Consider the following 109,539-nt stretch of genomic DNA (forward strand, 5'->3'; position numbering starts at 1 on the left):
ACCGGGCCGGTTCGACAATCTGACCATCGGTCCGGCGGCGGCGCCCGCCCTCTGGGCGGTGCTCAGTCTATCGTAAAGGAGATGCTTCCCCCGTAGTGTGTGCTCGATGGCCCGCCGGGGAATGCCCCGTTAAACCGGAACCAGAACAGGAGATCCTCATCGTTGCCTTCCACGACCCTGTAGATCTTCCCTTCTTCACGGTCCCAGGCATAGGGACCGGCTCCCGATGTCGGCACGCCCAGAGCGTTGAGAAACGGAAAATCCTCGCGCACGGCGCGCCCCATGGGTATCATCTCCCGGACGCGCCGCGCCAGAGGGAGGGATCCGATGGTCTCCTGCGGTCGGGGAAAGGCGGGCGGGAGGGGAAGCCGGGCCCTCTGCAGGCCGCTGTAGATCCGCCGCGCCGCCTGGGGGCCCCGTCGCAGGACCAGGGAGGCCGCCGTGCTGTCCCCGGCGAGTCCCTGGAGCAGGGAGAGGGCCAGTTGGTCGGAGGCGGTCCCCGGCAGGGCGAGGAGCTCCTCCGCAGCCACGATCACCCCATCCAGCGCCGCCAGGGAACGGGGGATGGCCTCAGGGCGCCAGAACCCGCCGACCTCCTTCCACCGCTCCGGATTCCCTTCCGGAAGAAGCTGCTCGATCAGCGCCAGGGCGGTCCCGGCCCTGGCCCGTCCTTCCCGTTTCCAGAGTTGCTCCCACAGCTGGAGCACCGGTTCCTCTCCGTAGGGAGCGGCCAGCTCTCTGTGCAGTGCTTCCATCTGCCCCTGATGCTCCCACTTCCACCTGTACTCCTCGAGGAGTGACTCGTAGTCGGCAAGCCGGCCGTCGCTCCCGGCGCAGGCGCAGAGCGCCGTACCCAGGAGAATGGACAGCCCCAGAACGGCCGGGATCCACCGCTGTTTGCGCATAGTGCCACCTCCTTCGTGAAGGATCCTGTCTTTTTGGTATAACGCAGGATCCTGACTCTGTTCCGTATGTTCAGCGTGATGCAGTGTCAAGGAGACGCTGGACCAGGGAGACGGCCTGGATGGCGTCCCCGGCGTAGCCGTCGGCATCGGCCCGATCCGCGAAGGCCTCGTTGACAGAGGCGCCCCCGATGACCACGGGGAGTCCGGGGAACAGCTCGTGGAGCTGTCGGATCGTCTGCTCCATGGCTTTGGTGGTGGTTGTCATGAGCGCCGAGAGGCCGACCAGTGCGGCGCCGGTCTCCCTGACGGCTTCTACAATCGTCGAGGCCGGCACATTGCGTCCGAGATCCGCCACATCAAAGCCGTGGCTGCGCAGGACCGTGGCGACGACATTCTTCCCGAGGTCGTGCAGGTCTCCTTCGACGGTAGCCAGGACGATGGTGGCCTTCCGCTGCCTCTCTCCCCGCTGTTCCAGCGAGGCCGAGCAGCATTCGCAGATGCGCTGGGCCACCTCGGCCGAGGCGACGAGCTGGGGAAGGAAGAAGTCGCCCCTTTCGTAGTATTCCCCCACCTCCTTCAGCGCAGGGAGCACACCCTCGTTGATGACCCTGAGGGGGTTGGTCCCCTGCCGGATGTGTCGGTCGGCGTCCTCCACGGCACCGTCGAGGACACCCTCCACAATGTGGGTGTGGATCGTCGCGAAGCGTGCCTCTGCCTCCTCCCCTTCCGTAGCGCCGCTCTCCGTGGCCCCTTCCCGGGGTGCTTCAAGAGCGGCCTCTGCGACCGGTGTCGTCTGCGTTCCGGACATGGAGGCAAGAAAGGTCCTTCCCCGGGGATCCCGCCCGGTCAGGAGATCTGCGGCGGCGGTGGTCTCCCCGATACCGGCGGCGACAGGGTCGGCGATCACCATATCGAGCCCGCCCGCTGCAGCCATGGCGAGAAAGACCCTGTTCAGCAACGCCCGGCCGGGCATGCCGTGGGAGATGTTGCTGAGGCCGATGATGCTGGTGAGCCCCATTCCGCTGATTCCCCGAAGGGTGGCGAGTGTCGTGCGGGGGGCCGCGAAGTCGGCACCGGCGGCGAGGACCATGGGGTCCACCACCAGCTGCCAGGCGGGAAAACCTTGCTCGCGGGCCCTCTGCAGGACAGATCGAACCACCGCGAGGCGCTCTTCCGCATGCTCCGGTATGCCTTCGCTGGTGAAGGGAAGCACCGCCAACAGGGCGCCGTAGCGGCGTGCCAGGGAGAAGCCGGTTTCCAGAGCGTGGATGTCGGCGTTGACGGAGTTGATCAGGGGAACACCCGTACAGGCCTGCAGGCCTGCTTCCAGGACCTCGGTATCATCGCTGTCCAGGGAGAGCGGCAAGGGCGCTGTCTGTTCCGTTGTCCGCACCGCTTCTTCCATGGCGCCTTGCTGATCGATGTCGGGGAGACCGAGGTTCAGATTGAGCACCGTTGCCCCCTGCTGGTGCTGCAGTTTGGCCTCCCGTCTGAGGCCGCTGTAATCGCCCGCACGGACCTCGTCAGGGAGGGTGGACTTGCGGGAGAGGTTGATCCGTTCGCCGATCAGCACAAGCGGCGCCCCATTCCCGCAGGGGACTACGGTCTCCCGGCCGGCGAGGCGGGCGCCCGGTGGTGCCGAAGGATTCCGGAGGGGGAGGCTCCCCACAGCTCGTTTCAGGGTCTCGATATAGGCCGGGGTGGTGCCGCAGCAGCCGCCGATGACGGCGGCCCCGGCTTTGACAAGCTCCACGCCGGTTCGGGCGTAGTCCTCGGGACTCCAGAAGTCCTCGTCCTCCGGGAGACCGGCGTTGGCATAGACAAGGACAGGGAGAACGGTGCCGGATGCCAGCTCTTCCACAACCGGGATATAGGCCGCGGGGCCGACACCGCAGTTGGCGCCCACTGCGGAAGCACCGACCGCCTCGGCCCACGCGGCGGCTGCCGCCGGGGTGAAGCCGGTAACGGTGCGTCCGTGGTTCTCAAAGGTGAAGCTCACCATGAAGGGCACCGCTGTGGTGATGTCCTTGAGTGCCGCCACAGCGGCCTTCGCCTCCCGCTGGTCGAGCACGGTTTCGATCTGGATCAGATCGACGCCGCCTTCCAGCAGCCCTCTGATCTGTCTTCTGAAGGCATCCCGCGCTTCCGGAAAGGAGAGGGGGCCCAGCGGTTCAAGGAGGGTGCCCAGGGGGCCTACGGCACCGGCCACAAGGGCACCCCGGCATCCACGCCGTGCCAACCTTGCGGCCTCCCTGTTGATCTCCTCGGTACGGCTGTCGAGATGACGATGCATCAGCTTGAGAGGGCTCCCGCCGAAGGTGTTTGTCTCGACAATCTCCGCTCCGGCCTCTGCATAGGCCCGGTGGATCTCCGCCACCGTCTCCGGGGCACGGAGATTCATCTCCTCGGGGAGCTCCGGCGGAGCCCACCCCCGTTCGGCGAGCAGCGAGCCCATCCCTCCATCCAGCAGGACAGGGGTGTTCCGTTGCTCCAGCAGCGTATCAAAGGATATGGTCATGGAGGAACCTCCCCGGCATTCAGGTATCGATACGCCCGGGACGGACCTCCCTGGCCTGTCCCGGGCGAGCAAAGTGTACTCCCCCTCTTCAGGGAGCGCAACAGGGGCTCGCTGCGCATCTGTGGGCGCTGCGGCTATGGGTGGCTCCGCACCTCCTGCGGTGTGCCGGCGCCCTGGAGCTCACAGTGCTTCAGCGCGCACTGCTCCCGGAATGCTGCGATCTCGGCGTAGAGGTTGCTGTTTGGGGTGTCGCCGAAGAAGGCATGTACCACAGGGACAAGCATCGTCGGATGGTTCCTCCGTGCCTGCTGCAGCAGCCCCTCTATCCTCGCCGTGGCGGCTCCCTCCTGCATGCAGGTGAAGGGCCCCACGTGGAAGACGCCGCAGACCGGTGGCGTCTTCTTCCCGCCGATGTTGCCTTCCATGAACTCCAGGAAGTGCCCTATGGAAAGCGGTGACTCGCCGGTGATGGCGGTGTGGTACCGGTCCTCCCGTTCGAGCAGTTCCGTAACGTCCTTGGGGTGGGGAAGAGAGGGGCGCTGCAGTCCCAGGGAGTCGTAGAGCCGTTGGTATCGGGCGGCAAGGTGCCGCACGTACCGGTCGGCGATGGTGAGCAGGAGCCGCCGGCTGTCCCGGGTGGCGAGCCAGGTGATATAGCGGATCCACTCCGTCACGGGCCCCCTGATCATCTCCAGCCCCTGACGTTCCAGCTCCTCGATCACCGAGGCGGTGTAGGGGTCGTGCTGGCGCATGTAGATCTCTCCGATATAGAGCACCAGGGGGAATCGTCTGTCGGGCTCGGTGCACCGATCTCTGAATATCTGTGCCGTTTCCCTGGCCCACTCCTTGATGGCTCCGAAGCGTGCGCCCTTCTGCTCGATGAGATTGATCAGGGCACCCCGCCGTTTCTCGGCCGAAGCCGCAAAGGCCTCCCTGTCCGCGGCGTAGGGCCGGTAGCGGAGGAGGAGCTCGTCGTAGAGGTCCGCGGCATGCAGGGCCTGTGCCTCCTGGAACGCGATGCCGGCGCGGGCCGAAAAGCTGACGGGCACATCGACAATCTGGGATTCCAGATAGCCGTTCTGGGTCGACGGGGAGGCGATGGGGATCTCCCCGTACCCCAGCTGATCCATGAGGAAACCCAGGATCTCCACGTACTTCCCGAATCGGCAGGGACCGTTGGTGGTGGGGAGGAAGACGGTATATTCCTTGTTCACCCTCTCCTTGCCTTTCCGCTCCGATTCCCCTTCCAGATAGGCAAGGATGTCGCCGATTACCCCCTTCAGCGGGAAACAGGTCTCCATGGGGATCAGCCGGGAAGCGATCTCCCGGGCCGCCGTGGTGTTGGTAGGGAGTACGGAGGCGTCGATCCCGTGGTGTCTGAGTACGGCGGTACCGAAGGTGCTCCCGTGGCCCATATAGGGGATGAGCCAGGTTCTGCCCTTTTTCTTGTCGGTCAGCGCCCGGCGTTTGAAGTTGAAGGCCTCCAGGGGCTGTTCGCCGTAGCTGTGGGCCTGCTGGGCCACCACCCGCTGGTGGGCCTCGGCCCGCGTGACGAAGGGCGCGTTGTTGGACTGGGCGTCTGTCATCAGATGGAGGAAGGGTTTGCCTGCCCGGTTGAAGATCTCGCTTTCCATGGAGAACTTGATCGAGTCGGGACCGCAGGCAAAGTTCATCAGTCGGATCGGGAAGAGCCGCGGATGCGATGCGGTATAGATCGCCGCCTGGGTGATCCGGGCGCTCTGGATCCAGTATTCGTTTTCCACCAGGTCGTCCACAGGGACCTCCCTGTATCGATGTTCGAGAAAGATCTGGGGGATATACTCCATGCCCCGGGTCCTGGCGAACATGCGCCCCGTATTGGAGCTGGCTTCGGGGTCGGTCAATACGTAGTCCCGTCCCAGCCCCACATAACCGTAGCTGTCGCTCTCTTCGAGTTTGTGCAGGAAGGAGTCGCCAACCTTGGCGAGGGTGTCGTGGAACCCTCTCATGCGCTCGTCGGCATAGTCCATGGCTTCCCTGACGGCACGGAGCGAAGGGGTGTGCCCGTGGCGTTTCAGCTCGTCCTGCAGCTCCCGGGCGACCTGCTCCGGTTCCCCCAGGTGCCAGACCGGCCGGATCAGGCGGTTTCGGTCGATATCCGCCATGTCTTCTACGATAAAGCTCTCCGCCTTGGTGAAGATGCAGTAGGTCCGTTCCGGCTCGCCTCTGGCTTCGTCTTTCACGTCGATCAGACTGGGGGTGAAGATGTAGTCGATCTCCTCCCGCCCGGCGAGGTAGGCGGCGTGGCCGGCGGCGATCTTCATGGCGATGCAGAAATCCGTCGAGGCCTTGCTGCTCCCCAGCGAGGATATTCTGCCGTCCGTAATCGGCGAAAGCACTGGGAGAAAGCCCAGTTTCCGGAAGAGGGCGGAGCTCCAGACCGCCAGCTCGCCGACGGTGACGCTGCTGCGCCGGATGCCGATTGTCGGGCCTTCGGGAGCGGCTCCCTCCAGCTCCCCGCAGGTGATCCCGTCGAAATGCCGTTCCAGCAGCCGATGGTAGATCTCTACGTAGTCTGTCTTCTCGTCCTGCCGTCCGCTTTCGCTGTTGCCGAGCGGACAGAACCCCCCGGAGACCACCTGTTCGTCCCCGATGGTGAAAACGGTGAGTTCGCAGTTCCGCTGTCCACAGGAGCGTTCCCCGAAGAACTCCCGGCAGGTGATGCTCTCCTGGTGGAACTCCATGTCTTTTGTTGCCCAGCCCCGGAAGGCGGAGCGCACCTCCCGGCCCTGACGTTCCGCTTCCTCGATGGCCTGCCGCAGCCAGAGTGCGGCGCCGTAGGCGCCGAAGAGCTCGCGGTGGGGATAGGCATGGATGTCCGTGCCGGTGACCTGGGCCAGGGCGGCCAGGAAGGCCTTCCCCAGTGTGGGTCCTCCCTGGGCGGAGCAGCGCTGCTGCACGTGCTGCGGCCCGCCCACAAACTTGTCGAAATAGCTTGCCGCCGTGGCCCGGACGATGGCGGCGGCGATCTCGTCGCGGGAGAAATTCTCGGCGATGAGCCGCTGTTCCTCCATCTCCATGAAGACACCGCAGGTGGCGTCGATCAGGGGCACCCTTTCGGCACGCAGCGCGGCCTCCTGGAGGGAATCCTCCACATCGAAGCCCAGGAAGCCGGCCATATTCTCCAGCGTCTGGCCGGCGCCGGCCTGGCAGGAGTAGTTCATTCGTGCCTCGGCCACCTCGTCGGAGGCGTTTCCCGCGACACGTCGGAAGGAGGTGAATTTCATGTCCTGGCCGCCGATCTCGAAGATGGTGTCGATATCGTTGTCCCAGTGCTTGATCCCCCTGGCGTGGCAGGTGATCTCGTCGACGGCGCAATCCAGGCTCGACATGCCTTTCTGCTCGATCTCCTGCCGCCTCCGGTTGCTGAGGAGAACCCGTTCGTAGAGCTTGCGGGCCGAACCGGTGGTGCAGATCCCTTTGACACTCCACATATCGGCGGAGGAAGAAAAGGTTTCGAGGATGCGTTGCAGCGCACCCAGAGGGTCGCCGGATGTCTTGTAGTAGCAGCTGTCGAGGAGACGGCCGGTCCGGTAGTCGATGACCGCCGCCTTGGTGGTGGTGGAACCACCGTCCACGCCGATGACCACCTCCGGGTCGCCGGAGCAGGTGGGGACGGGTTGTTCTGCCCGTTCCGTATCGTAGGTGTGCACCTTGGGAAGAGCGGTGCGCAGAGACGGTGCGTACCGCCGCTCTCTCTTGGCGGCCTCGGTGACCCTCCAGAGTTCGTCGAGAGGGAGCAGCGCGGCATGGTTCCGGTCTCGTGCCATCAGGGCGATCCCCAGAGCCGCCAGACTGTGGAAGTACTGGGGACACCGTGCCTCCCTCCCGGTTTTGTCCGCCAGGCCCCGCCGGATCGCCGGAAAGGCGAAGAGCCCACCGGAGGCGAAGAGGGGGACATCCTGTTTGAGGGTTCGGTTGCCGATCACGTCGTTGCACATGTTGGCCGCTACGGTGTCGAAGAGCTTGGCCATGATCGAGCCCTTGGTAGCGCCTTCGTTCTGGTCGTGGATCACGTCCGACTGGATCACCACGCCGCAGCGGGCGTTGTAGCCCGATTCCCCTTCATGGTTCTGCGCGGCTTCGGTGGCCTGCCCAAAGAGCTGCTCGTCGGCGCGTCCCTGCAGAAACCATTGCCGGGACTCGCTCTGTGCCCGTCCAGCCAACGCGGGGGTTTCAAAGAGCCGCCGTATCTGTTTCTCCAGGAGCGTCCCGGAGCCTCCGCCGCATTTGCTGTTTGTGCCCCAGTCGACCAGCAGCGGCCGGCCCTCCCGGTCGGCCACGTGGAGGAAAAAGGTATCCTTGGCCCCGCTGTGCAGAAGATAGCACTCCCCACCGGCCAGAGCGAGGATACCCCGGGGAAGGGAGAGGGGCTCCGGGGCATGCAGGATCTCGGGAAACACCTGCGGCAACAGTGCGCTGCCCGAGCCTGTGAAGGAGGTGTCGATGATTGTGCAATCGGGGTGCTGACGGGGAAGAACCTCCAGGAGTGCGGTCAGGCACCCCAGGGGATCTCCGTGATGGAGCACAGGGGCGGGAGCGATCACAATGTTTCGATCCGGTGAAACCCCGATGCAGTGGATCGCGGCGGTACCGATATCGATGCCCAGATGTATCTGAATGCCCACAGTGGCTATGCTCCTTTTTGTTTGGTATTTGGTGCCCTCTTTGTCCCTATTATATCCCTGGAGGCTCGGTATGTGTAGCTCCCTGGATCGGAACAGCACCGAGAATAAGACATTGTCGTCACGACTATATGTGCAGGATAGGGGGCAGTCGATTGGTGTGACCATAGGCTGGATGGGAGTGAAGCATGGATGTCTGTATGTGGGCCGGTTTGCTGCAGCGGTATGGCTGGGGTGCCGGTATCGAGGAGTGGGTTCGACCTTTCGGCGGGGAATACCCGGGGCATCGGTCGCGGCTCTGCGTTCACCCCGATGGCATTCTCGGGGTTCTGTCGTCTCCAGCATGTCGGGCGTTCCCCCGGTGAGGAGGAACGAGCAGGTACTCCACAAAGCAAAATGAGGAGCCTCGGAGGGTGAGGGGGCGGGCGAAGGATGTCCGCCCCCCTTTTGCTGTTCTCTACCAGGCGTTCCTGTAGATCCCTTCGATCTCCCCGATATCCAGCTGTTTGGGATTCCTGGAGAGCAGCCGGGTTTCGTTGACCGCAGACTGGGCCATGGAAGAGGGGGCCTCTTCCGGGACCTCCACCTCACGGAGTCTGGTGGGAAGGCCGATGTCCGTCGCCAGAGCCAGCACGGCATCTACCGAGGTCGCCGCCGCCTCGCGGAGGGAGAGGTGTTCTGTCGCTTCACCCAGGGCTTCGGCGATGTCGGCGTACTTCTCGAGTTCGCTCATCAGGTTGGCCTCCATCACATAGGGCAGCATGAGGCTGTTGACAAGGCCGTGGGGCAGATGGTACTGGCCTCCCAGAGTGAGGCTCAGCCCGTGGACGGCCCCGAGCCCGGCGTTGGCGAAGGCCAGGCCTGCCTTGAGACTGGCCAGGGACATGTAGTACCGGCTTTCCTCATCCTCCCCGTCGGCGACAGCCTTCCGGAGATAACGGCCCACCAGCTCGATGGCCGAGAGCGACAGCTCCTCGGTGAAGTCGTTGGAACCCCGCGAAACGTAGGATTCGATGGCGTGGACCAGGGCGTCCATGCCGGTATGGCCCGTCACCTTCGGCGGCATGGAATAGGTGAAGGAGGGGTCGATCATGGCGAGGGATGCCAGCATATGGGGACTGACGATGCCCTTTTTGATTCCTCCCTCATCCTGAAGGCCGAAGACGCCGATTCTGGTGACCTCCGAGCCTGTTCCGGCCGTGGTGGGCAGCATCACCGTCGGCAACCCCGGTTCGGGAACCTGATTGACGCCGACAAACCGTCTGGCCGGCGGGCCGTTGGTCGCCAGCAGCGCCGCCACCTTGGTGACGTCGATGGAGCTGCCGCCGCCCAGTCCGACCAGCACATCCCAGGGGCCGTCGGCGATCCGGGAGGCCACCTGCTCGGTCAGTTCCAGCGCCGGCTCCGGTTCGACACCGTCGAAGGAGCCGGGTTCCATACCTGCTTCCCGGAGTACATCGAGCACCTGTTGCAGAATCCCCGCCCTGGCGATCCCGGGATCGGTGATGACAAAAGGGCGGGAACAGCCGAGACCGGAAAGCTGTTCGGGGAGCTCCCTGTGGATGTCCCGGCCCAGAAGCAGGGCCGGAGGGGAGTAGTAGGCGATTCGTTTCATCTGCTGTGACCTCCTGACATTATTCCTCGGGTTTGCCCTGCAGCACATCGGGATTGTAGCGGTCCGCCAGCGAACAGCAGGCGACAATGGCCTCTTCCATGCTTACCGGATTGGCGACGCCCTTCCATGCGATATCGAAGGCTGTGCCGTGGTCCACGGATGTGCGGATAAAGGGGAGACCGAAGGTGACGCTCACCGTCTTGTAGAATTCGTAGGTCTTGGCGGCGATATGTCCCTGATCGTGGTAGAGGGAGATCACCGCGTCGAACTTCCCGTTCAGGGCCATGTGGAAGACGCTGTCCGCCGGGACGGGGCCGGAGACGTGGATCCCCATTTTGCGGGCCTGCTCCACAGCGGGGGCGAGGAACCGCGCCTCCTCGTCGCCGAAGAGCCCGCCGTCCGAGGCGTGCGGGTTGAGCGCCGCCAGGGCGAGCCTGCGTTCTTCGATACTGAGTGACGCCAGGCAGCGGTCGGCGAGCTGGATGGAGTGGAGGACCCCCTCTACGGAGAGCCCTTCGATCATCGCCTTGAGCGACATGTGCCGGCTGTGGAAGAAGATCTTCATGCTGTCCACCAGGAACATGGTGACGCTGTCGCTGCTCTCCGAGAGTTCGGCGAGCATCTCCGTATGGCCGATGTAGTGGTACCCTGCCTTCTTGAGGGCTTCCTTGTTGATCGGCGTGGTGGCGATCCCCTTGACGAGGCCCCGCCGCGCCAGGTCAACGCCTGTGCTGATGCATTCCACGGCTGTCCGGCCCGCAAGGGCCGATACCTGGCCTACCTTGAGTTCCCCCACATCGGTGACGATCCCGAGATCCATCACCGGGATGCGGGAAGGATCCCCGTCGATGTTCTCCCGATAGGGGTCGACCGGCTGGAGGCCAACATCGAGTCCCAGCCGGTCCCTGACCGCCTTCAGAACCTTCAGGTCGCCCACCAGAAGGTACCGGCCGCATTCCCAGACCCGTTCCTCCCGGAGGCTCTGCAGGGCGATCTCCGGGCCGACACCGGCCGGGTCCCCCATGGTGACCGCTATAGGTTGCCTGTTGTTCATTCCGAATCCTCCTGTCGTATCCATTGTAAGGCCCTGTAGAGACCGTCCTCACCGCCCACCAGACCGCCCTTGGTGACCACCTTCAGGGTGTTGTATTCCGTGCCCTTGATCCGTCCTCCCATCATCAGCGGCGCCAGCTCCGTCACAGGTGCGATGAAGTCGGCGCCGAGCTGGGAGAAGACGCCCATGGCGGTATCCCCGCCGGAGAGGATCACTCCGGCCAGATCCCGGCGCAGGGTTTCCATCGCCGACACCCCTGCTTGAGAGAGCCGGCGCACCGTGGCTTCTTCGCGGCCCCGGACCACAGGGCCCTCCGGCTGGATGACGAGAAGGTCCGCGGCGTTTCTGTCGAGGTCCTCTACAAACCGCCGGCACTCTTCCCGGGACGTTTCCACCGGCAGGTCGGTGGAGAACCGGTAGAACAGGACATTGAGCCTGCCGGCGAGATAATCCAGCTGATTGCGGGTCACCGCGGAGGTGCTGCCGACCACGGCCAGAGCTGTCTTCGCCCGTCGGGGTGAAGACATGCGGGAGATATACGCCGCGGTGAACGGTCCGGGATCCACGGGGATGAATGCAGTCCGGAGGGAAGCGGCCGCCCCGGCGATCGCCTCGATGTCCGCGTCGTTCTGGGCGTCGGCGATGATGATCCTGTGTGTACCAGCCATGCCGGAGAGCGCTTTGGCGATCCCCCCCGTGCCGGTTCTGACAACCTCCATGGGCAGCATGGAAAGGGGGTAGCGTCCCTGAAAGTAGTGCGGCACATAGCTGGTGGAGATGGGCCAGAGTGGGTCGGCGGCCACCTCCGTGCGTTCGAGGAGTGAACCGTTGAGCAGCTGGTAGCCGCCGATGGTGGTCCGTCCGGACGCCGGGTAGGCGGGGACCACCAGGGCCACCGAGCGGGGGTAGGCTTCCAGAAGGGCGGCGGTCTCCCTGTAGAGGTGTCCCCGCAGGGTGGTGTCAATGCGTTTGGCGCATCGGCGATGTGGCGGCAGGGCCCGCAGGAGGGCCTGGAAACGGTTCTCCACAGTGGCCTGGTCGCTGCCCCGGGTGTGCGCGTTCACCACCAGAAGCGACGGGGTACGCTGCGCTCCGGCGCCCTGCAGGCACTCCGGGTGTACCTGGAGTGTCGGCGAGAGCCCCTTCGCTTTCAGCAGGATCGACTGGACCGAGGTTCCGGTGAGGTCATCGCAGAATACGGTGAATTCCGAACTGTGCCTGTCCATTGCACCACCTGATGTCCCTGTCAGTTAAAGAAGCGCAGGATTCCCACGGAGAGCGCCGGGATATTGCTGATCAGAAGGATGTCCACGATCTCGGCCAGGAGAAAGATGATGACATGCCGGGAGATCTTTTCGATGGTCACCCCGTACTCTTCAACCAGCGAGGAGGCCACAAAGAGGTTGACGGCCATGGGCGGCGTGATCATCCCGATGGATGTGTTCACCACCATGATGACGCCGAGCATGATCGGATCCATCCCGAAGACCGCCACGATGGGAATGAGGATCGGCGCGACCAGCAGGATGATCGCCTGGGTTTCCAGAAAGATCCCCAGGAAAAGCAGGATCCCGTTGATCATGGTGATAATGGCGACGGGGTTCTCCGAGATCGCCAGCATGGCGTCGGTGATCTGCTGGGAGACCTGGCCGACGGTGATGAGCCAGGAGAAAGACTGTGAGGTGGCGATGACGAAAAAGACCACGGAGCTCGCGATTCCCGCCTTGACGATGATGGTGTGCATCTGCTGCAGTCCCAGCTCCCGATAGATGAAGATGCTGACCAGCAGGCTGTAGACCACGGCCACGGCGCCCGCCTCGGTGGGGGTGAAGATCCCGCCGTAGATCCCGCCGAGAATGATGATGGGCATGAAGAGCGCCAGAATGGAATCCCTGAAGGCCGAGAAGAATTCTCCAAGGCCGAGGTTCTCCTCTTTGGGGATATTGAGTTTCTTGGACATCACCACAATGACGATGCTCAGGGTCAGTGCGAGCAAAACGCCCGGTCCGAAACCCGCCAGAAAGAGGTCGCCGATGGAGACACCCGCCACAACCCCATAGGTGATCATGGGGATTGAAGGCGGGATGACCACACCCAGCGTTCCGCCCGCTGCGGCGACGGCCGCCGCAAAGGCCGGCGGGTATCCCTTCTTGATCATGGACGGCACCATGATCCCCCCGATGGCGGCGACCGTGGCGGGGTTGGAGCCGCTGATAGCGCCGAAGAAGGCCGAAGCGAGGACGGTGATGAGCCCCAGACCGCCGGGAAGACTGCCCACCATGGAGGAGGCGAGGCGGACCAGACGTTTGGAGATCCCCCCATGCTCCATGATGCCCCCGGCGAGCATAAAGAAGGGAATGGCCATGAAGGGGAAGGAATCCACGGCGGTGAACATCCGCTGGGCGATCACCACGGGGTTGAGAGGGAGATTGCTGAACAGCATCCCCGCCATGGAGGCGAGGCCGATACTGACGGCGACGGGGATGTTGAAGAAGATGAGTCCGATGAGCAAACCAAACATGATAAGTGCCATTGCCTTCGCCCCCTAGCTTTCCCGTGTCTCTTCCAGCGCCGACATCTCTCTGCTGGTGATGAAAAAGGCCTGGATCGCCCTGATCCCGATCAATACCATACCGAAGGGAACAGCTGCGTAGGGGATCCACATGGGAATGAAGAGAGCCGGGGTGGTCTGTCCCATGTTGACCTGGCTGCCGATGATCCGTTTCATGAAGAGGATGATCACCGAGCAGAAAAAGAGGATGACCAGAAGCCGAATAAAGTGGAAACACTTTCTGACGGCCGGACTCTTGAACCGGGTGACGATAAAACTGACCCCGATGTGGGCCCCCCGTTTCATGCCCAGGCCGGCTCCGATATAGGCCATATAGACCATGATGTACCGGGCCAGCTCCTCGCCCCAGAACATCTGGAAGAGGTTGAGATAGCGCGCCAGGGTGGCCGTAAAGACAACGGCAACCATGGCGGGAAAGAGAACCAGCAGTGCGTATTCCTCGAAATGGTCGAAAAAGGCTTTCATCGGTACATGCCCCCAGTGTGTATCATGAAGTGGTCCCGCACGGATGCGGGACCCTTCACTATACTCGGTTCACAGTTATGTTGACATCAGCAAAGCGGAGTGGTGCTTTTATTTCTGGGCGTCCACAAAGCTCTGGATCAGCTCTTTCCCGATCTGGTCCTGGAACTGCTGGTACACGGGCTGGACAGCCTCGACGAAGGGAGCCTTGTCGGGGGTATTGATCTTCATGCCCTCTTCCTTCAGCTTCGCAGCGAGCTCCTTCTCGGTCTTCATGCTGTACTGGCGTTCCCAGTCGCGGGCCTTCTTCTCGCATTCCAGAAAGACTTCGCGCTGCTCTTCTGTGAAGGTGTTGTCCCAGAAGTTCTTGTTGATCAGGAGGACGGCGGGGGCGTAGAAGTGCCCTGTCATGCTGACGTAATCCTGCACCTCGTAGAACTTGGAGGTGTAGATGATGATGAGCGGGTTTTCCTGGCCGTCGACGGTCTTCTGCTGGAGCGCCGTAAAGAGCTCGCCGAAGGGCATGGGGACGGGGTAGGCCCCGAGGGTCTTGAAGGTGGCCACATGGATGGGATTCTCCATGAGACGGATCTTCAGGCCGTCGAGATCCTCCGGCTTCTGGATGGGGCGCGCGGAGTTCGTGATATTACGGAACCCGTTTTCCCAGATTCCCAGAGCCTTGATGCCGCTTCCCTGCATGGAATCGAGGATCTTCTGCCCGTCGGGACCGTCCATCCACTCGTAGGCCTTCTGCCGGTCACGGACGATGAAGGGAAGGTTGAAGATCATGAATTTGTCTGTGAAGTTGGCGAGCGGGGCGGAGGAGACCAGCGTCATCTCCAGGGTGCCCATGGCGACACCCTCGATGGCGTCACGCTCGGAGCCGAGCTGGGCGGAGTGGAAGATCTGCAGCTGAATCTGGCCGTCTGTCTTTTCTTTGAGGAGTTTGTCGAGGTGTTCGAGACCTTTCTGATAGTGGGAATCCGGGGCGATGGTGTGGGCCACCCGGAGCACTGTCGGTTCGTCGGCGGCAAAGGCGATTCCGGCGAAACTGAAGGAAAGGACCGCGGCCAAAAGAATCAAAAGCGTCTTTCTCATTTCAGACATACCTCCTTGTGTCATAGGGCTGCGTCGTGTGCTGCCTCCTGTTGGTGCTCATTCTCTCTACCCACTGCTGTCTGTCGGCATACACCACCTCCCCCTCCTGGTTGTTGTACAATCATTTGAGTTATTTTAGCACGCACCCCCTGACGGGGGCAACTGTGTTTCAAAACAAAAGCAGGAACAATACCTTAATGGGTAAATCTGCTCGGCAATCAGAGGAATTCGATTTGCTTCTCAGTGATACAATATCTGCGGTGAAGCTGTTGCGCCACCGGGAGTCTTCATTGCAGCCCACGCCGAGGGGGGTGGTGAGCCGTGCAAACTGGTTACGACACCCTGTACCGAAAGGTCTTCGAGAGGATGGCCGAACCCTTTGCACTCTATGGTGTGCAACGTGAAGAGCCGACGAAGGACTGGAACAGGGTCTTCCTGGATATCAACAACGCCTACGAGGAGATCATGAATGTCTCCCGGCAGCAGGTGATGGGGAGAACCTTTGCGGAGATCTGGCCGGAGACCGAATCCCTCTGGACGGAGGTGATCGACCTGGCGGCGGAGACGGGGGACCCGGCCCGGCGGGAGGGCTGGAACCGCGAGACGGGACGCTATCTCCGCGCCCTCTCCTTTGTTCCGGCGCCGGGAAAGGTGGCTGTGATTTTTCTCGATTCCACAGCAAGACAAAGGGCCGAAGAGGCGCTCCGCGAAGGGGAGCAACGACTCCGCTCCTACCGGGAGACCCTGCGCCAGCTGGCCACGGAGCTCTCCCTCACCGAAGAAAAGACCCGACGGGGGATAGCCGTGGAACTCCACGACCGAATCGGCTATTCCCTGGCCAGGGTGCTGGAAGGGGTACGGGGTCTCCAGGCCCTTTCGGCAGACCCGGTGTTGCAACGCCGCGGCAACGAACTTGGAGGGGATATCCAGAGGATCATCCGGGATACCAGGACGATGACCTTCGAGATCAGTTCCCCGCTGCTCTACGAAGTGGGTCTCGGAGCGGCGGTGGAATCGCTGGCGGAGCACCTTCTTGAAGGCAATGGCCTTGATTTCTCCTTCAGCGAAGAGGGGATGGACGTAGCGGAAACCATGGATGTCCGGGTTCTGCTCTACCAGATGGTGCGTGAGGTCTTTGTCAATGTCGTGAAGCATGCCGGAGCGACCAAGGTCCGCATAGTGATCCAGAAGGGCCGGGACAGGATTCAAATTCTTGTGGAGGACAATGGGCGCGGCTTTTCGCCGGAAAAGCATATGGAGCAGGCGGCGAAACGGAAATCCTTTGGGCTCTTCAGTATCAGGGAGCGCCTGCGCGCGTTAGGAGGGGCCCTTCAGATCGATGCCGGGCAGGGGAAAGGCACATCGGTGCTTCTCCAGGCACCGTTTACCGCTCAGGGAAGAGAGGATACCTGATATTGGCTATCCGGATTATACTCGTGGACGATCATGCCATTGTGCTTGACGGTTTGCAGAACAACCTTGAAGGAGCGGGGGATTTCGAGGTGGTGGCGACGGCCCGCAGCGGTGCGGAAGCCCTGACAGCGGTAAAGCGCCATACCCCGGACGTGGTCATCGCCGATCTCTCGCTGGGCGACATGAATGGGATCGAACTGACCATGGAGCTGCAGCAGCTGGAGGAAGCCCCCTACGTCATCGCCTTCAGCATGCACCTCAACAAACGGATGGTCGCGGAGATGCTCGGGGCCGGGGCCGTTGGGTATGTATTGAAGGAGGCCCCTTCGGAGGAGATCCTCACGGCCATTCATTCGGTGATGGATGGCGGCATGTTCCTCAGTCCGCCTGTGACCAGGCTGGTGGTCAAGCAGTACCTCAAAATCCTGGGTTCCGCCGGTGGACGTCGGGAATCCGCACTGACGGTCAGGGAGGAGGAGGTGCTCCGGTTGCTCGCCGCGGGATACCAGCCCAAGGGGATCGCCGACACCCTCCACATCAGCCGAAACACCGTGGACAGCCACCGGAAGAACATCATGGAAAAACTGCACTGCCGCAACTTCGCAGAGCTTGTCTGCCAGGCCATGCGGCTCGGTTTTGTGGAGCCGCCCGAAAGGGAGGGATAGGCCGCCGGTCCCTCCCGCGGGTGGCTCCGGAGTTTCCGCGGTGTGTGCGGACGGTCAGATGGAGACCACCGTGCCGACACCCTTTTCGGCCGCTCTCTGCAGAACGATGTTCCCTGTGAGGATATCCTGGAGCGCCATCCCGGTAGCGTCAAAGATGGTGATGTCCTCATCGTCGGTGCGCCCCGCCCGTGTCCCGGCGATGACCTCGCCGATCTCGGCAACGCTTTCTTCGGTGATCCACCCGTTGTTGCAGGCATACTGGCTTTCACCGTGGTCCAGGGCGTTGAGTCGGGAATCGACGACCACCGACGCCTTCCGGAAGAGCTCCGGGTCCAGTTCCTGTTTGCCCTTCATGTCGGTGCCGATGGCCGTGATGTGGGTTCCCGGGCGTATCCAGTCGCTCTGGAGTAAGGCGGAGCGTGCGGAGGTGCCTGTGACGATGACATCGGCGGTGCCCGCTATGTCGGGAAGGTCCGCCGGCGGAGCGGTCTTCATGTGATAGGCGGGGTGATCGGGGGCGACGGCCTCAACAAAGCGTTTGGCCCGATCGTAGGTCCTGTTGACCACCGTGACGTCGGTGAGGGCAGGAAGCACCCTGGACACCCCTTCCAGCTGGGCATGTCCCTGGGCGCCGGCTCCAATGAGCAGAAGATGCCGGGAGTCCTTCCTCGCCAGATTCCGGGCCCCCACCGCACCGGCAGCGCCGGTACGGGTGTTGGTGATCCCCGTCCCGTCGAGGAGGCCCAGGGGTGTCCCCGTTTCGATGGAAAAGACCGCCACCAGGCCTGACAGCTCAGGCATATCCCTCCTGGCGGGATTGTCCGCAACGGTGCTCATCACCTTGAGGCCGTAGAGCCCCGCTCCATCCATGTACCCGGCTTTGAGGTCCATATCGTTCCGTCCGGGGTCGAATTCGTGGATAATGGAGGGGAAGATACCCGCCTGACCGGTCGAAAAAAGCCGGTAGGCCTCCGAAACGGCCTCGATGGCGTCCTCCATGGTGAGGAGCTCCTGCAATTCATCGCGGTTGATGATACGAAGCGAATACATTGTGAGATCCCTCCTTTGTCGTCTCTGTTCCTGTTGTTACGGGGTCGCGGCATCAAGGGAGCGGGAGATGGACTCCAGTCCCCGGCCAAGCTCCTCCGGAGTGGGCCAGGCGTATCCGACACGCATGAAGCGGCGGGGCATGGAGAACCAGTGTCCGGGCCCCACATAGGTCCCGTGGGTGGTGTTGAGTTCCCTGTAGAACCGGTCGACGGAGATGCCCAGGCCTTCCCTGATTCCCGGGAAGCAGACCACACCTCCTTCCGGTTCCACCCACTCCATCCTGGGTTCCTTCTGCATCCAGTCGCGCACCCTGTCGAGGGCCTGCCGGTTATAGTCCCGGATGGCCGGGAGCAGTGATCCCCTCCTTGCAAACGCCTGGTAGGCGATCTCCTCGTCGAGCACGCTGGAGGCGATGCCGATCTGTTCCTTGGCGGCAAGAAAGGTATTGAAGAGTTCGGGATTCGCCGTCATGAGCCACCCTATCCGTATACCTGGAATGCCGAAGCTTTTGGACATGGAGGAGACACTGATGACCCTGTCGCTGAGGCTCGCCGCGACGGGAAGGGGGGTGCCGCAGGTGAGCTCCCGGTAGGTTTCGTCGAACAGGAGATAGCATCCCTGCGATTCGGCGATGCCAACGATCGCCTCCAGCTTTTCCCTGCTCAGCATGGTCCCCGTGGGATTGTGGGGATAGGTGAGGCTGATGTACTGTGTCTCCGGTCGGACCATGCTGTTGAGACGTTCGATATCGAGTGCGAAGCCTTCCTCGAAATCGAGGTCCAGGTAGCTGATATCCGCCCCGATGGTTTCGGGAGTGGAGATGTTCGTGGCGTAATTGGGTCTGGCCACCACCATATGTTCGCCCTTTTCCAGGAGACTGGTGGCAACGATGAACAGAGCGGTGGCGGCCCCGGCGGTGATGAGTACCTGTCCGGCCGAGAGCGGGGGGCCCACATCGGCGGCAATCGCCTCGCGGAGCTCGGGTTTGCCCAGATGGTCCCCGTAGGGGAGGAGCATATCATCGATGGTGACCCCCAGTTCGCCGAGACTGCGGTCGCGGACGGAGCTTTCGGTGAGGTTGTTGCGGATTGTGTTATACCCAAGCTGTTCCGGCGATTCCTCTTCCATGGCCATACGCTGATATTTCATGGTTCGTGACACCTCCCTGAGGTGTGCAGGATATGTTGAGACAAGTATACAATACAGGCGTTGGGAATGCCGCACAACCGCAGGGCCCGCATAATACCTGGGATTGCTGCATCCGACGATGAAAAGAGGTGACGTGATGCGCATTGTGTCCCTGCTCCCCTCTGCCACGGAACTGGTCTACGCACTGGGAATTGAGGGAGACCTGGCTGCGGTCTCCCGGTTTTGCGACTGGCCGCTGCAGTGCCGGAGTCTTCCTGCCGTCGGAGACATGCTCCATGTAGATACCGAAGCGATCCGGAGGATCCGCCCGGATATCGTGCTCTATTCCCCCTTCTTTCATGACCGCTGGTTGCCGCCGAAGGATTGGGGCGGCACGGTGCGAATCCCCTGCGACTGCCACTCTGTCGCCGATATCCTGCAGCTTGTCGCTGCCCTGGGCGAGTCCGCCCACTGTGCGGATCGTGCCGCCCGCTTGCAACATTGGATAAAGGAACAGCGCAGAACAATCCAGACAAAAGCAGAGGGAATCCAGAGGCGCCCCCGTGTGCTCCGCGTCCTCGACTGCGTCGATGACCCGGAAGAACCCTCGCTGATTGTGGCGGGACCCCGGAGTCTCCAGGGCCGATGTATCCAGGAAGCTGGAGGCGAGGTGCCCTTCGGCGAACGGGAGGAGCATTATTTCCGCACCCCCTTTTCCGAGGTGTCGCGTCGGGTCGTGGACGCGCTGCTTCTCTGCACCTACCGTTCAGAGGGGGGTACAATGGAGACTGCGGCGGAACGGTGCCTTGAAAACCATGGATTCGGAAGGTCCGGTAGGTTACTGCGGCTTCCCTGTGCATTGGTGTGCCGGAACTCCCACAGGGTGGTCTACCTGCTCGCCGCGCTGTGCGGGCTCTTTGGAGGAGCACCTGTCGCCGTGGTTCCCTGGGACCGGGACAGGGGCCGCAGCGAGGGGTCGGGAATGGAATGGAGGTGTTCGAGATGATCGAATCGACGCGTTTCGGTTCCATCACCATCGACGGAAGGAGCTACGAGAAGGATGTTCTGATCCGGCTGTCGGGGGCTGTGAAAAAACGCAAGAAGAAGCTTTCCAAAGCGCACTACGGGACATCCCACATCATCTCCCGCGATGAGGCGGAGCATGTCTATGAAGAGGGCTGCGAACAGCTGGTGGTGGGCACGGGACAGAACGATCTGGTGCGGCTCTCCGGAGAGGCGGAGACCTTCTTCCGGGAGCACCATGTGGACGTTGTGCTGCTGCCGACGCCCCGGGCCATCCAGTTTTTCAACGAGTCGGAGGGAAAGAAGGTCGGTCTCTTCCACATCACCTGTTGACGAGCCAGACCAGAACCCTCTCTGTCTTCAACCGCCGGATGCAGCTTTGTTACCCAACCTCCATCCGGCGGTAACCCTCCCGTTACGTCCTGTTGCTACAGTAGATCCGCGTTGTGCGGGATTCTTTGCACAGCAGCACACTATCGGGAAGGGTGAAGCAGTATGCAGTGGAACAGGAATTGGACCAAGCGCGTTGGTTGGATTGTGGCGGTGGCCTCGCTTGCCGTTTTTCTCCTGGCCGGTTTCGGCCAGACCCAGGCGTCGGCCCAGGCGAAGTATGTCTTTCTGATGCTCGGTGACGGAATGGGGCTCCCCCAGAGGAACGCCGCCGAGATCTACATGGCGGCCCAGCAGGGCAAGGAACTGCGCCCGGGGATCGTGAAGCTCGAGATGGACACCATGCCGGCCCAGGGGATGTGCACCACCTACTCCACAAACTCCATCATCACCGACTCGGCGGCTGCCGGCACGGCGATCGCCACCGGCAGAAAGACCAAGTCCGGCGTTGTCTGCATGGATCCCTCCGGCAAGGAGAGCTACAAGACCATCGCCGAGATGGCCCACGAGCAGGGGATGAAGGTCGGCATCGTCTCCACGGTCTCCATCGAGCACGCCACCCCGGCCACCTTCTACGGCCACACACCCGACAGGGGCACCTACTACGACCTGGCCAGGCAGCTCGGCAAAAGCGGCTTCGAGTACTTCGGCGGCGGCGGGTTCCGCTATCCCAGGGGCCGCGACGGCGACAGGCCCGATGCCATCGAGTTCGTCAAGGAGCAGGGATACACCGTCACCGATACCACCGAGGACTTCAACAAGCTCAACGCCAAAGACAACCCCAAGGTGCTCGCCTTCAACCCCACCATCGTTGGCGGCGCCTCCATGCCCTACGTGATCGACAATGTGCAGGACACGATTTCCATCGCCGACTACACGAAGAAGGGCGTCGAACTGCTGGACAACCCCAGGGGCTTTTTCATGATGGTCGAGGGCGGCAAGATCGACTGGGCCTGCCACGCCAACGACGCCGTCTCGGCCATCCAGAACACCATCGCCTTCGACGAGGCGGTCAAGGTGGCCATGGATTTCTACAACGACCACAAGGACGAGACCCTGGTCATCGTCACCGGTGACCACGAGTGCGGCGGGCTGACCATCGGTTTCGCCGGCACCAAGTACGACACCTTCTTCGGTGTCCTGGGCCAACAGAAATCCTCCTACGAGGGCTTCAACGCCGACTTCGCCGCCTACCGCAACGAGCATGAGCTCAGCGGGGCCGGCTTCGAGGATATTCTGCCTCTGATCAAGGAGCACTTCGGCCTCCATGTCGCCGGGGACAGCCCGAGCTCCGACAGTGAGGAGCCTGCCCTGGCTCTCGACGAGTTCGAGTACCAGAAGCTTGAGGACGCCTTCGTCCGCAGCATGAAGGGCGAAGAGGTCAAAGCCGGCAACGAGGAGACCTACCTCCTCTACGGCGGGTACGAACCCCTTACGGTGACCATCACCCACATCCTGGACAACAAGGCCGGCATGGCCTGGACCTCCTACTCCCACACCGGAGTGCCCGTGCCGGTTTCCGCCCTCGGCGTGAACCAGGAGAGCTTCAACGGCTTCTACGACAACACGGACATCTTCACCAAGATGGTCCAGGCCATGGAGCTGTAGGCAAGCGCGGCGCCTCTGATACCTACAGCCCGCAGCATCCCCCAGAGCCACGATACAGAGCGGTAGGGCAGGGTAACCTGCCCTGCCGCTTCCTGAAGGAGGTCACCCATGCTCGACAGAATACGGGAATGGTTTTTCTACGATACCGGCCGGAAGGATCTCATTTTCACCGCTTTGGTACTCCTCGCCTGTGTCGCGCTGTTTTCCATGGAAACCGGTTTCGAAAGCCAGGTAGACCAGGAAGCCGAACATGTCCGCGGGGAGGTGCTGGCTACCGACGACAGCGACGTCCAGCAATTCGGAATCGTGAAGTCGGGGACCCAGATCCTCCAGGTTGAGGTCCTCGAAGGGGCCCACAGCGGCGAGACACACCGGGCGCTGAACAATCTGGTGGGGAAGATGGAGCTGGATACGGTGTTCTCCAAGGGGGACACGGTACTGCTGGATCTGACCATCGACGACGGTGATGTTCGGAATGTCCACGCATCCTCGCACTACAGGCTGGGGACCGAGGCCTTTCTGCTGGTACTCTTCGCCGGCGCGCTGGTGCTCTTCGCCGGGTTTACGGGATGCAAGGCGCTGCTCTCCTTCCTCTTTGCGGCGCTGGCGATCTGGAAGGTGGTGCTCCCTTCCTTCCTCAAGGGCTACGACCCCATTCTTGTCTCACTCGGACTGGTGGCGGCGCTCACCTTTATCGTGATCTTTCTCGTGGCCGGGTTCGACAAGAAGGGACTGGCCGCATTCCTCGGTTCCTTCCTGGGCCTTGGCCTGACCTGTGTCCTTGCCCTGATCTTCGCCGATCCCTTCCACCTGCAGGGCGTGGTGCGGCCCTTCTCCGAAACCTTGCTCTATTCCGGATACGCCCATCTCGATCTCACCCGCATCTTTCTGGCGGGGGTCTTCTTCGCCTCCTCCGGGGCGGTGATGGACCTGGGGATGGACATCGCCGCTTCCTGCCGGGAGATCGTCCACCATCATCCCAGGATTTCCCCGGGGCAGCTGCTGAAATCGGGGCTCATGGTGGGCCGTGCGGTGATCGGAACCATGACCACCACGCTGCTTCTGGCCTATTCCGGCAGCTATATCACCATGCTGATGGTCTTCATGGCCCGGGGAATCCCCATGGAGAATATCCTGAACATCAACTACGTAGCCGCCGAGCTCCTGCACACCCTGGTGGGCAGCTTCGGGCTCGTCACGGTCGCGCCCTTCACCGCGCTGGTGGCGGCGTTTGTCTATACGCGCCATTGAAGCTCCGCATTTGCTTCACATCGGGAGGCTGGTCCAGAGCAACCGGAAGCCCAGATACCCCAGGTACCCGGCCGCCAGGAATTCCGCCGTGGTCCCGAGCTGTTCCCGGCTCTTGCGCCCCAGGTACACCCCTGCGTAGGAGAGCAAGGCCGTGAAGATCCCCGTCAGGGGCGCAAGAAGCGCTACATTGGTATCCAGCGCGGTTGCCCCTATCCCGACGGCGAAGGCATCCAGCGATGTGGCCAGGGCTCCCAGCAGGAGCGGGAGCCCTGAGGTCAGGTCCTTTCCGACACATCGGTGGGGATGGGTCGCCTCCCAGAGCATGTGGAGGGCAACGGCGATAATGAACAGCGAGAGGACGGCTTCCCCACCCTGCCAGATTCTGGTATGCAGAAGGAAACCGGCGCGCACACCGAGAAGGGGCATGAGGAACTGGAAGAGTCCGCAGGCGGCGGCCATGCGGAAGGCGTTGGTCCAGTGGATCGCCGGGAGGCAGGCCCCGGCGCTCAGTGAAAGCGCAAAGGCGTCGCCGGCGAGGGCCAGTGCCGTACAGAGAAGTGTGATCATCGTTGTGAGGGCTCCTTCCGCCGTCTCCCCGGGCTGTCGGGGGAGACCCGGCCCTTCCGCGAACGCAACCACCGCAGCGCGTCCTCCCTTGTGGAGATCGCCCCCTCCAGCGCGAGCCGCTCCAGGGTCCGGAGGACCCGTCCCACCGCCGGCCCCCCGGAAATCTGCAGCTCCCCTTTGACATCCTCGCCGGTGACCCCCAGGGGAAGCACCTGTTTCGCCCGCAGAAGAAGACGGACAAGATGTCGGCGGTTTGCCATCCATTGCCTCCTGCTCGTGTCCGCAGCGGAACGGACACACCAGGAGAGCAGAAAGAGTTCCTCCAGCCAGTCCGCTCCCTTTGCCGAGAGCAGAATCTGCAGACGTCGGGGCGACACCGTTCCGCCTGGCAGACGGTGCCAGGCGATCAGCTCCCTTGTTCCCTCAAGAAGATCCCTGCCGATGCAGAGAGCGGCCAGGGAGGCCCCTGCTCTCTCTGCGACGCTGCGGACACACTGCTGCGTCGCCCAGGGTTCTCCTCTGTCCAGGAACAAAGCGGCGAGCCGCAGTTTCCGGGAGTCATGGCAAGCACAGATTGATTCCAGCACGGAGAAGGACGTCGACTGACCGGAAGGTTTGATTCCCGGGGAGGTCCCCCCTGCCGTGAAAAGAGGAGTCAGGAGACCAGCGGTCTGCAGATCGCGGCACCAGGAAGCGAAGTGGCCGTCCACCGCACGGAGGAGCTCCAGGCCCAGGCGTTCTCCGGCGATGGTACCCAGCCTGTTCCGCAGGGAAGAACAGTGTTGCCTTGAACAGGCGTCGGCGCCGAATCCGGGGAGGGTGTGGAGAAAACGGAAAAACCGGACCGCCCGCAGTGGATCCTCCCCGAGACGTTGCGCGGGGTTCCCGTGAAACCGGAGGGTGCGTTGTGCCATATCCTCCCAGCACTGAGGGTCCGCGAGAAAGGTCCCATCGCTGAACATGGCGATGGCGTTCACCGTGAGATCACGGCGCTGCCGTTCCCGTTCCAGGGTGGTTCCGTTGGAAGAGGTGATCTGCGCCGAGCGGTCGGTGCCAGGCAGGAGCCAGGATCGGGCGCACCGCTGTCCCACCGGTTTTGCCTGCGGCAGCAGTTGGGGAAGCGTTTCGTCGTGGGCTTCGGTGACGATGTCGATATCGTGGGGTTCGATCCCGAGAAGGAGATCCCGGACGGTGCCGCCGACGAGAGCCGACCGCGCCCCCCGGGCTTCGAGATGTTCCAGCAGCGGGATCGCCTGTTCGAGGATGGATGACCGCATGGATTGTCCTCCTGACTGGGTCGGTATGCCGGCTCTGTTGCGGAGTTGTGATCTCGTTGAGGTATGCCTGTTACGACCGGACTGTACGATAGTACGCTGGAAGGGGTAATGCAAGGCCGGACAGGCTCTCAAAAGCGGCATAGCGTGATTGCGCTCTCTACCACGGTACCCCCTGCTGTGCCCGGCCATCCGTTCCCGCGGATGGCCGGGCTGTTTCCGTTGACGCCCCTTGCCAACCGCTGTCCTCCTCCGCTACAGTTAGGTGCGGTAGGTTTTGCAACGTGACGCCTGTAAGGGAATGGGGAGAAAGAGGAGCCTGGCACAGTGCCGACAACGGCGTCCTCGTCCCCCGGAACGGCTGGAAGCGCGGTTGGGTCCGCCCCGAAACCAAGGCGATTGCGTAACATTGCAGTGGAAGGGGTTGTGGTGCATGGCTGAGTTTAGCATCGCCTTCATTGGCGGAGGCCAGGCGGCGGTGACACTGATGCGGGGATTCGAAAAACTCGGGTTTCCCGTTGCCGGAGTGATGGATATCGATCCGAACGCACCGGCAATCAAGGCGGCGGAGCGTGACGGTGTGCCGACAACACAGGATCTGGATCAGCTCCTCGCCGTTGATGCCGATCTTTTCATCGAGGTAACGGGGAAACCAGAGGTGGTCAGCGAGGTCCAGGAGAAGAAGAAGGAGTCCGCCGGTTTCCTCAGTGCCGAACAGGCCCGCTTTATTTATGAGATTATGGAACGGGAGCAGGAATCACAGCGGGTCATCCATGAGCAGATCCACAACCTCTCCAGGCTCCAGCAGGAGGTGCGTGCGGTGATCGATCCCTTCCGCAACAGTGTGAAGGGGCTCACGGAGGGGAACAGCAAGGTGGAGCAGCTTCTCCTGCCGCTGCCGGACAAGATGCAGGAGATGGCCAGTCGTACGGAGCAGATGGACGATATCGTCAATTCGATCCAGGGGTTCGCGAAGCACACGAAGGTGCTGGGGTTGAACGCATCCATCGAGGCCTCCCGAGCCGGTGAGGCGGGGAAGGGGTTCTCTGTCGTGGCGGAGCAGGTGCGGCAGCTCGCCGATGATATCGCACGATCGACGCTGCATATCAGCGAAACACTCACCGGATTCGGCGTGATGCTCCCCGAGCTGAAAGAACCTGTTCAGGAGATCACGACACTGGCCAAGGGCCGCGTGGACCAGATCGCCGGCCTGGATGACTTCATCGATTCGCTTGTTCACTCGCTCGAAGAGATGCTGCAGGTGGAGCGGAACCTCTCCGCCCTGGCTGACGGGGAGGAGTGAGAGGACAGTGCGCAGAAGCGGTAGGGAACATTCCCTACCGCTTGTAGTAGTTGGTTTGTTTCGGAACAGGCCGCCTCCGGATAGTGGAAGACCCGTCTTCCGAAACCTCCACGGGCCGTTGATCGCTCTGTTCGTCGTCTTTCTGCCGTTTGCGGCGGACAGGCCCCTGGGGGGAGGAGGATTGCGGCTGCCCCCGCGATCCCAGGATGCTTTCGATCTTTCGGCCCTCGGGGTGCGCATCGCCTGCCGGAAAGCCGGTGGCGATGACCGTGATCTCCACGGCGTCCTCGAGCTGCTCGTTCATATTGTGTCCCCAGATGATGGTTGCCTCTTCATCTGCCGCTTCCGTGATCAGGGAGGCGGCTTCGTTGACCTCGTTGAGTTTCATGTCCTGGGAACCGGATATGGTGAACAGGACCCCCTTGGCCCCACGGAGGCTTGTTTCCAGAAGCGGACAGGAGATGGCACGGCGGGAGGCGATACTGACCCGTTCCTCCCCCCGGGCTTTGCCCGTACCGAAAAAGGCCGTTCCCGCGTCGGAGAGCACGGTTCTGACATCGGCAAAATCCACATTGATCAGCCCCGGGCTGACGATCAGATCGATCACGCCCGCCACAGCCTTGCTGAGGATGTCGTCGACCATGGAAAAGGCGTCCAGCAGGGATGTGTTGGAGTGGACGATGTCGAGAAGCCTGTCGTTGGGGATCACGACCAGTGCGTCCACGGCATCGCGGAGCTCCTGGAGCCCCTCCTGTGCCTGTTTCATTCTCCGTTGGCCCTCGAAGGTAAAGGGGCGCGTAACGATCCCGACGGTCAATGCGCCTACGTCACGTGCGGCCTTGGCGACCACGGGGGCAGCCCCGGTTCCCGTCCCGCCGCCCAGCCCGGCGGTGAGAAAGACCATATCGGCTCCCTCCAGGGAGCCCTTGATCTCCTTGGCGGACTCCATCGCTGCCTTGCAGCCGATTTCCGGATTGGCCCCAGCTCCAAGCCCCTTTGTCAGCTCCAGTCCCACCGGAATCTTCGTGTCTGCCGATGACTGCTCGAGATGGGCCATATCGGTGTTGATCGCCAAATAATTGACGTCGCGCCGCTGGGTGGTGATCATGTGGTTCAGCGCATTCCCTCCACCGCCCCCTATGCCGACAACCCGCAGATCTTCCTTTCCGGGCTCCTTGGGCGCGGCGGCAAAGCTTCCAAACTGATTGCGGCCTCTCATGGGGTCGGAATCCTCCCCTTCACTTGTCTTGGGTTCTGTTGTTCGGCGTCCTGCCTACGCCATGCATTCTAGCACTTCTTTCTCTTTGACGAGAACCGCCCATGCTATAATACGCAACATCTGCATCGCTGGTACCGCCAGACCTCGCCGATAGGTGGCGTTTGCTTCGTGGACTACTGGAACATTCTCTCCCGCCTGCAGGGAAAGCGTATCCTCGGCATCAATCCCCCGGTACGGGATTTTGCCTTTTTCGATCTCTGGGCGAAACCGGTTGGATTGCTGTCACTCCTGTTCCAGTTGCGGAACCAGGGAAACGCTGTGGAACTTGTTGACGCTGTCCATGAAGCGAGGACAAAGCCCATCAGCTATGGGCGGTGGAAGACAGGGCGGGAAGAGATCGCCAAACCCGCTCCATACAGGGGGACGACGCGCCGGTACTTTCATTTCGGTCTTACCGAGGATGCCCTCACCAAACGGCTGCAGGGGGTGGAACCCCCGGACCTGATACTGCTCACCTCCATGATGACCTACTGGTATCCCGGTGTCTTCTGGTGTGTCCGCGTACTTCGGAGGGTCTTCCCCGAAATTCCCATTCTCCTCGGAGGTGTCTATGCGCGGCTCTGCCCCGAGCATGCGGCCGCCTCGGGCGCCGACATGATACAGAGCGCCCCTCTGCCGGTTCAGGAAGATCCGGAGGCCTTCACGCTCTACGAGCGACCGGGATATGTGGCGGTCCGGAGTTCGAGCGGCTGTCCCTATCGTTGCTCCTACTGCGCCTCCCGGGTGCTCGACGGTTCCTACCGCCACTATCCTGTCGAGGAACTGGTTGCCGGCGTGCGTCGCGTCATCGACCGGTTCGGGTGCGCCGATCTCGCCTTTCTGGACGATGCGCTCCTGGTCGGTAAAGAGGAGCACTTCTACCCTCTCTGCGACGCGCTCCGCGCCGGCCACAGCAACCTGCGGCTGCACACACCCAACGGGCTGCACCTGCGGGAGATCGACAGCACCTGCGCAGACGTCCTCTACGGAACGGGATTCCGGACGATCCGCCTGAGCCTGGAGGGAACCGATGCATGGACCATGTCGCAGAGCTCTGCGAAAATGGAGAAGGCCCACTACTGTCGTGCGGTGGACGCCCTCCGCAGGGCGGGTTACAGGAATAGAGACCTGGAAACCTATATTCTTGTCGGGATGCCGGGGCAGAGTGTCCGGGCTATCGAGGACAGTATCGCCTTCGCGAAGGACTGCGGAGGAAGGGTGAAGCTCGCCCAGTATTCACCGATTCCGGGAACGTCGTTTTTCAGGGAAATCGCAAAGCAGGTTCCCGCCATCCGGGAGGAGCCGCTTTTGCAGAACAACACCGTCTTCGCGACCCAAGTGGGGAAGATCTTTTCGGCGGAGACCTTGCAGCGACTCAAGGATATTGCCCATGCCTGAGGAGGGTCTGCAGATGGAAAAGGAACAGGAACAGGGGCACCAGCGGTACACAGGTGACCAGAAGGGGCCTGTGCAGATGCACATCGCCACGGAGGTGCTCCATGATCTGATCGAGCTGCCCCGGAAACGCAGACTGCGCACCAAGGTGTTGTATTCCGTCAGCGTGTTCACCGGAACGGTGCTGATATGGTCGGGGCTATGGTCCATTGTCTCCACGATCCCGGTCCTGCGGATTCCTGTTGTATCGCTCCTGGTGACAGGGTACTTCTTCCACCGATAAGAGAAGGGTTGTTGACGGTGGTGCTACGGCACCGCGAGTACAGATATTGGGGTGATGGAATTGGCCCGGAAATACGCGAAGCGACTGCTCGTATTGCGCGAGGAAGTGCTGCAGTTCAAAGAGGCGGCAGAAAAGATCCAACAGCGGGAGTCCTCGTTAAGCAAGGAAGAGAACCGCTTCCTGTCGGCCCTGTCGGCGCTGGTGTCCATCAGCGGCGCAAAGGTGACCTTTCCCTATGGCTGCATGCGTTTTGTCGTCCAGATGGGTACCAAGGGGAAGTATATGACCAGCTATACACTTGAGACTCCGGACGCCGAAATGGAGGAGTATATCAACGAATTTGGGCTCTCCCAGACGACAGCGAAGAGTCTCTATATTCTGGAACATTCCGATGCCATCGTGGATGCGTGTATCGAAGCCCTGAAAGAGAGGAATGAGGATCTCAACCAGTCGATCTCCCGCCTGGACCAGACCCTCGCTTAGGAGTCTGCCGGACACCCTGGTTCCGTGATGTGTGATATGAACACAACACTGTCGGGGCGGCCACAGTGGCCGCCCCGACAGTGTTGTGTCTGTCTCCCTTTGGTTGGTGCTTATTCTTCCTTTTCGGGGAAACGTGGTGTGCTGCCCCCGGATGATGACGCGGCAGAGGGGGGCGTGTCCAGATGGACATCCATCTGGGGGTACGCGATGGTGATGTGGTGCCGGCGGAAGAGACGTGTAATGGCAAAACGCATCTCGCTCTGCACCTTGAACCCGAAGGCGGTATTCATGTCCACCCAGAAGTAGAGGTCGAAGATCAGCGCGCTGTCGCCGAAGTCCCTGAAGATGACAAAGGGCGCCGGATCCTTGAGCACCTTGATATTGCTGTTCGCCACCTGCAGGAGGAGTTCGCGTACCAGCTCGACGTCGTCATCGTAGGAGACGCCCACGGTGAGGGTGTTGCGCATGCGTTTGTCGGAGTGGGTCCAGTTGATGATCTTGTGGTCCAGCATGTAGCTGTTGGGGATCAGGACATCGATATTGTTGAAATCCCTGATCCGGGTATATCGGGAGTCCACGTCCTGCACCGAGGCCAGTGTGCCGTCGATCTCCACAATGTCGTTGATGCGGAACGGACGCTGCAGCATGATCAGCACACCGCTGATGAGATTGCTCAGCAGCTTCTGGGCGCCGAAACCAAGACCGAGGGCGAAGGCACCGCCGAGGAAGGCGAAGGCTGTGAGCGGAATGTTGACGGTCCTCAGTGCGGCGAGGGTGAAGGAGAGAACCAGGACGAAAAAGAGCCCCCGCTGGATCGCCTGCGCCGCGTCCAGCTCCACGTCGAACTTGACGAGCAATCTCCGTTGCACAAGTCTGGAAAACATCCTGCTGAACATGAATCCCAGGATGATCAGAACGAGCGCAATGAACAGCTTCCCCACGGTCACGGCGTGGTCGCCGGCGGTCCACAGCTCGTAGTACCAGATACCCAGAAGCTTTTCCTTGGAGAAGGCGGAGACCTTCTGTGCGATCTGTACGGAACCGAGTCTTGATTCTACTTCTTTGAGCAGGCGCTGATTCAGGCTCTTGACAGACCGCATCATGGCGATCAGGTTGAGGTTGTGCTGGATCGTCTCCTTCAACGCCGCCACTTCGCTCTGGATATGCGGAACAAAGGGTTTGGGCAGATTCTCCTCCTGGAGAGTGTTCTGCGCGGTGGCCATCTGTGATTGCACGGAGGACTGGAACTTCTCCTGGGAAAGGAGGCTTTCGTCGAGGCGTTTGTCGCGTTCCGCCGCATTGTCACGCAAGCTCCGCAGCTCGCCGGCGGAGTGCTTTTTCTGCAACAATGCGTAACGCTGGGTCCAGATATGCTTCCTGGTGTTGAGAAGATCCAGCATCATGTGCTTCTGCTCGAGAGCGCGCTGGTAGTAGTCCCTCCAGGCCCTCCGTTCACCAAGCTCCACCTCGGCGGCACGTTTCTCCTGTTCCTGGACCGCCTGGTCAACCTTTGTCTGTGCCCGCAGATAGGCCTTCTCCACCTTTTGCAGGTTCTCCTTGAGCCCTTCTATGCCCTTCTGGACATCCTGTATCTCCTCGTCGATGTGCTGGGTCTGCTTGTTCAGGTCCTCTTCGCTGTAGTGGAGATGCTCCTTGATCCAGGCGCTTGCCTGTTTGGTGATCTCCATTTTGTTGTCGAGAATGCTCTGTTCCGTTTCGAGGTTTGCGACGTGCCGGGTCTGGAAGGCGATCATCGCCTCTTCCACTTCTTCATTCAAAAGGGCGGAGTTGAGGTCCCAGGTGAGTTTCGGCGCAGCCTGGTCGGCGGCGACGGCGGCGACCTGTTCTTTCAGTCGCCTGATGCTCTGCTGTGTCTGGCCGAGCTGCTCCTTTGCCTTCTGGAGGCTTGTCTCGGCAAGCGTCAGGGCTGAGCTGGTGGAATCCTTCTGCTGCTGCAGGGTCTGGATGGTATCGAGATAGCTGTCGTAGAAGGAGAGCGCAAAGGGCGGCTCCTTTTCGATCCCGTAGGCCTGCTCGGCTTTTGCATCCTGAAGCCGCTGCAGCTCCTTGGCGAGGGTCTCGCTCTTATCCAGCGCGGTGAGAAGGCGTTTGTAGAGGGTCTGCAGCGTACTGAGCGTGGTCGCCCGCTGTTGCAGCTCTTCCGCAGGCACCTCCGGCGGAGGCGGCGATTCGCCGGCGGCCTGGAGATTGGCGCGTTCAATGCGTGTGTCGAGGTTCTCTATCAACGTTTCCAGCGTCTCTGGATCGGTAAGTTCCTGTTCCTTTTGTTCCGACAGCTTCACTGCCTCGGTTTTCGTTTCCTCTCCCGGCGACGGCGTTGCCTGCTGCGCGGGGATGGAGGACGCGGTACCGAACAAGAGGCACAGCATGATGGAGAGCATGCAGATTCCTGTATTGATTTGCCGGAGATTCACTGTATTTGGTGCACGCTTCATGGGTCCACTCCCTCTTCAGTTTGCAGATACGCCATCAAGGTGGCCTCAGCCCATATCGGAGGCGACAGCGATGTGTGGCTTTCCTAAAATGGCTATCGACTTTCCCGTGCTGATGAACTCCCCTTGCTTTTCCCCGGGAGAAGAAACCGGATCCCGGGGAACCAGTGTACAGCTGGTGCACCCGCAATAGAGCCGGGGTGCGCTGTTGCGGAACTGCCGGAGGGTACTCCCTGCTCTGCGGCGTTGACAGTGTCGATGCGCTCCGGGACATCATTGCTCCGCACCGCTGGGGCTGGGTGGAGATACAGGGGTTCTCGCGGGGTCCAAAGAAACCCGACTCCGGGTGCTGCGGAGCGCGGTATCACTATATTGTACTACAGAGCACGACAGGGGAAGAAGGCCCGCCGGGCCCTCTTCCCCTGTCGTTGAGTTTGCGGGGCGGGAACGGGTTTAGCCGTTCAGGAGACTGTCGGCCTTCTCCCTGATCGCTTTTTCGGTAACCTCTCCGCCGGTGATCCTCTCCTGGAGTTCGCCGTTTTTGTAGAAGAGGAAGGTGGGCACACCCATAACGCGAAGGGAGATAACCAGACGACGGTTTTCGGCCACATTGAGCTTGCAGAACTTGACCTTGCCTTCGTACTCCTTGGCCATCTCTTCGACCTTCGGCATGATCTCCAGGCAGGGGCCGCACTTCGGGCCCCAGAGGTCCACGACAACAGGGATGTCGCTTTGCTGTACCTCTTCTTCGAAATTGTCCTTCGTTACTTCAATCAAAATGGTCACCTCCATAGTGATTCCGGCCTTCAGCCGGTTCCGGCGGGGGGCGATCCCCCGAAAAAAACAAATCCACAAAACAACCAAACGATACCAATCTTTCCGTGCCGGTGCCTTGTGCGTAACCACAAAAGAAGGCTCGCAAGGACAAATAAATTGTGCAGCAGCACAAGCTGTTGCCCTCCGGCAGACGAAAGGATAGCACTGCCGTCAGGATCTCTCAAGTTCTTGAGAGAGGGAGATCACCTCTCGAAGAGCAAATCCAGGATCTCCGCTCTGCTGTCCTTGAATTCCCGCAGCTGACTGGCGCAAACCCGCGTTGTCGCCCTGTCGCCCACCCGGAAGCTCAGCAGCCCCAGCTGGTAGAGGGCGTTCCGATTGTCAGGGGCCTGCTCCAGAACGCGGCGGAATGCCGCGATGGCCTTGTCGGTTTCCTTGAGGGTGCCGTAGGCGAGCCCAAGCTTGTAAGAGATATCCGGGCTGGTCGGCGCGATGACCTGGGCCTTGCGGTAGTGCTCGATAGCCAGCTCGTACTCGAAGAGCCGATAGTAGAGGTCGCCCACCGTGACCTGGACAGGGGCGCTTCCGGGACAGCGCGCGGCCTCCTGGAGCGCTTGGTCGAGCTGTGCCTCCTCCTTGATCGTAGCCTGGGCCTCCCGGGCCGGTGGCGCGCCCGCTGCCAGGAGTGCCGCGAGGATGACCAGGATGCACCCCCAGGTGGGAATGTCTGAACATCCGTTCATGTGAATCCTCCTTTCGGTGCAGGAAACCTTGTACCGGGCACTATCGCAGCGCCGGCATCTCACCGGCCACGGCGTCGACTTCAAGGATGTCCAGCCTCTTCCTTCTGCGCGGTGCTGCCTCAAGGCCGAACCGTTATTTTGCCCAGATAGAGGACATCACTATACAACACCTGAGCGTCGTAGGCCGATCCCCGGTTTCCGTACCGGTCTCGAGACTCCTGTTTCCGGGAATTCCCTGTGCTTTGCAACGAATGTAGCATGAAGCGATGCCGCGGACAACAGGGGAGTTGGGCGAAGGGAGGCGGTGGCGTACAATGGACCACGCTTTGCAAGAAACGAAAACGGCCGGGGAGGAACCGCCATGTTTGTCTGTGTAACGCTTGCGCTCTTTGTGCTATTGGTCTGCGCTCCCTTTTTGCTGATCACCTTCTGGATAACCCGCCGGAGAGGCGTCAAATGAGCCCCGTGGCCCTGGTTGCTCCGATACTGGCCTTCGGATGCTATACCCTGGCGATCATTGTCTTGACGGGGCGGGGGTACAGGTGGAACGAGGATCGGTATCATTTCTACCTTGCCCGGCGCAATGTCGGGCTGTTTGCTTCCATCTGCACCTTCGGCGCCACCTGGATGAGCGCCGCCTCGTTACTGGGTTTCACCATGGGATTCTATAGAGAGGGCTGGATCACCTTTTTCAGCTCGGTCAACGGTTGGCTACTCGGGCTCGTTCCCATGTGCTTTGTCGTCTTCCGACTGCGGGCCACGCAGGCGCTCTCTCTACCGGAATGGGTGGAGCGCCGTTACGGTGACAGGCGGCTCCGCCCTCTCACCGGCGCGGCGCTGGTGGTGGCCTATATCTTCTATATCGTGATCCAGTTCAAGGTCTTCGGCAACATCGTCTCCCGCATGCTGGAGATAGAGCATGTCTTCGTGGCTTCCTCTCTGGTCTACCTCTTTGTTCTCTATACCACCTTTGGTGGGCTTCCTTCGGTGGTACGGAGCGATATCCTCAACTTTGCCCTGATCATAGGCGGTGTCACCGTGGCGGCCGTGGCGTTGATGGCACAGGTCGGGACCAGCGCGAATCTGCCGGCGCTGGTCCAGCCGGAGCAGGCGGTGGTGAGCCACAGCCCTCCCACCTCGCTGGTGACGGCTGTGCTGATCATCTTCGGGTGGGGGCTCGGTGTGGCGGCGAACCCCCAGTATGCGATCCGGATCGTCTCCGCCAGGAACACCGGCACGGCCCTCAACATGCTGAAAAGCGTCCCCTTTCTGGTGGGATGGATCTATCTCTGCCTCACAGCTATCGCTCTGGGCGGGAAACGTCTGCTTCCGGCTCTGGCGGGGACGCCGGAAGAGACCTTTACCGCCCTTTCCCAGACCGCCCTCCCGCTGTACGCATGGATTCTGCTTTTCCTGGCGGTGATCGCTGCGGCGGTAAGTACCGCCAATTCGCAGCTTCTTCTCGCTGCGTCGTCGTGGTGCCACGACATCTTTGCCGGTTGGGCAACCAGGGGGGGAGAAGAGCTTTTTCTCCTCCGGAACAGGGTGGTGATTGCCGTGATCGCCTCGGTGGCACTGGTCCTCAGTTTTTTCCCGTTACCGGGGATCATGATTCTCGGACGGTACAGCTGGGCCGTTGTGGCCCTCTGCTTCCTCATCCCCCTCTACAGTCCGAAGCCGCACGCGCCGAAAGCGCTCTTCCCTGTGGTCTGTCTGGGATTGGCCGTACACGCGGCCACCATTGCCGTGTTCCGCGTGATGCCTGAGGTGGCCCTGGTCCCCGCCCTGGTAGCCGAAGTGGTGCTGTATGTGGTTCTCGCAAGGAGGTCTGCCTGACTCGATGCTTGGAAACAACGTAGAGACCCAGCTCAAACGGATTGTCATCGGGATTGTGCTGACCCTGGTGACCGTGCTGCTGGGAACAGGCCTGTACCAGGGGTACAGGCAGCGTAACCAGGAGGCGGCGGCGGTGCTGCAGCGCATCAGACCCGTGGTGCAGGCGCTTTCGGGAGAAGCAGCGGCACCGCTGCTTTCGACGCTTGAGCCGTGGTGGAACATCGACCGTATCCAGAGTGTCTCTCCCGAGCTCTACGGTGGGGAACTGCTCTTTACGGCCGACGGCAAGGGGTGGCTGTTGACGCTGGACCGGAAGAAGATATGGATGCATCTTCTGGAGCGGAACCGTCCACTGCTTGTCGTGGCGGTGATCGCCGTTCTCTTTTCTCTGGAGATTGTCATATTCTGGGCCTATGGCATCACCAGACCGCTCAAGCGCCTCGCCTGGGGGCTTGACGAGGTAAGCCGGGGAAACTGGGTGGCGATCAACACGGGAAAGCGGACACCCGCGGAGATCCGTCAGCTGTCGCGGGGCTTCAATACAATGGTCGAAGAGCTCCGCGAATGGCAGCAGGTGCAGCGGAATATCGCCAGAATGGAGCGCCTGGCAGCCCTGGGAAAGCTTGTGGCGGGCGTTTCCCACGAGATCAAGAACCCTCTGGCATCGCTGCGCATCCATATCGAGCTGCTCCGGGAGTATGTCCATGACGAGGGGCGGGAGCACTTTTCCATCGTAGAAAAGGAGCTGGATCGCCTCAACAAGATCGTACTGCAGCTGCTTCGATTCTCTACAAACCGATCTCCAGCCATGCAGGAGCTTCCCCTGGCTCCCCTGTTCGAGTGGTGTCGTGAGATACTGTTGGTCCGGCTGGAAGAGAAGCGTGTCAGCTGGAATGTGGATGTCCCTGGATCCCTGACGGTCTGCGGCGAGGAGGCCCAATTGCAGCAGGCCTTTCTCAATCTCTCGATCAATGCGATTGAGGCGATGGATGAAGGGGGAACGCTTTCGATCAGGGCCGGACGCGGGGAGGGTGGGGTGGCGGTTTCCTTTGTCGATACAGGGCCTGGTGTCCCGCTGTCGGTGCGCGAACGCATCTTTGATCCCTTCTTTTCCACCAAGCAGTACGGGACTGGCCTGGGGTTGAGTGTCACCCACCAGATCGTGGTGGACAGCCACGGCGGCACGATCGAATTGGTTCCCCGGGAGCGGGGAGCGGAGTTCCGCCTTACATTGCCGAGAGGAGGTGCCCCCTGCGGTGCAGGTATGGATCGTGGATGACGAGGAACACTTGGTACGGGGATTGCGTGTGGCCCTTGAACGGGAAGGCCACGATGTCACCGCATTCCATTCTCTCAGCGCCCTTCGGGCTGGGCTGTCCGAGCAGATGCCCCCCCATGTGACACTGCTGGATGTGCGACTGCCCGACGGTGACGGTCTGGACGCACTGCCCCATATCCTGCAGGCGGCACCCTGGGTCCGGGTGATTGTGATGACCGCCTTCGGGGATTCCTCCACGGTGGTCCGTTCGATCCGGGAGGGAGCCTGGAATTTTCTGGACAAGCCCTTCCCTCTGGAAGCAGTCAAGAATATGGTGCGCCGGGCCGGAGAAGCGCTGCATCTCTCCAGAAGGGTCGAGAGTCTCTCCAGGGAACAGACGCAGCAGTTGATCGGATCCTCTGCGGCGCTGGAACGGGTGTGGTCTTTCCTCCACAAGGTGGCGCCGCATCAGGATGTCAATGTGCTGCTCCAGGGTGAGAGCGGCGCAGGCAAGGAGGTCGTCGCCCGCCTGCTGCACGATATGGCGGGCTGTTCCGGCGAGTTTGTGGCTATCAATTGCACGGCCATCCCGGAATCTCTGCTTGAGGCGGAGCTCTTCGGGCACAAACGGGGCGCCTATACGGGTGCCGAACAGGATAAGGAAGGGCTGATCTCCCTTGCCGGAAAGGGGACCCTCTTCCTCGACGAGATTGCCGATATCCCCATGGAACTGCAGGGGAAACTGCTCCGTTTTCTTGATTCCCGGACCTACCGTCCGCTGGGTGGCATGAAGGAAAGCCGTGTGGCCCTCCGTGTCGTGTGCGCCACCGCCGGTTCGCTGGAACAGCGGGTACAGAAGGGGGCTTTCAGAGAGGATCTCTACTACCGGATCTCCCTGTTGCCGCTCACGATCCCGCCCTTGCGGGAACGTGGACGGGATGTCCTCGAGCTGGCGCGCTACTTCCGGGATTTCTTCTGTGATAAAAGGGGCCGCAAGCCCTTCGCCTTCACGCCCGAAGTGGAGGATGTGCTTCTGTCGCACCCCTGGCCGGGGAACGTCAGAGAGATGCGCAATCTCATCGAACGCATCGCCATACTAAAGGATGTGGAGGACCAGTTTGTCCGTCTCTCCGACCTGCCCCCCGATATGCTTGAAGGGCTTCCCGATACCCGGAATCCGGGGAAGGAGGACAGGGACGTCTCGCTGGTAGATCGTGTGGACAGGTACGAACGGGATTTGATCGAGGGAGCCCTCAACGGAAGCGGGGGGAATCGAACCCAGGCCGCGAAGAAACTCGGCATATCGAGGTACGCGCTGTTACGGAGGTTGCAGAAGTATGGCTTCGCCTGATTGGAGGCCCCACCTTCGTGCGGAGCTGCAGGTCCGGCCGGTTCCTCTCCCCCTACTTCTGAGCCGGCTGCGCATCCTCTACGTCCGCGGAGCCGCGTTGACGGAAACCCTCTCCGAGGCGCTCGGGGATGACCCCTTTATCGAACTCGTCCCTCCGCCGGGACTGCAGAGGGGTTCCCAGGATCAATCCCTGGAGCGTGTCGCCGGTGCCGTTTCCATGGAAGAGGAGCTCTACAGGCAGCTCAGCACGTGCCCGGCTTTGCGGCGGCTGCCTTCATCGGCAATCGCCACACTGCTGTCTGCCCTCGATCGCAGGGGATACCTCAGGACCCCCCTTGCGGCCCTGTCGCGGGAACTGCATCTCTCTGCAGATCAGACAGAAGAGCTGCTCCACGCCGTGCAGAGCTGGGTCGACCCACCGGGTCTCTTCGGCCGTGGGTTGGCCGAGGTGCTCCTGCTGCAGCTCCAGCGTGCCGGTTCGGCGGAGAGCGATGCCGCATTCCTGCTCAGGGAGTACGTGCCTCAGATCGAGCAACAGGACGTAGACGCTGTCCAGGAGGCCACGGGGTGGCCCAAGGAGCGCATACATCACGCCCTCGAGGAATTGGCGCGGCTCACGCCCTTTCCCGCGCAGGATATGGAAGGTCCCCGGGATTCTCCACCCATGCCGGAGATCGCGATCTCCTTTGCCCAAAAACAAGTGCGGGTTCGACTGGTCCGGGAAAACCTGCCGACGCTGCGTTTTGAGGGCACCATAGCCTCGAGGAGGGGAGCATGGCCTTTTCTGGAACGGGAATCCAGGGCCCTGTTGCTCGCGCTGGCCGGGAGGTACCGAATGATGGTGCGGATCGCCTGTTATGCAGGCCAGCGCCAGCAACGCTACCTGGAGGAACAGAGCCATGCTCCGGGACCGTGCACCATGCGCCAAACCGCTGCAGCGCTGGGGGTGCATCCCTCCACAGTGCACCGGGCCGTAGCCGGGACCTGGGCGACGTCTCCCCGGGGGATCGTCCCGCTGGAACACCTCTTTTCGCGCCCGCTGCGCGCGCGTCCGGATCTCTCCGTAGATGAGGTCAGGCAATATATCGCCCAGGGACGAAGGATGGGGAAGCGGGACAGGAGGATCGCCCGCGAGCTTTCCCTTCCTGTACGGACGGTGAGCTACCATCGCCGCTGTTGCCGATAGTGGAGCCTGTCGCTGGAGAGCAGACCGTGCGCCTGCAGTGGTGTCCGTGCGGAATCCGCACAGCAGGTTGGCCCCCTGGGTTCGGTGGGTGGCTGCAGTTGCAGGGTTTTCGGGATTTTTCATTTTGGCAACTTTGTTGCTTGTAAAGGGGTGGAGGTGCTGCATGCGTCAAGTGCGATCATCGTTTGCGGGAAGGGGGTGACGATGGCGTCTCGCGGCAGCTGGTTGTACAGTGGAATAGGTGGATGAAACAAAAAGGAGGAATATGCGAATGAAACGGTTTTTTGCACTCTGCGCGGTTTCCCTTCTGGTAGTCGGTCTTCTTGCCGGTTCCGCATTTGCGGCGACCCGGTGGAACGTCAACTCGGTATGGCCGACCAATAACCATCACACCCAGGGACTGGAGCAGTACGCTTCTATGGTGGAAGAGGCGACGGACGGTGAACTGGAACTGGTTGTCCAGGCCGGCGGCGCCCTTGGATTCAAAGGCCCCGAGCTGCTCAAGGTGGTCCGCGACGGCATCGTTCCCATGTCGGATATGCTGGTCAGCGGTGTGCAGGGCGACGAGCGGATCTTCGGCATCGTCACCCTCCCCTTCCTGGTCCACAGCTTCGAGGAAGGCCGGCTGCTCAACGAGATCGCCCGTCCCTACTTCGACAAAGCCTGTGAGGAGAAATGGAACCAGAAGATCCTCTACATCGCTCCCTGGCCGGCTGCGGGGCTCTGGACAAAGGAGAAGGTCACCTCCCTGGAAGATATGGAGGGGCTCAAAACCAGGACCTACGACAAAAACGGCGCCCTTGTCATGGAAGCCGTCGGGGCGACCCCCCATCCGCTGCCCTTCAGCGAGGTCTACTCCTCCCTGGCAACGGGGCTGATCGACTCGGTTCTGACCTCCACACCCACCGCAGTGGACGCCAAGTTCTGGGAAGTGCTCAAATACTTCGACCGTATCAATGTGACCATGGCTACCGATATGGTGACCGTCAATCTCCGGGCGTTCAACAACCTTGACCCGGAACTGCAGGAGGTTCTTGTCGAGAAGGGCAAGGAGATGGAAGAGATTATGTGGAGCAAGGTCGCCGAACTGGACAAAGAAAAGGAAGCGATCTGCAACGAGCACGGTATCGTCAGTGTGCCCATCTCCGAGGAATTCATGAACAACCTTACCGATGTGACCGCGGATATCCGCGACGAGTGGCTCGCCAAGTCCCCCGAAGAGGCGAAGGAGATCTACAACGCCTTCCTCGAGGAGGTTGGCAGGAAGTAACGGCACAGGGCATACCGGTCGACCTCTGTGCCGACCGGTATGCTTTTTTGTTTCCGGTAAGGAGGAGAGATTGTGAACGCGATCATTCGCTGTATCGACAGGATTTCCAGGCTTGGCGGCGTGCTGTCAGGCATTTTGATTGTGTTGGGGACATTGCTGGTGTCTTCCGAGATTGTGGCGCGGACCTTTCTGGGGACCACGCTCTATATCTCGGCCGAGTACGCAGGCTACTGTATGGCTGCGCTCACCGCACTGGCCCTCGCCTATACGCTGCAGGAGAAAGGCCATATCCGTATGACCTTTCTTCATACAGCCCTTCACGGGAGGAAGCGGCTCATTCTTGATCTGATCTGTTATGGAGTGGGGTTTGTCTTCTGCATCCTTCTGACATACGCAACCTGGAATTTCTTCTGGGATTCCGTGGTGAGCGGGACCAAATCCATGGGTATCACCGAGACCTATCTGGCGATTCCCCAGTCCTTCCTTTTCATCGGCGCGGTGATGCTGATGCTGCAGTTTGTGGCCGAGTTTTTCCGTGATCTTCAGAAGCTCCGCAGAGGCGAGACGGAGAACGTGGGTGAGGCTGTCCAGCTGGGGCGGTAGGGAGCGCAGTCCCCGTTGTCTATGCAACGCATGGAGCGGTACGCACACTGATCTTGAAAGGACGTCGGTACCATGGATCTCTTTACGGTTTCAATGACCCTCCTGGGGCTGCTGGTGCTTTTCCTGGGCAGTTCCGTATGGATCGGAATCTCTCTTTTTTTTGTAGGTCTGGGCGGTCTTTTTCTCTTTATGAGCATCCCCGACCACGTGATCATCAATATCATGGGGAACGTGATGTGGAACAATACCAGCGGTTCCACAATGCTGGCTCTGCCCCTCTTCATCTTTATGGGAGAAATCCTCTTCCGGAGCGAGATATCGGGCAATCTGTTCAAGGGGCTCTCGCCATGGATGGACGCAATCCCCGGGCGTCTGATCCACGTGAATATCTTCGCCAGCGCCCTCTTTGCCGCGGTGAGCGGTTCTTCGGCGGCCACCACCGCCACGGTGGGTAAGATCACGCTGCCGGAACTGTCGAAACGCAACTACAGCAGAGGATTGTGTCTCGGCTCCCTTGCCGGTTCCGGAACCCTCGGTTTCCTGATCCCACCCAGCATGATGATGCTGGTCTATGGGATCATGGCCGATGTCAGTATTGGGAAACTCTTTGTCGGCGGCCTTATCCCGGGACTTATGATAGCCTTTCTGTTCAGCGGGTATGTGATGGCCCGAAGCCTTATGCATCCGGAGTTCGCACCGGCAGGCACGACTGCTCCCACCTGGGGACAGCGGATCCGCTCTCTGCCGCTGCTTGCGCCTGTTGTGATACTGGTGGGCTTTGTGCTGGGGAGTATCTACGCCGGCTGGGCCACCCCCACTGAAGCCGCAGCGGTGGGGGTGCTGGGATCGCTCTTCTTTGCGGCCCTGAGCAGAAGCCTGACCTTCGATGTCTTCAGGCAGGCGTTGATGGGCGCCGTCAAGACGAGCTGCATGATCATGTGGATTGTCTGCGGGGCTGCCTTTCTCTCCGTTTCGGTGGGGTACCTCGGGCTCCCCAGGGCGCTCACGGAGTATATCGGTTCGCTGAACCTCTCGCCCTATCTGTTGATTGTGATCCTCTCTGTCATGTACCTCTTTATGGGATGTCTGCTTGACGGCTTCTCCATGATCGTCATGAGTCTCCCCATCGCCCTTCCTCTGGTGAATCTGGCGGGGTTCGACCCCCTCTGGTTCGGGATCTACCTCGTCATCATGATCCAGCTCGCCCAGATCACACCGCCGGTGGGGTTCAATCTCTTTGTCATCAATGGGCTCGTGGACGAGAGCATCGGGAAGATCGCCATCTCGGCCCTGCCCTTTTTCATCATGCTGCTGGTCATCACTGTTGTCCTGACGCTCTTCCCGGGTATCGTACTCTACCTGCCCAGCCTTATGGTGGGGGGAGGCTAGGGGATGTCCTTCCGGATCACCCAGGCTGGAGACAGCTGTCTCCTCGTCGAATTCGAAGAGCGTATCGCGCCGGAGACCAACGCCAGGGTCCATGCCCTCCGCGAAGCCGTGACCCGTCGGGGCCTCACCGCCGTTGAAGAACTCGTCCCGGCCTACCGTTCCCTGGCGGTCTACGTGGATCCCCTGCAGATGCGTTCCTGGGAGTCTCTGCGAAACGTCCTGGAAGAGATTGCTTCCACTGTTTCCGACTCCACCCCTGGAAAGCGGGAGGGGCTTGTCCTGCCGGTCCTCTATGGCGGGGAGGCCGGGCCCGATCTTGACAGCGTAGCCGAAAACGCCGCGCTCTCCCCTGACGAGGTCGTAGAGCGGCACAGCGCTGCAACCTACTACTGCTACATGCTGGGGTTCACCCCGGGGTTCCCCTATCTCGGCGGGATGGATGCCTCCATCGCCACCCCCCGACTGGACTCGCCCCGCACAAGGATACCGGCGGGCAGTGTGGGGATCGCCGGAGCCCAGACGGGCGTGTATCCTGTGGAGAGCCCCGGCGGGTGGCGGCTGATCGGGCGGACTCCGCTGGCGCTCTTCGACCCCGACCAGTCCCCGCCCACACTGGTACAGGCGGGGATGTGGATCCGTTTTCGTCCGGTGACCCGGGAGGAGTGGGAACACATCGATGCCTCTGTGAGGCAGGGTGTCTATCAGCCCGATCGGTTTACGGGTACCGAGGAGGAAGAGCGATGAGGTTCCATGTTGTTTCCCCGGGCTTGCTCACCACTGTTCAGGACCTGGGGCGGAAGGGCTACCAGGCCATCGGCATGCCTGTCGCCGGTGCCATGGACGCCTGGAGCTTCCGGGCGGGGAACATCCTGGCGGGCAATCCCGAGAACAGTCCGGCGCTGGAGGTGACGGTACTGGGGCCGACCCTGGAGGTGGAGGGGGACGGCCTGGCCGTTCTGGCAGGCGCCGACCTGGGACTCTGCCGGAACGGGACCCCCATTCCACCCTGGACCGCCTTCGCACTGCAGGAGGGGGACCGGCTCTCCTTCCGCGGTCCCCAGGGACAGGGCGCCCGTGCCTACCTCTGTCCGGCCGGCGGTATCGCGGTGGAATCGGTCATGGGGAGTGCCGCAACCTACCTGCGAGCCTCCTTCGGCGGCTACAACGGACGCACCCTTGCCAGGGGCGACGCCGTGGAGTGCGGATGCCCCTTTCCTCTCTGGCAGCGTTCGCTGGGGTTCTGCTGCCCCGAGGGGCTACGGCCCCGCTTTGGGGAAAGCGCCGAGCTGCGGGTCCTGCAGGGCCCCCAGTACGAGGCCTTTACGGAAGCGGGAAAAGTGACCTTCTTCGACAGTGTGTTTACCGTGGCCGAAGAGTCTGACAGAATGGGCTACAGACTGACAGGGCCCGAGATCGAACACAGGGAAGGGGCCGATGTCATCTCCGACCCCATTCCCCTCGGTGCCGTGCAGGTGCCCGGCCACGGCAACCCTATCGTCATGCTTTCGGACCGTCAGACCACAGGGGGGTACACCAAGATCGCCGTGGTCTGTACCGCCGATATCCCTGTGGTGACCCAGCAGCTTCCCGGGGGAGAGGTGCGGTTTCGGGAAACCACGCTGGAGGAGGCGATCGAGGCTCTGCAGGAGCAGGAAGAGGCGCTTGAAGACCTCCGCCGGGCCAGGGCGGCCTTCCGTTCGGCTCCGCAGCCCGTCGGAACGGGCCGGACTGCCGCCACCTGGAAGCTTACCGTCGACGGCAGAAGCTATCATGTGCAATGGGAGGAGACAGAAGATGCCCAGGATTGATTTCAACAGTGACCTTGGAGAGGATTTCGGCGTCTATTCCATCGGGATGGACAGCCAGATCATGGAGCAGATCACCTCGGCCAACGTCGCCTGCGGATTCCACGCCGGCGACCCGTCGGTGATGCGGAAAACGGTGGCGACGGCGAAGGAGAAGGGGGTCGCCGTAGGCGCCCACCCGGGGTATCCCGATCTGCTTGGCTTCGGCCGCCGCTCCATGAAATGCAAACCTGAAGAGGTCTATGACTACTGCCTCTATCAGATAGGGGCGCTGATGGCCTTTGCGGCCCTGGAGGGCGTGGCCGTACAGCATGTGAAGGCCCACGGCGCGCTCTACAACGACTCGGCGAAATCGCCGGAACACGCCGAGGCCATCGCCCAAGCCACCAGGGATGCGGGCAGGGGAGAGATCATCCTGATGGGGCTTGCGAATACCGCCTTCGGACCCGCAGCCGAGAAGGTGAAGGTGCCCTTTGCGGCGGAAGCCTTCGCTGACCGCGCCTATCAGTCCAACGGCCATCTCGTGCCGAGGGGAACCCCCGGAGCGGTGCTGCACGATCCAGCTGTGGCTGCACAGCGGGTGCTCGGCATGATCACCGATGGGACTGTAGAAAGTATCGACGGAGAGCAGATCGCACTCCGGCCAACCTCCATCTGCCTGCATGGCGATACCGGGGAGGCCGTGGAGATGTCGGCCTCGATCCGGCGTCATCTGGAGGAGGCCGGTGTCTCGGTGGTCCCGATGAAGGAGCTGGTTGGCAGATGACCGATCGAACGCAGTACGCCACGCCGGAGAAGGCCCGCAGAGCAATACGGGACGGAGAGTGGACAGGCCCCACCTCGGGCCTGGTGCCGGGAGCAGCGCAGGCGAATCTCGTGATGCTGCCCAGAGAGTGGGCCTACGATTTCCTGCTGTTCGCCCAGCGGAATCCAAAACCCTGCCCCGTGCTCGACGTGACGGAGATGGGCGACCCCGAACCCCGGGGGGTCGCTCCCGGTGCGGATATACGGACCGACCTGCCCCGGTACCGGGTTTGGCGGAAGGGCGAACTGGCGGAGGAGCGGGAGGAGGTGGCTTCCCTGTGGGACGACAGTATGGTCGGCTTCCTCCTTGGATGCTCCTTCACCTTTGAATGGGCCATGCTGCAGGCCCACATCCCGGTGCGTCATATCGAACTGGGGCGGAACGTGCCGATGTACAGAACGACGGTTCCCTGCAGAGAGGCCGGGCGACTGAGCGGTACCATGGTGGTCAGCATGCGCCCCATTCCGGAACAGCTGGTCACGAAAACAGTCATCATCACCAGTCACTATCCTTCGGTGCACGGAGCACCGGTGCAGATCGGACATCCCGAAGGAATCGGCATCACCGATCTGGATGCTCCCGACTTTGGGGATCCCGTTCCGGTGAGGGAGGGGGAGGTGCCCGTTTTCTGGGCCTGCGGGGTGACACCACAGAGTATCCTTATGTCCTCCCGCCCACCCTTTGCCATCACCCATGCGCCGGGACATATGTTCATCTGCTCGGTCAGGGATTCCGAATACGCCATCTGTTAGGTATCCCCAGGCGGGGTCGGTGCGGATCTCCGGTGCCGGCGCACGCCGCAACCCCAACGAGCTTGACAAGACACCCCGCGGGTGGTATACAGTTTACCAAGTCAGAATTATGACAGCGAGGTTTTGGTCCATGACCCCTTTAGATTGTAAACAGTTTGCAACCACAGCGGCATATTACTATTATTACGCCTACCGTAACGCGGGAGCCAGTGGAAGGCAGTCCGGCGTCTAGGCGTCTTTGGACTGAGTCTACCGGCCCCCGCCACGCGCGGGGGCTTTTTTTTTTATCCCCACCGGGGCCCGGCGGGGATACCATGAGGCAGCCTACAGAAGGGATGATCGTGATGGTTGGAAAAGCAGAGACAGGCGACAGAAGGCCGATGGATAGACTGAGGGGAACGCTCCAGCGCATCTGGGAGGAGCGGACACCCTACAGCGAAACAATGAAGCAGGCAGGTGTACAGCCGGCGGACATCAGAAACCGCGAGGATGTCGCGCTGCTCCCCTTTATGAAAAAGAGCGACCTCAGGGACCACTATCCCCTTGGCCTGATCGCCTGCCCGAAAGAGGATCTTGTCCGGGTGCATGCATCCTCCGGGACCACCGGGAAACCGACGGTGGTCGCCTATACGGAGCGGGATATCGCGACCTGGACGGAGATCATGGCGCACCGGCTCCGGGTGGCGGGTGTGACACCGGGGGATGTCTTCCAGGTTGCCCTGGGGTACGGGCTCTTTACCGGGGCTCTCGGGTTCCACTGGGGCGCCGAGGCATTGGGGGCCATGGTGGTTCCCTCCGGCGGGGGGTTTACGGAACGGCAGATCATGCTCATGGAGGATCTCGGTACGACGGTCTTTACCAGCACCCCCTCCTACGCTCTCCATCTGGCCGAGCGGATCCGCGATATGGAGGGCGTAGGGGAGCTCTCGCTTCGGATCGGCATCTTCGGCGCCGAGGCATGGTCTGAAGGAATGCGTTCCCGTATAGAGAAGGATCTGGGGATCACCGCGCTGGACTCCTACGGTCTCTCCGAGGTGATCGGCCCCGGGGTGGGGATGGAGTGCCCGGAAAAGCAGGGCTGCCACATCTCCGACGAGCATTTCCTTATCGAGGTGATCAACCCGGAGACAGAAGAGGTGCTTCCGAAGGGAGAGATGGGCGAATTGGTCATCACCACCCTTACCAAGGAAGCGCTGCCCGTGGTCCGCTACCGCACCGGGGATATCACCCGCATCCTTCCGGGCTCCTGTCCCTGCGGTTCCACCGAACCGCGTATCGACAGGATTCAGGGGAGGAGCGACGATATGCTGATCATCCGAGGGGTCAACGTCTTCCCCTCCCAGGTCGAGGTCGCCCTGAGCCGCGTCGAGGAGCTCGCACTCCAGTACTGCCTCGAGGTAACGGAGAAGGACTACATGAAGGAACTCGCCGTCCACTGCGAGACCATCGAACCCCTTTCGGAGGAGCGGACCGGCCAGATCGCCAGGAGGGCCCTGAAGGCCATCCACGAGGTAACGGGCATCCGCACCTCCGTGAACCTGCTTCCCCCCGGAAGTCTGGAACGTTCCGCCGGGAAGGCGAAGCGTATTGTGCAGCCCGTATAGACAGGGGCCTGCATCATTGCTGGAAAAAGATATGCTATACTCAATCCATTGGCACATTTTATATGGAAGGGGTGTCTGTAGTGGGTAGAGAACTGCGGTGTGTCCTGGCATTGGTAATCGCTGTTTTCGTGGTCACAGGGGTAGCCGGAGGCGCGGCGGCCTGTACCGCGGTCTACGCCGGATCGGATGTCACGGCTGACGGGTCTGTGTTGATCGCCCGTAACGAGGACTACGGTTCGGCAAACTGGCCCAAGCACATGGTGGTCCGTCCGCGGGAGGAGCACAAAGCGGGTGCAATGCAGGAGTTCGTGACGGGGCTCGCTGTTCCCTGGCCGTCTGTTGGCTACAGGTACACAGCCGTCCCGGACTGGGATCCCTCCTGGGGGCCCTTTGAGGAAGCGGGCGTCAACGAAAAGGGGGTCGCGGTGAGCGCCACCCTGAGTGCGGAGTCCAATGAAGCCGTTCAGGCTGCCGATCCCTTTATCGAGAACGCGGGAATCGAGGAAGCGGTCATTCCCTCACTCATCCTTCCCAGAGCCGATACGGCACGGGAAGGTGTGGAACTGCTGGGGACCTTCGTTGAGAAATACGGGGCCATGGCCGGCAATGGGCTTGCCATCGCCGACAAACAGGAAATCTGGCAGATGGAGATCGGTTCCGGCCATCAGTGGGTGGCGGTGCGAGTGCCCGACGACCGGTGTGTGGTGGCTGCCAACGCCTTCCGTCTCAAGCATGTGGACCTCACCGACAGCGACAACGTGATGGCCTCCGGGAAGGTCTTCTCGCTGGCAAAGGAAGAGGGGTTTCTGGCAGAGGGCTCCACTCGGGATGACTTCGACTTCGCCGGAACCTATGGAGTGATGGGTGATCCCTACAATACCTACCGCATCTGGCTTGGCCAGAAGCTGCTGACCCCCTCTGTCCAACAGAATCCGGAATCCGAGCGGTTCCCCCTCTACATGACCCCGGACGAACCGATCAAACCGCGTGATGTCATGGATGTGCTGCGCGCCGACTATTCCGGCACCGTGCTGGAGGGCAAGGCGGAGCGCCCCATCGGCTACCACGGGACGCTGGAAAGCCATATCATCCAGCTGCGGCCGGATCTCCCCGAACTGATTTCCCCTCTGATCTGGCAGTGTTTCGGCACGGCCCCGTACAGTGTCTATCTTCCTTTCTACGGGAGCATCACCGAAACCCCGGAACTCTTCCGGCGCGGCAACGACCAGTACAGCCCCAACTCGGCATGGTGGATCTTCAGAAGCGTAGCGGCGCTGGCGAAGACCGATGAACAGCGGCTGGGAAGCCAGTTGCAGGAGCTGTGGCGGAGCTACGAAGAGGGGCTGCTCTCCCGCCAGCCCTACGTGGACGAGATGATCGCTTCCATGCTCGCCGACGGGAAGGGCCGGCAGGCCCAGCAATTGGTGGACGACTATTCCAGCAACACCGCCATCGCTGCCGTCGAACAGGCAAGGGCGTACGGAAGGCAACTGGTCACGCTGTTGACCAAAGCCGGCGAGAAGGACTACGACCCGAAACTCTGCCGGTAGCCTGCCTGTCAGGGAATTCTCCGGCAACTGTGACGCCCCGGCCTCCTGTACGAAGGGCCGGGGCGTCTGGCGTTTCCCTGTGAGGACAGTACGGCGGGTTGTGTGCGGTTAGAGCAGCCCCTGCTCCTGCAGTGCTTTATCGATAGCCGGCTTATCGAAACCGACAATGAAGTTCTCTCCGATTTCGACGACAGGCACCCCCATTTGCTGGGTTTTGCGAACCATTTCCATAGCGGCTGCCCTGTCCGCACCGACGTCGATGGCTTCGAAATCCACACCCTGCTGCTGGAGATATCCCTTTGCCTTGTCACACCAGGGGCAGCTACTCGTGGAGTAAACTTTTACCGACATGCGTCATCATCCTTTCTTATACCTATGAGGGGTATCTGCGGAGATTATGACACAGATGCACCTGGAGCGCAAGTGTACTTGTTAATGAAAAGACAGGCGATACCGAAACTCTGAATGGAGGTGGGCTGCCTTGGAGGATAAGAACCTTGTCTATCAACAGTTCGAGAAGATCAGAGAGGCCCTGAACGAGAGCGGATATACCGTCCTGTTGTGCATCCAGCCGGGGAATTCCGAAAAGGGAGACCCCCCAACCATCGCCGGAACGGTGACCTTCCGTGGCCCCCCGGAGGATCCACAGGATGTGGAATTCCGTACTGTCGAGCAGATGGCCCACGATGCAGGGGTGACGGCAGCCGGGGGCAGGGCGTAGGGAGCATTGCAAAGGAAAGAGAATTGCAAGGTGCAGAGGAAGGCGGGGAGACAAGGGTTGTCTCTTCGCCTTCCTCTTGTTGTGTCAGACCTTTGGAGAGGTCCTGGGGAAGAATCCAATGGCCCTCCTGAACAGAACACTCCGGATATCCCTGAGGCGGGTCGCCGCAGGGAACGGCACCCTGGCGATCATGACCCCCAGGAGGATCAGTGCGCCTCCCTGGATCAGGTAGAGGCTCACCGCCTCGCCGAGGAGGAGTATGCCCCCCAGGGCTCCAAAAAGCGATTCCGTGCTCAGTATCAGTGACGCATGTGTGGAAGGGGTGTACCGTTGGGCCAGATTCTGGACCAGCACGGTGAACGCTGTTGCGAAGACAGTCAGATAGGCGAGGTTCCACAGTGCATTCATAGAGATATGATCCGGCAGCGGTGCGGAAAACGGTGTCATCATGAGGCTCAAGCCGCCGGTGATGCCGATCTGAAAGACCGCAAGCCGGACAGCATCGTGCCGTTTGCTGAAGACCCCCACCAGCAGCATATGGAGCGCAAACAGCAGGGCGGCGGCAATGCTCAGCGCATCCCCCGATCCCAGAGCAAACTGCCCCTGGAGCGAAAGCAGCGCCACCCCGGTCAGACAGAATGCCGATGCGGTCACAATGCGGATTCCGGGGAAGACCCGGGTGACGAGCCATTGCAGCATGGGGACAAAGACCACATAGGAGGCGATGATGAACGCCTGCTTGCCGGCAGCGGTGGACTCCAAGCCAAAAACCTGTGTGGTGAACGCTCCGAACAGAACGAGGCCCACCGCCATAGCAGCGGCGATCTCCGATTTAGTGGTCCCACGCAGCCGTTTTCGAAAGCAAACGGCAAGAATCAGGAATGCGGCACTGAATTTCAGCGCATTCAGCCAGAGCGCCGGGAAGACAGCCAGGGCATCCTTGCTTGCCACATAGCCGAAGCCCCAGCAGAAGGAAGCCACAAAGAGCCACATGTCAGCAGCGAGAACCTTGTGTCCGGACATGGGACACCCTCCTTTCCAGTGGTAGTGGTACCTGAACCCCTGGAAAAGAGTGCCCGGCATGCTCAGTGGAGCATTAGCAAACCACCCGAGGGGTCCAGGGTGCACCTATGGATGTGGAACAAAGCAGCTGTAGAGCAGGTTGTTGCGGTACATCGGTGGTACCCATGGACTCCCTCCTTCTGAGACAGTTCGAGCTGAGGTGCAATTGGCAGAGTTTATCTGGCCTCAGCGATTCTAGGCCCCCTATTATCCCCTGTCAAGTCCGAAATACTATAGATTGGCCCGATTTTCTTTCTATCCGAAAAAACGTAAAAGTCGTTACTGGTATAACATATAATGGGAGGCTCCGTTACAAACGTAACGGAGCCTCCCGCAGAGCGCCTGCACAGAGGGTTGTTTGCAGTAAGTTCTTTCCTCTAAAGCTCGAGCTCCTTGAGATTCTTCTGTGCGGAGACAATGGCGGTGATGGTTGCGGTGAGTGCATCAAACTGCTGCGATGTGGACTGCAGGACGGAACTGGCGTCGGCGATCCGGTTGTTGCCCTGCTGGACCTCCTTGCCTGCATCACCCATCATCTCATCCATTTCCTGCAAATATGTCCTGTTCTCAGCTAAAAAGTCCATAAACTGAGAGAGGGAAGAACGGATCATCTCAAACATCTCACCGATTTGCCGGATGTCGTTCATCGACTGGTGGACCGCCCTGGAGAGCTCTTCCACCTTCTGGGTTACCGAAGCGGTGGCGGTACCTGCTTCCTCGGAGAGCTTCTGGACATCCGAGGCGACAACGGCGAACCCCTTTCCCGCTTCTCCGGCATGGGCCGCCTCGATCGCAGCGTTGATGGCCAGCATGTTGGTCTGGCGGGCGATCTTCTGGATCCCCCGCGACATTTCTTCGACCTCGGAGAAAGACTCCAGCGTCGAATAGGTGTTCTCGATGGTCTGATTGACGGTATCGCTGATGCCGTCGAGATCGGTGCCCGAACGCTCCAGCTCCGATGAAAGGTTGGCGTTCATCTCGCTGATCCGGGCGATGTTGTTCTGGCTCTGCTGTCTGTTTTCTTCGAAATTCTGAAGCAGCTTGGAAAAGGCTTCGCTGAGTTCCGAGAAGTTTTCGGCAACCTCGCGGATCTGGGATTGGCTCCCCTGCACCCGTCGCACGAGGATCGTGTCCAGCTGAGCCATAAAGGAGTTCAGCAGATTGTTGGCATAGTAGGACGCTGAGAGCTTGTGGAGTATGTCGTCGGAAATATAGGTCATAGCATCACCTCCACGGTGGGTAGTGCTGCATGTGCATATCGGTTATCTACATCAGATCAATGCCGCATTTGAGATTATCGAACCAGTTGAGAAAGGCGGCGACATGCTCTCCCTGCATGACCGCCCCGTGCTGGGGTGCGATCATCTCGACATCAAGCTGACGGACATGACGTACCCAGGCCTGGCAGGCCTTCGATGAAGCCATGTAGCGTTTGTGGAATCCCTCCATGAACTGGAGATGCCTGGAGAAATCCCGAACTATCTGATAGCGTTGCCCTTCCGGGAAGACCGCTGCACCGATGTCCCCGGAAAAGAGGATCCTGGAAACAGGGTCGTAGAGCGAGAACTGTCCTGTGGAGTGGAGGTAGTGAGCCGGGATGCACTGGAGCCGGGCACCTCCCATGTCGATGGTTCCGCCCTTGTCGGGGATCGGTTTGATTCGTTTCTGGTCGTAGACACCGAAATGCGGGAGAAAGCGTGTCCAGAGACCGGAGATATGGACTGTGGCCGACTCGGCCATGGAAAGCCAGAGGGTGATGCCCGAGGAGACATCCGGATCCTGGTGGGAATAGAAGATATGTTGTACGCTCTTGATGGGGAAGAGTTCGGCCACGTTGGCCAGCACCCGGGGGAAGACATGGGCGCCGCCCGGATCAAGAAGCATCGTGGTATTATTCTGGGCGATGATGTATTGGTTTGTCTGAACGGCCGCGGTCTCTTCCTGTTCTTCCCATCCGAGCAGGAAGAATTGGTGTTTGCCATCGGAATAGAGTTTCTGCGCCTCCGAGATAGACATGGTACCAGCCCCTCTCTGGTTCTGCTTGGTCTGTTCCGTATGGCCCATTATGTACATACTTCAATGAAATTGCAATGCTCCAACAGGGAGTCTACAGGAAGGAATGGTCCTGATGCCCTATCGAATTCATCCGTGCAGAGCGGTCGAACAGGAGACACGACGTATCCTGCGTTCAGAGACGGACAAGGCTGTCTCTGATCTTGATCAGCAGAACGAGGCGCTGCTGGAGGGTATCCACGAAGCCCGAAAGCGTTTCAAGAAGTGCAGGGCGGTGCTGCGCCTGGTCCGTCAGGAGATCCCCGCCTGGTACGGATATCTGAACACCCTGTTCCGGGACATCGGACGGGAACTGGCTGGATTCCGGCAGACAGGGGCCCTGCTGGAGTGCGCCGACACACTTCGGAAGGTCTTCCCGGAAGAGGAGACCCTGCTCCGTGAACTCCGCGGATTCCTGGAGGAACGGAAAAACCGGTATGCCCTGGACACGGGGGAGATGGAGCGTGCCGCCGGGCGCGCCCGGCACTGTCTGACCTCCGAAAAGGGAAACCTGGACAGTCTGGAGATCCGGCGCAGTGGGTTCGAGGCCCTCGCTCCGGGACTGATCCGGATCTACCGGCAGGGGCAGTCGCGCAGGAAAACGGCGGAGACCGAGGGGACCGCCACGGCGTACCACGAGTGGCGGAAGAGCGTGAAATACCACTGGTACCATCTGCAGCTGCTCGAACCGCTGTGGCCGGAGATGATGAAAGGCCATGCCAAAGGGACCAAGGTGCTCTCCGACCTTCTCGGCGAAGAACACGATCTCGCCGATCTCCACAGACTCCTGGCTGCCCAGCCGGCGGATTCTTCCAGCTTCACCTTCACAGAGATGCTGGAGAATCTCATCAGGAAGCGCCAGACAGATCTCCGGTCGCGGGCACACCTTAGCGGGGCACGGGTCTATGCCGAGAAAAAGAGCAGTCTCAGCACGCGCTTCCATGCCTACTGGAGGATCGCCGAGAAGACGTGAGGGCACTCCGGAAGGGGATTGCCGTTCCCATTGCCTTACCCGCGCATGACGGTCCGGCAAGAAGCACAAGACCATGAAGTATGGCCTGCCCCCATCCTTGCCCTGACTGAGTTCTGCAACCCCCTGGCGGCAAGCGGTGACCACAATGAGGTATCTCTATAGATCCCGGCTTCTTCCCTTTCTGTAGGCTCCCTTGAAATACATGTCAAGGATAACGGCTCCCACAAAGACCGTCCCCTTGACCATCTGCTGGAGATAGCTGGAGATCTCCAGCAGACGGAGCCCGTTGTCGAGAAAACCCATGATCAGAACACCGGTCAGCGTTCCCTGCACCGTTCCGAGGCCCCCGAAGAGGCTTGTCCCGCCGAGGACAACCGCAGCGATGACATCCAGTTCGAGGCCCATTCCGATACTGGGCTGGGCGCTCCACAGCCTGCCCACCATCAGCAGACCCGCCAGGCCCGCCGTGGCCCCGCTGATCGCGTAGACAGCCACGGTGATACGGCCGGTTGGTATCCCGGCGAGGTGCGCCGTTTCCCTGTTGTCACCCACCGCATAGACCCCTGTGCCGAAGGGGGTCAGCCGGAGGAGCATCCATCCTCCCAGAACAAGGATCAGCATGATGGCCCCCGCAACAGGGAACCCGAAGAGACTCTCCCACCCCGGGGCGTTGAAAGCCTCCGAAGTGCCTGAAATCGGATACCCCTCAGTCAGCAGAAGCGTCAGGCCGCGGGCTGCCGCCATCATGGCCAGTGTCGCCATAAAGGGGGGGACATTGCCCCACTGAACCAGCAGTCCCGAAACGGCCCCGCAGGAGGCGCCGGCGAGGATGGCGATCCCCCAGGCAACGGGCCACGGGAGGCCCGCATGGACGTTCAGCCATGCGCCCACCGCCCCGGCAAGGGCAACGACACTGCCCACGGAAAGGTCGATACCGGCGGTGAGGATGACGAATGTCATCCCCACCGCGCAGACCCCGATCACAGCGGACTGGCCGATGACATTGGTGATGTTCGACGGTTCCAGCACCCTGGGATAGCTTGCCCCGAGGAGGGCCAGCAACGCACCGAGGACGAAGAAGCTGCCGTAGCGTTGCCACTTAGTCCCCCGCATTGGTTTCACCCCCTGCCGCCACCCACATGACAGACTCGCCTGCGGTTTCCTCGCCGGCGAACTCGCCGGCGACAGTGCCCTGCCGCATGACAACGATCCTGTCGCTCATCCCCAGGATTTCGGGAAGCTCCGAGGAGATCATGATGATCGCCATGCCCCGATGGGTCAATCGGTTCATCAACTCGTGGATCTCCGCTTTCGCCCCGATATCGATGCCTCTGGTCGGTTCGTCGAGAATCAGTATGGTCGGCGTCACACTCAGTCCCTTGGCGATCACCACCTTTTGCTGATTGCCTCCGGAGAGACTGGAGATCTCCTGGGATAGGTCGGCATACCGCACATTGAGCCTGTCCGCCAATTGCTCCGCTTCTTGTCGTTGCGCGGATCGATTGATGAAAAAACCGCCGAAACGGCGTTCGATGAGCTGGAGGAGCGTGATGTTGGTGTCCACGGCCCGGTTCAGGAAGAGCCCCTGACGTTTTCGGTCTTCGGGGATGAGGACCAGACCGTGATGGAGGGCGTCGGCGGGTTTGCGGATGGCTACCTGCCGGCCCTGTACGGAGATACGGCCCTCCTGAAAGGGATCCAGACCGAAGAGACAGCGGGCCGTTTCGCTCCTCCCGCTGCCGACCAGGCCCGACAGGCCGAGGATCTCGCCCGTCCTGACCTGGAAGGAGACGTCGTGGAGCGCCCCCTCCCGGCTGAGACCGCTGACCTTGAGAGCCACCGGACCCGGAGGCGGGGCTTCCCGGGGAAAGATGGTGTCCACGTTCCGGCCAACCATGAGACGTACAATACGTTTCCGATCGAATTCCCGAAGGGGTCCGCCGCCGACAAAGGCGCCATCCCGCAGGATGCTCACCGTATCGGCCACCCGGAACACCTCCTCAAGCCGATGGGAGATATAGATGACGCCCACCCCGTGATCACGCAGATCTTCGATCAGCCGAAAGAGGACCTCCGTTTCCCCTGTGGAGAGACTCGAGGTCGGTTCATCCATGGCCAGCACCCTGACGTCGCGGGCAAGGGACTTCGCTATTTCCACCAACTGCTGTTCGCCGGTGGTCAGCGTCGCTACCTGTCGCTCCACGTCAATCGATGTGTGCAGACTCTCAAGGATGCGCTTCGCTTCGGCACGCATTGCTTTCCGCTGGAGGAAGGGCCCCCGTGTGGGTTCGTGGCCGAGGAATATGTTTTCCGCCACCGAGAGATGGGGGGCGAGGCTGAGCTCCTGATGGATGACGGCGATCCCCGCATTCTGGGCTTCCCGGGGTGCGTGCCAGCTGATATGTTCTCCCATAAAGCGGAGCTCGCCCTCGTCCGGTGCGTGGACCCCCGACAGGATCTTGATGAGCGTTGATTTCCCGGCACCGTTTTCTCCCACAAGAGCGTGGACCTCCCCTTCCTGCACAGAGAAGCCTACCCCCTTGAGGGCGTGAACACCTGGGAATGATTTGTGTATCCCCCGGACATCCAGAAGTGTGTCCAAATCCTTCACCACCTATTTGAACTTGGGGCGAAACGTGGCATACTTTAACGTACCTGTGTAGTATACCCTGCCTTTCAGGTGGAAACAAAGCCTGTGCGGCCCGTCTCAGCCCGGGGAAGCGATGGGTTCCCTATCTTGCTGTCTGGAGGCGACCCCTGTGGTACGAACAGCTGTAGTAGGTTCGGTGAATATGGATTTGATAATCGAAGCGGAACGTCTGCCTCAGCCTGGTGAAACACTCACAGGAGGCGTGTTCCGGACAGCCGGCGGCGGCAAGGGAGCCAATCAAGCCGTGGGAACAGCCCGGATGGGTGCACAGACCTCGCTGATAGGTGCGGTTGGCGACGACCGATTTGGTCATGCCATGCAGGCTGCTCTAACAGCCGAAGGCATCGACTGCAGCGCCTTACTGCAGCGGGAAGACACCGCCACCGGGGTGGCCTGCATCAGCCTCCTTCCCGGGGGGGAGAATGCTATCCTTGTTGCTCCCGGCGCCAACGGAACGGTGACCGAGGCGGATGCCAGAAGGTGCAGGGCATCCATCAGCAGGACGGATGTCATGCTGACCCAGCTTGAGCTCCCTGTTCCCACCGTGGTTGAGGCCTTGCGTGTTGCCAGGGAAACGGGTGTGCCCACCCTTTTCGACCCGGCTCCAGCCGAAAGACTGCCGGACGAGATCTGGCGTTTCGTCTCCATAGCTGTTCCCAACAGGCTTGAACTTGCAACGTATACCGGTTTCGACGACCCCGAGAGGGGTGCGCGCACGCTGCGGCAAAAGGGGGCGGGAACCGTTATCGTAACCCTCGGGGCTGATGGAGCGCTCTATTGCAGTGGGGAAACCCTTCGTCATTTCCAGGCATTCCATATCGATCCTGTCGATTCCACCGCTGCAGGCGATGCCTTTTCCGCTGCCCTCGCCGTGTCGATTGCAGAAGGAGCGGCCCATGACGATGCTATCCGGTATGCCCAGGCTGCGGGGGCCCTGACCTGCCGGCGCTTCGGGGCGCAGCCCAGCCTCCCCGGCCGTGCACAAATTGAGGCATTCCTCGGAAAACAAAAAGGGAGAACCACAAAAAGGGGATAGAGAATGGCTTGTCGTTACACTGTTTCTGCGCTAGACTTTTATCCGGGAGGGTTTGGATGAAACGAGACGGGGTACTCCATCCGGCGTTGAGCTATCAGATCGCTTCCCTTGGCCACGGAGACGGATTCGCGATTGTCGATGCGGGGATGCCTGTTCCTTTAGGCGTTTATAGGGTCGATCTGGGGTACGCACATGGGCGCCCTCCCTTCTTTGATGTGCTGGATGTGCTGCTTTCCAGCACGGTTGTCGAAAAGGCCTTCTGGGCGGAGGAAGCCCCCTTCGGAACGGATGAGATGATACGTGGAAAGCTCGCCGCCTCATGTGCGGTGTCGGTGGTTCCCCATGAAGAACTGAAAGGGATGCTCGGTTCCCTTCGTTTTGTGGTGCGGACCGGCGAATGCACCCCCTATTCCAACATCGTCTTGCAGTCAGGGGTCTCTTTCTGAGATGGCTGGAGCAAAAGACAGAAGGCACGCTGGCCTGCCGCGTGCCTATGTGATCCTGGTAACCGTCATCATGGGGCTCTGTGGACTGCTCACGGTTCTTGAGCCCCGTTTCCTCACCGGGGAGAACCTGATCAACATCCTGCGGCAATCCTCGATCATCGGAGTGGTCGCGCTGGGGATGACCTGCGTGATCCTCGTGCGTGGAATCGATCTCTCCGTTGGGAGTACGCTTGCTCTCTCTTCGCTCATCGCCGCTTCGGCCGTTCAGGCCGGTGTCCCCTGGATAGGGGGGTGGTTCCTTGCGCTGGCTGTCGGTGCGATCTGCGGGGGAATCAGCGGAGGCGTCGTCGCCTGGCTTGGCGTCCCCCCTTTTATCGTAACGCTTGGAATGATGGGGACCGCCCGGGGCGCCGCTTTATTGTATACGGGAGGAGCGCCGATCAGCGGTTTCCCCGCTTCCTTCCGGGTTCTCGGTACCGGATGGATCGCGGCGATTCCGGTCCCTATCGTGGTTTTCCTGTGTGTGTACGCCGTGCTGCATATCCTGCTCGAGCACTCTCTGTGGGGTGAACAGATCCGGTCGATAGGTTCCAATCCCGTTGCCGCATGGGGAACGGGGATGAACGTCCCCCTGTACACAACCTCGGTGTTTGCGCTTAGCGGCATGCTCTCGGCTCTGGCCGGTCTTGTCCTGCTGGGACGTCTTGACGCGGCACAGCCGACAGCAGGAGCAGGCTACGAATTCGGAGCCATTGCCGCGGTTGTCCTGGGAGGAACCCAGTTTTCCGGGGGGAAGGGTACGCTTCTCGGTACGGTGATGGGAGTCCTGATCATGGGTATTGTCTCGAACGGAATCAATATTTTGAATATCAACCCCTTTTATGAGCAGGTGGTCAGGGGGATGGTGATCGCACTGGCCCTGATCGCCTACGGACGCCTCGGAGGAAGCCCGGCGGGGAACTCCCCCTACTGAATACAGTAGGGGAAACCATACATGGAGGTGTTATGCCGTGAAATGGAAAGGGTTGTTACTTGCGGTTGTGACAGCTGTGGCGCTTGTTGCGGCACCGATTCTGGTCGAAGCGTCACAGACATTGGGGTTGGTGGTTTCCACGCTGAACAATCCCTTTTTCGTTACGCTCAAGGAAGGAGCGGTACAGGCGTCCGAGGGGCATGATGCAGAGCTTGTGGTATACGATGCTCAGGACGACTCGGCCAAGATGGCCTCGGCCATGGAGGATCTGATCCAGAAGGACGTCGATGCAATCCTGGTGAATCCCACCGATGCAAACGCTGTGGTGCCCTCTATCCTCAAGGCCAACAGAGCCGGCATCCCTGTCTTTACGATTGACCGGGGCGCCGAAGGCGGCAAGGTGGTCTGCCACATCGCCAGCGACAACGGTGCCGGCGGAAAGATGGCCGGAAAGTACCTGGCCGAGCAGATCGGCGGAAGCGGCAAGGTGGTGGAGCTGGTCGGCATTCCGGGCACCTCGGCGGCACGGGACCGCGGTAAAGGGTTTCACGACGCCATGGACCAGTATCCCGACATCGAGCTCGTGGCCTCCCAGGCGGGTGACTTCAACCGCGACAAGGGAATGACGGTCTTCGAAAATATCCTTCAGGCCCAGCCGGAGATCGATGGTGTTTTCGCCCACAACGACGAAATGGTGCTTGGCGCCATCGCCGCCGCCGAAGCGGCGGGAAGAGAGGGGATCGTCTTTGTCGGCTTCGATGCCGTCGATGATGCGGTTGAGGCGGTCGAGGCGGGGAAGCTGGCCGCCACTGTGGCACAGCAACCTGCGAAGATGGGCTCCATGGGTGTCGACAATGCCGTGAAGTATCTCAAAGGACAGGATATCCCAGGGAATATACCCGTTCCTCTGAAGTTGATCACCCAGTAACGGTGGGCACACAGCGGTCCGAGGGAGGGACCTTCCTGAGGTCCCTCCCTCGGCCGTCGTCATTCTGAGTTCCACGCCCGTCGTGGTACACTGTACGAAAGTGTTTGGACCCGGGTGTGATCACGTCTTCCTTCTTGGTCACGCTGCGGCATGCAATGTGCCGCCCAGGGTACGGCACATGCAGTATAATGTCCGTGGCTTCCCGTAGAATTCCGGAGAGAAAATCGAGGTGGGACAATGCAGGTGCTCATTGCCGAAGACGAGGCGATCTCCCGACTGATGCTGGAACGCCTTCTCCGCAAGGAGGGGTACGAGATTGCCTCCGCCGTTGATGGAGAGGAAGCGTGGGAGGTGATGTCCTCCCCGTCTGCTCCGCCCATTGCGATACTCGATTGGGTGATGCCCGGGATAGACGGCCTTGAGGTATGCAGGCGGGTCAGGGCTTCCGAGAGGGCGGATCAGGTCCATCCCTATATCATCATCGTAACCGGCCAGGGGACGAGGGAGGACGTGGTGACCGGTATAGGAGCCGGGGCCGACGACTACATTCTGAAGCCCTACGAGCCCGGTGAGCTCAAGATACGACTGCAGGTGGGCACCCGAACGGTGAAGCTCCAGAGGGAACTTCTCGACTCGCGGGAAAAACTCAAATATCTTGCGGCCAGGGACGCCTTGACGGGGTTGTTGAACCGACGGGCCATCATGGAGCGTTTGAACGAGGAGCGTGACCGGGCCATTCGTCAACAGAGCCCTCTTGGCTTGGCGTGGATAGACCTGGATAATTTCAAGGCGGTAAACGACAGGTATGGTCATCAGAGAGGGGATGACTTCCTCTGTGAGATCTCGCAGCTCTTCCGCCAATCCATACGCAGCTACGACATACTCGGTCGCTTTGGAGGCGACGAGTTTTTGGCCATCTTCCCCACGGCCACTGAAAAGGAAACACGGAAAATCTGTTCCCGTCTTCGTGATAACGTGTCGAAACATGCATTTCTGGCCGATTGCATCAGTCTTTCGATGTCGGTGAGTGTGGGTTATATCAGCACTGTGTGCACAGAGGATGTGGACGCCGATACGCTGCTCGGTTCGGCTGATCGCTATCTCTACAGGGCGAAACGGGGAGGCCGTAACCGCATCGAGGGCTCCTCGGAGCTGATCGATCCCGAAGAAAACGGTGCCGACAGCTCGTGACGGAACAGACATCCCTGCCTGGATAGACCCCTTTCGGTGGGGATGCTATCCCGGCAATGTGCCTTCCTCCTGGATTCCAACCCTTTTTTCCCCTTTGAGTGAAACAATCAAAATAGAGCCGATGATCAGCGCCGCCCCCGCACACTCGCTGGGAACCGGGGCAGTGCCCTGCAGCACTGCCGCAAGGACGACAGCGACAACCACCTCCACTGTCCCCACGACACCGGCCGATGAGGCCGAGATACGGTGGAGCCCAAGAAAGAAGAGCGCATAGCCGAGCAGCGACCCCACAAGGCACGTAAACAGGAGCCACCCCCACTGGGGTGCCGAAAAACCCGTCATGACATCCTGCCATCCCATGCTCAGGGTCTTCCCGATTCCGAGAGAGATGGTGCCGAACAGCAGGCCGTAGAGAAAGAGAGAGGGCATTGTCAGGCTCGTCGAGTGGGCCGACCGGCGTCCGAAAAGAACGTAGAGCGCCGAACCCACTGCCGCAGAGAACGCCCAGGCAATCCCCCTCCAGGAACCGCCGACCCCGCCGCTTCCGTTCAAATGCGGCGAAACCGCCAGCGCCACACCGCTCAGGGTGAGGAACGCAGCCAGAAGATGATACCGGTTGGGGCGTTCAAGCGTAACGAGGATCGATCCAAAGATCACCATGAGCGGGTAGGTGTAGAAGACAATCTCCGTCAACGCCACGGAGATGGTGTTTAATGCCATGAAGAAACCGCCGTAGGTGATCGCCATTGCGATGCCGCCGTAGAAGGCGAGAAAGGGGATATCCTTCAAGGATATGCGAAAGACCCGGGGGTTGGTGTACAGAAAGAAGGCCGCCGTACCGACAAATCCGATGAAAGCACGGAAGAAGACCACCGTTTCCATAGCAACACCGAGCTCGCCGAGGGCTTTCCCGCTCGGGCCGAGGGTTCCCCACAGCGACCCCCCCGCGAGTGCGAGAATAAGACCGATTATGGTATGTTTGTCCAAAGAGTGTTGCCTCCCTTACCATGCGTGACGGCACGCACTGTGGCCATTGCATGCAGTGCCTTTGCCGGAGACATTGTACAGGAAAAGCAACTGCCCTGCGATGCTAGAAATGGTTTGAACCAAAAAATCTCCTCATTTGTAATTTGCTCTGCCTTCCGGGGACACCCAGCCTGTCCTGTGCGTCAGTCTCGTTTTCCAGAAGGCTGGCCGACAGACTGCAGTATACCGGTGTCCCGCACCACTCCCGGGGTGAAGGCATTGGCGTGACGGGATCTTGGCAACGGGGGCGTCTTTTGCTATATTCTAAAACGAATTTAAGATAGGTCGGTTCCTCGGTCTCCTGTGTTCAGGACAGCGAAAAAGACGGGAGTTTCGTAGGCCATCAGGAGGGAGCGCCATGTGTCAGAGACAGGCTGGAGCGATCCCGGGCGTTGACGATACGGAGCGCCAGGGGGACATGGTCATGGAAAGTATTGATAATGCGATCATAGAAGAAGCACCTGTCGGATACTTCCAATCCACGGTTGACGGGAAACTCTTGAAGGCCAACTGTGCACTGGCCCGCATGTTCGGTTTCGATTCTCCGGAAGAAATGGTGGCGGTGACACAGAAACGGCCCGTGCAGGAGCTTCTGTACCAGGCTCCCGATTCGAGACAGGAGCTTGTCGGCGAGGCCCTGGACAGCTCTGGCGAGTGGCTGAAAGTCGAGAACGACTATGTGACCAAGCAGGGGGAACCCTTTGCCGCGAGGTTGAGTCTGCGTGCGCTCGCGAAACCGCAGAAGGGGGGGTTCCGGCTCGAGGGTTTTATCGAGGACATCTCCCGGCAGAAGGATGTAGAAACGGTGCTGGAGCGGACACGTTATCTGCAGAGCGCCGTATTCGAAAGCCTCGCCACAGCCCTCTGTGTGGTGCGGGCGGACGGCGTGATCGAGAATGTCAACCCTGAATTTGCCCGGCTGACTGGATATCGGCGCAGCGATATAGAGCAGAACCTCCGGGTCGAGCAGATCCTCCCCACCTGGACCGAGGGACAGGCCCAGGGGGAGCAAAGCGGGGAAGAGTCCTTTTCGAGCGTTTCGGAGCATTCACTGATGACACGGCGGGGGGACCAGCGGACCGTCACCATCAAGACGGCTCCTGTCCGGCAGAGCACAAGCACCGTCCTCTCTCTCAGCGACGTGACACCCCTTCGGGAGCGGGAGCAGCGGATTCTGCAGCTCAACCGAATGCTTCAGGCGGTGCGGGGCGTGAACGAACTGATCGTCCGGGAGCGGGACCAAAAACGGCTTCTGGAGCAGGTATGCGCCATTCTTGTGGAAAGCAGGGGATTCACCAGCGCCTGGGCGGTGCATGTGGACGACAGCGGTAAGGTGCTCCATTTTGGACACGCCGGTTTCAGCCACTCCTTTGAAGCGATGCGTCAGAGGCTGGAAACCGGTTTGTTCCCCAACTGTTTTCACGAAACGCTGAAAAGCAGGGGAATCCTGGTGATTGACAGCCTGGACGATCATTGCCGGGAGTGTCCCGTCCGGCACCTCCACGGCAACGTGAAATTGATGACAATGGCAATCAGGCACAAGGAAAGGCTTTTTGGGGTGATCAACGTAGCTCTGCCGGGTGACTTTGTGATCACCCCCGAGGAGCGGTCGCTCTTTGAAGAGATGGTAGGGGATCTGGCCTTCGCATTCTACAACCGGGAGATTGAAGAGCAGCACGGAAGGGCGGAAAAACGGATCGCCGACCTGAGCTGGAGTGCGATCACCACACTATCACAGGTGGTGGAGTCCAGAGACCCCTATATCTCCGGGCATCAGCAACGGGTCGCCGACCTGGCCGTTACCGTGGCGGAGGAAATGGCGCTGTCGCCCGAGACCTTGGAGACCCTTCGAGTGGCAGGGCTTCTGCACGATATCGGCAAGATGCGGGTTCCCGCCGAGATCCTGAGCCGCCCGGGGAAACTGAGCGAAAGTGAATTCGCGTTGATCCGGGAACACCCGGAAACCGGGTACGCAATCCTGCAGGGAATCCGCTTTTCCTGGCCCGTGGCGGATATTGTGCTCCAGCACCATGAGCGTATCGACGGCAGCGGGTACCCCCACGGCTTGAAGGGCCGGGAGATACGACTGGAGGCAAAGATCCTCGCCGTGGCGGATGTGGTGGAAGCGATGACCTCCCATCGCCCCTACCGGCCGGGACTCGGCCTGGGGGCAGCCATCGAAGAGATACTACACAAAAAGAGCACCCACTTCGATGAAGATGTGGTTCAGGCATGCGTGACGGTCCTGGAGCAGAATCCCGATTTTATCCAAACCAAGAGCTGGTAAACACCAAGGTCCGCATCCAGGGATTCCCTGGTGTGCTTCCCTTGCAAAACATGTGTAACAGCTCTTTCTGTCGCTGTTCACCGGGACGCAAAGACGCTAAGATGGCTGCAGCTGACAGGACCGCCACCGTTTGCGACTGATGGGGGAGAAATGGAAATGACTGACGGACAGACAGCAGAGAGCCGGCAACAGGAGGAAGAACAGACCCGGGATACCGATCTGGATGCCTACGAGCTGTATTTCAATCGAGAGTTAAACTGGATCGATTTCGACGTCAAGGTGCTTGAGGAAGCCCTGGATGAAACGAACCCGCTCCTGGAGCGCGTGCGTTTCCTCTCCATATTCTTCAATAACCTTGATGAATTCTTTATGATCCGCGTAGGGGGATTGAAGGCACAGCTTGTCGGCGGTGTCCTCGATACCCCGCCCGACGGCCGGACTCCCCTTGAACAGCTTTCCGAAATCCGGGAGAAGCTGCAGCCCTATCTCCACCAGGCCTCCGACTGCTGGCACAACCGGTTGATGCCGGCTCTGGACCGGAACGGCATCAAATTGAAGGACCTCAACACCATGACAGCGGAAGAGAGGGACTGCCTGGCCCGCTATTTCGAACGTGAGGTCTATCCGGTGCTGACGCCCCAGGCGATCGATCCCGGCCGACCCTTCCCGCACATATCCAACCTGAGCCTCAATCTGCTTGTCCTTCTGGAGGATGAAGAGGGTATCCGGCACTACGCGAGGGTCAAGGTGCCCAAAAATATCCTCAGGCTCGTCACCGTCCCCTGTGATACCAGGAACGGGAATGAGGGAACCGATGATCTGCGTCAGCAACCGGAGAAGGAATTCATCTGGCTTGAGCATCTGCTCCGGCACAACCTCCAGACCCTCTTCCCGGGGCTGCAGGTCCTTCGTGCCGTCTCCTTCCGGGTGACACGAAACGCCGATGTCGAGATTGTCGAGGACGAGGCCGATGATCTGCTCAGTGCGGTGGAAGAGGGGATAGGCCAGCGTTTCTTCGGCTGTGCCGTACGCCTGGAGGTGGAGCAGAGCATCCAGAAGCAGGATCTCGATTTCCTCGTCGGGCGTCTGCAGGTCACACCCTATCAGGTGTACATGGAACCCGAACCCCTGGGGCTTTCGACAATCGATGAATTCTGCGAGATCGACAAACCGGATCTCAAGTTCCCACCCTTCCGTTCGGAGGTCCCTCCAGCCTTCGCCGAGGAATCCTCGGATATCTTCTCAGTCATCAAGAAGCGTGACCGTCTGCTGTTTGTGCCCTACGACAGCTTTTCACCGGTGGTGGATTTTGTCCGGCAGGCCGCTGAAGACCCCAATGTGCTCGCTATCAAACAGACGCTCTACCGGGTGGGGAAGGATTCCCCCATTGTCAAGGCCCTTATCGAAGCCCGGAGGAACGGCAAACAGGTAACGGCCCTTGTGGAATTGAAAGCACGATTCGATGAAGAGAACAATATCGTCTGGGCCAGGGAGATGGAACAGGCCGGTGTGCATGTGGTGTATGGCCTGGTAGGTCTGAAAACCCACGCCAAGCTCTGCCTTGTCGTCCGACGCGAGGAAGAGGGGATCCAGCAGTATGTCCATATCGGCACAGGAAACTACAATCATATTACAGCAAAGATATACACAGATCTGGGCGTCTTCACGGCAGACCGCCGGATCTGCGACGATGTCACCGATCTGTTCAATGCGATCACCGGATACGCCAAGAAGACCGAATATCGCGAGCTCCTCGTCGCACCCGCATCCATGCGTGAAGAGCTGATCAGGCGGATCGACCGCGAGATAGAGGCGCATAGGAATACCGGCGAGGGGTATATCGCTTTCAAGATGAACCAGCTGGTGGACAAGGCGTGCATCAAGGCGCTCTACAGGGCAGCCACCGCGGGAGTACGGATTGATCTCCAGGTGCGGGGAATCTGCTGCCTCAGGCCCGGTGTTCCCGGAGTCAACGACAGAATCAGGGTAACCTCCATTGTCGGCCGTTTCCTCGAGCATCCGCGTATCTACTACTTCCACAACGGCGGCGAGAGCGAGGTCATTATCGGAAGCGCCGACATGATGCCGCGGAATCTCGACCGCAGGATCGAGGTATTGACGCCGATCAAGGATCCCGACATCGCACAGATGGTCTACCGGAAGATCCTGCTGGTCCACCTGCAGGATACGGAGAAAACGCGCGAACTGACCCCGGAGGGCCGATATCGGAGGATTGCTTCTGCCGAAGGCGAGGAGCCGCTGAATGCCCAGGAGGAGATGCTCCGGAACTGGAAGCAGTGGAGGAGCAGCGACAAGGAGCAGAATGGCGGCTCCAAGGGTGGCAAGTTCCGTTTCTCTCCGTTCACCTTAAGCAACTATCTGTGAAAGGGTGTGCAGAGGATCGGCGTATTCTTGAGGGATGTCTTTGGAACGGCGCCGGGAACAACAGCGTCGGGAAAGGCCTCCCGTGAGGAGACAGAACCATGAAAATCGCATTTGTTTCGGATATCCACAGGGGAAGACAGCGGGGGCACTTTCGGGAACAGGGGCTTCCGTGGTATCTGGAAGCGGTGCTGTCCCGGGCCCGGAACCTCAAGAGGATCATCCAAAGTGGCGAGGAACCCGCCAGGTCAGAAGATGCGTTTCCTTCTCCGCTTTTGAAAGAGAGGGATCCGGAAAAGCTTGTCCAGGCGCTGATCCCCGAACACCTTGGACATTCGCGGCAGGTCGCCCGCCTGGCGTTGCTTCTCTACGATCAGCTGCAGGCCCAGGGCTGCCTTGCCCTTGGTCGGGAAGGGAGAGAGTGGCTCCGGTGCGGTGCGCTGTTGCACGATATCGGGTGGACCGGTGGTCAGAAGGCGCACCACAAACGCTCGCTCGGGATGATCCGGGAAATGCCCCTTGGCGCCCTCTTTGCGAACCATCGCGATCGGATGATCGTTGCCTCCATTGCCCGGTACCACCGAAAGGCCCTGCCGAGCAGCAGACACAGCCACTACGCCTCTCTCTCCAAAGCTGACCGGAAGAGCGTGGAGCAGCTGGGTGGTATCCTGCGGGTGGCCGACGGGCTCGACGTCAGCCACCGATCGGTGGTCCGCGATCTCGAGGTGCGCATGTCGGCAGAGACTGTCGTTCTTCATGTCGCGGCAGATCGGGATCCCATCCTGGAGCGGTCGAGAGCCGTTGAAAAGGGGACCCTCTTTGAAAAAGCCTTCGGACGGAATCTGGTGGTTCCATGAGCGTACGGGACAGGAGTATCCCGGCCATGGGCCGGGTTGTGGGGTTTCTCGATGTGGGGACAAACTCGGCACGGATGCTGGTGGTGCGGATCAACCCCAATCTTACCTTCCGGGTGCTGAGCCAGCAGCGTGAGGTGATCCGTCTCGGAGAAGGGGAGTTCCAGAAGGATCGCTTGCAGCCGGAGGCGATGGAACGGACGGTACTGATCTGCAAGCGGCTGGTGGAGATGGCGCGTTCCCTGCGGGCCGACGAGATCATCGCCGTGGCCACCTCGGCCACCAGGGATGCGTCGAACCGCGAGGACTTTCTCCGGAAGATACATCGGGGAACCGGTATGGACCTGCGCGTCATCTCCGGGAGAGAGGAAGCACGCCTGATCTTTCTGGGGGTCTCCAGGGCCCACCACTTCCCGCAGCAGGAAGCCCTTTTTATCGATATCGGGGGCGGGAGCACCGAGATCATCCTCGGCGACCAGCACGATTTCCACTACCTTGATTCGCTGAAGCTGGGCGCGATCCGTCTTTCCAACCTCTTTTCCCTCTCCGGATACAGCGGGCCGCTTTCGAATCAGGTCTACCAGAACATGAAACGCCACGTCCGGAACGCCGTCCTGCGTTCGGTGCAGCGGCTGCGCAACAGGGACTTCTCCCTTGCCTTCGGCAGCTCCGGTACCATCCAGAATCTCGCGGAGGTCGCCGGCAGGCATTTCGGCGAGAAAAAGAACAATGAAGGCCTGCTTACCCCTGAGATGCTGCGCAGAACCATTGAGCTCCTTCGGACGAAGACGCTGGAGGAACGGCGCAAGGTCGCCGGGTTGAATCCGGAAAAGGCCGACATCATCGTACCCGGCGCGAGCATTCTGGAGACACTGATGGAGGACCTCCAGATCCCTTCCGTCTCCGTGACCGACCGGGGATTGCGGAATGGCTTGCTGGTGGATTACCTGTTGCGGACGGAATTCGGCTATCTTGATTCCACAATGTCTGTTCGAGAGCGGAGCGTTCTGCAGCTCGCGCGTTCCTGCGGCTTTCAGGAGGCCCACGCACGACAGGTTGCCAGACTGGCGCTGACACTCTTCGACAGCGGGCGGGAGGCGGGGCTCTTTGCCTTCGGCGAGTGGGAGCGGGAGCTGCTCTATTACAGCGCGCTCCTGCACGATGTGGGGATGTTCCTCTCCTTCAGCGGCCACCAGGATCATACCTACTACATTATCCGGAATGCCGAACTCCTCGGTTTCGACCAGAAGGAAATCGGTATCATGGCAGCGTTGGGATACTATCACAGGAAGAAGTTCCCCAAGGCCAAACACACCCAGATGCAGGCGCTGGATAAATCGGGGCAACGGATTGTCAGGAAACTGGCGCTTCTGCTCCGTATCGCCGAGACACTGGACCGTAGCCACGGAAAACTCGTCGATCGGGCGGCCTTTCTCCGCACCGACGACGGCAGACTTACCCTGGAACTCTATGCCCCTGAGGGATGCGACCTGGAGCTCTGGGGGCTCGAAAACCACAGGAAACATTTTTTCAAGGCCTTCGAGGAGTCCTTCCGGACGCGGATCGTGCACAGGACGGAGGCAGTATCCTGAGAAGAAACCATTGCTGGTACAATACAGGCAACATACGCAATCGGGGAGGGGAACATCGTGCTTTCATGTGACCGTGTGCTACAGATTGTGGATACCCATACCGGAGGAGAGCCCACCAGGATCGTCGTGGGGGGGCTGCCCAGACTTCCCGGCAAGACGATGATCGAAAAGTGGGAATACGCCCAGGAGCATTGGCAGCATCTGCGGACCTTCCTTATGCACGAGCCGAGAGGCCATAACGATATGTTCGGGGCCTTTTTGGTTCCACCCACCGATCCGGATGCGGACTATGGGGTACTCTTCTGCGACGGCGGAGGCTTCCTCACCATGTGCGGCCACGGGTCCATGGGTGTGGGGACGGCCCTCGTCGCCCTCGGCACCGTAACGCCCACCCCTCCGGTAACCTCTGTGAAGGTGGAAGCCCCTGCCGGGATGATCGAGCTGGAGGTCGCCACCGATGAAAGCGGCCGGGCCGGCGAGGTCACCGTGAAAAATGTGCCCTCCTTTGTCTACCGGGGTCATCTGCAGCTTCAGGTCCCGGGTTTTGACAGCCCTGTGGACTACAGCATCGCCTTCGGCGGGAATTTCTTCGCCATCATGGACATCCGCCAGTTCGGACTCACGATCCGTCCCGAGCATGCCCACCGGATTCAGGAGCTGGGGATAGCGGTTCGGGACCAGATCAACGCCGAGGTCACGTCGGTTCATCCCGAACATCCCTCTATCAAGGATGTCAAGCTTGTCGAGTTCTACGAGCCCGGGGAGGGAGAGGCGCCCACGAGGAACGCCGTGGTCTTCGGAGAGGGGCAGGTGGACCGCAGTCCCTGCGGAACAGGCACCTCGGCGAAGATGGCGCTGCTCGTCCGGGAAGGGAAACTACAGCCTGGAGAGGAATTCGTCTACGAGGCGATCACCGGCTCCCGGTTTTACGGCAGGCTTGAAACCGGACCGACCGTTGGTGACTACAAGGCATACACGCCCTATATACGTGGCAGGGCCTTTGTGACGGCCTTTTCGCAGTTCTTCGTCGATCCCGAAGACCCGCTGAAAGACGGCTTCCGTCTGGGGTAGGTCTCGAAACACGCTGTCCGTGGTGGAATAAGCCGGGGGGAGGCCTGAAGGCCTCCCCCCGGCTTGCTGTATCCGCTGCGTTCCGTGATTCCTAGAAGGTCTCCTGCGCGGTCCGGGCGATGACCTCCTCCTGCAGATCCCTGCCGAGATCGCAGAAATAGTCGCTGTACCCCGCGACGCGAACAAGAAGATCCTTGTACTGATCTGGATGAGCCTGGGCGTCTCTGAGCATTTCCGTTCCCACTACGTTGAACTGGATGTGGTGGGAACCGAGACGGAAATGCGTACGGATCAGATCCGCCAGCTTGTCGAGCCCTTCTTCGCCTTCCAGGGTCTTGGGAAGGAAGCGCTGGTTCAGCAGGGTCCCCCCGGATTTGGCGTGGTCCATCTTACCCAGAGACTTGCAAACGGCGGTGGGCCCGCAACGGTCCGCGCCGTGGGCCGGAGAGGTGCCGTCGGATTCCGGGAAATGCGCCGGCCGTCCGTCAGGCGTGGCCCCCAGGACGGAACCGAAGTAGACGTGGCAGGTGGTGGAGAGCATGTTGAGATGGTATTTCCCGCCCTTGGTGTTCCGCCGCCCGTCAATGGTGTCGAAGAGGTCCTGATAGACCCGCTGCATGATGGAATCGGCGTACTCCTCGTCGTTGCCGAATTTCGGTGTTCTGTTGAGGACACGCTGCCGCAGCGCCTCATGACCCTCAAAGTTGTCGTGCAGTGCCTGGAGCAGCTCTTTCATGCCGACTCGCTGTTCCTCGTAGACATGTTTCCTGATGGCCGAGAGGCTGTCGGTGATGGTACCGATGCCGCAGCACTGGATATAGTTGGTGTTGTACCGGGGCCCTCCGTTGTTGTAGTCCTTACCTTTCTGGATACAGTCGCTGGTCACCACCGAAAGGAAGGTGGCCGGTGCGTACCGGGCGTACATCTGCTCGATATACTGGTTGACCCGAATCTTGAGGTCAATGAAGTACTGGAGTTGCTTCCGGAAGGCTTCGTAGAGCTCCTCGTAACCCTGGAACTGTACTGGGTCGCCGGTTTCGATGCCGATTTTCTTCCCCGAAAGCGGATCGAAGCCGTTGTTCATCGTTACCTCGAGGATCTTGGGCGTATTGAGATAGCCCGTCAGGATATAGGCCTCCTTGCCGAAGGCGCCGGTTTCGATACAGCCGCTGTTGCCGCCCTCCCTGGCATCTTCCAGGGTTTTCCCCGAACGCACCATCTCCTGGACCACCATATCGGTGTTGAAGACCGAAGGATAACCGTAGCCCTTCCGTATCACCTTGCCGGCGGCCTTCAGAAAGCTGTCCGGCGTCTTGCTGCTGATCTGGACATTCGTCCCCGGCTGGAGCAGGTGGATCTCGTCGATGACCTCAAGCATCAAATAGGAGAGATCGTTGACGCCGTCGGATCCGTCCGGTCTCAGACCACCGATGTTGATATTGGTGAAATCGTTGTAGGTTCCGCTCTCCTTGGCAGTGACGCCGACCTTCGGTGGGGCCGTGTGGTTGTTGAACTTGATCCACACACACTCGATCAGCTCCTTGGCCCGCTCTCTATCGATGGTTCCCGCTTCCACCTCTTTTTTGTAAAAGGGATAGAGATGCTGGTCGAAGTGACCGGGGTTCATGGCATCCCACCCGTTGAGCTCCGTAATGGTCCCCAGATGGACAAACCAGTACATCTGGATCGCTTCCCAGAGGGTTTCCGGAGCGTGAGCGGGAACCTTCCGGCATACCTCTGCGATCTGTCGGAGTTCTTTCCTTCGCTGGGGGTCCTCCTCTTCCTCCGCCATCTTGTCCGCCAGGTCGGCATGCCGTTCTGCGAAGATAATCGCTGCGTCGCAGGAGATGTCCATGGCCTTCAGTTCTTCCATCTTGTCGGTGGCCTCGGGATCGTGGAAGAAATCAAGAGTGGCGATGCTGTCGGCGATCTCCTGCTTGAAATCCAGCATGCCCTTCTGGTAGAGCTTTCCGTCCAGTGTGGTATGGCCTGGTGCACGCTGTTCCATGAACTCCGTGTAGATTCCGGCTTCGTAGGCATCCTTCCATTCGTCCGGGACATCGGAAAACACCCGGTCCCGCATGGTGCGCCCCCGCCAGTAGGGGATCACCTCTTCTTCGTAGGTGCGCACCATGGTCTCGTCCGTGTGGTACTGCGTGTTGTCCCGTTCGTTGAGAATGCGCAGATCTTCGGCGGAATGGCAGGTCAGCTCCGGGAAGGTAGGCACCACCTTGGGAGCCGGTCCGCGCTCCCCGACGATCAGCTCGTCAGGGCCGATGTAGATGGTCTTGTGTTCACAGATGTGTTTGAAGGACAGCGCCCGCATGACGGGAACCGAATACTTCCCTTCGTTTTCTCTATAGAACCGGGTCATCAGCTCGGCACGCTCTGTCGAGAGTGCCGGCTCCGCTTCGAAACTCCGCTGCCGCAACCGTGCAATCCGTTCGTTCATGATTACCCTCCAATCGTTACATACAATCCCTGTTCGGAGAGGCGGCGAGCCGCCTCCCGGACCTCGTGTTCCCTCGGTTCCGGCGTGTCTTCCATCGGATACCGCATATCGAGCCGTTCGTACTTGTCCCTGGCAGCCCGATGATAGGGGAGAATGCTGATCGGATGCCTGCAGGGCAAGGATTTGACGAAATCACTGAGCTGCTGGAGCTGCTCCGCGGAATCGTTGCAGCCGGGGATGAGAGGATACCGGATGTTGACCCCATGCCCCTTCTGAGACAGGATCCGTAGATTGTCCAGTATCAGCTCGTTGGACACCCCGGTCATACTGGTGTGTTCGTCTGAATCCATGTGTTTGAGGTCGTAGAGAAAGAGCTCAGTCTTTTCGGCCACCTCAAGCACAAGCTCCGTTGCGGCGTAGCCGGTGGTATCCACGGCACGGTGGATACCGACTCTGCCGCATTCCTCCAGGAGTTCCAGCAGAAACTGGGGCTGCGACAGGGGCTCTCCGCCGGAGAAGGTGGCACCGCCGCCTGATTCGTCATAGAACAGCGTGTCCTTCTGGATCTCTTTCATGATTTCCCCTGCCGAGACCTGCCTCCCCAGGAGCTCCCTGGCTTCGGTTGGGCACTGGTCTGCACAGAGGCCGCAGAGACCGCACCGTTCGGGGAAGGTGTAGACCCCTTTGGCCGAATAGGTGATGGCGTCGTTGGGACAGACGGCGATACACTCGCCGCAACCGATACAGCGTTCGGGACGGTAGACCAGCTGAGGCGAAAAGGACTGGCTCTCTGGGTTATGACACCACCAGCAGGCAAGAGGGCATCCTTTGAAGAAAACGGTGGTACGGATCCCGGGACCGTCGTGGATGGAGTATTTTTTAATGTCGAATATCCTACCCTCGGTCATAGATGGCCTCCTGTTTCTTTTTGTCAAGCTCTTCAAGACTTGCAAAGTAATATTTTTGAATATACTGTTCCTGTACCTGAAAGGACCAGTGGATATCCCGGATCTGCCTGGTGGCGCCCTGCAGGTCTCGTTGTTCCAGAAAGTGAAGCAGTGTGGCGTGTTCCCCCGTCGACGCGATCTCCCATTCCTTCACGAATCCCTTTTTTCTCGGGAAGTCGTAAAGCCGTTGTTTCAGCAGATTGACACTCTGATACATATCCGTATTGCTGCTCAGTGAGAGATAGGTGTCGTGGAAGGCGATATTGTGTTCGTGAAAGAGATCGAAATCGTTGTCGGCCAGAGCCGTCCGCATCCGTTCATTGTGGTTCGCCATCTTGTGGAGCGACGCCACGGGGATCTCATGGATCACCTCCGCGATGGCGGCTGCCTCAAGGGCTCCGAGGATCTGGTAGATATTGCGTATCTTGTCCAGGGTCAACGGGGCCACCATAACGCCCTTCCGTGGATAGGTGATGACGAAACCCTCTGTTTCCAGCTGGAGCAACGCCTCGCGGAGCGGTGTCCGACTGATGCCGAGCTCGGCGCTGATTGCGTTGAGATCGAGGAAGATGCCGGGGTAGAGATGCCCTCGGTTCATCTCTTGCCGAAGATAGTCGTACACCTGCTGCCGCAATGAATGCACCGATTTATAGGTCGTTGCACGAACCGGCATTCAGTCCACATCCCTTCCTGATATATCAGAAAAATATCACAAACGCCCGAGATGTCAATGAGCGATTCCCCCTGACAGGTGCATATTCCCGTTCAAACTGGCTTACCGGGGTATATTCCCCTTTTCCCGGTATTGCGGTCCAATGCTTCGGATGTTCTAGAGATTCGCCTCCTGTTTAACGATTGACAACAAAGGCCGGAAGGGATAAACTTGGTTCGTTATTTGAGAATTGAGTTTCCAAATAGAAAACTGGAGGCGCCATGAGTAGTGTTGAGAAGACCTGCCTGCTGCTGCGTTATCTTGGAGAGCCCCCTTTTGAATTCAGCCTCACTGAGCTTGCCGAACAGATCGGCACGGGCAAGAGCGGGACACACAAAATACTGCAAGCCATGAAAGCAAACAATATCGTCATCCAGGATCCCTCCACAAAGAAATACCATCTCGCACCGATCGTCCTGCGCCTTGGGAATGTGTACAGTCAATATAAAGGAATCCGCGAGATCGCAGAGCCTATCCTGGAACACATTAAGAACGCGACGGAGAAGAGCACATACCTCACCATCTGGGAAGGGGACCGGGCGTTCCCGGCCTATAAAAAGTGCCCCCCCGGGGGGATCTACGACTACCAGGATTTCATAGGCAAGAACATACCCTTCAATGCAGGTGCATCGGCACTGGTTATCTTTTCCTTCCAGCCCGAACAGACGCAGCGGTATCTCCTCGAGCAAAGCGAGATGACGGCGCGAACGCCGAAAACCATTGTTGACCGCGAGCATCTGCTTCGGGAATGTGCGGCTATCCGAAAACGGGGGTACTGTATTGAAGACGAGACCTTCAGCATCGGGGTGGTCAGTATCGCCGTTCCAATCTTCGACCGGCACAACATCGTGTGGGCATCGATCTCATTGGCCAGTTCCCGGGATCCCCATACCGGGGAGATGATCCCCCACTGGGCACAGGCCTTGCTTGATGGAGCCGAGGAGCTTTCCTACCAGCTTCAGTTCCGACATTAGAAAAAGACAGCAGTGCGGGATGTCTTGGAATAGGAGGTGATCAATGGAGAAGGCGTACACAGGCAACCAAGGCGGACGTGGTGTGAAAAGCAATGATTCCAAGAAAGCGGGGTATGTACGTATGAAACAGTGGAAGATCCTTGTTTCCTTTCTCTGCATTGGACTGCTGGTGGTAACCCTTGGTTTTGTAGCGACAGAGCAGGCGGCCGCGAAAGCCGACCTGACCATCAAGGTCGCTGGTATTTCTCCCAAGGAGTACCGTTCCACAGAAGGTCTCTACCGAATCGAGAAGAAGGTGGAAGAGGGGACCGACGGACGCATCCAGATGGAAATCTTCCCGATGAACCAGCTTGGAGACTACACCCAGGTGTTCGAGGAGATCCGCCGCGGAACCATCGAGATGGGTTTGATCTTCATCCCCAGTCAGTATGATGTCAAGCTTGAACTCGGTTCTCTCCCTTTCCTTGCCAAAGACGCCGACGGCATGCGGAAACAGCTTTCCCCGGGCTCCTATGTATACGGCGTGCTTGAAGAAACGCTGGATAAGCTGGGGGTCAAGCTGCTCCGCATTCAAGGCGAAGGGTTTATCGGCGTAGGTTCGAAGAAAGCCCCCAACGCTCCTGCCGACCCCACGGTGGACAAGGACATGCTGATCCGTATCGCACCTCTGGCCGTGTACAAGGAAACGGCAGAGGATATGGGATATCGGACGACGAATATCCCATATGCCGATACCTACAGCGCCATCCAGACAGGCGTATGTGACGGGTGGATCGGCGGTTCGGCGCGGATCAACTACGAGGTCTTCCGGGACGTCATCAAACACTACATTCCCTATAATTGCCTCTTTGACCAGACAGGCTATCTGGTCAACCAAAAGCTGTGGAACTCCCTATCTCCCGAAGACCAAAAGCTGATCACCGATGCCGTCAATGCCGAAGCCGACAAGAGCTTTGAGGACTGCAAGAAAGAAAACGAAGTCTACATGGAGAAGATGAAAGAGCGCGGCATAGAGATTGTCAATCTCACTGAAGAAGAACGCTCCGCTCTGGCGGAGTACATCCGGAACACCACCTGGCCCAAATTCGAGGACAAGTTTGGGAAAGACATGATGGACAAGGTGCGCGAATCGGTGCAGTAGTTCCGCGAGGAGTGCAATCGGCGGGGACCTTCCGGTCCCCGCCGATTGCTGCATTGGCATCACCGGCGAAATCCGGGAGGTGAAGGAATGTCCTTTGTGATGGCAATAAAGAATTCCATGGTGTGGAGATGGCTGGTGGGGTTGCAGCGGACACTGCTGGTTCTTACCAGCGTTTTTGTGGTACTCATTATGTGTGTTGAAGTAATGCTTCGGTATGTCTTTAAGTCAGATCTTTTCGGGATTGAAGAGATCGTGGTGGTGGCCTCCTTTTGGCTGTATTTTATGGGAAGCTCCTTTGGAGTGTATGAAAAAAGCCACGTAAAAGCAGACATCGTCCCACAGCTATTGAAGTATAAAGGTCGAATGGTTTTAAATCTAATGGTTCGAGCTACGGTTGCGTCGCTTTGCTTGATTTTTGCCTATTGGGCCATCGACATGGTGCGGTACAGCATTATATGGATGCCGAGAACGACAGGGCTGCGTATACCCATATTTATCTCTCAGCTTTCAATTCTGGTTGGGTATGCGCTAATGTCATTTTATTCTGTAATATATTTTTTCGAGGATCTCTTCGCATCCATTACCGGCGAGTGGCAGGACACCACAGGACAGGAGGATGAACGTGATGAGATGTGTGCGGTCTGATGCAGGGCGGCTTCCTGTGCACAAGTCATGGGTACACAAGAAATCTTCCACAGCCTACCGGCTCTGTTAGGGAGGGAAGACCATGGGTATCATAATTGCTCTTCTTCTTATCATTTTCACGCTTCCCCTCGGATTGCCCGTGCCGTTTTGCTTTATGCTCTCCACAACCTTTATGGTGATCGTCCAGGGATACGATCCGAGTTTCCTCCTTCCCTACGGGTTCAGTCAGATGAGCTCAATCGTCCTGCTCGCCATCCCTCTTTTTATCATGGTAGGCGGCATGATGGACAAAGGGGGAATCGGGTCGTCGCTCGTCAACTTCGTCGATGTTCTGGTGGGGCGTCTCCGCGGCGGCTTGGGCGTGGTGGCGGTTGTCTCCTGTGCCGTCTTTGGTTCTATCTCGGGAAGCTGTGCCGCGACGCTTTCCTGCATCGGTTCCATTATGTTTCCCCGACTTCGTGAGAGCAGGTATCCAATGGGGCACAGCGCGGCCCTTGTCTCCTGCGCGGCGCCTCTCGGGCTTTTGATCCCCCCGAGTTCACAGATGATCCTCTACGCCTGGGTGGGGCAGCAGTCCGTTCTGGCCTGCTTCCTCGCTACGGTGGGGCCGGGGATTCTTCTGATGATTCTGCTCAGTGCCCTCAATCTGTTTATGCTGCGAAACAATAAAGAAATCCACGTGATGGAGCCCATGCCTGTTACGCAAAAAATGCGTCTTCTGGGACGCCGGAGCGGTCAGGCTGCCCCGGCCCTGCTGATGCCGTTCATCGTCCTCGGGGGTATCTATGGTGGGATCATGACGCCCACCGAGGCGGCGGCGGTGGCTGTGCTGTACTCCATTCCAGTGGGGTTTCTGGTTTACCGAGGACTGAACCGGCGGAATATCGTTCAGGTGATCGTGGACACCGCAACCACCACAGGTGTGGTGATGCTGATGATGTACTGCATCATGATGCTTAGTCGTATTTTCATTATGGAACACCTTCCGACCATGATAATGAGCTTTTTGAGTTCAATCTCAACAAATAAGTACGTAATATTAATGATGATGAATATTTTTATGATCATTATAGGAATGATCATGGATGATGTCAGTGCAATGCTTCTCTGTACCCCCATTTTGCTTCCCGTTGCCACCCAGATCGGCGTGAGTCCGATCCACTTTGCCGCCATTATCGGCACAAATCTTGGTCTGGGGAATGTCACGCCTCCCACGGCACCGACCCTGTATTTCGGAGGGCGTATCGCCAAGACCCCGGTATCGCAGATGATGAAACCGGCGTTGGTGTTTATCATCTTCGCCTGGCTTCCAACGTTGATTGCAGTGACCTATCTGCCGGAACTGGCTCTGTGGCTTCCCCGCCTCGTCCTCGGAAGCTATATGTAGACACCGTTTCGGCTGAAGGTGACAAAAGGAGTGTTCACATGAGCACGATGTCGTATCTCGGGGAACGTCCTGTTGCTGTTCTGGGAGGAGGCGCCACCGCCCGGGGGCATGCAGCGGCGACCGCACTCGCCGGCAGGGAGGTCCGACTCTACGAATTGCCGGAGTTTTTCGACCAGTTGGGGTGTATCAGGGAAAACCGGATGATCCGTCTGGGGGGGCTCCAGCAAAGTCTCTATGGATTCAAGAGGGAAGGGGAGGCCTTTGTCGACTGCGTCACGGACAGCATGGAGGAGGCCGTCGCCGGGGCCGGGAATATCATCGTCAGCTTTCCCGCTGTTGGCTACAGGGCCTTTCTGGAAAGGCTGATTCCCTATCTTGAAGACGGTATGGTGGTGCACTTTACTACGGCCAATTTCGGAAGCCTGCTGATGCGGAAGATGATGGAGGAAGCAGGGTGTACCAAGGATGTCGTCGTCGGGGAGTGGAGCAGCCAGCCCTTTGGCATCCGAATTTGCAGCTCCGGCGGGCAGCAGCTTCCCGAGATGAACATCAACTACTGGGCCATCACCCTGCGCTGCGCGGCGTTGCCCCTGGACGACCAGGAACGGTTTCTGGCGTCAAAGACCTACCTGCCCTCACTGGATTCCGTGGTGCACCCCGTTTCCGGGGATACCGTTGCGGACGTCTGTTTCAGCAACGTCAATCCGATCCTCCACTGTCCAGGTACCCTTCTCGGGGTAGGCGTCATGGAGAACTGGGGAAAGATCTTCGGCGCTAACAAGTATGACTTTTCTATCTATTCCCACGCCTACTGTCCATCTATTTCGCGCGTCCAGTATGCCCTATACTGCGAGGAATGCCGGATTGCCGAGGCTCTGGGAGTTGGGATACAGCCTTTCGAGGAAGCAGAGTTCTTCTCCCGTTCCAACATATTGGGCTCTGAGCACATGGGCCCCAAATACTGCATTCCTTTCGAAGAGCAGTACCCCAGCGCAATGGGGACAGGGCCTTTTTCCATCCAGAACCGGTATATCACCGAAGATATCCCCGTAGGATGCCATATCTACTATCAGCTTGCCAGGCGGTTCGGCATCGAGACTCCGGTGATCGCGTCGATGATCACACTCGCCTCGATTATGGCGGAGCGGGATTTCTGGAAGGAGGGCGTGACCCTCGAGGATCTCGGTATCGGCGATATGGACAGCAGCGCTCTCAACCGCTACCTCCGACAGGGTGTCAGGTAACCCTTCGCGGGACACCGCCGTGGTTGAGAGAATCCTGGAACAGAGAAGTGCAAAGGACCAACCAAAAGGGGGCAACGGAAGAGATGTGGAGACAGGTAGCGGAGACAGCCTATCCGCTTTTGCTTGATCTTGTTTCGATCCCCAGCGTTTCACCCTCGGGGAAAGAGGAGAATCGAATAGCTGCATTTATCAGGGATAGAATAGCGCAGGAAGGGTATTTCCGCGAACATCCGGAGGATCTTCGTCTTCTGTCCTGTCCGCATGATGCGCTGGGGCGGCACTGCGTCTTCGCCATGGTGCGTTCGACGCACGAAACCCCCCGGACGGTGTTGCTGACGGGCCACATGGATGTCGTTGATACGGATGTGTACGGTCCTCTTCGGGATCTTGCCTTTTCTCCGGAGGAGCTCACCAAGGAAATCGGCAAGCTGGACCTTTCGGACCAGGTGCGTTCCGATCTGGAAAGCGGGGAATGGCTCTTCGGGCGCGGTGTCGCCGATATGAAGTGCGGCGTAGCGGTGGAACTGGCCTATCTCATGGCGGCAGCCAAGGACCCCGCCGCACTGCAGGCCAATGTTGCCGTCCTGATTGTTCCCGATGAAGAGAACAATTCCGGCGGCATGCTCTGTGCGGTCCCTCACCTCCGGAGATTCCGGGATGAGGAAGGTCTGCGCTTTCTGACCTGCATCAATACGGAACCTACAGTAGGAACAGCAGAGACGGCAGGTCCGACCATCTACCGGGGATCTATAGGGAAGATCAACCCCTTCTTCTTCTGTCTGGGTCGTGAAACCCACGTGGGGGAGTATTATCAGGGGTTGAGTGCCGCTCCGATTGTCTCCTACATCAACCTGATGCTCGACGGGAACACAAAATACGCCGACCAGTTTAACGACATCGCCTATCCACCCTACGGCTGCCTGAAACAGCACGACCTCCGAGACGAGTACTCCGCTTCCATCATGACAAGGGCGGCCGCCTTCTACAGTTACCTGACGGTGACAAAGCTTCCCGGCCAGATCTTGGAGGAGATGCGCGGCATTGCCTGGGAGGCCCTGCAGCACACCCTGGAACGGCACAAAGCCTTCTCGGGGAGATTCGCCTCCATGCGCGGCATGGAGGCCGCCGAGCCCGAATGGAACCCCAAGGTGTTGAGCTATGGGGAACTCAAAAAAGAGGCAGAAAAAGAGCAGGGGATCTCTGTCGCCTCGATCGCCGCGGAGATCGCCGAACATTCCGCAGGACAGCTTGACGAACGCGAAATGGCCCTCCGGCTGGTCGAGCGGCTGGTCGACGGCTGTGATCTCCGCGGCCCTCTGGTGGTACTCGGTTTCCTGCCTCCCTTCTATCCGCACAGAGCGAACACAGGTCGCTCTGCCGCCGACAGGCAGCTTGATCAGGTGGTAGACACACTGGTAACCTACGCGGAACAGGACACCGCCACTGCCGTGGAAACCATGGATTTCTTCGAGGGTGTCAGCGATCTCAGCTACTGCGGATTTCAGGCAGGCATGCAGGCCCTGGAACCTCTGGCGGACAACCTCCCGGGTTGGGGTCGGTACTATTCCTTCCCTGTAGATGACCTGGTGGCTCTCGATATTCCCATCGTCAACATCGGCCCTGTAGGAAGAGACGCCCACAAGGTATCCGAGCGGCTTCATGTCCCCTACGCCATGGAGGTACTGCCCAGGTTGCTGGACAAAGCAGTACATCTGATATCAGAGCAGGTGGCGAGGTAGTGGCGCCACCTGCAGCGGGGATCCAATTGTCAGGGATGGCCAGTGCCATCCCTGACAATTGGTCTGTCCTGCCAGGCCTGGGCATCGCAAATGTGACGGCCCTGCAGACTCTATGCTAGGCTATGGCACATACGCGCTGCCGGCTGCGTACGCAACATGCCGTAGAGTGTCGCATGAAGGGAGCTGGTGGAATGCAGCAAAGCTGGATACGGCAGAACAGGATGACAGGGGAGTGGGTGATCTTTGCGCCCTCCAGAGGGAAACGGCCCAGTGATTTCGCCATGGAAAAAGGATCTGCCGGGGGAACCGCGATCCCCTCCCGGAGTGAGACGTGCCCCTTTTGTCCCGGAAACGAAGACCAGTTGCCGGAAATCATCGATGAACACACCACCCGAAACGGACAGTCATGGCTGACCCGGGTGGTGCCCAACAAATTTCCCGCTCTGACACCGGAGAATGAGACGGGCAGGCACTACCAGGGCCCCTATATCTATGCAGGGGGGTACGGGAAACACGAGATTATTATTGAAACACCAGCGCACAACAAGGATATCCCCGATTTTGAGAAGGACGAGGCGGAAGCGCTGGTAGAGTGCTATATCAGCAGATACGCAGAGCTCATCGAGAGCCATGCCAACGCACTTGTGCTGATCTTTCGCAATCATGGCCGGAATGCGGGCACATCGCTGGAACACCCCCACTCCCAGATCATCGTTACAGGGATCGTTCCGCGAACCATACGCGACAAGGAAGAGATGGCACAACGGCACTATGACGAGACGGGTCGCTGTCTTCTCTGCGAGTTGACAGGTTACGAGCTCCAGAACAGGACGCGCGTGGTGGCCGAAAACGAACACTTTGTGACGTTCATCCCCTTCGCTGCCGAGGTCCCCTTTGAGATGCGCATCGTACCGAAGCGTCACGAAGGAGACTTCCGAAACCTCCAAAGCGAGGAACGGCGGGCCTTCGCCTCCATGTTTCAACATGTGCTGCAAGCGCTCCGCGAGGCCCTCCTCGATCCAGACTACAACTTTGTGATCAACACGGCCCCCAGATACAAACTGGACGAACCCCATGCCCACTGGTATCTCTTGATTCGTCCCCGGCTGACGACCCCTGCAGGCTTCGAGATCGGTTCAGGTATCAGTATCAACCCCTCTGTACCCGAAGAGGATGCACAATTCATGAGAAAACACACCCGTTAAACAAAAAACGTTGCCTTTTTGTTTGAAGAACTCTCCGAACAGCCTCAGCTGTAACAACAGTGCGGTTTCCGTGATTGGTGGTTCCGCCCAGAACCAGAGATACGAACGAAACGGACCGTCTGCTGTCGGCCCCATTCCATCCCTCTGCCGCTGTGCCCCCCCCTTGGTATCCATTTGGAGTATGTAAGACACGATCCCGAGGGGTGTCACAAAAACCGGGCGGAGAGCCTGGCATCGGCACCGCCTGTACTTGCCTGCAGAGCCGCTTTCATCGCCATTCCAGAATCGGTACAGAAGATGGTAGAATACGCATCAAGCCCTGTAGCTCCAGCCATTATTCTCTTTTATTGTGGACCCCTTCTGCGTTGGGGAATACCGGGCAGGGGATACCGGGCCGGAAAGATTTTGACGACGGTGCATCCTTTATTGAGAACAAGGAGGCGCAGCGCTTCCTTTCTGCTTTTTTAAAATATTTTGCCGATAAATACGCATTATTCCTAATATCAACCGTAGGAAAATGCAAATATATTGATCATATAAGGCAAGAGCCTGGTTCGTCGGCGGGAAGATTTGAATGGTCCGGAGCGGGGCCTTACCTCAGAGGACTCAAAAGCGATAAAGGGGTGCGATCCTGTGATAGATTCCAATCCTCCAGGGCATTCAGAGAAAGATGAAGCTGGATTCGGCGACACCATCAAGGATAGACATGCCGAGGATGCCCAACGTCTGCTCCAGCGGTGCATGACGAACAATGCGGACCGTACCCGCGCAGAAGAACTTCTGCGGCTAGTGATTGATGCATCCCCGGACAGTATCTGCCTGAAGGATGGGCAGGGTCGCTGGCAGAAAGCCAACGCCGCCCAGCTCTCTCTTTTCGGTTTACAGGACATCAGGTACGCAGGAAAAGGCGACCGGGAACTGGCCGAACTCTCTCCCTGGGGCGGGAAAGCGCTGGAACACGGCGAGGAAGCAGACGAGCAGGCCTGGCAGAAGCAGGAAACCTCACGGACACAACAGATCATATCCGGCCCCGAAGGGGAATCCAGGGTCTTCGATGTGATACGTGTTCCACTGTACTACCAGGATGGATCTCGTAAAGGGATGGTTGTTCTCGGTCGTGATATTACACAGCTTCGGAACATCGAGAAGGAAAAACTGTTCTCTTCAACCATCTTTCAGAGTGCAGTGGAGGGAATCGTGATTACCGATGCCGAAAACCGGATCCAGCTGGTCAATCCGGCCTTTGAGCGTATTACAGGGTACAGCGAACAGGAAGTCCTGGGAAAGAATCCGCGAATTCTGAAATCAGATCGGCATGACCGTTCCTTTTACGAAAAGATGTGGAAAGACATTCAGGGGCAGGGAAGCTGGGAAGGAGAGATTTGGAACCGAAGAAAAAACGGCGAGACCTATCCGGAACGGCTTTCCATCAAAGCGCTCTACGATGAGCAAGGCAACATTATCAATTTTATTTCAATATTCACGGATTTATCTGAAATCAAAACCAAAGAAGAAAAGCTGCGAATAAGATTTTATTATGACCCACTCACCAATCTTCCCAATAGACAGCTTTTTTTGGATCGACTGAAACAGGAAATTGATAAATGCAAAGGAACAGATATATTAATTGGCACACTATTTATCGATTTAGATAGATTCAAAAATATCAACAACTCTCTTGGGCATTTTGCCGGAGACCGTATCCTTCAGAATGTAGCGGAAACGATCGACGGAGCGAAACGTAAAGGGGATACGATTGCCCGAATTGGCGGCGACGAATTCTGCGTTCTCCTTCGGGATACCCGGACCATAGAGGAGCTTGGCCTGGCGGCGGAATCCTTTCTCGATGTCTTTGATACCACCTTTGATTGCGAGGAATTTGGTGAACTCTACCTTGCAGCGAGTGCCGGCATCAGCGTCTACCCCAATGACGGCCATGATGAAGAAAGTCTCTTGAAAAACGCCGAACTCGCCATGTTGCGTGCAAAAAGCTCTCAGGAAGAAGGGGTCCGCTTTTTCGCACCGGAGATGGAAAAGCCTGTTCTCCAGAAGGTGCAGATGGAGCGGGATATCCGAAAGGCACTGGAAACAGCACAGTTTACCGTCTTTTTCCAGCCGATCGTCCACGCAAGCTCCGGAACGGTAACACATTTAGAAGCACTGGTACGTTGGCAGCATCCGGAGCGGGGAATGATCTCGCCCGGATCCTTCATCCCCCTTGCAGAAGAATGCTGTTTGATTTATGCTATTGATCAATATGTTATTTGGCAGGTCAATCAGTTAGTTTCACAATGGGCAAGGGATTCACGCAAAGGAACAAAAGATATAAAAGTAAAGATCAATTTATCTGCATTGCAATTCTACAGAACTGATCTTGTAGACTTTATATTTTATGCCTCAAAAAGCGCAAAGGTGCCTTACAATAGAATTAACTTTGAGATCACAGAAAATATCTTGATGAGCGACTCCAATGCTGCGATGAAACGATTGCAGGAATTGCGGAAGATAGGATTCGGCATTGATATCGACGATTTTGGCACAGGCTATTCCTCGCTGAGTTACTTAACAAGACTACCTATCCAGGGGTTAAAGATTGATCAGGCATTTGTTGCCGACCTGGAACATAATTCCGGGAATGCGGCAGTCACCCATGCAATACTGGAGCTGGCCAAATCGTTGCGTCTTACTGTTGTCGCAGAAGGTGTGGAAACGGAAGGGCAACTCCGCTTTCTACAGCGGTTGGGCTGCGACTACCTCCAGGGATACTATTTCAGCCGGCCGATTCCGGAAGACGAGATCTTGAAATTTCTTGCACGGCCTGAGGTCCGAATCTAGCTTTCTGGGAACAGGCCTGGGCATTCTCTAAAAGTATCAAAAAAAACTGAAAACCTTTCTGGATTTTGCAAAGCTGACACTAATAAGTAAGGGAACTTCAGGAAATTTAGATAAAATTAAAATAGTCGCGCATCACCCCGAAACATGTCTTAGACGCACGAAACTCCAGGGCCGGAGTTCTTGCATAGCAACGAAAAGCTCACACTATTTTTGAAGCGGAGAGATGTAGAAGTCTGCTCTGAACAGTAGGAAACGGCGGGCAGGTATAGCTATTTTGGAGGGATGTATATGGGTAGCGAAATCAAGCTTTTGGTTATCGATGATTCCCCTTTTATCCACAAGGCTGTCAAAAAAGGGCTGGACGGGAAGGGTGTGCAAATTGTAGGAGGAGCATCCAACGGAAAAGAGGGATTAGAGAAGGTAGGGGAACTCCGTCCCGATATCATCACCCTTGATATCACAATGCCGGTCATGGATGGGCTCGAAGCGGCCAGGAAGATCCGTTCCCAGCATCCGAAAGTAAAAATCATCATGCTGAGTTCCATGGGTGACGAGGAATTAATCCGGGAGGCAAAGCAGATCGGTGTCCATCATTTCCTCACAAAACCTTTTAAGGGGCCCGAATTGCTCAAGACGGTATTTAATGTGTTAAAGGAGGGCTAGCCCATGGAAGAGGGGTTTCAGGAATTCGCACAATCCAAGGTCAGCGAATCCTTTACGGCACTTTCTGCTGATTTGGTCGAACTGGATGTTGAAAATTCCAGTGATGCAACCCTCGGGGATGAGACAATCGCCATTGTCATAGGTATGGTCAATAGCGACGAATCACTGCGGGGAAGAATAACCCTGACCTGTGACAGTGCTGTGGTACAGGCGGTGACACACAGAATGCTCGGTGATGAACCCGCCGATACGATGGAGACATACTTTACGATAGCCGAGTTTGTCAACATGTTCTGTGGCGGAGCGCTTACAGAGATCAACAATCGCTATAAGGGCACTGGCCTGCGTTTGACGCCCCCTGCCATATTTGCAGGAAAAGGAATGGAGATCACTGCACCCTCAGTGGCGTCCCAGTGCAGCGGGTTCCGTTCCTCCGAGGGGTCACTCACGCTGGACGTGGGGTTTGAAGGGTGATAGGCATGCAGCTAGGTGAGGCATTGGCGACAGCGGCAACAGAGATGTTTCCCATGTTTGGGTTGCAGCCGGATTTGAGCGGAGAGATGCAGCAACAGAGCCTCAATTCGGCCAATCCAGTGAATATCCTCGTAGGCCTTACCGATGGGGTACGGGGCAACGTAGTGCTTGGGTTAAACCGCAAGGTTGCCTGTGCGGTGGTTTCCGGCATGATGGGCGGAGCAGAGGTCAACGAACTCGATGCAATGGGAAAAAGCGCACTGGCGGAGCTGACAAACATGTATGTTGGTTCGGCAATCCAGAAGGTGGAAGCGGAGTTGCCGATACAACTGTCTCCACCTACGGTCGTGACGGGGAATCGGCTTTTTCTGATGATCAGCCGCGTTCCTGCGACTGTCCTAATGGTCAAATTCGGTTCCGCGGGCATGCTTTCCATCCGGTTCGCCGTCGAATAGGCCAATTGGCCTTCGTCGCGCTGTGGCTGCCGGAAGAAATCGTGGAACCGAAGGAATGTGTGGATAACACCTCGCAAAGCCAGCAACCAGATGGAGCTGCACAGCATGACCGCTGAAACGTTGCGTCGATCTCTGAACAGTGTTTTGCATGCCACAGCAATGGTAGGAGGATTTGATGCCTCGAACCCGGTTTTCTAACTCGTTGCTGCGCAAGTTTCGTGACCTGATTTACGAACGCCTCGGGATTTACTTTCGGGACGAAAAGCTTGACATGCTCCGGCTCAAGCTGGAAAAGATCATGCGTCATGCAGAGATCGATGACCACGAAGAGTTCTTCCGACTTGTCCGTGCCGGCGAGGAAGACGAGCTGATCACCAGCTTTATGGATACCATCACAGTACATACTACCAGCTTTTGCAGGGAACCAAATCACTTTAATTTCATCAAAAAGAATTTTGATAATATTTGCAACCATAATCCCCGTATCTGGAAGAACAGAGAGATCCGTGCGTGGAGTGCGGGCTGCTCCACCGGTGAAGAGCCCTACAGCTTGGCGATGACATTGCACGAGATCGTACCGGAACAGATCGCCGTACGGATTCTGGCGACAGATATCAGCCGCGGATCGCTGGCAACGGCGATCCGCGGTATCTATCCCAATAAAGCGGTTGCCAACGTCGAACCCCACCTTTTCTCGAAATATTTCCGTCGTTCCAGGGAGCATGTGATGGTGGGCGAAACCCTCAGGCGATCCGTGAGCTTCCGCCAGTTCAATCTCTCCGATACCTTTCCCTTCAAGAAAGGGTTCGATATCCTCTTCTGCCGGAATGTTATGATCTACTTCGACAAGCGTTCGCAACAGCGCCTGCTTTTGAAATTCGAGAAAGCGCTCACCTTGGGAGGGCTCCTTTTCATCGGTCATTCGGAAAGCCTTGTCAATGTATCCCACGATCTCAAATATGTACAACCCACGGTATACAGAAAGGTATAAAAATACAATCCTATGAATACTTATATAGGAATGGACGATATAAAAAGATACTTCTTGCAACCTGGCTATATTTTTGTCACAAAGGAAAAATATATCATACAAACAATATTGGGCTCCTGCGTGTGCGTATGCCTCTGGGATCTCCAGGCGCATGTCGGAGGGATGAATCACTTTATCTACGCCAAACCCTGGAATGAACAGAGAACAGCCGAATTCGGCTCTGTATCCACACCATACCTCATCAAACTGATGCAAACGAAAGGGGCTTCCTTGCGATCGATGAAAGCCCATGTGGCGGGGGGGTCGCAAAGTCGGGAGATGAACGCCAGCATAAGGGTTGGAGAGCGGAATGTGGAGATGGCCTTCCGTGTGCTGAAACGGTACGGGATACCGGTGGTGCAGCGGGATGTACAGGGTTCCAGGGGACGTAAGGTGATCTTTGATGTATCCACAGGAGATATCGAGATACGGGTTATTCAGGGCGGGGGGGTAGGCTGATGGTTCCGAGGAATGCAACGCCCACAAAGGTGCTCGTCATTGACGATTCGGCACTGGTGCGAAAGATTCTCACCGAAGAGCTTTCCAAACAGGACGACATCGAGGTTGTGGGAGCTGCACCCAATCCCTATATCGCACGGGACAAGATCGTCGCCCTCAAGCCAGATATCCTGCTGCTTGATATCGAGATGCCCGAGATGGACGGCCTTACCTTTCTGGAAAAGCTGATGCGGCACAGACCGATGCCCGTGATCGTAGTCAGCTCACTCGCCCGGGGCCGTTCCGAAACGGCTGTACGCGCCATGCAGCTGGGTGCTGTAGAGGTGATGGCCAAGCCCGGTTCCTCCTATACGGTGCGCGACATGATCGAGATGCTCGTCGACAAGATCCGGGCGGTGTCCAGAATTGATCCCGACTATTTCAAACAGAAAGCACAGGAGCCCGCCAAGCCGAAACAGGAGGCCCGTCCCGTTGTTCCCAGAGCAAGGTCAAGCATGCTCGAGACCACCTACTCGGTGATTGCCATCGGCGCCTCCACAGGGGGGACGGAAGCGATCAAAGCAGTGCTCACCAGATTGCCCGCGACAATCCCTCCGATTGTCGTTGTGCAGCATATGCCGGAGCACTTCACGCGAAGCTTTGCAGGCCGACTGAATGAGATCTGTGAGGTGGAGGTGAAGGAGGCGGAAAACCGGGAGCTGTTACGACCCGGCAAAGCACTGATCGCCCGGGGAAACAGTCACCTTGTTCTCAAGCGAAGCGGGGCGAATTATTTTGTGGAAATCAAGGACGGCCCGCTGGTCTTCCACCAGCGCCCCTCCGTGGAGGTGCTGTTCCAATCGGTCGCGAAATTTGCGGGGAAAAACGCTGTAGGTGTGTTGCTGACAGGCATGGGAAAAGACGGCGCCCAGGGGCTGCTCAACATGCACGATGCCGGGGCGTGGACCATTGCTCAGGATGAAAAAAGCAGCGTCGTATTCGGCATGCCCAAGGAAGCCATCGACCTGGGAGCGGCAAGTGTTGTCCTTCCGTTGCACAGAATCCCCGAAGCTCTCGTGCAGCGTTTCTCTCTTCAGGGGGCATGATTCGGGAGGTTAAATGCGTGTATTGATTGCAGAGGATGACAGGATATCTCAGCGGTTACTGGAACGACTCCTTGAATACTGGGGCTACGAAACGCTCTCTGTGTCAGATGGGGAGAGCGCTCTCCAATTGATCCAGCAAGGGTCGCCACCGGAAATCGTCCTGCTCGACTGGATGATGCCGAAACTGGATGGTCTCACGGTATGCCGTCGCATACGCAGCGGGGAAACGGTGATCCCCCCCTATCTGATTCTCGTCACCGCCCGGGGCGAGGCGGAGGATATCGTCAAGGGCTTTGAGGCCGGCGCGGATGATTATGTCACAAAACCCTTCAACCGAGAGGAGTTGCTTGCCAGAATCAAGGTTGGCCAGCGTATGGTTGAGCTGGAGGCCTCATTGGCGGAGAGCAATCAGAGCTATGCCGATTTTGCCAGGCGTATGGAGAATCTCGCGGAAGACCGGGCGAAGCAGCTTGTGCATGCCGACCGCATGAGTACGATCGGTATTCTGGCAGCCGGAATTGCACATGAAATCAATAATCCCACGACCTTTATCAGCGGCAATCTGCAGTTCCTTGAGGACTGCTGGCCCACTGTACGGGAGACACTGCAGCAAAACACGGAAACAGAACAAGACGATACGGCGAGGCATCAGAGAGAGTTCATCCTTGAAGAATTCCCAAAGGTCTTCCAGGGTATCCGCAAGGGGACAAAACGAATACGTACCATTGTACAGGGCCTGAAAACATACTCAAGAGACGATTACGACGTTTACGAAGAGGTCGACGTCAATGAACTGATCGAACAAGCCTTGGAGCTCTGCATGAACCGTTTAAAATACTCCGTGAATCTAGAAAAGGACATCAGTGCAAATATTCCCAAAATATATGGTAATTTACAACAGTTCGAGCAGGTAATTGTAAATTTTGTTTTAAATGCGGTTGATGCAATAGAAGACCAGGGAGAGGGCACGATCCGCATTACAACAGAGCACGACAGCTTCGGGGTTTCCATCTGGATCGACGATTCCGGCCCCGGGATCTCGAAGAAAGCCAAAGAGGATCTGTTTACGCCCTTTTTTACCACAAAGGAACCAGGTAAGGGAACGGGACTCGGTCTTTCCATCAGCAAGAATATAGTGGAAAAGTATGGGGGAAGCATTGAGGTCTCCAACAGTCCCCTGGGTGGGGCCCGCTTTGGCGCACGTTTCCCCGTTGTTTCCAACAAGAAGGGGGCAGTCAAATGACGTACCGCATACTGATAGTAGACGATGAAGCCGAGATCCGCGAGATGCTTGGGCGGCATTTCCGTATGAAGGGGTACGAGGTCACCCCTGCGTCCGGGGGTGCTGAAGCGTTACAGTGCCTGGATAAAAAGCGCTACGAGGTTGTTGTAAGCGATATTGTGATGCCGGGCATGAAAGGAACGGAGCTGTTGCAAGAGATCCGTCAACAATACCCCATGTCTCATGTGATCATGATTACCGGTTACGTAACCCTCGAAAACGCCCTGGCGGCAATGCGCAGGGGGGCCGACACCTGTATCTTCAAACCCTTTGAGGACTTTGAGGAACTTGATGGCGCAGTGGAGAAGGCCATTGAAGACCTGGAGCACTGGAAGCGGAAGCTGGTGCAGCTTCAGGGGATGAAGCCTGGACAGGGGGGGAGTGAACATGACCGAATCGTCGAATGATGTCGACCGCCAACTGAAAGTAGAGCTCATTGACGAATCCCTCGAGGCACTCTCCGGATTAACACCGCTGTTCAAAAAACTCCAGATGCAGCCGGAAGACAGCGGTCCAATGGAGAGCATTTTCCGTGTTATCCATTCGATCAAGGGGAATGCCCCTTTCTTCGAGCTTATGCAGATCAAAAACCTCGCCCATTCCATGGAGAATGTCCTCGACGCGATCCGGAAACGTCAGCTAGCCGTTCAGGACGATATTGTCGGCAGCCTGCTGGAGGGTACCGATGAGCTGACGAGGATGCTGGAACGGGCCAGAGAAGATGAGCCGGAAGTGCACGATGAGGATGCCTTTGCCAGACTTCTCGACCTGTTTCAGGGCTTTCTCGGCAGAGAAGAGGCAACGAGGGAGAGCCGGTGGAACGAGCTCCTTGAATGCGTGGAGAGCTTTTCGGCGGGAGCGGAACTCTATGAGGACGATTCGCTGCAGCAGGTGGCGAAACAGGCGAAGGGCCTTGCGCAGGAGCTGGCCCGTGGAGAAGGAATCCATCTGCAGGAGCCGGCATTGCACACCTCTCAATCCGGAGAATCATCTGCCCGGGGGTCGCAGGAGCTTCCCGATGAAGCGAAGAGGGTACAGCAGATGCTGACATCGGAAGAGGCCTTCAGTTCGCTTGAACCAGAGCAGCTGGAACAGGCGCTGCAGGAACTCGCCTCCCGTGTCCGGAACGAAGAGGCGGTGTCGGTTCTCAAGGAGCTTCAGGAGGATTTCCGTGCTTCTGTTGAAAAGATAGGTTTTATACCTCTGGTTCAAGATATTCTGATGGGGCATTTTGAACATCTTCTTGAGGTTGCCCAGTGGGCTCCCGGGGAAGAGGAGGAATCACCCCCTGAGGACACCACGGAGCAGCAGCCGACTTCGGCGTCAGAAGGGGAGAAGCAGCCCGGTGGTTCGGGAGAGCCTCCTGCCGCCGCGGCTACCGCGAGGCAGCAGAAATCAGAGACCACCATGCGGGTCCGAGAAGAGAGCATCGATGCGTTTCTTTCCTTTGTAGGAGAACTGATTGTGATTGGAGAGATGTACGACCACCTCAAGGAGAGGGTCCAGGAGGTCGATACCCGGCAGACGGTTACAGGCGAATTGCACCGTGTGAATGAAGCGTTCCACGAGCTTTCCGGCAAACTCCAGCAGAACATCATGCATATCAGAAGGGTCCCCGTGAAACCCTTGCTGCAACGGGCACCACGTATCGCACGAGAGATAGCCGGACATACCGAAAAAGAGATAGCAGTGGATGTCAGCGGGGAGAATACGCTGGTTGACAAGAGTATTCTCGGCGTGCTCGAAACCCCCTTGACACATATGGTACGGAACGCCGTGGATCACGGGATAGAGCCTCCGGATGTCCGCGAACGGGAAGGGAAGGCACGGTCTGGCCAGATCACGGTCTCCGTTGAAGAACGGGACAAGATGATTGTCATGGAGGTCCGGGACGATGGCGGCGGCATCAATATGGAAGCGCTCCATCAGAAAGCCATCGATGCCGGCATGATCAGCCCTGAGATGCGTCTCTCCGAGAATGAGATTGTGGATCTTCTTTTCGCATCGGGCATCTCTACAGCTGAACAGGTCACCGATGTCTCGGGCCGCGGTGTGGGAATGGACGCGGTAAAACACGAGCTCGAAAAACGGGGTGGGAAGATCTCCGTAGAAACAGAGCTCAAAGCAGGTACTTGCTTCCGGGTCACCATACCTGCAGAGGTGACCACTCAGATCCTCACCGGCTTTTCCGTCATTGCAAATGGCCAACGCCTTATCATACCGACAGATTATATCGTACACTGTTTCCGGCCGGAGGCGGACCAGATCTTTACGGTGCAGGGGAAAACGGAATGCGTGAAAACCGGCGATTCCATCTTGACCGTGCGCCGCTGCGCTACCGTCTGCTCCCTTGGCAATGGGAGCTGCACCACGGGGAGCCTCCAGGAAGGCACGCTGATCGTGCTTGAAAGCAAAGGGAGACGCTTCGCTCTTCATGTGGATGCGATCGAAGGCGTAAAACAGTTTGTCTTAAAAGACATCGAACAAATTTCCGGTGAACAGTCTCTCTTTATCGGAGGGGCCGTGATGGGAAACGGTACGGTAGCCCTGGTGGTGAACATCAATGCCATCGCCGAAACGATGGAACGCCAGCCCGCGCATGCCGAGAACAACGCAACGGCACCTTTGATAAACGTGTAACGTGTTATTAAGGAGGGAAGAAATGAAAACCCTTGTTGTCGAAGATGATAAAGCCAGCGCCAAGGTTCTGGAATCCATGCTTTCCGGGTATGGCTCCGTTGACATCGCCTGGTCGGGCCGCGAGGCGCTGGATGCCTTTGCTGCCGCATTGCAAAGTAGTGACCCCTACGATCTGGTCTGTCTGGATATCATGATGCCCGAGATGGATGGGCAAAGCGTTCTGAAGGAATTGCGACGCTACGAGGAGCAAGAGGGACTGTTGATGAAGGATGGCGTGACAGTATTGATGACAACGGCTCTCGGGGATCGGGAGAATGTCTTCGAGGCCTTCCGTGAGCAGTGTGACGGCTACCTCATCAAACCGATCGCCCGCAAGAAACTCGATGCCTTGCTTGAAGAACTCCAGTTGATTGAGGCGGAAAACACTCCATAACAAAACGCTTCCTCCAGTGCTTTCCCGTCATGGGCGGGCACTATAGCATGGGGAATGCCTATCTGGTATCATGGATTCCAGGAAAGCATTCTAACTGCGTTGCGACGAGTCCGTGAAGGCTGGACTTGGTAAGGAGGAATATCCATGTCCGCGAAGAGGGCAGAAGGGGAAAAAAGGCAAGGGGAACCGGTGCAAATTCCGAAACTGGTAGCTGCATACTACACGGCTACGGTGGATGCCGAGGATCCGGCCCAGCGAGTGAGCTTCGGTACCTCGGGACATCGCGGTTCCTCGCTGAAGAAAAACTTCAACGAACAGCACATACTGGCAATCTCCCAAGCCATCGCCGAATTCCGCTGGTCAAAGGGCATTCAAGGCCCGCTGTTTTTGGGAAAAGACACCCATGCTCTTTCCGAACCGGCGGCACATACCGCTGTGGAGGTCCTTGCGGCCAACGGAGTCGCCGTGGTTCTCCAGCAACACGACGGGTACACGCCTACGCCGGTTATCTCCCACGCGATTCTGAGCTGGTCGCGCTCGCATAACGGCGAGCTTGCGGACGGCATCGTGATCACGCCGTCGCACAATCCCCCCGGGGACGGCGGCTTCAAGTACAATCCCCCTTCTGCCGGCCCGGCGGGGAACGCGGTGACCGCACAGATCGAAAAGAGAGCCAACGAACTGCTGAAGGCCGATCTTGCCGGTGTCAAACGCGTCCCTCTGGAACGCGCCCTGCGTATGCACAACCTGTGGGAGGAGGATCTGCAGGCGGCCTACATCGAGGATCTCCATTCCGTGGTCGATATGGAGCGCATCGCCCAGTCAGGATTGACCATGTGCGCCGACGCCCTGGGAGGAGCGGGGCTCCGGTATTGGGAACGCATTGCGGAGCGTTACGGTCTGTCCATCGATGTGTTGCATGACCGCGTGGACCCGACGTTTTCCTTTATGCCACCCGACCACGACGGCGCCATCCGTATGGATTGCTCTTCACCCTATGCGATGGAAGGGCTTATTGAGTTGAAAGATCGCTATGACCTTGCCTTTGGGAATGATCCGGACTTTGACCGGCACGGGATTGTCACCCGTCAAGCAGGGTTGCTCCAGCCCAATGCCTACCTGGCGGTAGCGGTGTGGCATCTTTTCACCTCGAGGAACCAGTGGCCCGATACGCTGGCTGCCGGCAAGACAGCCGTGACGACATCGCTGATCGACCGTATCGCCGCGGGGCTGCAACGGCCCGTCTACGAGGTCCCTGTGGGATTCAAGTGGTTTGTGGATCCCCTCTTGCAGGGCAAATGCGCCTGCGGATGTGAAGAGAGCGCCGGTGCATCCTTCCTCAGGCGTGACGGGAACCCCTGGACCACCGATAAGGACGGTATCGTCATGTGCCTGCTCGCCGCCGAGATCATGTCTGAATACGGCGAAGATCTCGCCGCTCTCTACGATCGCCTCTGTGCGCAACATGGGAAACCGGTATACAGACGTGTGGAGGCGCCGGCAACCAGAGAGCAGAAAGAGCGACTAAAATCCCTGAGGCCCCGGGATATCACCTGCACAAATCTTGCGGGAGAAAGGGTGCTGGAGATAAAGGTCACGGCTTCCGGTGACGGAAATCCACTGGGAGGGGTGCAGCTTGTGACCGAACACGGCTGGTTGGCCGTCCGGCCCTCCGGCACGGAGGATCTGAATAAGATGTATGCCGAGAGTTTCCTCGGCGAAGAGCACGTCGACGCCTTGCTGCAGAAGGGAAACGAAACCATAAACGAAATCCTTCAACCCAGGTAGAGGCCGCTGGACTTTTTTTTTGAGAGGGTATCATAGGAGGACCGCGGATGAAAATCGGAATGCGTCTGATCGGAGGGTATATTCTTGTCGCCCTGGTGTGTGTCGCCGTAGGGTACGTCGGGTATCGGGGACTGGGACAGACCGTCGTCCGGCTCGAACGGCTTGGAGACGAGAGTTTGCCGAGCGTGGAGACACTGATGACCATGAAGACTTCTCTCGCCGAGGCACGGGTCTCCGAGAAGTCACTGCTCAACAGCAGGCTTGATATGGCAAGTCGGCAGCAAAACTATTTTCAGATCAACCGGGCGATACGCACCGCCAACGAGGCGATGGAGCAGTACGCTTCTATTCCCAAAAACAAAAAGGAACAGGAGCTGTGGAAACGCTACACCGAACACTGGAACACCTTTGAAGAAACAATGGAGGAGTTCACCACCAAAGCAAAATCTCTGGAAGAAACAGACATCACCAACCCAGAGAAAATGAAAAAGGATATCGCTCAGGTGCTGCTGGATATCAAAACCTGGACATTGGCGCTTGGGGAAACCGTTATGAAGGGGACCGCGTTTGAGCAGACCCTCGATCCCACCAAGGGACCCATCGGGAAATGGCTCGATCAGTTCCACAGCAGCAGCAAGAAGATGAACACAATCATCGATAAGGTTCGTATGGATTGGGAATTTCTGGTCACCCGGGGTGCCGAAATCGCCGATTTCACCACCCTTGAGGATTACGGCGACTTCGAGAAAAATTACGTCAGAAACCTCTATCTCAACGATACGCTCCCAACCGTCAAAAGCATCCAGAACAATCTACTGGAAGCACTGGAATTGACGAATCAGGCCGTGGCCATTGTCGACCAGCTGAACGCCATCTCCACCTGGCAGCTGGGCAGTTCCTACATGGAATTAACAGGATCCCTCAACCAATTGGTCAAGGCCGAGATGGCCTCGGCGAATGCCGCCGTGGCAACAGGTCAACAGGAATCACAGACGGCGGTCACCAACAGCGTGATCGGCATCGTCATCGGCGCGGCACTTGCAATCCTGCTGGGAATCGTCCTTACCAGGAGTATAACCGGCCCCCTGCGTTCACTGGTGGCCTCGGCAAATCAGGTAAAAGAGGGAGATCTGACCGTTGCGCTGGGGCGTGACGGGCGCCACGACGAAATTGGGGATCTCCTGGAAGCCTTTGGTACGCTGGTCGCGTCCTTCCGCGAGATTGTCAAAAGACTGCAGGATAACGGCAGGAACAACGCCAACCGGGCGGAGTCCCTGGCTGCTCTCTCCCAGGAAACCGTGGCTTCCATGGAAGAGGTGAAAAGCTCTATCGAACAGATTGCCGAGATGTCCCAGGGAAACAAGACATCTCTCCAGGAAGCGAACCAGAAAACCGATACCATCTCAAAAGGTGCCAGAAATAACGCCGAACGGTGTGAAGAAGGCACCCAAAAAAGCAAGGCTACCGTTGAGGATGTCGTAGAGACCACCAACGAAATGAAGGTGATCCAGAACCAGTTTTCCGAGGTGAGCAGGAAGTCCGGCGAAACAGTACAGGGTATGCGCGAGCTGAGCGACTCGGTGCAGCAGATAGCCGGCTTCGTGCAGACCATTTCCGGCATCGCCGATCAGACGAATCTGCTGGCACTGAATGCAGCTATTGAAGCCGCCCGCGCAGGTGAAGCGGGCCGGGGGTTCGCCGTGGTCGCCGAAGAGGTGCGAAAACTGGCCGAGGAATCCAACCATGCGGCACAGGAGATCAACAGACTCATCGAAACACTGCAACAACGTGCCGATGCCGCTATCCGAACCAAAGAAGAATCCGACACGCTCGTCAATGACATCGCATCCAGGGTGGCCGAAACGGAGACAGCCATGGACCGGGTAGCGTCCCATGTACAGGCCCTGTCGTCGACGATGAGCACCTTCTCCGAGGTCGCCGGAGAGCAGTCCACCACCAGTGAAGAGATCGCAACAACGGTCGAAAACGCGGCAACAGGCATTGCCGAGACAACCTCCATTATCCAGGAAATCAGGAAAGCCGCCGACGATACCTCCAGTGCGTCAGAGAACGTAGCCACTGAAGCCCAGGCACTGACGGACAGCGTGGATTCACTGAAGGTACTCATCCAGCAGTTCGCGGTAGATGGCGAAACAGAGAGGGAACTGCCTGCCGAAAGCGAAAGCGACGACAGGACTGCGGAGAACGAGGATGAGGCAGAACATCGCCAGGAAGGCAAAGAGGGCGAAAAACGGACATCCGAGGTCTGACACCCCTGGATACCACCGTATCCAGCAGCTGGTGTCAACGTTTCAAAATGGGGTGAGGCGATATGGTTGACGGTGTTCGAGCAGTAGGTGCGTTATCGTCGATCCACTTGCATCCCCGCCGTGCACCCGATCCCTCGGAAGGCGGAGGTCAGCAGACCTCCGCAAAGCAGAGGAATTCCGCGCAGGGAGATCGGCATGTGCAGAACCGGGAGTACACCCCTGACCAGCGGCGGGTCATTCAGGAGCTCCGGCAGGCCGACAGGAAGGTGCGGGCCCACGAACAGGCCCATATGGCGGCCGGGGGAGAGCTGGCCGGAGGAGCACGGTACAGCTTTCAGACAGGTCCGGACGGGAGGCGGTACGCCGTCGGCGGCGAGGTGTCGATCCGGATTCCAAAAGGAGACACCCCGGAAGAAACCATCACGCTGATGGAAAAGGTGAAACGCGCGGCCCTGGCTCCGGCGGATCCCTCCCCGCAGGACTACCGTGTGGCGAGCCGAGCTACCCTGCAGATGGCCAAAGCGCGGCAGCAGGAGACTTCACAGGTACAATCGATCCGGCAGGAGGGGGACGGCGGCGGGGACTCCGGAACAGCAGAGGGGGACCAGGCTGCAGCACAGCAAAGGGGACTGACGGTCTCCCTGCAACAACGCTACGCCGGCGGGGCGGCACGGAAGGGTCGACTGTTCGACTGCCACCTGTAGGCATCCACATCCTCATTGCAAACAAGGAAAGGAGGCGGGGATATCCCCGCCTCCTTTCCTTTACTGTACAGAAAGTGCTCTTCCGACTGGTGCTAGTCCCAGCCGGTCTCTACCTGGACCATGCCGAACTGCCTGCGGCAGCCTCAACCATGTTGTCCCAGGCCTGATCGGCAAGATCCATGACCTTGTCGCATTTCTCCTCGACTATGGTCGTGAGATAGGCCTGACCCTTTTCCAGATTGCCGGCATCCTTCATGCCCATGAAGAGCTTTTCGATCCTTGGCAGTTCGTTCCAGAGATTCTTTTCGTAGGGATCGAACGCCTGCCGCACCTGGTCGTGGTACAGGTTGTAGCTGCCGAGGGCTGTTTTGGTGATCTTCAGGAACTTGGCGCAGGCGCCGGGTTTGCTGTAGTCGACAGGAGTCCTGTTGGCACCGATGTAGAAGGGCACAAAGGTGCTCAGGCAGGGATTCCTGAACGCATGGAGCATCAGCCCAAGCTCGTCGGGGACGTCGGGGCGTGCCACGAGGATGGCGGCCGATGCGGTGACACCACCCATGCCGTGGTGGCAGATGGATCTCATGAACAGCGGATGCTCGGTAGTATCCTTTTCGGGCCACTTGCCGACCCATTCCTGCATGTCGGCGTACTTAGTGCTGTAGAAGGGCACCTGGTTCATCTCCAGCACCTTGCCGCTGGGCAGGGTGACCTTGTCGTAGTGGTCGCGCATCATGGGTACAAAGCTCTTGGGCTCCAGCTTCCCTTCCTTGGCCTTGAGAAGCTCCATGGCCCGCTGATACCGCATCTCCGTGTTGTAGAGCTTTTCAACGGCGGGGCGGTCGGCGAAGTTCTCGTTGCTGGAGGGATAGAGCTCGTAGGTACCGTAGACTTCGCGGAAGTTGATGTGCTCGGTGCCTTCGTCTACCCATCCCTGCTCGATGGCGAAGCTGACCAGATCATCGGCGGCCATGTCGTAGTCTTCCTCGATCTGGAGCTGATTGGAGCGTGCCGTTACGGTGTTCTCGTACTTCTTGGCGACCCAGCGGTACCCCGTCACCTCAACGACCCAGAGTTCGTTGGGGTCGGCGATCTCAAACATGATGCAGTTCCAGGACTGACCGTATTTCTCCGTGATGGAGGTGAGCACCTCAACCCCTTCGCGGGCGGTCTTGGCGCGTTCCAGAATCAGGCGGACGTAGTCGTTATCGTGGAGCCCCTCTTTGTAGGCGAGTTTTTCCCGTGTCGGTGCGTCGTTGTCAGCGACGATAACCTGATGCTCGTTGACACCCATTCCGTATCCCCAGCGGCCTGCCGACCTGGAGCCTACGAACTTGTAGGTATGGTCCACCTGCGGGATATCGATGTAGGCGGCTTTGTAGATGGCGTCATCGGCGAAATTGGATGCCTGATGCATGGCCACCTCACTCAGGGTGTTGGCACCGAGATCCCGGTTTTTGGCGATGATGGAGCCCTTGCCGGAGGCAAGCACGGATCCGTGGGCGATAAAGGTCGTGCATTCGCCCTCGTAGCCCGCATAGGCCCGATCTACCGTGTTGAAGATGAGAAGGTCCTGATAGGAGACACCTGCTCCTTCGGCAACGCCTTTCATCCATTCAACCTTCGATGGGAGGATTTTCTGGTAGATTTCCTCGGAATCCCGGGCTGCCTTCAGAGCTTTCCGGTAATCGCCATCGTTCTCCGCTGCCTTCTGCTGCATCTGATCAAGATTGGAGCGAATGGTGGCAGCATTCTCCTGCCCGAATGCAAGGCCTTCCTGAAAGGCGGATGCGGCCAGTGCCGCCGATCCCGCCAGCATGAGCGAAAAGACGGCAACCAGTAACGCAACGAGTAACCTATAACCTGCTTTGCTCCGATACATCTGCAAACCTCCCTCATTTACTTCGTTCTTTCAATCAGCCGTTTTGCCACAATGAAACTCCCGTCAAAACGAAAGCACGCATCACCTCCTTGCTGTTCTCCCTATGTCCTGCCCGAGGGCACAATGCCGCGCCACCCTGAGCAGCCACCTTGATTATAAACGTTTCTTGTGGTGAAATAAAGTGGTTCGGCTCCCTTGAGATTGGCTTGAACGCCTATAGAACAGCATGACCCCTGGAAAAGCCCAAAAAAGGCGTCGTGATCCTTTGAAGCGGCATGAAACATTGGTAGGTGAACACCCATGCAATGTCTCGCTCTCTTCGACACAACCCATATGGCTCTACGTTTTGAGAAAACCTGTAACCGCGAAGGCTTCGCAGCGCGCATTGTGCCGGTTCCAAGACATCTGTCGGCCAGCTGTGGTCTCGCCTGTACCTATCACTGTGAACGGGAGCAGGAGATACGGAAGCTTTGTGAAACAAATGACATTGAGATAGCCGGATTCCACAGGGAAGAGTAGGGCAGGGTCCTGTTGTTCCCGGCGTTCTTCCGGGGGAGGGAGCAACGTGGTATTCTTATATCTGCGTATCGTCCCGAAGAGGACAGCGCAGATACAGAGACGTCGCGCACAGGCGAAGACGTGAACAAAGGAGGTCTTGCAATGGTAGGAAGAGGAAAGGCTAGGGAGTGGGTGAACCGCTTTGGATTCCGTAAGAATGTGGCCTACGCCGCCCAGTCGGGCAGTTCCGTTGTCAAGGGATCCCAAATGCAGGGGGAAAAGCAGAAGACAGGCGAGGCGGAGATGGGTGCGGGAAACAGCAAAAAACTATGGCTCGCATTCGGTGGCTTGGCTGTTTTACTGCTGCTCATCCTGAACATTGTCTGGACCCAGGTGGGGAATCGTTTTGAAGCGATGCAGAGTCAGCTGCAACAGGCGAACGAAGCAACCAAGGCCGCACAGCAACGCAATCAGCAGCTTTCAGCAACCGTAGCCGATCTTCAGGAACGTATCTCGGCCCTCGACTCCACGGTTACCCAAACAGGCAATCTGACGCAGTCTACTGCAAATACGGCCGAAACGTTGACCAATGAGCTGGCGGGGCTGCGTGGACAGCTGCAGTCAGTCAACAGTGAGATGGCATCCCTCCAGCAGCGCCTTTCGGTGTTCGACGGAAAGATCGAGGATACCGCCGGGGTGACCGAACGTCATGAGGCCTTTTTACGCCAGGACCTGGAGCGCAACCGAAAAACACTGGAACTACTGCGCTCGGTGATTGCAGCGGAGGAACGAATTCTGAGCGGAGGTTCCTCGAAGTAACACAAAGACGAAAGTACTATAAAGGTATTTCTGAAGGTATTGGTGCAGCTCCCCGGATACCACGAAAGCAGGATCTGTTTGCTCTCGTGGTATCCCTTTTGTGGGGAAATGCAGAAGCAAGGGAACCTGCGGCGTTTCCGCGTGCTGCTTTCGTCAGGAAACTGATGCCTGCGTTGAGAGGATATGACTGCGTGGAATATGCGAATCTTCCTGTTTGCACTTCTATCTGGTAGCGTAATCGGCGGACTGATCTCCCTGTTTGTACGCATGCTGGAGCTACGGCCTGCCGGTTTCTCTTTTACGTGGCATGCCATCCTGTTGCTGCCGGCCGGCCTTATCGCCAGTGCTTTTCTGTGCAAAAAGGCGGCACCGGAAATCGACGGCTTCGGAACAGAAGAGGTGCTCTCCCTTGTAGAAAAGGAAACCCGGAAGGAACGGCTTCGTGTCGTGCCCGCCCGGTTCTTCGCAACGCTGGCCACCATCTCGGTGGGCGGTTCTGCCGGTAAAACGGGCCCTTCAGTACAGATGGGCGCACTCCTCTGTGCGTTTCTGGGTGCAGGCGTAGAAAAGGGAAGGCTGCCGAAAGAAAGCATGCTTTTCCTTGGCGCGGCAGCGGGGTTTTCGGCCGTTCTCGGGGCCCCGTTTACGGCCGTCATCTTCGCGAAGGAAACCCTTGCAAAGGGACACACCCTGCGTATCCCTCTTCTGGGAGCCTTAACAGTTGCGAGTCTCTCTTCTGCCCTTGTGGCTTCCCTCTGCAATGTGCAGTATTTCTACGAATCCCTGCAGTTCGAGATTCCCTGGAACGGGAGGCTGGTTCTCCTCTCTCTTGTCGTGGGGATAGCGAGCGGCCTCGTTTCCATTTTTCATGTCTCTCTTGTCAACACCCTCAAACGGGCAGGGGCTGCTTTCCCTATGCCGCTTTTCCTGAGAGCGTTGCTTGGAAGCTCCTTCCTCCTCGGTCTGTTGCTGCTTTCGGGGGGAATGGTCGCGGGTCTTGGGGAAAAGAGTCTGGGTTCCCTGTTCAGCGGAGGGGATGTTTCCCCATTTGCCTGGATACTCAAATCTGCAGCGACAGGTGTCACCGTAGCCTTTGGCGGAAACGGCGGCATTGTGAGTCCCACGCTTTTTGTCGGCGTGGCTTCCGGCAATGTGCTGGCCCATTGGCTTTCCTTCGACTGCTCTCTATGCTGCGCCCTCGCCATGGTGGCCGTATTCGCCGGGACGATCAACGCCCCCTTCACCGGTCTGTTCCTGGCGGTCGAACTCTTCGGGGTGGGCATAACGCTCCCCGCTGCCCTCGCATGCTTCGCCGCCTACTGGATAAGCCGCCCGTGGAATCTGTACGCACGTTTCCATTTCCTCGAAAGCAGAGAGCGTCTGGTGGGCAGGGAGTGCCGAATGTGGACATACCTAGCGGAACTGTTCCAGAAGCCGCATGATCACCGCCAGAAAAACAAGTAGGAGGAAGAGCAGACGCATCTTCCGGGTGGCCCGCCCTTCGGCTTCCCCCTCTTCCTGCTCGTCAACATCCTGGGTAGTGGTCCGTTCCTCCAGGCGAACCGGTTTCTGCGGGGAGGGGGAAGGTCCCTGTCTTTCCCGTCTGGAGGGAACTGGCGGGCTTCGTTTCTGCAGTTTCTTTCGAAGCCGATCCCCGAGAGAGGGAGACGCTCCATCCTGTTTGAGGATAAACAGGATATTGACAACCGCAACAATCAGGAGGAAGAGAGCGCCTGGGCGGGCAGATTTGCCGGCTGTTCCCAAACCGTACAATGCAACTGCAAGCAACGTGCAGTTGAGAGCGATCACAGAGGCACGCAACAAGGTGAACACCTCCCCATATCCCAACTGTGCTCCAACACAGTACCACACATATCTGTGTCCATTATAGCTGCCTCTGCTCCAAAGGGCCACAAAAAAGCGGGAAGCCGGGTATCGCCCAGCCTCCCGCCTGGATATAGCTGTTTCGTACTGTGAATTAAAAACCGTTCCAGAAGATTCTTGCCTGGTCATAGCGTTGTGCCGGCCGCTTTTCCTTTGCCGGGTAGCCAAGAGAGATCAGCGAGAAGGGAAGAAGATGCCCCGGCATATTGAGCAGCTTGCTCAGTCCCTCCATAAGCTCCTGCTTCGGGAACACGCCTATCCATACGGAACCCAAGTTGTGGTATGCTGCCGTAAGAAGTATGTTCTGTGTAGCAGCCGCACAATCCTGAGGCCAGAATTCCTCGCTCTGTAGATTGCGCGTGTCGCCGCATACCAGTATGGCAGCCTGTGCGCCCTGCAGCATACCGGCATGGGGATGGAACGTGGGAATCTTCTCGAGGAGACCTCTGTCGGTGATGACGCCAAAAGCCCAGGGTTGCTGGTTATGTGCCGAGGGCGCGGCCATGGCCCCCTCAAGGAGTGTGGTAATGAGCTCCTCTTCGACTGGTTGATCCGTATACTTCCGAATACTGCGCCGTTTGAAAACAGGATTCATAGCGACTCTTCCTCCCTTTTTCCATGTGTGAGACCAGGGTACCCTAAAACCGCAGCACGGGCAACAGCGCTCTGGAGACATATTTGTTATAATTTATTTATACATTTACTTTACATAGGAGGGTGCATAATGTGGAATATGATTGATTCCTACCGTTTTGCCTTACCAACCACGATCTCCTTCGGTCCAGGCATTGTGGGACAGCTTGATCGGTACCTCGAGTCACATCAGGTGAGAGAGGCAATGGTTGTCACCGACAGTGGCGTGATGGAAGCAGGGTTGCTGACACAGATTGAAAACGCCCTTGCACAAGCTGGGGTGCACGCCCGAATCTTCTCGGAGGTAGCCCCCAATCCGCGAGAGCAGGATGTGCAAAAAGGGGTTGAGGCGCTTCCCGCGAACTGTGACTGTGTGATCGCCGTAGGCGGCGGGAGCCCCATCGATTGTGCGAAGTGCATCGCCCTCATCGGGGCCAATGGCGGAGATCTCCGTGACTACGAGGGGCGGGATCGCGTGCCGAGCCCCTGTATCCCGCTGATTGCAATCCCAACCACGGCGGGAACGGGGAGTGAGGTCACCTTCAGTGCCGTGATCACGGATACCGCAAAGGAGTACAAATTCAGCGTAACCGATGAGCACATCGCCGCAAGCCTGGCACTTGTGGACCCACTGTTGACGACGTCCCTTCCCCGAAATCTCACTGCCGCCACCGGGCTGGATGCCTTAACCCATGCGATCGAAGCCTACACAGCACGACAGGCATCACCGTTGAGCGATGCCCTGGCCCTCCACGCTGTCGAACTCATCGGAGGTCACCTGGAAAACGCCTGGCGGAATGGAGACGACAGAGAAGCCCGGGCGGGAATGCTGCAGGGAAGCCTGATTGCCGGCCTCGCCTTCTCCCACGCCGATGTCGGACCTGTACACTGTCTCGCCGAATCGATGGGAGGGATGTTCGATCTCCCCCACGGACTCTGTAACGCCATTGTTTTGCCCTACATGATTGAACACAACGCGCAGTACTGCGCTGAACGGTACACCCGTATCGCTAGGTTGCTGCAGGATGACCCGGAGACCTGGAACGCCTCCTCACTGGCCCGATGGGTACGGAACCTGGCTGAGCGTACGCAGCTGCCTCCCTTCGCCGAACTGGGAATCCCGGAGACACGGTTCCAGGCCCTTGCTGAAAAATCCGTATCAAACGGCAGCAATGGGAGTAATCCAGTAGCACTGACTCAGGATGAGTATCTCGCCATCATCCAACGCATGAACGAGAATACACACGAAGCCTCGGGGCAGTCGGCTCCTGCATAGCGCACACTGGGCTCCGTGAACATGGAGACGCGCGGTGAGGGCCGGACGCTTCCCCAAGCATGTGCAACCCTGCACTTGACAATACCCCCATTGCGTATATGATGGAGAGCAAAGAACAGAGGAGGGATAGCCTTGGTAACCACGGATGTACTTATTCTCGGCGGGGGTCCGGGCGGACGTATCACCTATATGGCTCTTCACAGGATGGGTGTGCGAGACGCCAAAATCGTGAGTCATGAGGAACCCACCGTCATCTGCAGTCTGCCCTACGGAATCGGACGAAGCCACGTACCGGAGGGGCCTGAAGCCACTGTGATAGACCTCTCCCAAAGCTCTCGGATGCCTGATTCGATAGTGGAGGACACCGTTACCGGGACAGTGACCGAGATTGATAGAGAAGCGAAGAAGGCGCGCATACAAACCAGGCAGGGAGAGCAAATGATTCACTATAATCGATTAGTGATGGCTCCGGGCTCTGTCCCCTGGATCCCCCCTGTGCCTGGGGTCATCGATGAAGGCGTCGCGGATACCCCGGGACCGCGGTTTCTCTACGGGAAGGACTATGTCTCCAAGGACGCGCTGAGAGACAACGTGTTTGTGCTTCGGAATGCAGATGATGCGCGTCAGCTCGACGCTTTTGCCGGCAGCCACAGGAGCGCAGCGGTCATCGGCAGTGGGGCAATCGGGTTGGAGATCGCCGAAGCCCTCTATGACCGCGGACTCGATGTCTCCATTGTTGAAGCGATTCCACACGTCAATCTTGCTCTGGATGGCGACATGGCGGAGATACTCGAAAAACGCCTCGCTGAGCGCGGTATCCACGTCTATACGGACGCGATGGTCACGGAAGTTAACGAACAGGGCGTCCGACTCAAGGGTGGCGATGAGGTGACGGCTGAAGGGGTGGTCTTCGCCACAGGTGTCCGACCCAACATCGAACTGGCCAAACAGATTGGGCTTGATACGGATCAGGGTATCCTGGTGGATCGGACGATGCAGACCTCCGTCCCGGATATCTATGCCCTGGGCGATGTCGCACAGATAGAGGATGCCGTCACCGGAGAATACATCGCACCGCTTATCGGCACACTGGCAATGCGGCAAGGCTTGATTACGGCAATGAACATTGCCGGGCAGTCCACAGAGCTCCCTGCGGCCACGGTCTGGGGAGTCAGCGCCAACTTCGACATCCACTGGGGAAGCGTAGGCTGGACGGAGGAGAAGGCGGACAGAATCGGCATCCCGGTACAGAGCATAGAGGTCGACCTCAAGACACGGGACGCCTTTATGAAAGAGTGCAGAGACGGCAAATGGAAGCTTGTCCTCGCCGCCGCCGACACCGACAGGGTCGCCAGGGGGCAGATTCTGGGATTCCAGGTAGTGGCAGACAATGATCCGCCGCTCTATCTGGTTGAACGTTTCGTAGACATTGTGACCCGTAGAGAAAGCGTCTGGGAGCTCATCGGGCACCACTTTGTGCACTGTCCCATGCACAACGCACCCTATGATCCCTATCTGACACTGCTCTTCAAAGCCCAGGCTGCTCTGGGGTAGAGACAGCTCCGGGAAGCACACAGACAGTAAGAATTCCGGGGGGTGGCACCCCCCGGAATTCTCTGTTGCCTATGCGTCCCTGCTCCTGTCGGAGAGGTTTTGCCTAGTCGGTGCCGGGGATCTCGGGGAGGGTCATGCCCTGCTCTTCGTAGTACTTCGCAGCACCGGGATGGATGGGCACGGAGATACCCTGGAATGCGCTCTCCAACGTCAGCTGCTTGGCCTTGGCGTGGACGTCGTAGATGTCCTCGATGTTGTCCCACATGGCCTTGGTGAATTCATACACCACTTCTTCGCTGAGGCCCGCGCGGCAGACCATCATGGCCATGACCGAAACAGTCTGTGCTTCGTCGATGCCCTCATAGGTCCCGGCAGGAATGGTGTCCTTGGCGAAGAAGGGGTACTTGTTGTGCAGCTTGGCCAGGAACTCGTCGCTGAAGTTGACCAGCTTGATGTCGTGCATGGTGGCGAGGTCCATAATGGAGGCTACGGGATACCCACCGACCACAAAACCGGCATCGAGCTGCCCGTCCTTCAGACGCTGGGTGGTGTTGTTAAAGTCGAGGAAATAGGTGTCCATGTCTTCATAGGTCAGGCCTGCAACATCGTAGATGCTGCGGACGTCGCCTTCCACGCCGGAACCGGGGGCGCCGACAGAAACCCTTTTCCCTTCCAGGTCCTGTACGCCGTTGATCCCGGAATCCTCCATGGCAACGAGCTGAATGTGCTCGGGATAGAGGCAGGCGATCGAACGGACATTCTTGTAGGGCTTATCCTTGAACATCATCTTGCCGTGATAGGCCCAGTAGGCAATGTCGTTCTGTACCAGAGCCATCTCGATCTGCTCGGTACCAATCAGATTGAGGTTGGCAGCGGAAGCGTTCCCGGTTTCACCGGTCACCTGAAGATCCGATACCTTGCTGGATACGAGGTCCGCGAGTGCGCCGCCTACGGGATAGTAGGTTCCACCCGTACCGCCGGTTGCGATTGACAGATACTCGGTTGCGAGAGCCGTGCCTGCAAAAGCTCCAAGACACATCGAAACTGCGAGAGCAAGAATTGCGAGTTTTCTCATAGAGTACTCTCCTCCTTATCGTGGTTACCGTGTTCCACCGTGTTCGCCCTTTCCCAACCGTTAGACCTCAACAAGAAGAGAACGCATCCCCCCTTTTCATCAGGCAATGAAATGAGGCGAACAAAGTGAACCCTACCTGACAGACAGTATAGAATGAGTAAGGAAAACTTTCAACCTCGTCATTTTCCTGCCGGGGAAATCCGCGACACTCTCGTTTTCCCGGAAACCAGCTTTTCGAGGGGGCCGCCTCTTGTTATACTTTGCACAGAAAAACGAAGGAGGTACGTTATGTTTCTCAAGCATTTCCGGATACATCCGTCGAGCAGCACAGAGAGTACGGAGGAGCCAGAGAATCCCCACGAAGTGCATGAAGCGAAAGAAAGGAGCAGCACATTGAAAAGGGAGCACGAATCAACAGCAGACAGGGAGTACGGCGGAGAGGAGAGCCAGCCTCTAGAGGTAACGCTACGGTTTACAATCCATGATTCCAGTCAGATCGGTCGCCTGGCCCTGCTTCTTGCGGCGACGACCTCGACGGAAGAGGAGGACAAACTCAGAGAGGCTATGAAGGGCTGGAAGTGGCGGGCTGTCGCAACAGAGGTGGGCGGTGTGGCGGGGGACCTCCCCCAAAAGATAACGCGATCCATTGTCGGGGCCGCCCCCAACGCAGGCGTTGTGGAAAAAAGGCGGGCGGAGATGCACGCCCTGATGCACGCCGCCATGGAAGCGATGAACAGTTTTATGGTCATGAG

General features: G+C 58.8%; 92 protein-coding genes. 62 read left to right on the plus strand and 30 right to left on the minus strand.

Annotated features, from left to right (window positions below):
• Positions 1-62: 62 nt before the first annotated feature.
• From K9L28_00005 to K9L28_00045, 9 genes are all read right to left on the minus strand, one after another.
• Positions 63-905: a hypothetical protein gene (locus K9L28_00005; protein ID MCF7934713.1), complete on the minus strand. Its 843-nt coding sequence runs from the start codon at positions 903-905 to the stop codon at positions 63-65.
• A 70-nt stretch (positions 906-975) separates the two neighbouring features.
• Complete coding sequence (locus K9L28_00010) at positions 976-3,423, minus strand: homocysteine S-methyltransferase family protein (GenBank protein ID MCF7934714.1); 2,448 nt, start codon at positions 3,421-3,423, stop codon at positions 976-978.
• Between the two features lie 134 nt (positions 3,424-3,557).
• On the minus strand, positions 3,558-8,090 hold the full coding sequence (locus tag K9L28_00015; protein ID MCF7934715.1) for an acyl-CoA dehydratase activase-related protein: 4,533 nt from the start codon (positions 8,088-8,090) through the stop codon (positions 3,558-3,560).
• 454 nt (positions 8,091-8,544) lie between these two features.
• Positions 8,545-9,702, minus strand: coding sequence for an iron-containing alcohol dehydrogenase (locus K9L28_00020; protein MCF7934716.1), 1,158 nt, complete (start codon positions 9,700-9,702; stop codon positions 8,545-8,547).
• 19 nt (positions 9,703-9,721) lie between these two features.
• Positions 9,722-10,756: a 4-hydroxythreonine-4-phosphate dehydrogenase PdxA gene (gene pdxA, locus K9L28_00025; protein MCF7934717.1), complete on the minus strand. Its 1,035-nt coding sequence runs from the start codon at positions 10,754-10,756 to the stop codon at positions 9,722-9,724.
• Positions 10,753-11,982, minus strand: a complete 1,230-nt coding sequence (locus K9L28_00030) for a hypothetical protein (protein ID MCF7934718.1) — start codon at positions 11,980-11,982, stop codon at positions 10,753-10,755. Before K9L28_00030 ends, pdxA begins: the two co-directional genes overlap by 4 nt.
• Before the next feature lie 20 nt (positions 11,983-12,002).
• On the minus strand, positions 12,003-13,289 hold the full coding sequence (locus K9L28_00035; GenBank protein ID MCF7934719.1) for a TRAP transporter large permease: 1,287 nt from the start codon (positions 13,287-13,289) through the stop codon (positions 12,003-12,005).
• A gap of 12 nt (positions 13,290-13,301) precedes the next feature.
• Positions 13,302-13,793 carry a TRAP transporter small permease gene (locus K9L28_00040; protein ID MCF7934720.1) on the minus strand — a complete coding sequence of 164 codons (492 nt, stop codon included), beginning with the start codon at positions 13,791-13,793 and terminating at the stop codon, positions 13,302-13,304.
• A 108-nt stretch (positions 13,794-13,901) separates the two neighbouring features.
• Positions 13,902-14,888 (minus strand): TRAP transporter substrate-binding protein, encoded by a 987-nt coding sequence (locus K9L28_00045; protein ID MCF7934721.1) that lies wholly within the window; start codon positions 14,886-14,888, stop codon positions 13,902-13,904.
• A 321-nt stretch (positions 14,889-15,209) separates the two neighbouring features.
• On the opposite strand from K9L28_00045, the gene K9L28_00050 reads away from it, so the two are divergent.
• Together K9L28_00050 and K9L28_00055 are read left to right on the plus strand one after the other, a co-directional pair.
• Complete coding sequence (locus tag K9L28_00050; protein MCF7934722.1) at positions 15,210-16,301, plus strand: PAS domain-containing protein; 1,092 nt, start codon at positions 15,210-15,212, stop codon at positions 16,299-16,301.
• A gap of 2 nt (positions 16,302-16,303) precedes the next feature.
• A complete protein-coding gene (locus K9L28_00055) occupies positions 16,304-16,966 on the plus strand; it encodes a response regulator transcription factor (protein MCF7934723.1) in 663 nt (220 codons plus the stop codon).
• A gap of 54 nt (positions 16,967-17,020) precedes the next feature.
• Here the strand turns inward: K9L28_00055 and K9L28_00060 are convergent, their stop codons facing one another.
• Positions 17,021-18,016 (minus strand): ornithine cyclodeaminase family protein, encoded by a 996-nt coding sequence (locus K9L28_00060; GenBank protein ID MCF7934724.1) that lies wholly within the window; start codon positions 18,014-18,016, stop codon positions 17,021-17,023.
• 36 nt (positions 18,017-18,052) lie between these two features.
• Positions 18,053-19,165 (minus strand): aminotransferase class I/II-fold pyridoxal phosphate-dependent enzyme, encoded by a 1,113-nt coding sequence (locus tag K9L28_00065; GenBank protein MCF7934725.1) that lies wholly within the window; start codon positions 19,163-19,165, stop codon positions 18,053-18,055.
• A gap of 136 nt (positions 19,166-19,301) precedes the next feature.
• On the opposite strand from K9L28_00065, the gene K9L28_00070 reads away from it, so the two are divergent.
• The 4 genes from K9L28_00070 (at position 19,302) to K9L28_00085 (ending at position 23,416) form a co-directional block, all read left to right on the plus strand.
• Positions 19,302-20,150: an ABC transporter substrate-binding protein gene (locus K9L28_00070; protein ID MCF7934726.1), complete on the plus strand. Its 849-nt coding sequence runs from the start codon at positions 19,302-19,304 to the stop codon at positions 20,148-20,150.
• Positions 20,147-20,500, plus strand: coding sequence for an MTH938/NDUFAF3 family protein (locus K9L28_00075; protein ID MCF7934727.1), 354 nt, complete (start codon positions 20,147-20,149; stop codon positions 20,498-20,500). Before K9L28_00070 ends, K9L28_00075 begins: the two co-directional genes overlap by 4 nt.
• A 162-nt stretch (positions 20,501-20,662) precedes the next feature.
• Positions 20,663-22,165 carry an alkaline phosphatase gene (locus tag K9L28_00080; protein ID MCF7934728.1) on the plus strand — a complete coding sequence of 501 codons (1,503 nt, stop codon included), beginning with the start codon at positions 20,663-20,665 and terminating at the stop codon, positions 22,163-22,165.
• A 108-nt stretch (positions 22,166-22,273) separates the two neighbouring features.
• Positions 22,274-23,416 carry a YibE/F family protein gene (locus K9L28_00085; protein ID MCF7934729.1) on the plus strand — a complete coding sequence of 381 codons (1,143 nt, stop codon included), beginning with the start codon at positions 22,274-22,276 and terminating at the stop codon, positions 23,414-23,416.
• 15 nt (positions 23,417-23,431) lie between these two features.
• Here the strand turns inward: K9L28_00085 and K9L28_00090 are convergent, their stop codons facing one another.
• A complete protein-coding gene (locus K9L28_00090; GenBank protein ID MCF7934730.1) occupies positions 23,432-23,983 on the minus strand; it encodes a manganese efflux pump MntP family protein in 552 nt (183 codons plus the stop codon).
• Positions 23,980-25,260: a hypothetical protein gene (locus K9L28_00095; protein ID MCF7934731.1), complete on the minus strand. Its 1,281-nt coding sequence runs from the start codon at positions 25,258-25,260 to the stop codon at positions 23,980-23,982. The genes K9L28_00090 and K9L28_00095 overlap by 4 nt, the downstream gene beginning before the upstream one ends.
• Positions 25,261-25,690: 430 nt before the next feature.
• Here K9L28_00095 and K9L28_00100 point away from each other — a divergent pair, with 430 nt between their 5' ends.
• Positions 25,691-26,560 (plus strand): hypothetical protein, encoded by an 870-nt coding sequence (locus tag K9L28_00100; protein ID MCF7934732.1) that lies wholly within the window; start codon positions 25,691-25,693, stop codon positions 26,558-26,560.
• Between the two features lie 34 nt (positions 26,561-26,594).
• On the opposite strand, the gene ftsZ is transcribed toward K9L28_00100, so the two are convergent.
• Positions 26,595-27,779, minus strand: coding sequence for a cell division protein FtsZ (gene ftsZ / locus K9L28_00105; protein ID MCF7934733.1), 1,185 nt, complete (start codon positions 27,777-27,779; stop codon positions 26,595-26,597).
• Between the two features lie 168 nt (positions 27,780-27,947).
• On the opposite strand from ftsZ, the gene K9L28_00110 reads away from it, so the two are divergent.
• From K9L28_00110 to K9L28_00120, 3 genes are all read left to right on the plus strand, one after another.
• The gene (locus tag K9L28_00110; protein MCF7934734.1) at positions 27,948-29,216 is read left to right on the plus strand and encodes a radical SAM protein; all 1,269 of its coding nucleotides are present in this window, start codon (positions 27,948-27,950) and stop codon (positions 29,214-29,216) included.
• A gap of 13 nt (positions 29,217-29,229) precedes the next feature.
• Positions 29,230-29,496: a hypothetical protein gene (locus tag K9L28_00115; protein ID MCF7934735.1), complete on the plus strand. Its 267-nt coding sequence runs from the start codon at positions 29,230-29,232 to the stop codon at positions 29,494-29,496.
• Positions 29,497-29,589: 93 nt separating this feature from the next.
• Complete coding sequence (locus K9L28_00120; GenBank protein ID MCF7934736.1) at positions 29,590-29,979, plus strand: hypothetical protein; 390 nt, start codon at positions 29,590-29,592, stop codon at positions 29,977-29,979.
• A 110-nt stretch (positions 29,980-30,089) separates the two neighbouring features.
• Here the strand turns inward: K9L28_00120 and K9L28_00125 are convergent, their stop codons facing one another.
• The 3 genes from K9L28_00125 to K9L28_00135 all read right to left on the minus strand — a co-directional run bounded on the left by K9L28_00125 (position 30,090) and on the right by K9L28_00135 (position 33,952).
• Positions 30,090-32,282, minus strand: a complete 2,193-nt coding sequence (locus tag K9L28_00125; GenBank protein ID MCF7934737.1) for a mechanosensitive ion channel — start codon at positions 32,280-32,282, stop codon at positions 30,090-30,092.
• A 603-nt stretch (positions 32,283-32,885) separates the two neighbouring features.
• A complete protein-coding gene (locus tag K9L28_00130) occupies positions 32,886-33,209 on the minus strand; it encodes a thioredoxin family protein (GenBank protein MCF7934738.1) in 324 nt (107 codons plus the stop codon).
• Between the two features lie 242 nt (positions 33,210-33,451).
• Entirely contained in the window at positions 33,452-33,952 is a 501-nt protein-coding gene (locus K9L28_00135) for a tetratricopeptide repeat protein (GenBank protein MCF7934739.1), read from the minus strand.
• A gap of 456 nt (positions 33,953-34,408) precedes the next feature.
• Here K9L28_00135 and K9L28_00140 point away from each other — a divergent pair, with 456 nt between their 5' ends.
• The 13 genes from K9L28_00140 (at position 34,409) to K9L28_00200 (ending at position 49,361) form a co-directional block, all read left to right on the plus strand.
• A complete protein-coding gene (locus K9L28_00140) occupies positions 34,409-35,788 on the plus strand; it encodes a sodium:solute symporter family protein (GenBank protein MCF7934740.1) in 1,380 nt (459 codons plus the stop codon).
• Between the two features lie 4 nt (positions 35,789-35,792).
• On the plus strand, positions 35,793-37,067 hold the full coding sequence (locus K9L28_00145) for a HAMP domain-containing protein (GenBank protein ID MCF7934741.1): 1,275 nt from the start codon (positions 35,793-35,795) through the stop codon (positions 37,065-37,067).
• The gene (locus K9L28_00150; protein MCF7934742.1) at positions 37,045-38,397 is read left to right on the plus strand and encodes a sigma-54 dependent transcriptional regulator; all 1,353 of its coding nucleotides are present in this window, start codon (positions 37,045-37,047) and stop codon (positions 38,395-38,397) included. Before K9L28_00145 ends, K9L28_00150 begins: the two co-directional genes overlap by 23 nt.
• Positions 38,384-39,583 (plus strand): hypothetical protein, encoded by a 1,200-nt coding sequence (locus K9L28_00155; protein ID MCF7934743.1) that lies wholly within the window; start codon positions 38,384-38,386, stop codon positions 39,581-39,583. Before K9L28_00150 ends, K9L28_00155 begins: the two co-directional genes overlap by 14 nt.
• A gap of 271 nt (positions 39,584-39,854) precedes the next feature.
• Positions 39,855-40,853 (plus strand): TRAP transporter substrate-binding protein, encoded by a 999-nt coding sequence (locus tag K9L28_00160; GenBank protein ID MCF7934744.1) that lies wholly within the window; start codon positions 39,855-39,857, stop codon positions 40,851-40,853.
• Between the two features lie 72 nt (positions 40,854-40,925).
• Positions 40,926-41,456, plus strand: a complete 531-nt coding sequence (locus tag K9L28_00165; protein MCF7934745.1) for a TRAP transporter small permease — start codon at positions 40,926-40,928, stop codon at positions 41,454-41,456.
• 72 nt (positions 41,457-41,528) lie between these two features.
• Positions 41,529-42,845, plus strand: a complete 1,317-nt coding sequence (locus tag K9L28_00170) for a TRAP transporter large permease subunit (GenBank protein MCF7934746.1) — start codon at positions 41,529-41,531, stop codon at positions 42,843-42,845.
• 3 nt (positions 42,846-42,848) lie between these two features.
• Complete coding sequence (gene pxpB, locus K9L28_00175) at positions 42,849-43,589, plus strand: 5-oxoprolinase subunit PxpB (GenBank protein ID MCF7934747.1); 741 nt, start codon at positions 42,849-42,851, stop codon at positions 43,587-43,589.
• On the plus strand, positions 43,586-44,653 hold the full coding sequence (locus K9L28_00180) for a biotin-dependent carboxyltransferase family protein (protein ID MCF7934748.1): 1,068 nt from the start codon (positions 43,586-43,588) through the stop codon (positions 44,651-44,653). The genes pxpB and K9L28_00180 overlap by 4 nt, the downstream gene beginning before the upstream one ends.
• Entirely contained in the window at positions 44,640-45,416 is a 777-nt protein-coding gene (locus K9L28_00185) for a LamB/YcsF family protein (protein MCF7934749.1), read from the plus strand. Before K9L28_00180 ends, K9L28_00185 begins: the two co-directional genes overlap by 14 nt.
• On the plus strand, positions 45,413-46,207 hold the full coding sequence (locus K9L28_00190) for a putative hydro-lyase (protein ID MCF7934750.1): 795 nt from the start codon (positions 45,413-45,415) through the stop codon (positions 46,205-46,207). Before K9L28_00185 ends, K9L28_00190 begins: the two co-directional genes overlap by 4 nt.
• Before the next feature lie 344 nt (positions 46,208-46,551).
• Complete coding sequence (locus K9L28_00195) at positions 46,552-47,811, plus strand: phenylacetate--CoA ligase (protein ID MCF7934751.1); 1,260 nt, start codon at positions 46,552-46,554, stop codon at positions 47,809-47,811.
• A gap of 80 nt (positions 47,812-47,891) precedes the next feature.
• A complete protein-coding gene (locus K9L28_00200; protein MCF7934752.1) occupies positions 47,892-49,361 on the plus strand; it encodes a C69 family dipeptidase in 1,470 nt (489 codons plus the stop codon).
• A 108-nt stretch (positions 49,362-49,469) separates the two neighbouring features.
• Here the strand turns inward: K9L28_00200 and K9L28_00205 are convergent, their stop codons facing one another.
• Entirely contained in the window at positions 49,470-49,712 is a 243-nt protein-coding gene (locus K9L28_00205; protein ID MCF7934753.1) for a glutathione S-transferase N-terminal domain-containing protein, read from the minus strand.
• 130 nt (positions 49,713-49,842) lie between these two features.
• Here K9L28_00205 and K9L28_00210 point away from each other — a divergent pair, with 130 nt between their 5' ends.
• Positions 49,843-50,082: a hypothetical protein gene (locus tag K9L28_00210; protein MCF7934754.1), complete on the plus strand. Its 240-nt coding sequence runs from the start codon at positions 49,843-49,845 to the stop codon at positions 50,080-50,082.
• Positions 50,083-50,166: 84 nt separating this feature from the next.
• Here the strand turns inward: K9L28_00210 and K9L28_00215 are convergent, their stop codons facing one another.
• The 3 genes from K9L28_00215 to K9L28_00225 form a co-directional block, all read right to left on the minus strand.
• Complete coding sequence (locus K9L28_00215; GenBank protein ID MCF7934755.1) at positions 50,167-51,105, minus strand: DMT family transporter; 939 nt, start codon at positions 51,103-51,105, stop codon at positions 50,167-50,169.
• A 416-nt stretch (positions 51,106-51,521) separates the two neighbouring features.
• Positions 51,522-52,364: a chemotaxis protein gene (locus K9L28_00220; GenBank protein MCF7934756.1), complete on the minus strand. Its 843-nt coding sequence runs from the start codon at positions 52,362-52,364 to the stop codon at positions 51,522-51,524.
• Between the two features lie 46 nt (positions 52,365-52,410).
• A complete protein-coding gene (locus K9L28_00225) occupies positions 52,411-53,160 on the minus strand; it encodes an MBL fold metallo-hydrolase (protein MCF7934757.1) in 750 nt (249 codons plus the stop codon).
• Positions 53,161-53,272: 112 nt separating this feature from the next.
• Here K9L28_00225 and K9L28_00230 point away from each other — a divergent pair, with 112 nt between their 5' ends.
• Positions 53,273-54,169 (plus strand): CHAD domain-containing protein, encoded by an 897-nt coding sequence (locus K9L28_00230; GenBank protein MCF7934758.1) that lies wholly within the window; start codon positions 53,273-53,275, stop codon positions 54,167-54,169.
• 156 nt (positions 54,170-54,325) lie between these two features.
• Here the strand turns inward: K9L28_00230 and K9L28_00235 are convergent, their stop codons facing one another.
• Positions 54,326-55,282 carry an ABC transporter permease gene (locus K9L28_00235; GenBank protein MCF7934759.1) on the minus strand — a complete coding sequence of 319 codons (957 nt, stop codon included), beginning with the start codon at positions 55,280-55,282 and terminating at the stop codon, positions 54,326-54,328.
• The gene (locus K9L28_00240; protein ID MCF7934760.1) at positions 55,269-56,693 is read right to left on the minus strand and encodes a sugar ABC transporter ATP-binding protein; all 1,425 of its coding nucleotides are present in this window, start codon (positions 56,691-56,693) and stop codon (positions 55,269-55,271) included. The genes K9L28_00235 and K9L28_00240 overlap by 14 nt, the downstream gene beginning before the upstream one ends.
• A 268-nt stretch (positions 56,694-56,961) precedes the next feature.
• Here K9L28_00240 and K9L28_00245 point away from each other — a divergent pair, with 268 nt between their 5' ends.
• The 5 genes from K9L28_00245 (at position 56,962) to K9L28_00265 (ending at position 61,393) form a co-directional block, all read left to right on the plus strand.
• The gene (locus K9L28_00245) at positions 56,962-57,855 is read left to right on the plus strand and encodes a ribokinase (GenBank protein MCF7934761.1); all 894 of its coding nucleotides are present in this window, start codon (positions 56,962-56,964) and stop codon (positions 57,853-57,855) included.
• Between the two features lie 56 nt (positions 57,856-57,911).
• Positions 57,912-58,301: a D-ribose pyranase gene (gene rbsD, locus K9L28_00250; protein ID MCF7934762.1), complete on the plus strand. Its 390-nt coding sequence runs from the start codon at positions 57,912-57,914 to the stop codon at positions 58,299-58,301.
• A gap of 49 nt (positions 58,302-58,350) precedes the next feature.
• Entirely contained in the window at positions 58,351-59,274 is a 924-nt protein-coding gene (locus K9L28_00255; GenBank protein ID MCF7934763.1) for an ABC transporter permease, read from the plus strand.
• 76 nt (positions 59,275-59,350) lie between these two features.
• The gene (locus K9L28_00260; GenBank protein ID MCF7934764.1) at positions 59,351-60,202 is read left to right on the plus strand and encodes a D-ribose ABC transporter substrate-binding protein; all 852 of its coding nucleotides are present in this window, start codon (positions 59,351-59,353) and stop codon (positions 60,200-60,202) included.
• A 237-nt stretch (positions 60,203-60,439) separates the two neighbouring features.
• Complete coding sequence (locus K9L28_00265) at positions 60,440-61,393, plus strand: diguanylate cyclase (GenBank protein ID MCF7934765.1); 954 nt, start codon at positions 60,440-60,442, stop codon at positions 61,391-61,393.
• 45 nt (positions 61,394-61,438) lie between these two features.
• On the opposite strand, the gene K9L28_00270 is transcribed toward K9L28_00265, so the two are convergent.
• On the minus strand, positions 61,439-62,380 hold the full coding sequence (locus K9L28_00270) for a DMT family transporter (GenBank protein ID MCF7934766.1): 942 nt from the start codon (positions 62,378-62,380) through the stop codon (positions 61,439-61,441).
• A 397-nt stretch (positions 62,381-62,777) separates the two neighbouring features.
• Between K9L28_00270 and K9L28_00275 the strand changes: the two genes are divergently transcribed.
• From K9L28_00275 to K9L28_00295, 5 genes are all read left to right on the plus strand, one after another.
• A complete protein-coding gene (locus tag K9L28_00275) occupies positions 62,778-64,706 on the plus strand; it encodes an HD domain-containing protein (GenBank protein ID MCF7934767.1) in 1,929 nt (642 codons plus the stop codon).
• A gap of 156 nt (positions 64,707-64,862) precedes the next feature.
• The gene (gene ppk1 / locus K9L28_00280; protein ID MCF7934768.1) at positions 64,863-67,091 is read left to right on the plus strand and encodes a polyphosphate kinase 1; all 2,229 of its coding nucleotides are present in this window, start codon (positions 64,863-64,865) and stop codon (positions 67,089-67,091) included.
• 98 nt (positions 67,092-67,189) lie between these two features.
• Positions 67,190-67,945 (plus strand): HD domain-containing protein, encoded by a 756-nt coding sequence (locus K9L28_00285; GenBank protein MCF7934769.1) that lies wholly within the window; start codon positions 67,190-67,192, stop codon positions 67,943-67,945.
• Between the two features lie 26 nt (positions 67,946-67,971).
• Positions 67,972-69,534: a Ppx/GppA family phosphatase gene (locus tag K9L28_00290; GenBank protein ID MCF7934770.1), complete on the plus strand. Its 1,563-nt coding sequence runs from the start codon at positions 67,972-67,974 to the stop codon at positions 69,532-69,534.
• 75 nt (positions 69,535-69,609) lie between these two features.
• Complete coding sequence (locus tag K9L28_00295; GenBank protein MCF7934771.1) at positions 69,610-70,605, plus strand: proline racemase family protein; 996 nt, start codon at positions 69,610-69,612, stop codon at positions 70,603-70,605.
• A 91-nt stretch (positions 70,606-70,696) separates the two neighbouring features.
• Here the strand turns inward: K9L28_00295 and K9L28_00300 are convergent, their stop codons facing one another.
• The 3 genes from K9L28_00300 to K9L28_00310 are packed head-to-tail and all read right to left on the minus strand — an operon-like array spanning position 70,697 to position 74,677.
• Entirely contained in the window at positions 70,697-73,057 is a 2,361-nt protein-coding gene (locus K9L28_00300) for a glycyl radical protein (GenBank protein ID MCF7934772.1), read from the minus strand.
• Between the two features lie 2 nt (positions 73,058-73,059).
• Positions 73,060-73,965, minus strand: a complete 906-nt coding sequence (locus K9L28_00305; GenBank protein ID MCF7934773.1) for a glycyl-radical enzyme activating protein — start codon at positions 73,963-73,965, stop codon at positions 73,060-73,062.
• A complete protein-coding gene (locus tag K9L28_00310) occupies positions 73,952-74,677 on the minus strand; it encodes a GntR family transcriptional regulator (GenBank protein MCF7934774.1) in 726 nt (241 codons plus the stop codon). Before K9L28_00310 ends, K9L28_00305 begins: the two co-directional genes overlap by 14 nt.
• A gap of 260 nt (positions 74,678-74,937) precedes the next feature.
• Between K9L28_00310 and K9L28_00315 the strand changes: the two genes are divergently transcribed.
• From K9L28_00315 to K9L28_00415, 21 genes are all read left to right on the plus strand, one after another.
• On the plus strand, positions 74,938-75,690 hold the full coding sequence (locus tag K9L28_00315; GenBank protein ID MCF7934775.1) for an IclR family transcriptional regulator: 753 nt from the start codon (positions 74,938-74,940) through the stop codon (positions 75,688-75,690).
• Between the two features lie 121 nt (positions 75,691-75,811).
• The gene (gene dctP, locus K9L28_00320) at positions 75,812-76,831 is read left to right on the plus strand and encodes a TRAP transporter substrate-binding protein DctP (GenBank protein MCF7934776.1); all 1,020 of its coding nucleotides are present in this window, start codon (positions 75,812-75,814) and stop codon (positions 76,829-76,831) included.
• Between the two features lie 87 nt (positions 76,832-76,918).
• A complete protein-coding gene (locus K9L28_00325) occupies positions 76,919-77,476 on the plus strand; it encodes a TRAP transporter small permease (protein ID MCF7934777.1) in 558 nt (185 codons plus the stop codon).
• A gap of 82 nt (positions 77,477-77,558) precedes the next feature.
• Positions 77,559-78,863, plus strand: a complete 1,305-nt coding sequence (locus K9L28_00330; GenBank protein MCF7934778.1) for a TRAP transporter large permease — start codon at positions 77,559-77,561, stop codon at positions 78,861-78,863.
• A 38-nt stretch (positions 78,864-78,901) separates the two neighbouring features.
• Positions 78,902-80,107, plus strand: a complete 1,206-nt coding sequence (locus K9L28_00335) for an NAD/NADP octopine/nopaline dehydrogenase family protein (GenBank protein ID MCF7934779.1) — start codon at positions 78,902-78,904, stop codon at positions 80,105-80,107.
• A gap of 83 nt (positions 80,108-80,190) precedes the next feature.
• Positions 80,191-81,846: a M20/M25/M40 family metallo-hydrolase gene (locus K9L28_00340; GenBank protein MCF7934780.1), complete on the plus strand. Its 1,656-nt coding sequence runs from the start codon at positions 80,191-80,193 to the stop codon at positions 81,844-81,846.
• Between the two features lie 191 nt (positions 81,847-82,037).
• A complete protein-coding gene (gene galT / locus K9L28_00345) occupies positions 82,038-83,051 on the plus strand; it encodes a galactose-1-phosphate uridylyltransferase (GenBank protein ID MCF7934781.1) in 1,014 nt (337 codons plus the stop codon).
• A 633-nt stretch (positions 83,052-83,684) separates the two neighbouring features.
• Positions 83,685-85,886 carry an EAL domain-containing protein gene (locus K9L28_00350; protein ID MCF7934782.1) on the plus strand — a complete coding sequence of 734 codons (2,202 nt, stop codon included), beginning with the start codon at positions 83,685-83,687 and terminating at the stop codon, positions 85,884-85,886.
• 288 nt (positions 85,887-86,174) lie between these two features.
• Complete coding sequence (locus K9L28_00355; GenBank protein ID MCF7934783.1) at positions 86,175-86,549, plus strand: response regulator; 375 nt, start codon at positions 86,175-86,177, stop codon at positions 86,547-86,549.
• A 3-nt stretch (positions 86,550-86,552) separates the two neighbouring features.
• Positions 86,553-87,023 (plus strand): chemotaxis protein CheX, encoded by a 471-nt coding sequence (locus tag K9L28_00360; protein ID MCF7934784.1) that lies wholly within the window; start codon positions 86,553-86,555, stop codon positions 87,021-87,023.
• Between the two features lie 5 nt (positions 87,024-87,028).
• Positions 87,029-87,478: a chemotaxis protein CheX gene (locus K9L28_00365; protein MCF7934785.1), complete on the plus strand. Its 450-nt coding sequence runs from the start codon at positions 87,029-87,031 to the stop codon at positions 87,476-87,478.
• 175 nt (positions 87,479-87,653) lie between these two features.
• The gene (locus K9L28_00370) at positions 87,654-88,469 is read left to right on the plus strand and encodes a protein-glutamate O-methyltransferase CheR (protein ID MCF7934786.1); all 816 of its coding nucleotides are present in this window, start codon (positions 87,654-87,656) and stop codon (positions 88,467-88,469) included.
• Between the two features lie 162 nt (positions 88,470-88,631).
• Positions 88,632-88,967 carry a chemotaxis protein CheD gene (locus K9L28_00375; GenBank protein ID MCF7934787.1) on the plus strand — a complete coding sequence of 112 codons (336 nt, stop codon included), beginning with the start codon at positions 88,632-88,634 and terminating at the stop codon, positions 88,965-88,967.
• Positions 88,967-90,052: a chemotaxis response regulator protein-glutamate methylesterase gene (locus tag K9L28_00380; GenBank protein ID MCF7934788.1), complete on the plus strand. Its 1,086-nt coding sequence runs from the start codon at positions 88,967-88,969 to the stop codon at positions 90,050-90,052. Before K9L28_00375 ends, K9L28_00380 begins: the two co-directional genes overlap by 1 nt.
• A 13-nt stretch (positions 90,053-90,065) precedes the next feature.
• Complete coding sequence (locus K9L28_00385) at positions 90,066-91,295, plus strand: response regulator (GenBank protein MCF7934789.1); 1,230 nt, start codon at positions 90,066-90,068, stop codon at positions 91,293-91,295.
• Positions 91,292-91,741, plus strand: a complete 450-nt coding sequence (locus K9L28_00390) for a response regulator (protein MCF7934790.1) — start codon at positions 91,292-91,294, stop codon at positions 91,739-91,741. The genes K9L28_00385 and K9L28_00390 overlap by 4 nt, the downstream gene beginning before the upstream one ends.
• Positions 91,722-93,974: a chemotaxis protein CheA gene (locus K9L28_00395; GenBank protein MCF7934791.1), complete on the plus strand. Its 2,253-nt coding sequence runs from the start codon at positions 91,722-91,724 to the stop codon at positions 93,972-93,974. The genes K9L28_00390 and K9L28_00395 overlap by 20 nt, the downstream gene beginning before the upstream one ends.
• Before the next feature lie 22 nt (positions 93,975-93,996).
• Positions 93,997-94,407: a response regulator gene (locus tag K9L28_00400; protein MCF7934792.1), complete on the plus strand. Its 411-nt coding sequence runs from the start codon at positions 93,997-93,999 to the stop codon at positions 94,405-94,407.
• Positions 94,408-94,551: 144 nt separating this feature from the next.
• On the plus strand, positions 94,552-96,195 hold the full coding sequence (locus K9L28_00405; protein MCF7934793.1) for a phosphoglucomutase, alpha-D-glucose phosphate-specific: 1,644 nt from the start codon (positions 94,552-94,554) through the stop codon (positions 96,193-96,195).
• A 47-nt stretch (positions 96,196-96,242) separates the two neighbouring features.
• The gene (locus K9L28_00410; GenBank protein MCF7934794.1) at positions 96,243-98,465 is read left to right on the plus strand and encodes a methyl-accepting chemotaxis protein; all 2,223 of its coding nucleotides are present in this window, start codon (positions 96,243-96,245) and stop codon (positions 98,463-98,465) included.
• A gap of 197 nt (positions 98,466-98,662) precedes the next feature.
• Positions 98,663-99,169 (plus strand): hypothetical protein, encoded by a 507-nt coding sequence (locus K9L28_00415; GenBank protein MCF7934795.1) that lies wholly within the window; start codon positions 98,663-98,665, stop codon positions 99,167-99,169.
• Positions 99,170-99,278: 109 nt separating this feature from the next.
• Here the strand turns inward: K9L28_00415 and K9L28_00420 are convergent, their stop codons facing one another.
• Positions 99,279-101,048: a C69 family dipeptidase gene (locus K9L28_00420; protein ID MCF7934796.1), complete on the minus strand. Its 1,770-nt coding sequence runs from the start codon at positions 101,046-101,048 to the stop codon at positions 99,279-99,281.
• A 300-nt stretch (positions 101,049-101,348) separates the two neighbouring features.
• Here K9L28_00420 and K9L28_00425 point away from each other — a divergent pair, with 300 nt between their 5' ends.
• The 3 genes from K9L28_00425 to K9L28_00435 all read left to right on the plus strand — a co-directional run bounded on the left by K9L28_00425 (position 101,349) and on the right by K9L28_00435 (position 103,829).
• Complete coding sequence (locus K9L28_00425) at positions 101,349-101,567, plus strand: DUF3343 domain-containing protein (protein MCF7934797.1); 219 nt, start codon at positions 101,349-101,351, stop codon at positions 101,565-101,567.
• Between the two features lie 141 nt (positions 101,568-101,708).
• Entirely contained in the window at positions 101,709-102,365 is a 657-nt protein-coding gene (locus K9L28_00430) for a hypothetical protein (GenBank protein ID MCF7934798.1), read from the plus strand.
• Between the two features lie 267 nt (positions 102,366-102,632).
• The gene (locus K9L28_00435; GenBank protein ID MCF7934799.1) at positions 102,633-103,829 is read left to right on the plus strand and encodes a chloride channel protein; all 1,197 of its coding nucleotides are present in this window, start codon (positions 102,633-102,635) and stop codon (positions 103,827-103,829) included.
• A 514-nt stretch (positions 103,830-104,343) separates the two neighbouring features.
• On the opposite strand, the gene K9L28_00440 is transcribed toward K9L28_00435, so the two are convergent.
• A complete protein-coding gene (locus K9L28_00440) occupies positions 104,344-104,925 on the minus strand; it encodes a nitroreductase family protein (GenBank protein MCF7934800.1) in 582 nt (193 codons plus the stop codon).
• A 48-nt stretch (positions 104,926-104,973) separates the two neighbouring features.
• On the opposite strand from K9L28_00440, the gene K9L28_00445 reads away from it, so the two are divergent.
• Together K9L28_00445 and K9L28_00450 are read left to right on the plus strand one after the other, a co-directional pair.
• Positions 104,974-106,158 carry an iron-containing alcohol dehydrogenase gene (locus tag K9L28_00445; protein ID MCF7934801.1) on the plus strand — a complete coding sequence of 395 codons (1,185 nt, stop codon included), beginning with the start codon at positions 104,974-104,976 and terminating at the stop codon, positions 106,156-106,158.
• A 189-nt stretch (positions 106,159-106,347) separates the two neighbouring features.
• Positions 106,348-107,712, plus strand: a complete 1,365-nt coding sequence (locus K9L28_00450) for an FAD-dependent oxidoreductase (protein MCF7934802.1) — start codon at positions 106,348-106,350, stop codon at positions 107,710-107,712.
• Between the two features lie 103 nt (positions 107,713-107,815).
• Here the strand turns inward: K9L28_00450 and K9L28_00455 are convergent, their stop codons facing one another.
• Positions 107,816-108,787, minus strand: coding sequence for a TAXI family TRAP transporter solute-binding subunit (locus K9L28_00455; GenBank protein MCF7934803.1), 972 nt, complete (start codon positions 108,785-108,787; stop codon positions 107,816-107,818).
• Positions 108,788-109,075: 288 nt separating this feature from the next.
• Between K9L28_00455 and K9L28_00460 the strand changes: the two genes are divergently transcribed.
• The coding region (locus tag K9L28_00460) for a hypothetical protein (GenBank protein ID MCF7934804.1) at positions 109,076-109,539 on the plus strand (464 nt) is incomplete at its 3' end.

Source organism: Synergistales bacterium, assembly GCA_021736445.1.
Lineage (GTDB): Bacteria > Synergistota > Synergistia > Synergistales > Aminiphilaceae > JAIPGA01.

What these genes read in the sequence shown, in the direction of transcription:
- K9L28_00230 (MCF7934758.1), top strand. Translation starts at nt 53,273, where the DNA reads ATGCCCTATCGAATTCATCCGTGCAGAGCGGTCGAACAGGAGACACGA.
- K9L28_00340 (MCF7934780.1), top strand. Translation starts at nt 80,191, where the DNA reads ATGTGGAGACAGGTAGCGGAGACAGCCTATCCGCTTTTGCTTGATCTT.
- K9L28_00300 (MCF7934772.1), bottom strand. Translation starts at nt 73,057, where the DNA reads ATGAACGAACGGATTGCACGGTTGCGGCAGCGGAGTTTCGAAGCGGAG.
- K9L28_00380 (MCF7934788.1), top strand. Translation starts at nt 88,967, where the DNA reads ATGGTTCCGAGGAATGCAACGCCCACAAAGGTGCTCGTCATTGACGAT.
- K9L28_00180 (MCF7934748.1), top strand. Translation starts at nt 43,586, where the DNA reads ATGAGGTTCCATGTTGTTTCCCCGGGCTTGCTCACCACTGTTCAGGAC.
- K9L28_00315 (MCF7934775.1), top strand. Translation starts at nt 74,938, where the DNA reads ATGAGTAGTGTTGAGAAGACCTGCCTGCTGCTGCGTTATCTTGGAGAG.
- K9L28_00155 (MCF7934743.1), top strand. Translation starts at nt 38,384, where the DNA reads ATGGCTTCGCCTGATTGGAGGCCCCACCTTCGTGCGGAGCTGCAGGTC.
- K9L28_00400 (MCF7934792.1), top strand. Translation starts at nt 93,997, where the DNA reads ATGAAAACCCTTGTTGTCGAAGATGATAAAGCCAGCGCCAAGGTTCTG.
- K9L28_00235 (MCF7934759.1), bottom strand. Translation starts at nt 55,282, where the DNA reads ATGCGGGGGACTAAGTGGCAACGCTACGGCAGCTTCTTCGTCCTCGGT.
- K9L28_00405 (MCF7934793.1), top strand. Translation starts at nt 94,552, where the DNA reads ATGTCCGCGAAGAGGGCAGAAGGGGAAAAAAGGCAAGGGGAACCGGTG.
- K9L28_00225 (MCF7934757.1), bottom strand. Translation starts at nt 53,160, where the DNA reads ATGTCTATCTCGGAGGCGCAGAAACTCTATTCCGATGGCAAACACCAA.
- K9L28_00265 (MCF7934765.1), top strand. Translation starts at nt 60,440, where the DNA reads ATGCAGGTGCTCATTGCCGAAGACGAGGCGATCTCCCGACTGATGCTG.
- K9L28_00455 (MCF7934803.1), bottom strand. Translation starts at nt 108,787, where the DNA reads ATGAGAAAACTCGCAATTCTTGCTCTCGCAGTTTCGATGTGTCTTGGA.
- K9L28_00030 (MCF7934718.1), bottom strand. Translation starts at nt 11,982, where the DNA reads ATGGACAGGCACAGTTCGGAATTCACCGTATTCTGCGATGACCTCACC.
- K9L28_00335 (MCF7934779.1), top strand. Translation starts at nt 78,902, where the DNA reads ATGAGCACGATGTCGTATCTCGGGGAACGTCCTGTTGCTGTTCTGGGA.
- K9L28_00445 (MCF7934801.1), top strand. Translation starts at nt 104,974, where the DNA reads ATGTGGAATATGATTGATTCCTACCGTTTTGCCTTACCAACCACGATC.
- K9L28_00430 (MCF7934798.1), top strand. Translation starts at nt 101,709, where the DNA reads ATGGTAGGAAGAGGAAAGGCTAGGGAGTGGGTGAACCGCTTTGGATTC.
- K9L28_00060 (MCF7934724.1), bottom strand. Translation starts at nt 18,016, where the DNA reads ATGTATTCGCTTCGTATCATCAACCGCGATGAATTGCAGGAGCTCCTC.
- ppk1 (MCF7934768.1), top strand. Translation starts at nt 64,863, where the DNA reads ATGACTGACGGACAGACAGCAGAGAGCCGGCAACAGGAGGAAGAACAG.
- K9L28_00095 (MCF7934731.1), bottom strand. Translation starts at nt 25,260, where the DNA reads ATGCGGTCATCCATCCTCGAACAGGCGATCCCGCTGCTGGAACATCTC.
- K9L28_00195 (MCF7934751.1), top strand. Translation starts at nt 46,552, where the DNA reads ATGGTTGGAAAAGCAGAGACAGGCGACAGAAGGCCGATGGATAGACTG.
- K9L28_00395 (MCF7934791.1), top strand. Translation starts at nt 91,722, where the DNA reads ATGACCGAATCGTCGAATGATGTCGACCGCCAACTGAAAGTAGAGCTC.
- K9L28_00370 (MCF7934786.1), top strand. Translation starts at nt 87,654, where the DNA reads ATGCCTCGAACCCGGTTTTCTAACTCGTTGCTGCGCAAGTTTCGTGAC.
- ftsZ (MCF7934733.1), bottom strand. Translation starts at nt 27,779, where the DNA reads ATGAGAGGCCGCAATCAGTTTGGAAGCTTTGCCGCCGCGCCCAAGGAG.
- rbsD (MCF7934762.1), top strand. Translation starts at nt 57,912, where the DNA reads ATGAAACGAGACGGGGTACTCCATCCGGCGTTGAGCTATCAGATCGCT.
- K9L28_00005 (MCF7934713.1), bottom strand. Translation starts at nt 905, where the DNA reads ATGCGCAAACAGCGGTGGATCCCGGCCGTTCTGGGGCTGTCCATTCTC.
- K9L28_00275 (MCF7934767.1), top strand. Translation starts at nt 62,778, where the DNA reads ATGTGTCAGAGACAGGCTGGAGCGATCCCGGGCGTTGACGATACGGAG.
- galT (MCF7934781.1), top strand. Translation starts at nt 82,038, where the DNA reads ATGCAGCAAAGCTGGATACGGCAGAACAGGATGACAGGGGAGTGGGTG.
- K9L28_00305 (MCF7934773.1), bottom strand. Translation starts at nt 73,965, where the DNA reads ATGACCGAGGGTAGGATATTCGACATTAAAAAATACTCCATCCACGAC.
- K9L28_00410 (MCF7934794.1), top strand. Translation starts at nt 96,243, where the DNA reads ATGAAAATCGGAATGCGTCTGATCGGAGGGTATATTCTTGTCGCCCTG.
- K9L28_00220 (MCF7934756.1), bottom strand. Translation starts at nt 52,364, where the DNA reads ATGACCTATATTTCCGACGACATACTCCACAAGCTCTCAGCGTCCTAC.
- K9L28_00070 (MCF7934726.1), top strand. Translation starts at nt 19,302, where the DNA reads ATGCGCATTGTGTCCCTGCTCCCCTCTGCCACGGAACTGGTCTACGCA.
- K9L28_00145 (MCF7934741.1), top strand. Translation starts at nt 35,793, where the DNA reads ATGCTTGGAAACAACGTAGAGACCCAGCTCAAACGGATTGTCATCGGG.
- K9L28_00425 (MCF7934797.1), top strand. Translation starts at nt 101,349, where the DNA reads ATGCAATGTCTCGCTCTCTTCGACACAACCCATATGGCTCTACGTTTT.
- K9L28_00440 (MCF7934800.1), bottom strand. Translation starts at nt 104,925, where the DNA reads ATGTCTCCAGAGCGCTGTTGCCCGTGCTGCGGTTTTAGGGTACCCTGG.
- K9L28_00325 (MCF7934777.1), top strand. Translation starts at nt 76,919, where the DNA reads ATGTCCTTTGTGATGGCAATAAAGAATTCCATGGTGTGGAGATGGCTG.
- K9L28_00035 (MCF7934719.1), bottom strand. Translation starts at nt 13,289, where the DNA reads ATGGCACTTATCATGTTTGGTTTGCTCATCGGACTCATCTTCTTCAAC.
- K9L28_00330 (MCF7934778.1), top strand. Translation starts at nt 77,559, where the DNA reads ATGGGTATCATAATTGCTCTTCTTCTTATCATTTTCACGCTTCCCCTC.
- K9L28_00090 (MCF7934730.1), bottom strand. Translation starts at nt 23,983, where the DNA reads ATGATCACACTTCTCTGTACGGCACTGGCCCTCGCCGGCGACGCCTTT.
- K9L28_00365 (MCF7934785.1), top strand. Translation starts at nt 87,029, where the DNA reads ATGCAGCTAGGTGAGGCATTGGCGACAGCGGCAACAGAGATGTTTCCC.
- K9L28_00420 (MCF7934796.1), bottom strand. Translation starts at nt 101,048, where the DNA reads ATGTATCGGAGCAAAGCAGGTTATAGGTTACTCGTTGCGTTACTGGTT.
- K9L28_00205 (MCF7934753.1), bottom strand. Translation starts at nt 49,712, where the DNA reads ATGTCGGTAAAAGTTTACTCCACGAGTAGCTGCCCCTGGTGTGACAAG.
- K9L28_00290 (MCF7934770.1), top strand. Translation starts at nt 67,972, where the DNA reads ATGGGCCGGGTTGTGGGGTTTCTCGATGTGGGGACAAACTCGGCACGG.
- K9L28_00115 (MCF7934735.1), top strand. Translation starts at nt 29,230, where the DNA reads ATGGAAAAGGAACAGGAACAGGGGCACCAGCGGTACACAGGTGACCAG.
- K9L28_00080 (MCF7934728.1), top strand. Translation starts at nt 20,663, where the DNA reads ATGCAGTGGAACAGGAATTGGACCAAGCGCGTTGGTTGGATTGTGGCG.
- pdxA (MCF7934717.1), bottom strand. Translation starts at nt 10,756, where the DNA reads ATGAACAACAGGCAACCTATAGCGGTCACCATGGGGGACCCGGCCGGT.
- K9L28_00040 (MCF7934720.1), bottom strand. Translation starts at nt 13,793, where the DNA reads ATGAAAGCCTTTTTCGACCATTTCGAGGAATACGCACTGCTGGTTCTC.
- K9L28_00310 (MCF7934774.1), bottom strand. Translation starts at nt 74,677, where the DNA reads ATGCCGGTTCGTGCAACGACCTATAAATCGGTGCATTCATTGCGGCAG.
- K9L28_00065 (MCF7934725.1), bottom strand. Translation starts at nt 19,165, where the DNA reads ATGAAATATCAGCGTATGGCCATGGAAGAGGAATCGCCGGAACAGCTT.
- K9L28_00390 (MCF7934790.1), top strand. Translation starts at nt 91,292, where the DNA reads ATGACGTACCGCATACTGATAGTAGACGATGAAGCCGAGATCCGCGAG.
- K9L28_00435 (MCF7934799.1), top strand. Translation starts at nt 102,633, where the DNA reads ATGCTGGAGCTACGGCCTGCCGGTTTCTCTTTTACGTGGCATGCCATC.
- K9L28_00085 (MCF7934729.1), top strand. Translation starts at nt 22,274, where the DNA reads ATGCTCGACAGAATACGGGAATGGTTTTTCTACGATACCGGCCGGAAG.
- K9L28_00020 (MCF7934716.1), bottom strand. Translation starts at nt 9,702, where the DNA reads ATGAAACGAATCGCCTACTACTCCCCTCCGGCCCTGCTTCTGGGCCGG.
- K9L28_00075 (MCF7934727.1), top strand. Translation starts at nt 20,147, where the DNA reads ATGATCGAATCGACGCGTTTCGGTTCCATCACCATCGACGGAAGGAGC.
- pxpB (MCF7934747.1), top strand. Translation starts at nt 42,849, where the DNA reads ATGTCCTTCCGGATCACCCAGGCTGGAGACAGCTGTCTCCTCGTCGAA.
- K9L28_00450 (MCF7934802.1), top strand. Translation starts at nt 106,348, where the DNA reads ATGGCTCTTCACAGGATGGGTGTGCGAGACGCCAAAATCGTGAGTCAT.
- K9L28_00245 (MCF7934761.1), top strand. Translation starts at nt 56,962, where the DNA reads ATGGATTTGATAATCGAAGCGGAACGTCTGCCTCAGCCTGGTGAAACA.
- dctP (MCF7934776.1), top strand. Translation starts at nt 75,812, where the DNA reads ATGAAACAGTGGAAGATCCTTGTTTCCTTTCTCTGCATTGGACTGCTG.
- K9L28_00285 (MCF7934769.1), top strand. Translation starts at nt 67,190, where the DNA reads ATGAAAATCGCATTTGTTTCGGATATCCACAGGGGAAGACAGCGGGGG.
- K9L28_00215 (MCF7934755.1), bottom strand. Translation starts at nt 51,105, where the DNA reads ATGTCCGGACACAAGGTTCTCGCTGCTGACATGTGGCTCTTTGTGGCT.
- K9L28_00010 (MCF7934714.1), bottom strand. Translation starts at nt 3,423, where the DNA reads ATGACCATATCCTTTGATACGCTGCTGGAGCAACGGAACACCCCTGTC.
- K9L28_00100 (MCF7934732.1), top strand. Translation starts at nt 25,691, where the DNA reads ATGGCTGAGTTTAGCATCGCCTTCATTGGCGGAGGCCAGGCGGCGGTG.
- K9L28_00360 (MCF7934784.1), top strand. Translation starts at nt 86,553, where the DNA reads ATGGAAGAGGGGTTTCAGGAATTCGCACAATCCAAGGTCAGCGAATCC.
- K9L28_00375 (MCF7934787.1), top strand. Translation starts at nt 88,632, where the DNA reads ATGAATCACTTTATCTACGCCAAACCCTGGAATGAACAGAGAACAGCC.
- K9L28_00190 (MCF7934750.1), top strand. Translation starts at nt 45,413, where the DNA reads ATGACCGATCGAACGCAGTACGCCACGCCGGAGAAGGCCCGCAGAGCA.
- K9L28_00185 (MCF7934749.1), top strand. Translation starts at nt 44,640, where the DNA reads ATGCCCAGGATTGATTTCAACAGTGACCTTGGAGAGGATTTCGGCGTC.
- K9L28_00385 (MCF7934789.1), top strand. Translation starts at nt 90,066, where the DNA reads ATGCGTGTATTGATTGCAGAGGATGACAGGATATCTCAGCGGTTACTG.
- K9L28_00135 (MCF7934739.1), bottom strand. Translation starts at nt 33,952, where the DNA reads ATGAACGGATGTTCAGACATTCCCACCTGGGGGTGCATCCTGGTCATC.
- K9L28_00160 (MCF7934744.1), top strand. Translation starts at nt 39,855, where the DNA reads ATGAAACGGTTTTTTGCACTCTGCGCGGTTTCCCTTCTGGTAGTCGGT.
- K9L28_00170 (MCF7934746.1), top strand. Translation starts at nt 41,529, where the DNA reads ATGGATCTCTTTACGGTTTCAATGACCCTCCTGGGGCTGCTGGTGCTT.
- K9L28_00045 (MCF7934721.1), bottom strand. Translation starts at nt 14,888, where the DNA reads ATGAGAAAGACGCTTTTGATTCTTTTGGCCGCGGTCCTTTCCTTCAGT.
- K9L28_00140 (MCF7934740.1), top strand. Translation starts at nt 34,409, where the DNA reads ATGAGCCCCGTGGCCCTGGTTGCTCCGATACTGGCCTTCGGATGCTAT.
- K9L28_00355 (MCF7934783.1), top strand. Translation starts at nt 86,175, where the DNA reads ATGGGTAGCGAAATCAAGCTTTTGGTTATCGATGATTCCCCTTTTATC.